The organism is Alkalinema sp. FACHB-956, assembly GCF_014697025.1.
Lineage (GTDB): Bacteria > Cyanobacteriota > Cyanobacteriia > Leptolyngbyales > Leptolyngbyaceae > Alkalinema.
On sequence record NZ_JACJRC010000003.1, the window covers coordinates 1 to 115,343 of the forward strand.

Below are 115,343 nucleotides of genomic sequence, written 5' to 3' on the forward strand. Positions count from 1 at the left end.
TCAACCGGGCTAATCTGGGGATGGAAGTGATGCACGAGCGTAACGCTCACAACTTCCCTCTGGACTTGGCTGCTGGCGAGTCTGCACCTGTAGCACTGCAAGCACCTGCAATCAACGGTTAATTCCGATTTCGGTTTTAGCTTGAGATTAGTCAATAGATCAGTCAAAAGCCCTCATCGAATCTATCGGTGGGGGCTTTTGGTGTTTGCACAATTTTTGAAAAGACGACTTTCAGCCAATGACGATACAAGCAAGGTTTAGAAAGCAAGGTTTAGAAAGCAAGGTGTTTCAACGCCGCACGACCTACGATAAACCAGACAGCTATGCTGGAAAAGAGATAGAGATAAAACCTAAGAAGAATGAGATTAAACGTGCAGTGGACAATGCTGTGCAAAATACGAAATCCCACAAAAAACCAGGCAGCCTTCACGTAAAGACTATCAACCTGCTGGGTCACAAACAGATAGAGCACGATCGCATAGAACAGAACGGGCATCTCAAATAAATTTTTCAGGTTGTTTGAGGGGGTGGTCACGGCCATTGGCCAGTTTTGCATAGAGCTGCTAGAGGTTGCGAGATCCTGGGGACGGATTTTTTTGTGGGTAATAAAACGAATTCGGCGAATGTACATATACACCCACACTAAAAAAGTCAGTAGGATCATTGCCAAAAAGGGACTGAAGATAGTTGTTTGATTCATTAATTTGGCTCGCCAGGAAACTGCTTTCACTGAATAAAGATTCCAGCTAATATAGGTTGAATATTGGAATACCGACAGACCCCGATCGGGTACACTTTAGGGTTTTGTTGTCCATGTCCCTAGATTTGTTATTTACAGCCATTCAGCAAGCCCGCAGCAAAGCTGAGCTACGATCGCAGGTGATTCCATCAATCGGTGAATATTTTTCCGCAACTCGACGGGCAGTTTTCTTTTTCGATGAATTATTAGCGAATGATCCAACCCTTCAAACCATTCTGAACACAGCTTTGTCGATCGACCGGAATCCTGTCGCACGATATCTTGCAGAACGTCATGCCCCCGTTCATGAAGCAATGGTCACAACCCCGAAAACATGGCAATTAATCTGTCCTCGTGCGGATCATTGGCATGTGATGGCAGGGCCGATCGTCCATCGTGGGAACATTGTGAGGGCCATCGGCTGTACCCGAGCACGATCAATGCCTGCATTTAATCACGATAATCTGGTTGATTTAAGTGCGATTTGCTTACATATTTCGGGATGGATGGCGATCGTCGAGGCCACCAAGAATTGCGATACCGATGCACCAGTTCTAGGGATAAATACAGGCTCTCAGGCAGTCAGGCAGTGTTTAACGGCACGAGAATTACAAATTGCCGAGTTAGTGGCCTTGGGTAAAACCAACGCAGAAATCGGTACCACATTGTGGATTACAGAAAATTCTGTCAAACAGGCTCTCAAAAGGATGTTTCGTAAGTTGGGCGTTTCTTCACGAGCTGCTATGGTCGCAAAGTTAGCGAATATTAATTGAAACGCTGGAATATCTGTATACTGAACTAAGGTCTTAAAATTAAAAACAAACCAACTACGATCATGACAATCCCTGCGATCGTATTTAGGAATTGGCTAAATGGATGGTTAATCCACGGATGCTTCATCAAGCGTCTGGTTCGATCTGCCATGTATGCATAGGTAACCTTAACGCCACCCACAGCCAGGATGGCGATCGTAATAACAATGGCAGTATCGAGAGGAGAAATTTTGGGGAGATCGAGAAATGCTGGGAAAAAGCCTAAGTAAAATAGAACAGCTTTTTGATCGCCAAGGGTAATGAATAGCCCTGCGAGAAAACTAGAGATTAGTGAAGCATCAGCAATCGTTTCTGTCCCAGTTGGTTTAGATTGAGCTTGAGACAATTGGATGCCCAGCCAAATCAAATAAGCGCCTCCAAGATATTTAATTAAGACAAAAAAGCCACCCATGGTAGCTACAATGAAAGCTAAGCCCCAGATGGCAATGATAATAAACACCACATCACCAACGACAATCCCAAGACTGGTCAGTAGGCCATGCAAAAATCCTAAGCTGGCCGATCGAGTTACTACGGTTAAGACACTGACACTGGGGATAGCCGCTAAGATGGTCATTGCACTGAACAAGGCAACCGTGCTGCTCAGTGTCATACTACTTTGCATTGCTTGAACCAGACTTCTTCACGATGCAAGGATTATAGCGTTGGGTGAGGACGGGGACGATCGGGATTTATCGTTTCCAAGTTTTTTCCATGAGTTGATAGCCCATGGGATCGTATTGTTTCAGGTCAGCACGATTAAAGGGATAGAAATCATTTTTGCCAAAGTAGGCTTCGGACGTTTCGGCAAAATACTCTTTGTTATTAGTCAAAGCATAGGCAGGCTTCTTTCCACCCTGCACGTAGGCCACTGATTTATATAATTGGCGATCGATCGCATTTTGATAGGCAGCTTGAATATCTGCATTCTGATCTCCCAAGACAAGGTAATGGTAAGCGTGGGCCAATTCGTGCAATACCATCCAGGGTTGATCCCTTTGTGACCATTGAACAAAATTACGGGTATTGGACAGTTCAACATCGCCTGCTTTGTCGGGATTATAACCATTCTGTCGGAGCCAATCAGCCGAGGGATGAAATTCCGCCGCCCCGTTGGCTCTTTTCTGCCATTCCACCCAAATCCGGACTTTTTTCAACTTGGCAAGGGGTTTGTTAGGAACCACCCGGGTAATGGCCAATAGTTGGGATTGCAGTTCTTTCCGCAGGGCTTTGGATTCCCTGGGATGCTTGAGAACTTCGGGATTAAAGAGAACTGTAAAGCCAGCGATCGATTCTGAGCGATAGGCCGTGGTAGGCGTGATCCTAGAGGACGTTTTTACAGTAGGCGCATTGGCTGCAACGGTCGAATCTGGGAAAGCTGTTTGGCAAGCAGTAATGGTGCAGCAGAGCACCAGGGAAAGCGATCGAAGTTTCATAGGATTTCTGGGTACAACCGTTGGATTCCGGTATTGAATTCTGGCGTTGACGTTTGGATCAGTTCTCGATGGCTTTTGATGCATCATCGCTTGGATTCATCATCGCTTGGTAAGCGGCTTCATCCAGTAAATCTGCTTCACTTTCCACCCGATCGAGAAACACTAACCCCTGAAAATGGTCATACTCATGCTGGAAAATCCGTGCCACAAACCCCGTTAATGAGGTCTGTTGAAGCTGGCCAAATCGATCCTGATATTCCACCGTAATCTCGCAATGGCGCGGCACCCATCCCCGCACCCCCGGCACACTCAAACAGCCCTCCCAGCCCTTTTCTACCGCCTCCGATCGCGCCAAAATCACTGGATTAATCATCGCCGTCGGTTCCATCTCCGGAGCGAACGGATAACGCGGATTTGGACGAGACGCCACAATCATAATTTGATAGGACTCATCGACCTGCGGAGCCGCAATCCCCACCCCATTTGCCTGTTGCACCGTTGCAATTAACTCATCAATCAACTGCTGAATTTCTGGCGATCGTACATCCTGTACCTGGCTTGCCCGTTGCCGCAGCGTAGGATGCCCCAACTGGATAATCGATCGTTGAGCAGATCGTTGAGCAGATCGTTGGGTAGTTGGTTGAGCAATTGGTTTAGGCATGGGTCATCTCATTGGCAATTTCTTTATTCGCCAAGATACACCAAACCCCAAAATACCCGCAACTTGAGACTTGTCAACAGCTCGTTGCAGGTCATCCTCACAATATACTCAACATTCCCTTCTAAGCTGAACGGTAAAACCAAATAGCACTTTAGGAGGGACGGAGGATGGGAACCGATTATTTAATCGTTGGCAGTGGTCTTTCGGCCTTGGTTTTTGGGGCGTTGATGGCCCAGGCGGGGAAACGGGTGGAAATCCTTGAAGCCCATGAACATCCGGGAGGGTTTGGGCACACGTTTACCATGGCCAAGAAATATCGGTTTAATGCCCAGCTTCACTATGTGTGGGATTGTGGTGAAGGGAATACGGTCAATCGAGTTTTGCAACGCTTAGGACTCGATCGCACCGTCACCTTTGAACGCTATGACCCGCAGGGCTTCGATCACATGCGAATGCCGGGGTACAAGCTAGATGTACCGGGGGAGATGGAACTGTTGATTCAGCGGCTATCGCAGCAATGTCCAGAAGGAACCCAGGAAATTCGGCAGTTTCTCCACACCGTGCAGCAGGTTCGGCAGGGATTGAAATGCCTATCGCCACCGATTCGGCCTCAATTACTGCTCCAAAATTTTGGCGCTGTCCTGACGGCAATTCGCTATCTCAACAGCACGTTACAGGAGGTGTTCGATCGCTTTAATCTGCCCAAACCAGCCCAAACCCTCCTAGCCCTGCAATGGCCGGATTTTCTCCTGCCTCCGGAACAACTTTCATTCTATGCTTGGGTGATTTTGTTCACAGGCTATCAGGAAGGGGCATTTTATCCAACGCGGCATTTTGAGCATGTAATTAATAGTTTGGTGCAAGTGATCCAATCCCATGGTGGAACGGTCCATTTGAATCAAGAAGTGCAGGCGTTCATCCTGGATGGCAAAACGGTGAAGGGCGCACGGGTCGTCGATCGGCTAACTCACCAATCCCAGGAATACTATGGCGACACCGTCATTTGCAACCTTGACCCGAAGAAAGCCGCGCAGATGATTGGCCTCGAAAAGTTTACACCGCAAGTACAGCGACGTTTGGATTACGACTATTCACCATCCAATTACATGGCCTATTGCGTGGTTAAGGATTTAGATTTACGGGACTATGGGTTTGGCGCGTGGAATGTTTTCCATACGGAAGATCCAGATTTAAATCAGGCATTTCGGCGGATGTATGAGCAGCATGATTTTTCCCGTCCTAGCTTTGCAATTACGACTCCAACCCTATTAACTTCTGCGGAACGGGATTGTCCTGAAGATTGTCAAATTATTGAATTCTTAACTGTTGCCAATTACGACTACTTTCATCAACTTCAGCAAACTGATAAGCAAGCTTACCACCGCAAGAAAGAAGCGATTTTAGAGACGATTTTGGACATTATGGAACGGCAATATATCCCCAATCTACGGAAACATATTGTGTTCAAGATTACAGGAAGTCCTACAACCAATGAGCGATTCTGCTGGTGTCCGCAGGGCAATTCCTACGGTTCGAGCTTAACTCCGCGCAATATGGGTTTAGGACGCTTAAATCACCAAACCTCCCTCAACCATTTCTATTTCTGTAATGCTTCCTCTGGCTATCCCGGTTTTGCTGCAACTTTTTGGACCGGTGCGATTCTCTATCAACGACTATCCGGCGACCCAATTCTGACTACAGCGTAACAACAATCCCGAGGTGACCTATGAAGATTGCAGTCATTGGTGGTGGTGCAAGTGGTCTGGTGGCGGCCTATTTGCTCGATCGACAGGGCCATCAAGTGACCGTGTTTGAACGGCAAAATATTCTCGGTGGCCACATTCGAACGTTGAATAAAAACATTCAGCCGAATGTTCAACCCTGTGGTGAATATTTAGAAGCGGGTGTGTTGGAATTTCCGGTGGAGTTTAGTCAATTTCTCCATCTGATGCAGGATTTAGGTGTGGAATTGGAGCCTGTACCGGTTGGGTCAGGGCTATTTTATCAAGATGGGCGGCATTTTCTGTCGCCTGTCTCGATCGAGAAAAATTTTTCAGGCTGGCGGAAGTGGAAGGAAGTTTTGCAGATTGATGGACTCTATGCCCGATCGGTGGGGCTCTGGCTGAAGACGCACCTAGCTTCCCTGGCGGAACTCCAGAATCAACCCTTATCGAAGTTTTTAGGTGTGGAATGCCCGCGCACTACTTGGGTCAAGCTACTAACTATGTACAGCTACTCCATGGCCTATGGCTTGATGAATCCATTCCCCGCAGAGTTAGCTATTCCCGCCCTACGACGCTATGTGTTTACCAATTGGGTCAGGATTCAAGGTGGGGTATATTCTTACATTGAGAAGATTCTCGATCGCTTCCAGGGTGAAATTATCCTCAATGCTCAAGTCAGAAGTGTTTTCAGGCATCCCCAGGCGGTGGAAGTGTTGCTAGCCGAGGGGACATCCCACTGGTTTGACAAACTCGTTTTGGCAACGCCTCCCGATCAAGTCCTCAAACTCTTGGCGGATGCCCATAGCGATGAAGTCCGACGATTTGAGCATTGGCAAGCCAATGAAGCTGAAACGATCATCCATACGGAAATGACCATGTATGAGAAATATGGAATCAAACAGGGTTCAGAATTTGACTTTTTCCAAACAGGTCAGGATGACTGGGGGTATAACGCAGCGTTGAATCAGCTTTGTGGCACGAGCCACGATCGGCAGTATAGCCTTGCGTTTAACCTGAAGCAGCACCTCAATCCTGAACACATTATCCATCACCAAAAACATCAGACCCCGCTGTACACCGTCGAAGCTTTTCGCAACCGCAACGACATCATTGCCAGGAATGGAGAGTACAACACCTACTATGCCGGAGCCTATTTAGGGGACGGCCTCCATGAAGGGGCGATCGCATCTGCGGTTAGGGTCGCCGAGGCGATCGGGTAATGTTAATTTTGGGGAGCTGGAATAACTCACTACGATCTTGAAAATATCGATTAAGGCGCGATCGTTAGGAATTTCCTGATAGACTATGGCCAGATATTAAATCTTCGGGTTAAACACCAACCCCTTGAGTTAGCTTGGAGTTAAACTAATGTGTTTTTCAGCCACTGCAAGTTTCACTGCCACTGCCTTACTCATTCCCCTAGGACTTTATGCGAGCACCACTGCATGGCATAGAGATTCTCGATATGTCCCTCTAGCCACCATTCCCTTATTTTTTGGCATCCAGCAAGGCATTGAAGGGATGGAATGGCTGAATATCCACAGCCATCAAACCGACCTGATTCGCTTCGGGGCTTTAGGTTTTTTATTTTTTGCCTATGGATTCTGGCTCGTTTGTCCTGCCCTGGGGATGTTCATCTTAGAACAGCGTACTGAAGCAAAACCGCGATTCCTCACGATCGCCCTGATCGGTCTGTTGTTTAGTGCCTCCATTTACGTTCCACTTTGGATTTATCCCGATTGGCTGACCATCGTCGTCCGGCAGGGGTCGATCGACTACCAAACCCAGATGATCTACGACGGTTTCCTATCCCGCGATATTTTGCGTCTCATTTATTTGCTCATTGTCTTGAGTCCGTTATGTCTCATGAATGTCGATCGCATCAAAATTTTTGCTGGACTTATTGCCCTAGCATTGCTTGCAACTGCTTACTGGTTTAACTATGCCTTTGTTTCTGTGTGGTGTTTTTGGGCCGCGATTTTGTCCCTCTACGTTATCTATATTGTGCAAAACCTCCCCCGATCGACCTCGAGCTAATCAGCACAACCCACTGAAGCAGCGCAGTACACGTCCTAACCCTAGCCCAGCCCACAGCCATCGTCGTAGCCTCAGTCCCCACAATCCCTCCACCCAAAATCACTACAGGCCCCGCGTAACACCCGGCACGCCCCCAGCACCGATTCCAAATATTCCAAGCGATCGATCAACCCAGCCCCCCCCTACTCTCCTACCCTGTCTACCGCTTCAGCCACCACAGCAAAAAAACGATCGCGAGTCCGACGGCAAACCAGAGATAAAACTGTTGGTTCATGGCGCGGCGTTGGGCGCGGGTGTAGGTTTTGGGTTGGTTGGCTTGGCGTTCGCGTTCGTACCAGTCGATGAGGGATTCTTGGGCGGGTGCTTTGCCGATCGTGGGTGGGGTGCGGCGTTCGGCAGCGATGATTTGGGTGCAGTTACGAATGGCTTCGTCGCATTCTTCGACTTTGTGATCGAGTTTGAGGTCTTCGTAGATAGCTTTGGCTTGTTGGAAGTTGAGGAGGGCTTGACCGTGGTTATCTAATTTGGCATGGGCATGTCCTGAATTGTATAAAGAAACTGCTTCGCCGTTGCGATCGCCGATATCGCGTTGAATTTCCAGGGATTGTTGGAAGAACTCGATCGCGCGTTGGAATTGGCCGAGGGAGCCGTACGTAGACCCCAGATTGCATAAGGAGCTTGCTTTGCCGTTGCGATAGCCGATATCGCGTTGAATTTCCAGGGATTGTTGGTAGTATTCAATCGCGCGTTGATGTTGGCCGAGGGAGTCGTACGCATTCCCTAGATTGCCCAAGGAAGCTGCTTCGCCATTGCGGTCGCCAATATCGCGTTGAATTTCCAGAGATTGTTGGTAGTACTCGATCGCGCGTTGGAATTGGCCGAGGGATTTGTATGCAGCCCCCAGATTGTTTAAGGAGTTTGCCTCGCCGTTGCGGTCACCGATATCGCGTGTAATTTTCAGAGATTGTTGGTAGTACTCGATCGCCTGTTGGTATTGGCCGAGGGATTTATATGCAGCCCCCAGATTGTTTAAGGAGTTTGCCTCGCCGTTGCGGTCGCTGATATCGCGTGTAATTTCCAGAGATTGTTGGAGAAATTCGATCGCCCGTTGTATTGGCCGAGAGCGTTGTACGCAGCCCCCAGATTGCCTAAGGAAGCTGCTTCACCCTCAGAAAAATTAAGGGTATTGAAAAGAACGTGGGCTTTCTGGTGAAATGCGATCGCTTTCTGGTAACGTCCCAAAAATTGATGCAAGCACCCCAGACTTGTCCAAGCCCAGCCGAGCTTTTTAGTTTCGGCATCATCGGCAGCAACCCATTCGGAGGTCAATCGTTCATACAACGGTAACAACAATTGCCATTGCCCCGCCAGATCTAGCGAGTTAAAGCATCGATCGATGAACTCATCAGCCCGTCCATACTGCCCCAACTCACAGGCATGGTAAAAATTTTCCAACTCTTCTCGACAACTCTCGATCGTTCCATCCCAGTCCTGATAATGCGCTGAGTAGTAGGCGATCGCCGCTTCGTGAGCTACTGCTGTGATCTCCTCCGTCAACCGCGATCGGACAAACTGCTCCACCAACGGATGCAAAACAAACCGCTCATCCTGCCGCAACAGCAACCCCTGAGACTCCAACTCCGCCAACTCCGCCTCTGTCGCCTCCGATCGCATTGCCTGGGCCATTTCCACATCGATCGGCAACCGATACACCGACACCTTCAGCAACAACGCCTGCAACTCGATCGGCAACGCTTCAAAAATCACATCAAAGATTGCTGAAACACTCGCTTCCGGATCGCCTTGATAATTTGCAAACAACTTGCTAAAGAAATCGATCGCCCGTTCATCCACCCGCGCTCCATAGGTTTCCGTTGTCCAAGCCGCCGCCAACTTCAACAACAACGGATGCCCCTCCGCCAACGCCACCAACCGCAATCGAGCCTCTCCCGTCACCCCCTCCCGATCGAAAAACGCCAGCCCCTCTTCCTCCGTCAAGCCCCCTAATGCGATCGTCTCACTCGCTGGCAGCGGCGATCGGCTCGTCACCAACACCGCACTCCGCCGACCCTGCGCCGCCCACTTCCGCAAAAACTGCTCATACCAATCCCAATCCGCCTGCACCAGTCCCGCCTCCGCCTGATCGATCACAATCAACATCCGCGCCCCACCATTCGGGTCATCCAGCAGCAGCAGCAAATCCCGCAACAACGACGCCTCAGTCGCCTGGGGATCCCATACCGGACGCCTCAACTCCTGCAACACAAACCGCGCAAACCGATCGAACGACAGCGATTGCCGAAAACTCACCCACACCCGCTTCTCAAACCCAGCCCGCTCATACCCGCGGTAGCCCCACGCCGCCAACGAAGACTTACCAAAGCCGCCCTGCGCCACAATCTGCGTCACCGGAACCCGCATCAAACAATCCGTCAACTGTGCTTGATAGTCCGCCCGATCGACCCAATAGCGCTCATAATTGGGTGGATTCTCCCCCACCCCCGACACATCAATAGGATGGAATGAATTCGGAGCAATCGAAATACCACCCTTGGGATCATTGATAATGATTTGGTCTCGTCCAGCGTTATGGTACGTCATGATTGGAATTCAGCATCGATTCCGTTGACACAGGCAAGACCTTGCAGGACTTCCAGCCCAACTATACCTTTAGTCCTGAAAAGCCTACATCTGTTAGCACAAAATTTATTCGCGTCTCAGCATCATGAACCACCAATCTTCAAATCTCCAGTCGGCTGATTGATCACAATTTGATCTCGCCCGTAGTTGGTATAGTTCGATTGACTTTGCGACTGGTTTTGAATTTGGATGATCTGCTGCGCCAGCCCTTGCAACGCTTGCTGGAACTCCTCATCCTCCACAAACTCCGCCTCCAACACCGTCTCCACCTGTTTCAGTGCCGCCGGAGCCTCGCCCTTTTCCGCCGCGATCGTCGCCAAATTCTCCGCGGTCTTCTTCCGTCCCGCAAACCGCGCCGCGATCGACTCCCATAACCGTTCGATCAACTTCTCCGCCGCCTTGCCCGCCGCACCCTCCGCAAACTTCTGCGCCGCCAACCCGAGAATTACTGCCGCCGTAATGGGTTCCGTCATCGCGATTTCTCCTACCAGAGACTTTACCAACTCCATTATGGCAACTTCACCCAAAAACCGACCCATTCCGCAAACCCAATCAGTCCAGAAGCCTCGATCGTCAGCAAGTGAGTTTTTAAGTGAGTTTTTATAGGTCAATCGCGCGGATTCGATCCCCCTAAATCCCCCTTAATAAGGGGGAATTTGAGTTAATTAAGCAAAAAGTAGAAATATAGCAACTTTTCTCCTATTTCCTCCGGTTCCCCCTTTATTAAGGGGGGCTAGGGGGGATCTACAACCTTTGGGAAAACCGATCAATCTAATTGGCTAGCCCGATCGCGCTGCATGATGCTCACGTATTGCCAATCAGAACCGGGAACGGGAACAGGAACACCCCAGCGAATACGATCGCTAAACCGAAGCACATGCAGTTGGTTAATCGTAGCGTGAACTTCTTCGCGGGTGCCGACAAGATAAAATTGCAACGGTTTGAATTCCGGATCGATCGCGCGATCGGAATTACCAAAGTTAATCACCATGGGGATTTCTCCAAATTGTTGAGACGGGAAGAAATCCCAAAAATTAAAGCCACCCTTTTGCGCAGGACAAGTAGGGTGGCCCGATCGAATGTTACAATCCGTGTCAGACCGCCTAGCTGCTATGACCAGCTTGGGGGTTTAGCTGCCCTCCGTTGTTCTCAGCAACGTTGGGTAGCGCCTTAATTTTCGGGAGCGTATACCAGCTGATCGAATCGGGAAGTTAAACACGGTTGTACTCAGCTGTGAGAAGCAAGCTTACGAGTAAAGGACTAGCCCTGTCAACCGTACTGAGATAGTTTGTAATTTTGGCTTAATAAATTAAAACCTGACACAGCCAGAACGATCGGCGCTAGAAGAAGAGATTCGATCGTTTTGAACAGCGGCAGGAACCGTAATTGTGCTGTAGGGGTTTTGAAGCAAGTCGAGGCGATCGATTTGATGGAGATAAAATAAAGGGGATGTATTCGTAATAACTAGGCGATCAGGCATTTTGAATATCTTGTGCCAATTCGTCGGGATTGGCAGAAAAAGGCGAAACTTGACAGAGATCGAGGCGGTTCAGAAAGTCTACCCGTGAGATCCCTGCGAGTTTGGACAGTGCTCATTAAAAATGCTGGGACGATCGTGTCTCTTAATTATAAGTTTCCTGGAATGGTCGATCGTTCCTCCAATCGCTCATTAGTTCCCCGCTAACTTCATCCGGTGATTGTTTGCTGCAAAAAGTCTTTTTCAAGTCTTAGAATCGCGATAGTCAAACCATAATATCGACTCGATCGGGTTTAATCTTGAGGCACCCCACCATGCATACCCTCTCCCTCCAAATTCCGGAAACCGCCTTCGCCGCCACCCGCAAAACCCCCGACGAATTCGCCCAAGCCCTCCGCCTAACCGCTGCCGTCAAATGGTACGAAATGGGAGAAATTTCCCAAGGCCAAGCAGCCGAAATCGCCGGACTCAGCCGCGCCGAATTCATCACCCAACTGAGCCGCTTCCAAGTTTCTCCCTTCCAATACACCCCTCAAGATCTCGCCGAGGAACTGGCAGATGCAAATTAGCCAAGTCGTTATCAATGCCTCTCCTTTAATCACACTCTTCAAAAGTCATCAAGCCCATCTCCTCCCTGCTCTTTTCCCAGACATTATTATTCCAACCACCGTTTGGACAGAAGTCATTCGGGCAGGCTCTGCTGACATCGCAGCGCAACAACTCCCCACAATGCCTTGGGCTACACCAACTCCCATTGACCTCGCTCCAGAAGTTCTAGCATGGGGCATTGATCCAGGTGAATCTGCTGTGCTCAGCTTTGCGTTACGCCATCCTACCTACCGTGCCGTGCTTGATGATGCCGCCGCTCGACGGTGTGCTCGTACTTTAGGGATTCGAGTGTTGGGCACTTGTGGCGTCTTGGTTCTAGCTAAACAGCGGGGCATCATTACTTCGGTTACCCCTGGAATTTCTGCACTGCAAAGTGCAGGACTTTATTTGAGTGAAAGCTTAATCCAGCAAATCAAACTCCAAGCAGGAGAAGATCCCTAGACTCCCCAAAGTCACCTGATGCACCAAATTTGTTAGGGAATCCAGACAACCTCCTCAGCCATCGGGCGGATTTTAGAAACCCTTTACAGATTCCTGTCAACCTGTCCCCCTTATTCCCTAAAATAGTTGCGACACTCATGAAGAAATATGACCATCTCTGTCATACTGAATCATAAGTATGAATACCTACTCGTCTCTCTGGGCGAAGAATATTAGGTATTTGGCTGGGGCCTGTCAGAAGTGTCACGACATCACCAACCTACGCCAAATCGGTTCCATTTTCGGACAGGATTTCGGTCGTAACTGTTCGGTATGCTACTTTTGATCGGAAAAAATCTGGTCACACCCTCTGTTTGACTCAAGTCCGACCCTAAAGTTCGACTCAAGTTCGACTTCGTGGATAGCCGTCGTTAAGCGTTAAGTACCCAAAACATCATGGTCGTTGCAACCCAATCTCTGGAAGAACTGTGTATTAATTCGATCCGCTTTTTGGCGATCGATGCGGTTGAAAAAGCAAAATCTGGTCACCCTGGATTGCCCATGGGTGCCGCTCCGATGGCTTTTACACTGTGGGATAAGTTCCTGAAGTTCAATCCCAAGAATCCTAGCTGGGTCAACCGCGATCGTTTCGTCCTGTCCGCCGGTCACGGTTCCATGCTGCAATATGCGTTGCTGCACCTGTTTGGCTACGACAGCGTCTCGATCGAAGATATCAAACAGTTCCGTCAGTGGGGATCCAAGACCCCCGGTCACCCCGAAAACTTTGAAACCGCTGGGATTGAAGTCACCACCGGCCCCCTGGGTCAAGGGATTTGTAACGGCGTCGGCTTGGCCATGGCCGAAGCGCACCTGGCAGCAACCTACAACAAGCCCGACTGCACCCTGATCGACCACTACACCTACGTCATCCTGGGCGACGGTTGCAACATGGAAGGCGTCTCCGGCGAAGCTTGCTCCTTGGCAGGTCACCTGGGTCTGGGTAAACTGATCGCCCTCTACGACGACAACCACATCTCCATCGACGGCGACACCTCCGTTTCCTTCACCGAAGACGTAGGCAAGCGCTTTGAAGCTTACGGCTGGCAAGTTCTGGTTGTGCCCGATGGCGACACCAACCTCGACGCGATCGCCAAGGCCATCGAAGAAGCCAAAGCTTGCACCGACAAGCCGACCATGATCAAAGTCCGCACCACGATCGGCTTCGGCTCCCCCAACAAAGCCAACACCGCTGGCGTCCACGGGGCTGCCCTGGGTGGCGACGAAGTCAAACTGACCCGCGAAAACCTGGGTTGGAACTACGATCCGTTTGTCGTGCCCGAAGACGCTCGCGCCCACTTCAACAAGTCGATCGAGCGCGGTGCTGCGGCTGAAGCTGAATGGCAGAAAGTCTGGGAAAGCTACAAGAGCAGCTATCCCGAAGAAGCGGCGCAGTTCGATCGTCAGATCAACTACCGCCTGCCCGACGGTTGGGAAAAATGCCTGCCCACCTACACCCCCGAAGACAAACCCCTGGCCACCCGCCAAACTTCGGAAAAAACCCTCAACGCGATCGCCAATGCAGTCCCCGAACTGATCGGCGGTTCCGCTGACCTGACCCACTCCAACCTGACCCAACTGAAGGGCTTTGCCGACTTCCAGAAGGGTTCCTACCACGGTCGTAACCTGCGCTTTGGCGTCCGGGAACACGGCATGGCAGCCATCTGTAACGGCATCTACCTGCACAAGACCGGCTTGATTCCCTACGGTGCAACCTTCCTGGTGTTCGTAGACTACATGCGCGGTGCTGTGCGTCTGTCCGCCCTGGCAGAAACCCAAGTTATCTACGTCCTGACCCACGATTCGATCGCCCTGGGTGAAGACGGCCCCACCCACCAGCCCGTAGAAACCCTGGCGTCCCTGCGTGCCATCCCGAATCTGCTGACCTTCCGTCCGGCAGATGGCAACGAAACCTCTGGAGCCTACAAGGTGGCTGTGGAGCGTCGGACGACCTCTTCGGTCATGGCCATGTCCCGTCAAGCCCTGCCCCAACTGGCTGGCTCCAGCATCGAAGGCGTGGCACGCGGTGGCTACATCCTGTCTGACAGCGGCGACCTACCCGATATCATCCTGATCGCAACGGGTAGCGAAGTCAGCCTTTGTGTTGAAGCTGCCAACAAACTGCGCGGTGAAGGCCACAAGGTGCGTGTGATTTCCATGCCCTGTGTGGATCTGTTTGAAGAGCAAGACGCTGCTTACCGCAATGCGATTCTGCCGAAGGAAACCAAGAAGCGCCTCGTCGTGGAAGCTGCTTCTAGCTTCGGTTGGCACAAGTACGCTGGGGACGAAGGCGACATCATCAGCATCGATCGCTTCGGGGTTTCGGCTCCCGGTGGCATCGCCATGGAGAAATTCGGCTTCACCGTGGACAACGTTTACAACCGTGCGAAGGCATTGCTCGCCTAGTTAACCAAACGCGAGTTCACCAAACACAAGTGAGCAAAATTTGAAACTGATCTAAAAAGGATATATCAGCCTAAAGATCATTCATTATAGGGGGAGGATTCCAACTCCCCCTTTTTACTATGAAAGCCAGCTTATAGAATGGAAGTGTAATTGTCGCAAAATCTCTGTCTGAGCATAAAGTTCTGTATCGTTTAAATATTCTATAAAGTTAGATGAATTATTTGCAGGAAGATAAAATCATGAACCCCCTAAGCTCTTTCCTCTATGCCCAACCATCTTTTGTTGAAGGGATCGCTCGTCTTTTAGATATAGGCGGAACTCTTCAAGAGTACAATTCTTCATTAACTGATCATCAGGCTGATGAGCTTGCTTTAACTGCCGATTGGAGAGTTATTGGAGAAGATTTAAACAACGCAATTGATGCCTACAAAACTGCTTACTCTCAAGTTTCAGATCAGCTCATTGAAGAGGCGCAAAAGGCTCTAATCATGGAGCAGTACTATCTTGATCAAGAATAACTCGGTTAGATAATAAAACCTTATGATTAACGACCCTGCGCAAGTAGATTCAAGTGTTGAAGATTCACAAGATAGTACTGCTGCTTCGGCACAAAAGATAGCGCCTTTGGATCCTGTGAAGGTTTCTCCGCAAAATAGGCCATCTAGAGAATCAATGGAAGTATATGGTTTTCAGGGGCCTTTACCTCCTCCTTCAATTCTTAAGGCGTATGACCTAGTAGAACCAGGATTAGCGAATCGAATTGTTTCTCTTGCAGAAAAGCAAGCCCATCACCGAATGAACCTGGAAAAAACTGTAATTACAGGGGATGATAAACGAGCTTGGGCGGGGCTGGTAGCTGGGTTTGTTCTTGCCTGTTTAGGGTTTGTAGGAAGTTATGACTTAATTCGCAATGGCAAGGAAGTTAGTGGCAGTATTTTAGGGGGAGGGGTCTTGGTTTCCCTTGTAGGTGTGTTTGTGTATGGTACAAATAAGCGTTCTGAAGAGAGAATAGAAAAACGCCGAGATTTATTGGGTAAGGATTCTCAAGTTCGGAGTGAAGATTGAACCCAATCTTCACTAATTCTCATGGCGCAAGATTTGCAAAGAATAGATTTAGTGGATAGCCTTGCTTTAGCGACCGCATTAGATTGTGTTTAGAGTGGTAGTTCTATGGTATGAAGATTTGAACTTTGATTATTTCAATCATGTTCAAAGTTACACAGAATTGGCTCATATATTTCGAAATGTAACGCTTCCTCTAGGGAAACGCTGTGCGATCGCAACTCAGCAGATACACTGAAGAAGGTATGACTCCGTCCTTTAGACGGAATACCAAGCACCCAACAGACTGTCTTCGTCGTTTGAATGATTATTCCAAACTCAGTACTGGATGATCTATTTGCCGCTCTGCCTCAGGTGCGACCACAGATGTATTTCAAGTCTTCCTTGACGGCTTTGTCCCATGCCATGGAAGACCAAGTTCTGGCAGGTAGTGATAAGCCCTTAGTCATCGCTAGCTTCCAGCGCGAACGATTTTATAAACAAGAAGCCCATCGCTATGCCCGCATCGCCGAGCGAACCAATCAGGTCTACGTCCTAGCAGCGCCAGAAACGGATTTTGCGAATCGATCGATTGATTACGAAATGGTTGCCTTTGATCCGAGCGATCCATTGAGCCAAGAGTGGCATTTGGTGGTGCTGGGACGGCAATACGCCTGTTGTTTAATCTGTAAAGAAAAGTTTCTCACCGATCCAAAAGTTCGGCAGTTTGAGCTGCATGTGGATCAATCCCGGCGCTTTGAGGGGATTTGGAGCTTCGATCGGGAAATTGTTTGTAAGTCAGCGGAACTACTCCTGCAACGCATCATTGCCTATCGACCGGAACTGGCCACAAAAGCAGGTAGGGCGCTGGGTAAGTTGAGCAAGGAAACTGCCAAAGGCTTCAAACCGCCGGTGTCCGATCCCTTTGCAGAACGGTTGGTCACCTACTTGCAAGTGGGGCAATACAAGCTCTCTAAAGCCTATCGCGCGATCGCAGAAAAGGAACGCAAAGAACGCTTAGTCAACTTGATGACCACCGCGATTCGCCGATCGCTGGATCCCGCTGAAGTCTTGCAAGTTGCCACATTGGAACTCGGCCAAGTCCTGAAGCCCGATCGCTGTTTGATTTATCGCTGTAAGGCTGCGGATACGGTGGTACGCCTGGAACATGAATTTTTGGATCCGGGCTCAACCGAATCGGAAACGGTGGATGACAGTTCCATTCCCTCCCTGCGGGGCATGGTCTGGGATTTGGCCATGAATCCCCTATTTCAGCAAGTGGCCCAAGCCCAGGAATCGCTATACGTTGAAGATACCCTGTCCCATCCGCTCTTAGTGACGACCGGCAATGCCGCCAGTACTTTGCAATATCTGTTGCAGACAGGCAAGATTCGATCGTGGCTAATGGTGCCAGTGCTGTATCAGGATCGCCTCTTGGGCATTGTTGAGTTGCATTATTGCGACTCCCACTTACTGCAAAAACACGAACTGGAATTGGTCGATGCGATCGCGGCCCAAATTGGGATTGCCCTGATTCAAGCGGAAGCCTTTGCCAACTTGGAAGATCTCAACCAGCAACTGGAAGCGTTGGAACGCACCCGCAGTAACCTGATTGCCATCACCGGCCATGAACTGCGGACCCCGCTGTCCACCATCCAAGTTTGCCTAGAGAGCTTATCCACCGACCCCACAATGCCTGCGGAGTTGCGACAGGTGATGCTCAGTTCGGCCCTCTCCGATGCAGAGCGGATGCGCAAGCTCATTCAAGATTTTCTCACCCTCTCCCGGTTAGAAAGTGGGCGGGTGGAATGGCGCATGGAACCCCAACCCCTCCAGGAATGCGTAGATTTAGCCCTCAGTAGTTTGAAAACCCGCTATGGCAGTAATTTGCCCCAAATTAGTGTTGAACTTCCCGATGAATTACCCATGGTGCGGGTGGATGGAGAATGGTTGGTGGAAGTGTTGTCTAAACTGTTGGATAACGCTTGTAAATTTACCGATGCCAATGGAGAAATTCATGTTCAGGCACAAAATGGCACCGATCGGCAGATGCTGGAAGTGATCGTGTCGGATACAGGCCGAGGCATTGAACCCAATCGTCTGGAACGGGTTTTTGAACGCTTTTACCAAGAAGAAGGGGCACTGCGCCGCAGTACTGGGGGCACGGGTCTCGGTTTGGCCATTTGTCGGCAAATTATTGCAGGCTGGGGTGGCAAAATCTGGGCGGAGTCAGCAGGCAAGGATCGGGGCAGTCAGTTTCACTTTACAATGCCGATCGCGCGGGTCAGCTAATCCGGATATCTTCTTCTGCATCGTTTCTCAGGCACTACTACTCAGGCACTATTTCTCAGACAGTACGTGGAAAGACAGTACGTGGAAAATAGTGCCTTTTTGTGATGGCTAAGTCATGATCTTACAGGTTATCGAATGCACTGTTAGAGTTATTGTTTGATCAATCCTCCAATTAAGTCGATCGCATATTGAACCTGTAATTAACTTGTCAGTTTGCAATTAACTAAGTTTGTAGCCAACTAAATTTGCAGTTAACTAACTTTGCAATTAACTTGTAAATTCTTGATTGACTTTAACTTTGACTTTATCCAACTCATTCTTAAGAATATTTTTGCTCAAGCCTGGGTCGCCAACAGGTCACCAAGTCGGACTCATGACGGCCCACTCCTGCAAGCGTGATTGCAATTGTGCATTAATCGGCATTTCCAGAATCAACGCACATTTTTGGGGCGCTTCCTGGGCAAACAGCAACACATAATACTTCCCTTGGGCTCCTAGCAAATGGAGGGTTTCTCGCCCTTGGCCCGTTCGCAAATCCAGAAAATGGGAAAACCAACGGGGATCCCGACCCAGGTGACAGGCTCGATTGTAGATCGCCGTCGTCCAAATGGCTAAGGGGTAGGGGGATGGCAAACAGAGTACATTCTTGTAGATGCGATTGTAGAGCTGGTGCAACTTGAGTTCTTTGATTTCCTCATAGGGCAACATCGCCCAAACCAAAGGCACTTGCTTTTGGTAGATTTCCAAATTACGCAGAAACGTAATCGCCCCGATCGGTTTGTCCTGGGGCCAAGTCGCCACGCGATACAACTCATCCAAAACAGAAGTCGTACCCCGACCGCGAGACGTGCTGCGACGATCGACCCCATCGGCTCCCACCAGCAAAGATTGCCGCATCAATGCCCCATTAATCCGATCGGTCAGAGAGCGATTGGCCTCATAGCGTTCTTCCAGAGGTTCCAGGACTTTCAGAATCTCGATCGCGGTTTGGGGCCGATCCTTAGGATTTTTGGCCAAGCAACCCATGACCAGGGCTTCCAAATTCTTGGGAAAGGTGGTTCCCGGTGCAACCTCCGTTAAGGTGCGAGGGGCATGGGACGTATGGGCGCGATACCATCCTGCAAAGGAATGGGTATCCGCATGGATCGGCAATTTCCCCGTCAACATTTCAAACATCATGACGCCCAAGCTATAGATATCCGATCTGACATCTAATTCCCGGCCTTCCATTTGTTCTGGTGAGGAATACACCATCGTCCCCATGTAGGTACTGGTCTGGTTGCTATCCTCCTGCAACAGTTTAGAAATGCCAAAATCGAGTACCTTGACCAATTCACCTAAACTCTGATCCTGCGTCACCAGCATATTGCTGGGTTTAATGTCTCGGTGAATGATTGGACAAATGGTTCCGTCAATATCAATGCCTTGATGGGCGGCCTGCAATCCTAGGACAATTTGCCGAATTAAAGAGAGGAATCGGGGTAGGGGCAGGGGTTGTCGTCGGATAATGTCGCTGAGGCTTTCTCCCTGCAAATATTCCATGACGTAATACGGAACATCCTCATGGTTGACGTCATAGTCCGTCACCCGCACAATGTGAATGCTTTTCTGTCCCAATTGGGCACAGATACTCGCCTCCGTCCAAAAGCGATCGCGCATTCTACGATTCAGTAAAGTCTGCGCCAAAAATTTAACCGCAACGACGGCTCCTAGGCGCGTATCTTTGGCTTTGTAAACCCGTCCCATGGCCCCCTTGCCTATCAACTCCAGCAGTTGATAGCGGTTATTCAGAAGATTGCTGTTGGGTTCGGTCATGGGGATCAACAAAGTGTGCACGGCGCAATACTAATAGTTTAGAGCGTAGCGTTGAGAGCGGGGGGTTTGGAGGCTCAGGACTGCGATCGATTATGAGTTTTCTGCTAACCAGTCTCCAAGGCGGTAACCGTTCACTGAAAAATTACTCAGCAAAGTGGCTCAGCAAAGTAATTCAGCTACGGGAGGAATGAATCGGCTCAGCAAGCGTAATCTGTGGCCTCAAATCACTAATACGAATAGAGTGTGGAAGGGTCGTGAGAACGATCGAGATTTCCTGAGATCAGTATGGACATCCGTATTGAGAAAACTAACGTATCAGCAGATTTCCTGAGCATGGGGTTTTACTGAGACCCTTGACCAAGGCAGAGTTAAGGGTACAAACAAATTCCGCGATCACACGTAATCGCGCAGAGCCCATCTCGCCCAAAAAATCTCTGATCAAACTTTGCAGAGCAAGCTGCTAAAGTGATCGGGGATCTTCCGGTCGAAGATTGCTGCAATTACAGGACTGATACACCACTGCGGCAGGAAACTCCGGGAATTCTTCGTAAATGAGAGTGGAGCATAGGAGAGCGGGGGATCACTGTATGTTGGCAATAGAACTGTATGTTGGCAATAGAACTGTATGTTGGCAATAGAACTGCGTGTTGACAATAGAACTGCGTGTTGACAACAAAAAAGAGAGACCGGTTTACAGCCTCTCATCGGTAGCAATTTAGTAGCAATATTGATTAATAGGAATGGATTAGTCGGAAGACTGGACTGGCCAGAATGCGTCTTAGGGCGTTAGTTCAACGTTTTGACCAACTGTTTAATCTTCGATTCCTGCTTGTCCATCACTTCCTCCGGGAAAATGAGATCGATCGTCACTGTCCCCCGATCGCTCCCATCACCATAACCCACGCGGTCAACTTGGGCTAACAGCCGTCGGGGTTGTACGTCACTGGATTCTTGACTGATCAAGAGCCCCACTAAGGGTTGCCCCAGGTTGAGTTCTTCAATATCCGTCAGACTATTGTGCAGACTGTTGGCAGGCAGTTCCAAGCGCAGACTCCGTCCGCCAATTTCCACCGCCCGCGCACCGTAGAACGCACCTTTCCAATACAACTGGGCAAAGGCATTGATCGATTTGCGTACCCGCATCCGGCTGGTTTCGGGCAGACGGACTTGGAAAGCTCGCTGGAGACTGGTGGTGATGAATCGAATCGAAGCTAGCGGATCATCGGACTGTTCCCGCCGTTGCGAATACCACTCCTTCACGTCGGAGTAGATGACGATCGCCAAAGCATCCAGTTGCGCTTGGGTCGGGTTGACAAAATCTAACGTCACCACCAGTTGGGTGTCGGTCACCGGCAAGGCTCGGACAACTTGCCCCTTCAGAAAAGTCCGGGTCCCGTAGTCCCCCACCAATTCCACTTCCACCACATCCAGCAAATCCGCCCAGGAATCCAACACAACTTGGCAGCCGGTTTCACTCACATTCAAGGTATTGCCTTTGAGGGTGTTGTCCTGACTGTAGATCACAGCCGCTAGCTTGCGATCGAGACGGTGCGATCGGCGTAATTGCGGTTGCTCAAAAGCCACTAGCACCGATGCCACAATCAGAATCAAGTTAAAGAAGCTCCAGAACAAGTTCACCAAAACCGCTTCTGCGGTGTCGGGCCGCAACCATAGCCAAAAGGGAGCCGCAACGATCGAGGCAACGACCAAAGCTGCGGCAAACACCAAACCCCGCGACGACTGCCAGTCAAAGCTGCGTTTCGTCACGGTCAACCCCTTATCAGTCACGTTGAACGATCCCAATTTCGGGTTAATCAACGCCAGCAAGGTCACAATACCCGCATGGAAGGACATGGCGAATTCATAGATCTCATTCCAGAAGGAAAATCGCACATGTTTATAGGTAATAAAGTTGGCGTAGGTAGAGATGATGAAGTGGGGCAACGCATAGGCCAAGGTTTCCAGTCCCAACCCGCGAATCGGGTTGATGCCAAACACCAAGAACAGGGCCGGTGCGATCGCATACATCAACCGGGGAAAGCCAAAGAAAAAGTGGGACGTGGCACTGAAATAGCAAATCCGTTGGGGGATGGACAGTTTCAACTTGGGATTGAACAGGGGATTTTCAATCCGCAAAATTTGCGCCATTCCCCGCGCCCACCGCACCTGCTGACCGACATAGGCGGAAAACTTCTCCGGAGCCAGTCCCGCCACCATGATTTTGTCGTAGTAGACGGATTCATAACCGAGGGCGTGCAGCCGCAGAGAGGTGTGACAGTCCTCCGTCACGGTTTCCACTGCAATGCCCCCCACCTCCAGCAAATGGGACTTGCGCACGATCGCCGCTGAGCCACAGAAAAAGGCCGCATTCCAAAAGTCGTTACCCTTTTGCAGCACTTTGTAGAACAACTCGTTGCCGACGGGAATCTTACCGCCGGTTTGTAAGTTCCGCTCAAAGGGGTCGGGGTTATAAAACCAGTGGGGCGTCTGGACGAGGGAAACCTTAGGTCTGCTGAAAAAGCCCACGGTTTCCTTGAGAATGTTGCGGGTGGGAATGTGGTCACAGTCCAGAATCAACACCAGTTCTCCCGGTGTGCGCCGCAGAGCCGTGTTGATGTTGCCAGCCTTGGCGTGGTCGTTGTTATCTCGGGTCAGCAGCGTACAGCCTAACTCGGTGCACATTTTCCGCAGCTCTTCCCGGCGGGCTTTGAATTTCTCTGCCCGTCCATCATCCAGGATATAAATGTTCTTTTTGGGATATTCGATCGCCAAAGCCCCTAGGGTTGTCTTGCGGACAATCTCCACATCTTCGCTGTAGGTGGGAATGTAAATATCCACCAAAGGCAACCGATCTTCAGGGATACCCGAAATATCAATGGGCTTACGTTCCTTGAGTTTCAGGGTTTGGAAATAGGATAAGCCTAGGGTGAGAATGGCATACAGTTCCGCTACATAGAGCAGAATACTAAACACCGCATCCACCCAGCCGCCTGTGAGGTTGAGGGTGTAGTTTGTGCGGTAGTAGAGATAGCGAAAGGTGGTAATCAGACTTAGCCAGACGAGGAAAAGATGGAGATATTCACTGGTGCGTCCAGCAGCCTGCTTTTGCTCTACCGCAGTCACGACCCAAGCCAACACGACAAGGATGACCGCCACAATGCCCTGCTGCGGAATCGTCAACGGCGTAATCACCAGCGGCAGGGAAAATAGCGCGATAAAGCCCATTAGCCAGACCAGTTGACTGCGGCCAAAGCGACCAAACACCCGATCGAAGAAATTGGGAATTAAATCCACCAACCACTCAACCACCTGGGCACTTTTGCTCTGGGGGCGTTTCGGCGAAGGATTAGACATGGAACTCATGAAGACTCTCCCGCAACACGCTTGAGGTACAGTTGGGCAACGCCATACAGCAGAATCGATAGTCCAATAATGCCCGAGGGCAGCAACCACCAATTATTTTGGAAGACTCGTCGCATCCGGCTAATGGGGTTAAGGTTCTCTAAGCTCCGTTGTTCCGATTGCCGGAAGAACTGGAACTGGTAGCCATTGCTGTCGTAGGGGGAGGTATTGGGATTGGCCGCAATCAGGGCGGTGTCGTCTTGCAATTGGTAGAACCAACTGTCATTGCTCAGGACATCCTGCACCTGTTTGAGGCCGCCTTCGGTTTGGGCCGTCAGCGCCAGCACAACCCGATCGTCATTCCAGGGAGACAGCACACTTTGAACGACGCCACCGCTATCTGGCAAGGTTTGGATTTGGGTTTGCTTAAATTGGCGGGTGAAGGCGTCCAGTAACTTGAAGCCGCCTTTTTCCTGAAACACTTCCGGGAGCGGGAAGCGATCGCGGGTGCCAATCCCGACCAGATGTTTGAATTTTTTGGTGGAGTCCTGAAGTTTGCTAGTGGTATACACTTCCTGCTTCACCGATTTCGCTTGGCTGATACGCCCCATGCGTTCACTCAGTTTGAGCAGCGTCATCACTTCCGTTTCCGAAGGCTTATCCGGCAGCACGATCGCCATGCGGGATAAATCCTGGGGCGAGGCAAAGGGATAACCCGTGGTGAATAGCTTCAGATCCGGCAGTTGCACGGAAATCTCGCGGTTGAGATTAAAACTACTATCTTTGTGCAGGGTACCCCACAGTTGTTGATCGGTAATTTGGCCGCACTGCTCAGGGACTTTCGGCACGAGTTTAAAATCCACCCCAATTCTGGAAGTCGGCGTGATCAACTCTGCGGGGAGATCGACCACAAAGGTTTCCTGACTCGCCCCATTATCATTCGTCAGTTTTTTACTACCGATGCCAATGCCATCTACAAAAATAGAGACGGTTGATTTACTGGTATCAACTTGGCCACCATAGCTGTAGCGGACGGTCATTGTACTGCCGCGAATAAAGCGATCGTCGGGCAAGGCGCGAAAATCAAAATCAACCCGGGGAGCCGAAGACCCACGCACCGTTACATCTTGAAAGGGTTTACCATCATTGCCCCGCAAATCGCTGAGATTAAACTGGCTCCGACCAGGGAGATATTTCGGCCAATCGCGCACAGCGGGAGCAGGCAATTCGGGAATCTTATCGCTGGTGACGAGGATGAACTGTCCGGTGCCGATCTGACTGTCCTGGGTTTGCACCAAAAACTGAGCGGCTTTCGTGACGCCAGCAGGACTGTTGCCGGAAATGACCAGCACTGGAACACTGCCATTTTTCAGTGTGCTGAGGGCGAGGATTCCGACATCATCCGGCAGGGGCGCTTTGTCCGCTTGCAGGAATTGCTTGCCGGAAACCGCTAAGGGCAGCTTTAAGGACTTCAGTAACGGTTGTTCTTCCGGCGTACCAATGACGACTAAGCGATCGTTCCATTTGAAATTTTTCGCTTCCTTGACCAGGGCGGTTTCCATCGGGCGGAAGTCCGCAAGGCGACCCATATAGCTGTGAAAGCGGCTGGCTGCTTGCAACCATTCTGGGTTAGTCTGGCTCGGCATCAGGTAGTTAATCCGGGCGGAATCCAGAGCCAGGTTATCAAAAAAGGGATAGGGATAGCGGCTGAAGTCCAGGGGAAATCCCTTGGTTTGGTAGTCCATGACGACCTTGGAATCGGGCAAAACTTCTGTCCAGAGCTTGTCGTCTTGCGCACTGGAACAATTGGTATTGTTTTGCTGCTGGGCTACGAGGGTGATTTCGTTGTAATCCTGCAACAGATTGGCGGGAATTTCAACGATCGATTCGCCAATTTGGGCTGGCTTCAAGTTGAGGGGGATGCTGCCCACGCTGGTGTCATTGACCCGCACAATCAAGTTGGATTTCCCAGCGGCCAAGTCAGGCGAGTGGCGAAACCGCACGAGAACCTTGGCGGTTCTAACCTGCCAGGTGCGGGGTCGCGTAAACCCCAGGCGAGATTCCGCGTAAACCCCTTGGAGACGAAAGCGGTTCCCAATCACAGGGCTGCGGTTAAATTCCAAAACATAGCGATTCAGACCGCTTAGACTGGCAACTTCTGTCGTGGCTTTGTCGTCTTCCAGTTTGTCCTTCGTGTCCTTATTAGCATCGGTCGGTTTGTCCGATTCCGGTTTATCGGTGGCATCGGGCTGGGTTGGAGCGGATTCGATCGGGCGACTTTCCACCGGCGTACTGTCCTGGGCCGGAGCCGGAACCGGCTCGGCAGGGGCGGGTTCTGGAGCCGGCTGGTAGACAGGGGCAGGCGGTGGAGCGGAGGGTAGTTTGTAATTCCGAATTACCTGATCTTCCTGCTGTTGAATGCCTTGGCTGAAGGCAACTCCGCTGGGATCACTGTGGGATAGCAGTACGACCAGTCCTGTGAGCAGGCCCAGGCCGCCGAGGAGGCACGATCGTAAAACGAGGGGATTCCAAGTACGAAGACGGCGGAACAGCGATCGTCGGTGGGATGGAGAAAGATTGGGATAGCGCTTTTTCATAACGACTCAGTCTGGTTGCAAGCGGGTTGGACTCTGGAATTGACTCAGGTATGGGTTCTAGCAGGGTCTACGAGTCAGAATTTTCAAGGGCTGGATGGCGGTCATGGCACACCTGACAATTCAGTAAATTGGCCCTGGAGTGCCTGGGCGATCGCCTGGGGCGGCAATAGCCCAAACCACACTAAATTTTGGGTATAGTACGCTTTATCGTTGTCCCAAAAGCCACCTCGGTAACGGGGCAGCAATTTTTGTTGATAAATCTCCTGTGCTATGGTGGGATTGACTAACTGAAACGCCGCATAGAGCATGCCGTACTGGGAGGTCGCATCGTACTTGACCAAGGGATTTCCCTGAAGATCAAGCTGGGCAGGGATCTTCTTTTGCGATCGCCAGAGGGATTCGATCGTCGCCAGATGGCTTTGCAAATATTGCGTGGCCCTTGGTTCGTTGTACAGGAACCCATCCAGCGCCACCCGCCACCAAACTCGACTGGCATCAAAACCGTATAGGCTCAGCACCGGGCTGGGTTTAACCAAGGCTTGGTATTGCCCGGTTTCCGCATCGAGGGCGATCCAATCACTGGGTAAGCCCGCGCTAGAAACTGCGGTGGAGGCTTCCAAGATTTCATAACTAGTCTCCACAAGCGCTAACCAATCCCGTGACTTATCCACCTCAGCGAATAGGCGAAAGGCATAGGGCGCAAGGTAGGAGGGATTCAGTCGCACCAAATTTCCCTGGCGAAAGGCAATCATCGGCCCCGGCAGCAAATAGCGTTTGCCTTTAACCACCGTGGTTGAGTGCAGCCAAATGTCCTGTAGCTTCGTTTTCGCAAGGGCTAAATATTCCGGTTTTTGCCAGCGTTGGGCCGCCAGAATTAGGGCAAAGCAGGCATCAATATCGGCATCCACCGCAAAGTTGGGATCCAACTGTGTCCATTGCCCATCCTTCTGTTGGCCCCATTTCCAAGCCCAGAGGGAATCGAGGGGTTGCTTTTGCGGGGTTTCGCGCCGGAGATTTTGCTCGGCCCAGCGCAGAGTTTGCTCAAAGGTGGTGGGATCATTGGCGAAGACCGATCGCCAGAGGGCGTAGGCTTGACCTTCGGAGGTGGATTTTTCGTCCCCTTCCCAATCGATCACACGGCCATCTCCCTGGATAAAGCGTTTGCGATAGGATTCCCAGCTTTCCTGGAGAAGATTACGGCTATTGGGCGCAGGACTCACCGTAATCGCCGTATGGGGCACTGGTTTGAGGGTCGGTTTACTGGGTATCGAGGGCGATCGATCGCAGCCAGCCAGACCAAACCAAGGCATCACTAAGAGAATCGTGAACAGGACAACAGGACGCATGGTTAGTACCTTTCCCAGGGTGGTTGGAAGCCCCGCTGCTGGAGATAGCCTTCCTGGATTTCCTGTTGGCGACGCACCAAGCTGGGATCGGTCAGGCTGCCTTGGGTCATTTGCTGTTGCACCTTCAGCGCCTCCAGCCGATCGAGGGCCTGCAACGGTTTTCCCGAAGCCGCACTCAAATCCGCCAGGGTTCGCTGCACGGTCGTATTTTCCGGTTGCAGCACCTGCACCAGGGTGTACAGGCGTTCGGCGGAGGCAAACTGGCGCTGCTGGAAGCGCACCCCCCCCAGGGCCGAGATGGCGTCAATATTCTCCGGTTGCAGGTTCAGCACCGCCGCATAGGCTTGATCGGCTTGGTCTAAGTTGCCGAGGGCTTCTGCGAGCCGACCGCGCAGAAACAAGTTACTGACCAGGTTGCCGCTTTGCATCTGGGCCAGGAGCCGATTAGCCATGATCTGCGCCTGGACAGGATTGCGCGCCGCCATGACCTGAATCCAGCGCACCTGCACATCGGCATTACTGGGATTGGCCGCGACCAAGGCCGCATAGAGCGGCTCGCGGTAGGCGCGGGCGGGTAGTAAACCCACGAGGGTGTATAACTCCTGGGGCGTATTGGCGGGGCGGAATTGCAGGAATTGGTTAATCACGGCATCGGCGTCAAACTCGCTGATCAGCTTGGCCTGGTAGGCGATCGCGGTGCGTCCCAGACGAATTGACCAGTCATTGGGATTGCGCGCCACTAGTTGGTCGTAGAAGTACAATGCTTCCTGGGGCCGATTTTGGGCCAGTCGAATGCCCGCCAGTCCCCGCATCGCTCCGTTGATCAAATCAACATCCTGGGTGCCGCTGGCGAGTAAGGCTTGGTACCGCTGGGCCGCGAATTCCAAGTTGCCCTCCCGGCGATCGATGTCCGCTAGCAGAAGTTCAACGGCGAGATCCTGGGCTCCTTGGGGGGTGGCGCGGTAGGTTGCTAAGGCGGCGCGGGCATTGGCATAGTCCCCCCGATCGATCAACAGTTGCGCCATGCGGAAGTGGAGAAAGGGCTCGTTCACACCCGCTTGCAGCAGGGACTGATAGACCGGTAACAACTCTGGATCGGGTTCAATGCGGGTCAGCGCTTGGGCGATCGCCAACAGTTGGGCCGGGTCACTGGGCAAGGGATTGAGCAGCCCTCTCAACCGTTGGCTCACTTCCGCTTTGGGCAGGCTACCCAAGCGGCTTTCCAAGGCCAGCAGTTGCAGGTTCAATATCCGATCGTTGGGATTTTGCTGCACCAGTTGTCGGAACAGCGCCAGCGCCGTCTGCTCCTGCCCCCGAATGCCGCTCAGCACATCCGCCACTTCCCGAATTAACGACGGGGAAGGATTGGGGGTCGCTTGCAACACCTGCTGGTAAAGAGTTGCAGCCTCCGCTTGCAAGTCAGGACGGGCCTGCTGCCGACCAATTTCGTTTAAGGCTCGGGCTAGGGGAAGACGGGCTTCGTCGCGGCCTCGCAGGGGATCTAAGGTCGCTAATGCCTGCGCCGCTTGCTGGTTGGCGAGATAGGCTTGGGCCAGTTCCGATCGCACTTGGATGGCGTAGTCATTCAACTGTTTCGGTAACTGAGCCTCCAGGACTTGCACGGCTTTGCTGGGATTGCCCGTTTCCCGCAGGGCTCGCCCATAGGCGATCGTGGCGTTCCCCGTAATGGCCTTACCGGACACCTGGCGATATTGCTCAAACAGTTCCAGCCCCCGTTGGGAATTACCGCTGTAGGTGTAAATTTGCGCCGCCCCCAGCAACACATCCGCCGTCGGTTTACCCGCCCGCAACACCTGCTCATAGTCCGCCAGGGATTCACTAAATTTTCCCTGGTAACCGTAGAGCAACGCCCGCTGGGCCCGAGCTTCCAGATCGTTGGGTTGCAGGGCCAGCAGTTGGGTCAGGGCTTCGATCCCCTTGGCTTGCCACTCCGGCTTGAATCCTCCCAAAATCCCGATACTGCGCAGCGCCAAAACGTTTTTCGGATCTTGATCCAAGACCTTTTGGTAGGCCGCAAAGGCTTGGACATCCTTGCCCGCCCGCCGGTAGGCGATCGCCAGTCCTAACTTAGCCTCGGTGGAATTGGGATAGCGCTGAATGGCCTGTTGAAAGGTGGCGATCGCCTGATCGACCAAGCCTTGACTCAGTTGGGTATAGCCCTGCCGCACTTCAGTGGGAACGGCTTCTGATTGGGCGACAACGGTTTCCGCAGCCGGTGCTTTGGATGAAGCATTGGTGGTTTGCGCGATCGCGGAGCTAATGGTCAGGCATGGCAGGAGCGGCAATCCAACCAGAATTGCCAAACATGAGGTTGTCCAGGAAACCCGGTGGCTCTGCCCCGGGGGCTGCCCTGTGGAATGGGAAAGTGTCATCGAATCCCTAGCCTAAATCTCTTAAGGTCAGTTATTGAAGGAAAGCCAGCCCATGTGCCCACCCAGAGTCTTCACTGCTTGAGAGTATTGACTGCCCTCGTCTTGACTAGCGCTTAAGTCAAAAAAATTATCTCAGTTAACCAGAATGGGCATCAGGGGTTGGGTGACAGTTGGCGTATTGCTTTGGCGTATTGCTATAGAGGCGGTAATCGGCGGATGGCGTCGTACTACAACTAGAGCATTCCAGCTAGAGCATTCCAGCTAGAGCATTACGGTTGATTGACTAAACCTTTTGGGGTGATATCAAATTCCGTTTTCAGCCGGAACCCAGCCACGATGTCGGAAAAATCATTGCGCCCTTGCAACGAGAAGCCTAGGCGTAGGTTGGGCAAGAAACGGAAGTCGTAAAACACCTCTAGGGCATCCGGTTTACGTTCACCAGCTTTGGCTCGAAGTTTTTCGTTCGAGAGCCCACGACCGTAGGCCACCCCTAGCCGATCGTCCTGGGAAAAGACATCCAGGAAGCTAATTCCACCGCTAAAGGTGTCGCCCCCTTCGCCCAGATCGATGTTGTTGTAACGTCCGTAGCGGGCAAAGGCTCCCATCTTGCTGCCGGGGAAGAAAATTTCTGCGTTCACGCCGTAGGCTTCCTCGCGATCGCCGCGAATCACGCCGCTTTGGCCATTATCTCTCGGCAGTTCAAAAATACCCGCTGGCCCATCCTTGGATCCCGCTTCCCGGCCCGTGGCATAGGTTCCGCGAATAATCGTATTGCCATAGCGCAGCCCCAATTCCCCGGCGAAACCGTCAAAGGTAAAGTCACCTAAGCCCCTAGCTGACGAAAAGGCCGCCGCCTTCGCTTCGATATTGTCGGTCAAGTTCCAGTTCACCAATAGACCTGGGCGGGAAGACAACCCCACCGCAGACAGGGCGGGATTGGTTTGGAAAATTGAGTTAAAGAAATGGGATGCGCCATCTTTCGCAAAGCTGTTGCGATCGAAATAGGAAGTTAAATCCAGTTGACCCACGGAAAACCGTAGATTAGGAATTTCCGGCAGGGAAGTTGCTAGAAACAGTTCATTCACGTTAAACCCATCATTGGGGGTATCCGTGAAGGCATTGCCGGTGCTGAGGTCAAGGCTGGCCCCAAACAACACCCGCGAACTCAGGGGATAGATCCCTTGTAAACGGGCGCGCGCAGAACTTTCATCCGCTTGAAAGAGATACGTTCCTTGCAGTGTCAGTTTGGGTTGCGTCAACGCCGTACTGCGGAATAGGGGGCGATTGGCCGTTTGCAATTTCTGGGCCGCCCCCGGTTCCAGCAGCACCCCTTCCCGATCGACGGGTGCGCGCAGCGGTTGGTTCGTGATTGTTCCCTGCTGGGCCAAGGCGGGAGCCCCGTAAATGCCTGGATTGACCTGCTGCACATTCACGGGCGCAGAAAGGGGCGAAATGATCCCGATCGACGGCATGGGTTGGACATAGCCCATTTGTGGAATGACCGGATAGGCGGTAGTCACCGGTGCTCCTGGTGCCATCGGTGCTCCTGGTGCCATCGGTATTGCCGGAGCCATTGGCATGACAGGTGGCGATTGCATGAGGTAGGGATTTGCCATCGCTGGATAGCCATAACCTGGGGCGGGATAGGCACCAGGCACACCGGGATACAGGGGATAACCACTGGGAGGCATCCCCATGGGGTAAGCATTCTGAGCAAGCCCTAATGGAGCCGTCGGATACGGGGGGGTGCCCACGGGATAGGCTCCTACCGGATAGCCGTAGGGATTGGGAGGGGCAGCGGGGGCAGCGGCATAGGCTGGTGGCGCATAGGCTGGTGGTGCATAGGCTGATGGCGCATAGTTCCCTGGCATGGCTCCATAGGGATAACCCATGGGGACTTGGGCAAGATTCGGCGCGATCGGATTCGGTGCAATTGCCGTTGCTGGGCCACCCATGGGGGCTGGATAGGCATAGCCGCTGGGCAAAGATGAGGCAACCCCAGAAGGAATAGGCGTCGCGGGCACAGGCAAGCGATTTACATTGAGGGCTCCAGCAGTTTGGACGTAGGGGTTGGGTTGGGAATAGGGGGTCTGGGGATAGGGCTGGGCAGCGGGATAGGGCGAGAAAGAGCGATCGCCCATTGGCTGACCGTAACCCGTCGGTTGGCCGTAACCCATTGGCTGACCGTAACCCGTCGGTTGGCCGTAACCCATTGGCTGACCGTAACCCATTGGCTGACCGTAACCCATCGGCTGACCGTAACCCATCGGTTGGCCATAACCCATCGGTTGGCCATAGGGATAGGCAGGGACACCGGTTGGATAGGAATAGCCGCCCATGGGCAAGCCAGGATTGACGCTGGGCAGAATGGGATTCGGCAGAGCGTAACGCCCGTTAGCAGGAGGCATGGGTGTTGGAGACGGTTGACCGATCGCCTGAGCCACGAGCAAAGGTTGAGGTGTCGTGGTTAGGTTAACGGCCTGCACATTAGCGGGTCGGTTAACAACTAAAAAGGCCGGTTCTACGGGAGCAAGGGCGCGTTCTCTAGTCCCCAAATCCTGGGCAAGGGTCAATTGACCTGCCAAGCTAGAAACGAAACTGGCTTCACTCAGGGCTGCTTGGGACATTGGCACTGAGGGCTGTGGCTGCGATCCCAACCCACTAGGCCGGAACACTTTCGCAATCTGGGAGCCAGGATGGGGGGCAGGAGCAGCAGAGTCGATAACCAGTTGCTGAGAATCCACTGGCTGAAGAGATTGTGTGGATCGAGCTTGAGTCTCGAGCTGAGGTGATGTTGGAGTGGTTGCTTGGGATAGAGTTACAGAGGTTGATGGAGATTGGGGGAGCAGGGCCACCTGAGTGGATTGCGATCGATCGGGGTGCGAGACGTGCAGTGGACTAGCTTGGGTGGGCAGGATATCCGTATAGGTGAAGAGCATCAGTCCAGCCAAGAGGGCACGGCCTCGCAAACGTCTTCGATCGGGGTGTACCCCTCGAGCAATTTTGAAAAGGAATAATTTGGATACATCTGCCATGATTGCCTGCCTCACACCGTATCTAGATCTACATCAATGGATTTGTTCTGCACTCTAACCCGCGCGGCTTTAATCTGCGCTCGCCAAGGTTTGACTCAATTTTGCCTGGGATCTTCGCGATCGCACCACCTTTTGGTGATTGAATGGCTAATTTCTGCAAGCAAGTCGATTTATCCCTTAGAACTGCGAATGTACACTCTGGATCCTCCTATAAAACTTGCTCCAAGACTTTACCGCGCCACACAAGACCCGCTGCACAAGACCCTTAGAAAGCGATTTTTCAATAATCGGAGGATTTTTAGGGATGACTTATCCGTAAATCAACGGATACTGCTGTTAAATCCCTACTACGTTTTAACCTAAAAGCCCGGATAAATCCTCTTGACATTGATTAAATTCTCTATGTGTTTACAGACTTGTCAAAATCTGACGATGTTAGTGTAGAACGATGTTGGTGTAGAACGATGTTGGTATAGAACGGTATTGGTGCACTTGGTTATGGGTGCACTCGGTTACTGATGCACTCGGTGCAAACGAGTCAGGAAGCCGACCCACCGCTAAGAAGAGAACAGTATTGGTTTGCAATCTCACGGCCCCTTTCCCACTCACCCTAGATGACGGAAACATGTCCTACGGAAACTCAGATTCATTCCCACGCACTTTGATGGACTCCGCTGCCATCGCCAATCTTCACAGCAGCCCCCTCAAGCCATTCAAGCACCTAGCCATTTTGAGCCTTGTGCTGATGACGATCGGCTGCACCAAGAATCCACCCCTCAAGCCAGAGCTATCTTTACAAGTCTCAGGGGGCGGTGATGGAACCTATAAAGTTGAAGGTCAAACTAATTTGCCTACCCCCCAAGTGGAAGGTCGGGAAAAACCATTGGTGGTAACCGTCCAAGCCATTCGACGGTTTCAGCCTCGTAGCAATGCCCGCCGTCTAACCAATACCGATCCCATCTATGCCGTGATTGCCAAGCAGCAGGCAGAGGTGAGTAATGGCAGTTGGAAAACTCAGCTCAATTTGACGCCAACGAATGCTAAGGGTCTGCCGCAAGAGGTTTGGCAGCTCAATTCAACCCAAGCCCCCTCGGAGTTTGAGCCAGAACAAACCGTCTTATTTCTAGCCACCACAGCCCCCCTCGATCGCAGTTTGGAATTAGATACCAAGCTAGGATCCAGCGAAAATGGCAATTCTTTGCTCCAGGTGGGCGCAGATGGGAATGTCTATCTACAAGCTGAAAAAACGATAACGATCGCGCCTCCTCCCCTGCAGAAAGGAACGATCGCAGCCAGCCCTAAGGTCGTGAAGGTGACAGCACAATCCCTCCGGGAAGCGGCTAAAGAAAAGCAAGACTCCTCACCTCTGCCCGATCGCGCCTTATTAAGATAAAGCCTGTAGCAATCAAAGCCTTCGCCAACCCATCAGAGCCTTCGCAAATAAAAAGGGCCTGGACAAACCAGACCCTCACTATCGCAACATTTAGGATATTTTCAACCAGGGCTAGAAAGTTACATCAACTTCCTAGCCTTGCGAATGTTAGAAGTTCATTTCAGCAGCCTGAACACGCTCAACCTGCTTCTTCTTCAGGACTAGCAGAATTTGCGCCAACGTCGCGATCGCGAAGAATGCCAACAGACCCAGAATCCGGTTGGGGTCTTGCAGAACGATTTCCACATCCGCTTGACCAAATCCACCCACGTTGGGGTTATTCGTCAACGCAGCACCGGCTGCCACTTCATCCCCTTCTGCCACAATCAAGGAAGGACCAGGCGGAATCACATCTTCAGCGGTGCCCTTTTCCCCTTGGATCGTTACGCTATAACCGCCATCTTCGGTTTGCGCGATCGCAGCGATCGTGCCAGCTTGGGACGCAGTGTAAACGGTGTTATTGCTCTTTTCCCCGGTGGGATACACCTGACCCCGACCCCGGTTACCACCCACATGGATTTGGTACTTCCCAAATTCAATGGCGTCATCTTCGTTCGGATCGGGAGCCAGGATGGGGAACTTCAGTTCCTCGTACTGGTCTCCAGGCAGAGGCCCCACAACCAGAATGTTGGGCTTGTCTTCGCTGTAGGGTTGAATGAACATGGAGTTCACTTCTTCCCGTTGTTCATCGGTCAAGCGATCTTCGGGAGCCAGAGTAAAACCTTCCGGCAACACCACAACCGCACCCACATTCAGCCCCGTCTTGCTACCGTCCCCAGCAACCTGTTGGATGCTCTTATCGTAGGGAACCTTCACCACGGCTTCAAACACCGTATCCGGTAGAACGGACTGAGGGACTTCGACCTCGGTGGGCTTCTTCGCCAAGTGGCAGTTAGCACAGGCCAGACGCCCCGTTGCTTCCCGGGGATTTTCGTACTGCTGCTGCGCAAAGATCGGATAGGCAGAGGCAGGCTTAGACAGGGACAGACTTGCGGTCAAAAAGACGCAAGCGATCGTAACTGCCAGGACTGCTCTGCGGAGAATGGCCTTCAGCCAGTTTGCAGAAACATTAACCGTTTTCATGAATACCCAGTCAACGCAATAACAAAACGCAATAAAAAAAGACGATGGGAAAACGCTTAAACCCTAAGCCCACCAAGGATCTTCACCGGTACGGAAATCTTCTTCCGTCCATTGGGTGAAGTTGATGCGATCGTTCTCAATGGTGGCATGGGCCAGCGCCAAAGATTGGGGTGCAGGCCCCCGGACAACTTTGCCCGTTGCGTCGTACTGAGAGCCGTGGCAGGGGCACATGAATTTGTTTTCGCTCGCATTCCAGGGCACAACACAGCCTAAGTGTGTGCAGACAGCATTAATCCCATAGCTTGCGATCGTGCCATCATCTTGCACCACCACGTAGGTCGGATCACCCTTCAAGCCCTGAGCCAGAGAGCGATCACCCGGCAAGTGGGTTGTGAGATACTCACTGACAACGATATCGTTACCCAATGCATCCTTAGCGGTAGCACCACCACCACTACCCCCGGTCGAGGGTGGGATGAAATAGTTCACCACAGGATACAGCGCACCCAGCGCAACTCCGGTCACAGTACCGAAGGTGAGTAGGTTCATGAATTGGCGACGACCCATGCTGGGAACGTCTGCGGAACTGGAGACTTGAGCCATGACTACACTAGATGGTTCGGGAGTGACTTCGGACGACAGAAGGCAATTAAAGAGCAAAACGAATTCTTAACGCTTTGTCTTAATATCTCTTTACAAAAGAAGAGTATTGATGCTGCGATCGTTGATCCATGCACAACGTTTATCCAACGTTTTACAGTTGATAACACCTCATCAAGCCATTGATAGGCGCAGCATACAGCCTTTCCAACATTGTATTATTACAGACTTTAACGCCGAATTAACATGGAGCCTGAGATTACTCATCTAGGAGATCCCGTTCATGAAATTGTTCTAAGCGTGAAGGGGTTCAGATTTCTCAGGCTACCGATTGAATCCAGGGGAGGTTGTCTAGGGATACAGGGTAGGAGGGTGGGAGAGTGGTAGGGTAGTGGAAGACGATCGACCTTCGCTATGACAGGACAAGACCTTCAAGAAATTCTGATTAATAAGTGGGGTTTTTCCTACGATATTCAACTGCGCCAAGTCAAAGGCAAAATTTTTGTTCAAGTGATGTGGAAGTACTTGGAACAGGCATCCTTTGGGGCGACGGAGGAGGAGTATGTTGCTCACCTCAACTGGGTACTGAGTCATTTAGAAGCTTGGGGTGTGGTGGAGCAGGTATCAAGTTATGTCGAGAAAACCCGCGAAAAACCCCGCATTGGCAAAGCCGTCAGTATTCCTGTTGATTTGGGCGATCGGGCCTCGGAATGGCTCCTAGAAGATTTATAACCCATTCCCTACTCCCTACTTTCCTACTCCCTACCCTCCTACCCTCTACCGCCCCTTCTTCTCCGTCAACGCATTCAACCCCTCTCCCAGAAACGACAATCCAACCACCATCAACGTCATCGCCAATCCCGGAAACAGGGCTGTCCACCAAATACCGCCCGTGGCCAGGGCATCCAAAGCTTGCCGCAAATCCTGCCCCCATTCCGGTGTTTCCTCCGGCAGTCCCAATCCCAAAAAGCCCAAACCGCCCAGGGTCAGAATGGCATCGGCGGCATTCAGGGTGAGAATCACGGGAACGCTTTGAATTACATTCAGTCCCAGATATTTCGTCAGCACACGCCAGGTGGAAGCGCCCATCGCCTGGGCCGCTTCGATGTAAACTTCGGTTTTGACACTGACGGTTTGGTTGCGTACCACTCGGTAGTACTGGGGAATGTAGGCGATCGCGAGGGCAATGGCCGCATTCAGCACCCCCCGTCCCACGACAAACGCCAGCGTCACAGATAGCAGCAACCCTGGTAGGGTGTAGACCGTATCCATGCAAAAGAGCAGCACCCGATCGAACCAGCCGCCCAGGTAACCGCTGACCATGCCCAGGGGCACGCCTAGAAGCAGGCTAAAGAAAATCGCTAAAACGACCACCTGTAAAGCTGCTTGGGAACCAAACACCGTGCGGGAAAACACGTCATAGCCGAGGCGAGTTGTGCCGAACCAATGGTTCCAGGAGGGGGCAGCCTGGGGGGGATTATCTAAAAATTCCGTGGGATCTTGTAGCAACCCGATCGCTTGCAATAACGGAGCCAGTAGCGCGATCGTGATAAAAAACAGCGTCATCACAGCCCCAATCTGCATCAGACGCACCGATAAACTATCTGTGCCCGAAGGCTTGAACCACCGAACCACTCTACTTGCGACGGAATTGCTAACCACCATAGGTCTACCCTGGGTCTATCCCGCAGAACTACAACACTCTGCAATCAAATTAATTTGCAAGAAATCTGCAAGAAATCTGCAATGAAAAAGAGCCACTGAACCAATGACTCTTCACACAATACTCTATGGATTGGTCTATGAATTGATCACGATCGTCTAACTCACGTCTTTCCTGAAGAACGATCGGTGTGAGAACTGGAGCCGTGAAAACTAGAGGTTCGCTTGAATCACCTCGCGATACTGGCTCTTTTGTTTCACCCCCAACATTTCTTCCACCTTGTCTTTGTGTTTGAAGAATTGAATCGTTGGGGTTCCCACTACTCCCGCCGCTTCTGCCACCTCCGGATCTTCCGTAATGTCAATTTCCACATAGTGAATTTGGCCAGCAAATTCCGCCACGATCTTGCCTAGGATCGGTTTCAGGGTATGGCAGGGGCCACAGGTGGGGGAGGCGTATTTCACCATGATTAGCCGATCGCTTTCGTGGTAAAGCTTCCGCAGGGCATAACCGCCAATATGGTGGGTGATGTCGAGGCTGAAGTTAGCGGAAGTGGTGACCGTCGGTGTCGGGGCCGTCTTAGAACCGGTATCCTCTGAGGCGGGGGTTCCAGCAGGTTCTGCTTCAGAATCGGCAGCAGGGGCTTCTGCACGGGTTACATCCAATTTAACTTCCTGGGCTAAGCCATGGTGGGACAACCAGCGTTCTGCCAAGAGTGCCGCCATGCAACCCGTCCCAGCGGCGGTAATGGCTTGACGATATTCATGATCCTGCACATCCCCGGCGGCAAAGACCCCTTCAACACTCGTGGCGACGGAGCCGGGTTGAGTCACGATGTAGCCCACCTCATCCAGATCCAGCTGACCTTTAAACAGGCTGGTGTTGGGGTTATGCCCGATCGCGTAGAACAGACCCTTGGCGGCAATTTCGCTTTCTTCGCCCGTTTGGTTATTTTTGACCCGCACGCCGGTCATAAAGCCGTTTTCCCCAAACACATCGATCGCCGATGTATTCCAATGCACCGTAATTTTGCTATGGCTCAGCACTCGGTCTTGCATCGCTTTACTGGCCCGCAGTTTGTCACCCCGGATCAGCATGTGCACCTGACTGCCGTACTTAGTTAAGAACAGCGCTTCCTCCGCTGCTGTATCCCCACCACCGATAATCACCAGAGGCACATTCTGGAACATGGGCACTGCTCCATCACAAATGGCACAGGCAGAAATACCGTGGTTCCAGTACTGGCCTTCGCTGGGCAGTCCAAGCCGCTTGGCCGTTGCGCCCGTCGCGATGATAATACTGTGAGCCTTGACGGTTCGATCGTCGGATTTGATGACAAACGGACGCTGACTCAGATCGACCTCCGTCACATCCTCAGTGATCAGTTCTGCTCCCCAGCGATCGGCCTGGGCTTTCATCCCTGCCATCAACTGAGGCCCCGTAATGCCATTGGGAAAACCGGGAAAGTTTTCAACTTCGGTCGTGGTCATGAGTTGGCCACCGGGCAATCCTCCCGCTTGAAACCCTTCAAACACCAGTGGTTTCAAATTGGCCCGCGCTGCATAAATGGCTGCTGTATAGCCTGCTGGCCCCGACCCAATAATGACGAGATTCTCAACTTGATTCTCAATTGGATTGTCAATTTGGCTTTCAACCGTGGGAGTTGCCATAGGGATCAAATACAAACTCATAACGACTACGGATAATATACCGCAGGATTTCTGGTTTTGGGAAGGGTGCATTGAGAATGTGCTCGTAACCCTCAACGGCACGGGCATGGGAATCCAGCATTTGGAATACATGCAATGTCAATCCCCCCTTCAAACCCACCCCTTCCGCAAGCTGTAGCGCTTAGTCAGATCCCCCATTTCTGACCTCATATCTCATAGCAATGGCTGATAATCCTGCGACTTTTCTCGTAGGAACGGGCATATTGGAGACAGTTTTAATTGTTCGTCCTTTTCTAGAACTGCAGGAACAATCCAATGACAGCGGCCCAACCCAGCAACCCAGCAACCCTCTCTAATCAAACCCTCTCTAATGAAGCGTTAGAAAAGCTCAGGCAGCATTTTAACAAAGCCCCCTATCCTCGGGTGCCATTGGATGAGTATCCCAATGACCGCAATGCCCTCTATGTTCATAGCCTAACCACCGCTTACTATCGCCGTAACCATCGCGTGATCAATCCTCAGGGGAAGGTGATCTTAGACGCAGGGTGTGGAACGGGTTACAAGTGTCTGATGCTGGCTGAGGCCAACCCAGGGGCCAAAATCATTGGGTTAGATCTCTCTGAAGATTCTGTGGCACTGGCGCGGGAGCGGCTAGCCTACCACAAAGTCGAAAATGCTGAATTTTATGCAATGCCCATTGAGGATTTACCCAGCTTGGGCTTACAGTTTGACTACATCAACGCTGATGATGTGTTGTATCTGATCCCTGATCCCGTCGTTGGGCTTCAGGCCATGGCCCAAGTGTTGCAGCCCGATGGAATTTTGCGAGCTAATTTCCACAGTTCTTTACAAAGAGCAGCCTATTTTCGGGGGCAACAATTTTTTTCTGCTTTGGGGCTGATGGATAGCGCACCGGATGACCAGCACATAGCACTTGTGCGGCAAACCATGAATGCGCTCAAAGATGGCACAAAACTGAAGCTATATGCCTGGAACCCCAACTTTGAGACTGAAGATGAACATATTCTTGCAAATCACCTCCTGAAAGGTGATAAAGGATGGGTACTACCCGAATTTTTTGCTGCTCTTAAAGCCGCTGGTTTAGAGTTCATTAGCATGGTGAACTGGTGGCAGTGGGATTTAGTGCAACTGTTCAAAGATGTGAACGAGTTACCCTTGGAAATTGGCTTGGGACTGGCTGAAAAAAGCCTGGAAGAACAATTACATCTGTTTGAATTACTACATCCAACGCATCGCCTTTTAGATCTCTATAGTGGATTGCCAGGATCTTCGCAAGAGCAGAGTCTTCCTGACGATTGGGACTGCGAACAGTGGCAGACTGTAACCGTTCACTTACATCCCCTGCTCTGTAATACGGTGTTTCAAGAAGGTTTAGAAAACAGTATTTTGGCGGTTCAACCGTTGCAGCTACATCACTACCTGTGTTTTAGCAATGACCCTGTTGCGATCGATAGTGGAATGGCAACCTGTCTGCTCCCCTTGCTAGAGGCTCCTCAGTCCTTGGCCGATCTGGTGCAATCTTGGTGTCGAGTGCGTCCATTTAACCCAGTCACCTTAGAACCAACAGATGAGCAAACCGCGATCGACCTAGTGAAAGCTCTCTTAATTCGACTAGAGAGCCTAGGGTATATCTTGCTCGATCGACCTATCTAAGCCTGTTTGCACCATTCTGGAAATTTTTTTCGGCTTAGGTGATCGGAATTGTGATTCGGCTGGGTAAGTTAGATTCAAGAGATTTGAAGTCCAACAAATCCTGCACCTTAAGGAGAAACTTTCGATGAAGACCGAACTGAAGGCTAAACTGCTGCAACACTTGGCTGGTAAAAAGCGTGAAGGTGGTTTCACCCTGATCGAACTGCTGGTTGTGATCATCATCATCGGTATTTTGGCTGCTATTGCACTGCCTTCCTTCCTGAACCAAGCAAACAAAGCGAAGCAGTCTGAAGCTAAGCAATACATCGGTTCCATGAACCGCGCTCAACAGTCCTACTACTTGGAAAAAGACCTGTTCGCTAGCAACGCTGACTTCGGCCAATTGGGTCTGGGTATCAAGACTGAAACCGGTACCTACAAGTACACCATTGCTGGTGGTGGCGCTAACAGCACCAACGCTGCTAACTTGGCTAACCCCATTCAAGACGCTACCGCACCCCTGAAGACCTACGCAGGCGGTGTACAGATCGGTCAAGTCGCTGCAACCAGCGAAGCAACCACTTTGGCAGTTCTGTGCGAATCTGAAAAGGCCCGTGTGAATGGTGGTGGAGTTGCTGTCATCGGTTCTGTTAACTTTGTTCCAAACGGTGCCCCAACTTGCGGTGGTGGCTTTACTGAACTGAAGAAATAATTCTTAGTCAGATTTCTGTTTTTTGTTAGAGAGTGGATGCTTGATTGCTATCCACTCTTTTTGTTTGAGTAATCGTGTTTGATGTATTTAGTGTAGTGAATTGCAGTCTACTCTAAATCGTAATCTACTCTACTCTGCATTTCCGAGATCCCCCATCTTGTAAACATCTGCAATTATTTTTACTGGCTATGCTACTTTCTCCAGATCAATTCTCCTTAATTCAAGCAAATCTTCAAACCAAACAGTATTCTGGACTGATCGATCGCTTAGAAGGTTGGATTCAAGAAAAGCCAACTTGTCAGGTTTACTATTGGTACTTGGGATTAGCCTTTCTACTCAGCCATCAAGAAGAAGAAGCCCAATTCACTTGGTTATCGACATTGGCGGAGGCAGGAGATGCGGAGGAAGAATGGCTGAATGAATTGGTCGCCGTTATTGAGGCAGAGGCCCAACGAAAAGCTTCATTCAGTAGCTTGGAGAATACACAGGATGATGTTTGGCTATTGCGTCAACATCTGCGCTCCATTTGTCCGACCAATCTATCAAACTTATTGGGCATCATTCAATTAGCCGCCCAGCAGGATCACTGGGTTCCAGAAACCGACTGTGTTGCAGAAGCGATCGACCTTTTAGCAACCTGTCCCAGAAATCACTTGAATGCATCCTTAGCGCTGGAAACGATGGGCCAGCTATTGCAACACGCTCCCATGCATCCAGAGTCGGCTAATTTTGTCCGGGCTTGTATTCCCCATGTACCAGACTTGAATGCGTTAATCCATTGTTTGTTTCCCGCTGCGATGCGGATTGCCCATTCCGCCCGCAATCCCAAGCTTGCAGCACAATTGGCAGAAGCCTACCTGGAAGTTGATCCCGACAACCAAGAATTTTTGGGACAATTGGTGACGTTTTATCAGGATGCAACGGACTACGATACAGGCATCGCAACGGCAAAGCGTTACTATGCGGCTGTAGAAGGCTTGGTCAAGCAAATTTTTGCCAGCCATTTGATTTTGCGAGGGCTATTGAATGCGGGTGGTTATTGGGAGGAAGCGATCGCGGCTCTCCAGCGGCACCAGCAACTTCTCCAATGCTTATCGATCGATTCCCTGCAAGACCTTGCCTCCGTTCATGTATTGCGATTGCTGACATCAACCTATTTTTTGCCCTATTTTCAAGATACGCTGGATAACTGCCAGTTACGGCACCACGTCGTGGAAATGGCGCAAAATCAACTGCGGGCGTTGCATGCTGATACCGTTACTCGATATCACCAGGGACATCAGCAACGACGGGCAAGGGCCGATCGCAATCGCCCAAAACTCAAGATTGGTTACCTCTCCCACTGCATGGGGCGTCATTCCGTAGGCTGGCTGGGTCGTTGGCTGATTCAGCACCACGATCGCGATCGTATTGGACTCTACGGCTATTTCATCAACGAACGATTGGGTGACTCTTTACAATCTTGGTATGTAGAACAGTTTGATCAGGCTTACTTCCTCGATCGAGATTTTGGAGATAGTAGCCAACGCATGGCCGACCAAATTCATCAAGATGAAATTGATATTTTGGTGGATCTTGATAGCATCACCCTGGATGTCACCTGCGAAATCTTAGCCATGAAACCAGCCCCCATTCAAGTGACTTGGCTTGGCTGGGATGCGATCGGGATGTCTGCAATCGACTACTTCATTGCCGATCCCTATGTTCTCCCGGAGAATGCCCAAGCCTATTACACAGAGAAGTTATGGCGTTTACCTGAAACCTATATTGCGGTGGATGGATTTGAAGTAGGCGTACCAACGCTACGACGATCGGAATTAGAAATTCCAGAAGATGCAATGGTTTATCTGACGACGCAACGAGGATACAAGCGCCACCGAGACACCGCACGATTGCAACTGAAAATTATCCATGGTGTTCCTAACAGCTATCTTCTGATTAAAGGATTTGCTGATGATCAGGCGATTCAGAAATTTTTCTACGAATTGGCTGACGAAGTTGGGGTCGATCGCGATCGGCTACGGTTCCTGCCCAATGCAGCCTCGGAGGCAGTTCACCGAGCTAACTTGCGGATTGCAGATGTTGTGCTAGATACCTATCCCTATAATGGTGCGACGACAACCCTAGAGACGCTATGGATGGAAGTGCCGATCGTGACTTGGGTGGGACAACAATTTGCTGCCCGCAATAGCTACACCATGATGATGAACGCAGGCATTACCGAGGGCATTGCTTGGAGTGCTGAGGAATATGTGGAATGGGGAATTAAATTAGGAACTGATTTAGATCTCAGAAAGCAGGTTGTCTGGAAACTGCATCAGTCTAAACAGTCCTCACCACTCTGGAATGGCCAACTCTTTGCCCAGGAAATGGAAAAAGCCTTTGCTGCCATGTGGGAGCAGTTTGTTGGGTAAGACTGAAGCCTATGGCACCAGTCTGAAGCCTATGGCAGAGGATGGGTTCGTGTTCCAGATACCCATCCTCTGAGAATCTTGAGTCATTCCTAGTTTTCCTGACCTGTACCTAACGAGTTTGCTGCATAGGAATATTTTCGACTAGTCGTGGATTGTCCAGGGGATTACGAGATGCAATGAAAACAGCACGGGTAAATCGTTGATGAGAATAGTCTAGCGTCCAATCGATCGGAAATTCCTCATGACTGGGTTGAGTGGTGGGTAAGTAAACAAAAGGAAAATGCTGCTTCAGTTGTTGATACACCCACGATCGGCTAGGTCGGCAGCCCAAGCCATGGATACTTTGAGTTTTGCTAGCTGCCGGTTCTTCACAGGGATTCAATAGCTCATCCGTATCCGTTGAAACTGCGGTTTCCAGTAGCAATAAATCACCGCAATGTTTAGCCATAAATTGCAGCGCCGTAACGGGATCCTGTAAGTGATACAATAACCCATAGCAATACACCACATCAAAGGTGCGATCGAACGTCATATCTGGATGATCGCAATCTAAAAGATAGGATTGTAACTGGGGGAAGCGTTGTTGCAGGATTTCAAAGTTATCAGCCCGACCTTCAGTTGTCACTACATCACAACCCCGATCGAGAAAGAAAGAGGTATGATCGCCAATTCCAGCACCCACTTCCAGCACCGATCGACCTTGCAAAGGGAGTCCCAAGCTTGCCAAGTGTTCTAACCGTCGTTGGTTATGACGTAAATAATGCTCACTTTGAAAAGCTTGAACAGGCGGGGCATAGACAACTTCCTCCAGAATCGGCTCCGGTGATAGTACTGGTATGGGCTGCTGGAGGTAAGGCTGCACCTTTTGCACAACCGGCACATTGTCTAACCCTTGTTTCAAGAGATCCGGGACTTGAGCCAAACTTTGAACGATCGCGTCGGCTAGGTTATAGGCTGGATTTTGCTGACCAAACGTTAAGGTGAGGTGTTCAAGCAGTTCTAAGGCATAGTCAGTAAACTCTAGTGCATCCGCGATGCAGGCGAGTTTGAAGATGGCTTCTGGGGTTTTGAAGGCTTCCGGTGTGCTGGCCTGCAACGGATCGCGTAAGTAAATAGCATCGGACCACAATAATTGGCCTGGACGCTTGATAGAATGCAACGGAGAACGCTGTTCGCGACAGAGGGGAGAGAGATCAAACAATGTAAATCCCTGTTGTCGCAGGAAGGTATCCGTTTCAGCAAACAACGGTTCGTCCCGATAAATGGGTGAGAATTCTACTTCCGTTTGGATGGCAAACACCGATCGCTGAAGTAAGGCTCGTGCCCCCTGGAGGACTTGGAGATTGGCCCCTTGGACATCCACTTGCAGGAAATCCACTTCTTCGATCGCCTCATCCTGACAAAATTGATCGAGCGTTGTGGTTTCAATTTCCACCGTAGACGCAAGGCCAACTAAGTCAGGAAAACGTGGAAACCGCTGAATCAATTCCTCATTCGGCGGATAGAGCGAACTACACATGGGATTTTTAGTGATGTGTAGAGTGGCTTTACCAACTTCCTTCGCGATCGCGATCGGGATATGAAATTCATTCCAATCCTGACCCTGGGCTTCAAAGGCAGCATTTGCCGCTTCACAGGCTTCCGGATCAGCATCGAAGCCAATAATGGTTAAATTGGGCGCAAACGCTCCCCAGTTTTGGCTACCATAATCATCGGCAGTAGTGATTTTGCGAGACCCGACGTTCACCAACATCATGGAGATCTCATCTAAATAACCAAGTTGCTTGAGGATAGGTAAGAAAAATGCCATAGGAATTACAGTAGGAATTACAAAAGAGATGGTTTAACTATCGCGATCGCACAGGCGCTATCAAAACAAATCGACTAGTTATGGAAAATTAGCTAGGCACTGCGATGACATTTAAACAGTCATCTAACGCTTCCGTTGTATCTAAAGGAATCAATTGTTTCAGAAAGGGTTGATAGCGGAAAAGTTGGTAACCGTTGTCTTGAAGAAACTGAGCCACGGTGAGATTGCTGCCCTTACTGCCTGCAATATTTTCGTACAGAATGGTAGGTTTGAATTCCTTCAGCAAGCGATCGCTGCCCATCAACACCTGTAACTCATGGCCTTCAGCATCGATTTTCAGGAAATCTACCCGCGTCAAACGATGGTGATCAATCAGACTATCTAAGGTAAAACACGGCACCGCTTCATAACTGCCCTCTGGAAGATCAACATCCTCTGCACAAACTTCGTTGAGTTCACTGCTACTTTGCAGAGCTAATTTCAGAGACCCTTCGTGGTCGCTGGCAGCCCCTCGGCAAATAATCACTTGCGGCAGCTGATTAATTTCGCAGGTTTGCACCATCGCAGCCACGCATTTTGAAAAGGGTTCGATCGCCAAGACCTGGCCTTGGGTACCGACCTGCTGCGCTGCACTGAAGGTATAAATTCCCACATTGGCACCGACATCAAGAACGGTCATTCCCGGTTGAATCCGATCGCGCCAGAATTCCATCTCCGCCTCAAACCAATCCCCCGCACCCAGCAAAACGCCCGTGACTAAGCTTTGAAAACTGGCATCAATCACAAAGTGCAATCGATCGAAGGGACAATGGGTAATGGCACTATCGAGGGGTAAATTGGCCCAGGGTGCCCGAACTGCCTGTCCACGGTGCTGATAAAATTCTGCTAACCCTAAGTCACCGAGGCTACGATAGGCTAGACACAAGCTTTGCAGAATTTCAGGTTGTTGTGGCTGTAAATCGATCGCTCGTTGCAGATTCAATAGTCCTTCCCATTGTCCACTCATCAACCGAGCCAATCCTTGCTTGAGTTGCAAAGCAACGGACTGGGGAAAGAGGGTGTCCGCGATCGTGAGAAACCGTTGGCCAAGGGGATTGTAAAAAATTGGATTGCAGTGTACGAGCGCTGCCGCACTCAGTCGTTGAGCCTGTCCGTCGCCGTTGGCCGAGGTTAAAATTACCTGTAAAAAGCGATGGCGCAGTTCAAATTCACTGGGTAAGTAAACCAACCCCAAGGGCGCAGAACGACCAATTTCAGCATTGCCAATCACCCCCGAAAACGCAATTTGGCGAGCGTCAGCGCTATTGCCGATTAATCCCTGGGCGATCGCGAAATGGATGGCGCAGAGTGGATGCTGTCCCTGGGCGGCTTGGAGTGCCTCGATCGCCGTTTCAAAGTAGACCGATCGTAGTTCTGAATTATCCGCCTGTTCCGCTTCGATCAACGCAATGACAGCGATGTTATTTAAATCTAACGCCGTTTGCGGATTGTCCCAATCTGTCTGGGCTAAGCCTGTGTAGAGTTGCGATTGGAGATCGGAGTCTAAGGGAATTTCTAGACGCTCTAGGTATTGGAGATAGGTGCGAGCGGTCGCAGGGAGTTCGGAAAGTTGGGGATGCATGACAGAAAGGGGCACTCTGAAAATGGAACTTCAAACCAGATATTCAACCATTCACGGGACAGCATAACCGCCTAGTCAAAGTATGCCTTTTGTGGATGGGAAAATGAACATTCTCAGTCAAATCGTCATCTAGCGATCGCGGGACTTGGGAGAGACGGCTTCGACCAGCTTTGTTTGCAAGGGCTCTAGCAGGGTATCCAGTTGTGGATCGTAAAATATACGCGGAAAGACATCGGGCATTAATACCGTAGTACCGACGTTATCTGATACGGTGAGAAAATCGCTGGGCAGGGGGCCGTCAATATGACGACTGAGCACACCAAACCCGACCCGCGATCGACGGGCTGGATTGGCTGGAGCATTGAGCTTAATCCATTGGTCAAAGGAGGCCGATCGTTCCATAGAGGCTTGCAATTGCTCCATCATGCCTGGTGGTGGCGCATCTGAGATGCTATTGACCCAGGCGGCAGTGAGTTGCTCAGGGCGTTGGTTCGGTTGTGTCCAAGCTGCGATCGTCGCGGATAAGGTGGGTGACAGTTCTGCTTTCAAGGTATCACTGAGGGCCTGATTGTTAGCAAGGTCGATCGCCGCTTGTAATGGTTTGTAGTTGCTGGCTTGAGCGTCTTCCTTCGCTCCGGTTAAATTACCCATCCACCAGCGCACTCGACTGCGATAGAACCGTAGTGATTGAATCAGTATTTCATTTTGTGCTTGACTCAAGAAATCAGTCAGAATGCCCTCCGATCGTTTCAGCACTTGGTCAAATAAGGGTTTTTGTTTAGCATCGCGCCAGAGGGGACTGGCCATAAAGTTGGGGTCACGGATGACTTCCAGGGCGATCGCTTCGATCGCACGATCCAGTTGATTGTCGTAGAGCAAACTCAAGCCTAAGCCATAGAGCACACCGCGCTTCGCAGGCAGCAGCTTCGCCGCTTGGGCAAATTCCTGGGCAGCTGCTTTGGGTTCGCGATTGAGTAACAGCCAGCCCAGATTCGTATGGCCAAATTCCTGGGAGGCCGTCATTTGATTGGCGTTGCGGAACGTGCCGATCGCCTGTTCCAATAACTGCGGATTGGAGGTTTTTAGGCCCACATCCCCCAGATTCCAAGCCAATTGGTAGGCATAGTAAGGTTCCCACGGCGCAACTTTGGTGGCATCGGTAAGGGACTGCACAAAACGATCGAAAAATGCCTGTTTCTCTTCCGGGATTTTGCTAGTTTCCACCTGCTGTAGGGCATTGAATCCCTGGCTGGACAATAACCAACCCTGGTAAATCGGCCAGAGGGATACAATCACAAGTAGTAATGCGCTAATAGCTCCGATCGGAATGATTGTAGAAATTCTAGAACGACCCTGCGATCGAACGTCTGAAAATTCATTCTCTTGATCCTCTGCAAATAATTCACTGGAACCATTGCGGCAACTACTAATAATGACTGAGAGAATCACCACAATCATGCCGCTGATACAGAGGTTATCCAATTGGTAATCACTCAGACTTTGTAATGCATAGGCAAACAGACTTGCGAATAGGCAATAGATCAAGGGAGAATGCCGATCGCGATCGCGCCACCATTGGAAGCCCAATAGTCCGATCGTGGCAACCCCCAACCCCAGTCCCGGCAAACCCAATTCTGCCCAAAGCTGCGCTGGGGTACTATGCAGCTGAAAAGCCCATTCTGCTTCCTGTCCAGCCCAATCCGGTCGGTATTGTTGGTAGAGCAATGGCACCGATCCCAACCCTTGTCCGGTGATGGGACGGCTTAGCCCCATCTTCCAGCCCGTCACCAGGGTAATCAGCCGATAGCCAAATTCTCCGGGGACATAGCCCCCCTGAAGGGCGCGAAAAATTCCCTGGAGACGACCGGTGCTGACCACTAGTGCCAGCATTAAGCCAACAATGCCCAGCCCAGCGAGTACATATTGCTTGGGTAATGCGGTTTTGGGCAGACGATCGAGGGCGTGATCCCTTCCGAGATCGTATACGCGATCGGAGAGTTGAGGGTCTGGCCCTTGCTCCGGCGCTTGAACCTTTTGGCGAATTTGTATTTGACTAGTTAGGTGCACAGCCCCCAAGGCAACAAGAACGACAACCACCGTGAGTAACGCACTCCGGGATGCCGTTGTATAGAGATCCAGGAAACCTAATCCTGCACCACCCCACCAGAGCCATTTGCGCATGCCCTTATTTTCTAGCCCCAGCCCAATCAGTAACGGAATCGCTAGGAGTAAATAACCCGCAACATAATTCTGATGGCCGATCGGAGCCCAATTCCGATTTTCCAACACCGATAAATTGAACGGCAGTGAAACGCCTGTCGTTTGCTGGAGCGCTTGCAGCCGTTGTAACGTAGGCAACCAGGTTTGGCTAGCCCATAACCCCAAACTCGTGGCAATAAACCCCAAACTCAAATAGCCTTGCCATTGCAGTAGCTGTATCCTTCGGTGTGTGGTTGTCAGCCAGTGATTCAGGGCGTAGAGCGTCGCAATTAAACACAGGGCTGCGGCTCCATACCAGCGCGCTTGGGTAGGAAACACTGCGGTGATGGATGACAGGACGATCGTGACGATCGCGGCGATCGCGATCCCATCCCACCCCTGCCCTAGGGGAAGCCAGCGTCGAGTTTGCAACCCTTGCCCCAGCAGCCACAGCACCGGACAGAGCAACGCCACCTGCCAAATAAACACCCACGGCCAAGACACCACCACCGTACTGCTATCCGGGAGCAGCGTGAACAGTGCGTAGAGTGCTGCGGTCAAGAGTGCCAAGAGCGGACGGGAAGCAGACGTTTGGGCCGCAGCAGAATCGGGGGCAGATGAATCGGGCATAGAGGAATCGGGCATGGGGGATTCGGGCATGGAGATTACCTGACAGGGCAGTAGCAGCAGACTAGTATGCGCCTTTTCCAAAAAGCACAATTTTGATGGTTTGGAGCAAAATTTCTAGATCTAAATTGAGTGACCAGTGATCGATGTAATACAAATCGAGGCGAGCCGCGTCACTAAACTCATCAATGTCCGATCGGCCAGAAATCTGCCACAGGCCCGTCATTCCCGGCAGCACTTGGTGGCGGATATGGTGCCATTCATCAAACCGTTCCACATCTCGCAAGGGAAGCGGACGGGGGCCAACCAAGCTCATCTGACCCAGCAACACGTTAAATAACTGCGGCAATTCATCCAAACTGGTGCGACGCAAAAATCGACCGATCGGCGTGACGCGGGGATCCTCCTTCAGTTTGAACATGATGCCATCTTGGCTCTGATTCTGGGCTTCCAACGCCGCTTGCAGTTGGGCGGCATTGCGATACATCGTGCGGAATTTCCAAATCCGGAAGGGGTGGCCATGGAGACCAATGCGTTCCTGGCGAAAGAAGATACTGCCGGGGGAGTCGAGTTTCAGCGCGATCGCAACTCCAACAAATAACGGCAACAGCAAGATGAGACCGAGGGATGCGCCCACCATATCCACCCCGCGCTTGACCCGATAGTCCCAGCCCGTTAGCAAAGGCGGTTCTAGACGCAGGGTGGGCACTCCAGCAAAAATTTCGGGAACGCCACGACGGTGCAACGTTTCCACACTGGAGGGCAACAGCCGCAGCACAATCCCCGATCGCCGCAACTGCCAGTAAAGCTGCGAGGCCAATTCCGTTTGTGGCAAACTTTCCGCTAGCACTTCCTGGGTGCCGGAGGCCAAGATCGATCGGGTAATGGCCTGACTGGTGGCCATGGAGGATAAGGCCGCCCCCACAATGCGATAGCGCGGTTGTCGTTGTAGGACGCGGGCTAATTTGGGCAACCGCGCCGCTGGGGCAATTAAAAAGACCTTCGTCGGTGCTTGTAACCGTTCCAGAGCCTGCAAAATCAAGCTGGATAGCAGCCGAAAACTCACCACCAGCACAATGCTACTCATCCAGGCAGTCATCACCAACGATCGGGGCGGCGCGAGTTTGGGATCATAGAAATACTGGCTGACTAGGGAGAGGAGATAAACCAGGCTGACCAATTGGCCCGATCGCACATAGTCCTTTGCCCGTGCTGTCGCTTGGTACAGTCCGCCCCAGGCAAAAACGCCCAAGGTAATGCCCGCGAACGCCCAGAACAGCCCCGGCAAGCCCAGCCACAGCCCCCAATCCAATTGCGGCGGCAAGGGAGAATAAAACTGGTTGAGAAAAACGGCAATCCCCCAGGAAATCGCCAGCGACACCACATCTCCGAGTAACCACGTCAAGACCTTAACCCAGCGCCAGTAACGGAGGGGTTGGGGCAGTTGCTTCGTGGGCGCACGCAGGTCTTGCGGGCCTTTGAGGTCGATCGATGTGCGATCGGGTAGATTCGCCATGCCGCGATACAGCATCCTGAAACATCCGGGAAAAGTGCGAAAGGAGCTCAATGGGCAATCTTGGCCAACGGCTCTGCTCCTCTGCGGTATGAACCGATCGGGTCAGCCAACTGGCTCAAAATCATCCTAGGAAACCCGTAGGAAACACTTAAGAGTATTCCGCAGTTAGCTGGAAAAACGATCAGCCCAATCGCTGTCCGGATCCTTAAAATTCTAAGAGGACAACGGGACAACCCTAGCGTTCTTAGCTATCCTGTCGAATAGCTGTCAAATCGCGCTGTCAAAAGCGCTGTCAAATCGCGATTGTGGGAAGGGCGAATCAATGGGCACAGCAGGAAGAATTGAAATTTTGCCAGATGTGGCAGGTGTGGTTACCCGATCGCGGGCATTGATCGTAGAGCGCTTACAAACGGCGATCGCAGAGCGGGGGATCGCAACCATCGCCCTCTCCGGGGGCAGTACCCCGCAGCCGTTGTACGAACAACTGGCCACAGAAAATTTGCCATGGGAGAAGATTCATCTCTTTTGGGGAGACGAGCGCTATGTCCCCTACGACCATCCGGATAGTAACTACCGCATGGTGAAACGAGCCTGGATCGATCGGGTCGGCTTACCCTCCGAAAATATTCACCCCATGCCCACCCAGTTTGCGGATCCTGCCAGCGCCGCCATTCAGCACGAAGCTGATTTACGCATTTTCTTCACCACCTACTTTGCCGATTCACCCCCTACGGAATGGCCTGCGTTGGATGTGATTCTATTAGGCATGGGGGACGATGCCCATACGGCCTCGTTATTTCCTGGTACCGCTGCACTGCAAGTGCGCGATCGCTGGATCACCGTGGGGGAAAAATCCGGCCAACCTCGATTAACCTTCACGATTCCCTTGATTAATGCCGCCCGCAGCGTCATTTTTATGTTGGCAGGTGCAAATAAACAAGCAGCCTTGCAGCACGTCTTTGCCTTGGAAGCGGATGACTTTCTATATCCATCTCGGTTCATTCAACCCCAGGGTGAACTTTGGTGGATTATGGATCAAGCAGCGGCACAGGGGCTACCAGAGACAATGGCCTAGTGAACCTAGATTGCCTAGTCAACCTAGATTACCTAGTGAACCTAGATTGCCTAATTCAATACATCGCCTGTTCAAGACTTTGATTTCCGGTTCAAGACTCTGATTTTTTGAGGTAATTCTTCGCTTGGCTGCTCGGTAATGTTAAGTTCTCTGTACTTAAATTTCTCTGTACTTAAATTTCTCTGTACTTAAATTACCCTGCACGTAGTTTCTCTACACGTAATTTCTCTGCACATAATTTCTCTGTACTTAAGCATCCTTCTGTCCTAGTTTGATCATGATTAGCTGTCCCAACTGTAACCACCAAAATCCTGCCGGTGCTGTGCAATGTGAGTCGTGCTTTACCCCATTGCCGACCCTATCCTCCTGCCCCAACTGTGGTGCGTCGATTCAATCAGATGCCAGTTTCTGCGGTCAGTGTGGGTTTAATCTGCAAACGATCGCAGCCCCAGCTTCTACACCAGTTTCCGCCCCAAGTTCCACCCCAGCTTCTACACCAGTGGCCGCTGCCGCTTCTGCGCCACCCCCACCGCCCCTAGACCCGGATGCGATCGCCGCTGCATTTCCCGATCTCATCCCTCCGGATCCCATCATCATTCCCGAGCCGATCGTGGCGGTTCCGCCCCCACCCGTTCCCGTAGCCAATGCCCCAAGCGAGGCTTCTCCCGCAGCGCCCCTGCCGCCCGTCGAAGTGCGCCCCACCCTGAACCTGTCTCAAGGGAGAGTGCCTGAGGGCCATACTCAGCTACAAATGCAAACCGCTAAGTTGCTGCACCTACAAACCAATGTGGTGATTGAGTTACCCCAGGGGGTTCCCGTGGTTCACATTGGCAAGCCCAACGATCGCATCCCCCCCGATATTGATGTATCCGGCTTTCCCAATTCCGAAATCGTCTCTCGGATCCATGCAGATATTCGCGTGGAGGGGGATGTGTACTTTGTAGAAGACGTGGGCAGTTCCAACGGCACCTATGTCAACAACTCGCCCTTACCGGTGGGCAGCCGCTACCGCCTGCGTCCAGGTGATCGAGTCTCCCTGGGCAAGGGGGATAAAGTCACCTTTCTATTTCAGCTCACGTAATTCCTTTAACGATTTCCCGTTCGTCCCGTCCCTCAGCTCTTTCGATCTTCCCTGAACAACGGCCCTCGGAGTTTTTACCTTTTTAAGAGAGCCTGGGGGGAGATCGAGCGTTTGAGCATCCAGTGCGTCAGTTCTGGAAAATTGACGGACTCTGCGGTTCGGAAACCAACTGCTAGGTTAGGATGAGTTGGGCAAGCGTGCTGTTCATGCAAACTATACCGATCGTTCACTGAATTTATTCAAAATACCGATTTAATTTGAGTTATTGTTTTGAATTATTTGAGTTCCAACTTTGAGTTCCAACCAGTAGATTATCGGGAATAATGCCTTCAGAAAGCAAAATTCGTGATATTTGATTCAATATTCGTTCTCCAGTTGTGTTTCGCTGAGATAATCGTGTGATTACTCTGACTCTGCTGCATCCAGTGCAATCAACGCCAGTTCAAAGCTGGTCGTTCGAGCACGAGTCCATTATCCGGGTCGGTCGATCGACGGATAACCAAGTGATTCTTTATAGCGCGGTGGTTTCGCGCCACCATGTGGAACTGCGCTGTACCAATGGACAGTGGGAAATTGTCAGTTTGGGAGCCAATGGCACCTACGTTGACGGAAAGCGGATTGTCCGGGTACCGATTCAGCATGGCATGGTGTTTCGCTTGGCTCGATCGGGCCCTAATCTCCAGGTACAAATCGTTCCCACAGCTAAACCGGTTGTGACCCATGGCGCAGGAGCAGAAGTGCGGTCTGTCCCGCCACCCCCGCCACCCCCTCTGCGCCCCATACCCCTCCCCCGATCGGAGTATCGCCCTGCCCAGGAGAGCGAACAGAGTGTGGATCAATTTACTCGACTTGTGGATGACGAAGGAGAAACGACGGAATCCCTCGCAGACGAGACGGATGCAAAATTGGGGGAACAGGCTAGCAGTCAGGCGGTGAGTGATGATCAACTCTTTGACCTCACCACTGGCAAACCTGTCAAAGTCTTACAAACCGTCGGCCTGTATCAAGTACTCAAGGAACTAGGCCGAGGGGATACGGGGATTACCTACCTAGCTTGGCGCGATGGCCAAACGGTGATTCTGAAAACCCTCAATGGAGAATGGCTAGCTCAGCCAGAAGCCCTCAAACGGTTTGAGGAACAGTCCCAAGTCCTACGATCGCTGAATCATCCTGGCATCCCGCGAGAATTTGACTTTTTAACCTGCGATCGCCACCCCTATCGTGTGATGGAGATGGTCTATGGCCAATCCCTGGCGGATTATGTGACCCAGCGGGGGCCATTGCCTCCGGTCGAGGCCATCTCCTGCATTTTGGAGGTCTGCGATATATTAGACTACTTGCACCATCAACCGGAACCCGTGGTGCATGGTGATATTCAGCCGAAGCATTTAATCCGCCGATCGGTGTTGAGATCGGGGCAATCCATCACGTTGATTGACTGGGGAACGGTGCGGCATTTGGGCTGGAAGACTGATCGTTATTTTAGTGGCATCGGCTACATGGCTCCCGATTTTCAAGCGCATCAGATTTTGCCGTTGAGTGATGTGTATGCGTTGGGAACGACCTTAGCCTTTCTGTTATCTGGAACCGATCCCAGTCAGTTCTATAGCCATGCAGAACAAGGTTATCGCTTCTATCCTGAACGTGTGTCAGGACTCAGTGCGGAGATGGTCAATTTGCTGCGTCAGTTAACTGAGCCGAATCCTCAAGATCGCTATCAGTCCGTTCGTGAAGTCGCTCAAGTGCTGCGGCAAATTCTCTAGGCTTCGCACCGTTGTGCAGATCTTTAGCGGATAGCCTTGCAAGGGGTTGACCCGGTGGGGCGATCGCTTGCCCTGAGGCCCACTCCTCGGTAGGGTATTGAGGTTGTATTTGCGATCGATGCGATCGAATGGGTTGCCGATGAAAATTGCCACTTGGAATGTGAATTCAATTCGCACTCGCCTTGCCCATGCAACGCAGTGGTTAGAAACCAGCGGAGTCGATCTCCTCTGTGTGCAGGAAACCAAAGTGGTGGATGAATCCTTTCCCCATGCACCGTTCCAGGAGATGGGTTATCAGACTTACATCTACGGTCAGAAAAGTTATAACGGCGTTGCGCTGATTGCCAAATCTCCGATCGAAGATGTGCGTTTGGGATTCTCTGGCGTGTTATCGGCGGATCTGGTGGGCGATTTAGATGATCAAAAACGGGTGATTAGTGCAGTCATCAACGGTGTGCGTGTGGTGAATCTCTATGTGCCCAATGGATCGGCGATCGGTAGTGAGAAATATGAGTACAAGTTACGTTGGCTAAAACTGCTGAAACAGTATTTAGAAACCTTGTTACAAACTGATTCCGATCTGTTAGTCTGCGGTGATTTCAATATTGCGTTAGAAGATATTGATATTCACGATCCTAAAAAGCGTGAGACTCATATTATGTCCTCAGATGTGGAACGGGAAGCCTTGCAATCAGTGTTATCGATCGGCCTTCAGGATGTGTTCCGCAAATTCACCTCGGAAGGCGGGCATTTCAGTTGGTGGGACTACCGGGCTGCTTCGTTCCGGCGGAATGCAGGTTGGCGGATCGATCACCACTACGCTACGGCGGCTTTATACGATCGGGCAATTCGTTGCACGATCGACAAAGCCCCCCGTCAGTTAGAACAACCGAGCGATCACACTCCGGTGATTGTAGAGTTTTAGGTGATTGCGGAGTGTTAGGTGATTGTGGAGTTTTAAAGGTGAGCCATGGGAGGGTTAGGCGGCTTAATGAAAAAGCAGCACACCTAGCCCGATCGCAACTAACGCACCAATTAAAGTATTAATCACATTCACCAACTCATTCGTTAACCAAGAAAACTGCGTTTGCAAGGTTGCCCCAATCACGCTTTCCAGATTCGTCGCCACAAATGCCGCTAGGACACAAATGGCAATCCCGATCGGGTACTGATGGGGCACTAAGCCTAAGCCCCAACCCACCAGGGCAATGACCAAAGATGCCATAATTCCCGCGATCGTGCCTTCCAGACTGACGGCTCCTTCGGTTCCCCGAGGGACAGGTTTTAAGGTGGTGATCAGAAACGTGCGTTTGCCGTAGGCTTTGCCAATTTCACTAGCGCAGGTATCGGACAGCTTGGTGGCCATGCTTGCGGTGTAGGCGAGCAGCAGGAGGGGGGGCAGCAAGGTCGCCCAAGCGGGTAACTGGCCGAATTGCATCAGTTCGCGATAGTTCCAAACCTTCAGCATCCAAAAGGCGATCGCGCAGATCGTTGCGACTAACGCTGACCCCCAAACATTTTCTGGCCCTCTAGCCCCCGATCGTTTTTCCGCAATGCCCGCTGCTTCTTTTTCTGCCATGCCAATGCGGGTAACGGCGGATCCTAACAGAAAATACACCATCATCAGCGTATAGCCCTGCCACCCCAAACAACCGTAGAGCAGCACGCCCAGAACCCAAGCATGGATGATGCCTTCTGGGGTGAGCAACTTTTTGGGGGAGAGGTAGGCGGGGATTAGCAGCGCAAAATTAATTGCGATGCCCGTCAGCCAAGGGTTGAGTAAAAAGTTCGGCATGGAATGGCAGAATCCCAATAACTCACAATTTTCACAGTTGAATTGAAAATCTCAGCACATACGCCATCAGAGACAAAAAACACTTAAATCCCTATTTACCGTACCAGAGATGAACAGCATCAGGATTGATTTCTGAACGCAACTGCATCCATTCATCAATCAGATAATCCTCTGGAATCCCATCATGCTGCTCATCCTTCAGTACAGCTAGGACATGAACCCCAGTTTTATAGCTAACATGACGGATTTCCGGCGTATAGCCTAATCGTTGTAAGGTTGTCATGACAGCGTCACTATCACCGGAAGTCGTCAAGTCCACTAGCAAAATTGTTTGTCCCTTCTTCGCGCCCGGTTTAACACAGTTCAAAACAGCCATTACTCTTTCTCCTTGTAGTTACAGTCGTATCGCTGGGGACGATCCTCAATCTTGCGAGGTTCAGTAACCGATTCAAGCTCCAAATTGTATCGCTCCGCACGTTTTTGGCATTCTGTTTGAGCTTCGGCTGGACTATTAGCCACTTGGACTATTAGCCATAATTAGCCATAATAGGTTCACTCTAACGTTCTGGCTCTTTTTCCGGATCTCGCACCATAATGAAGTTGCTCCTTAAGTTGTGATCTCAACTTTTTGGGGAAGTCGTCTCAGTGGAGTGTTGAGAGCACTTAACTGAGGCGCATTTGGTATATCAGCACTATACTTTATATATTTGCTAGATACACGATATCTTATGGAAGCTTTAGCAAGTTCAGTGGTAATAAAAGCCTGCTATACCAAACGTCATCCATACCAGATTGCAATCCCCCTCAACCACGAACTATGGATTCTACGGTACTGCATTCTATGATGTTTCACGTTGCTTTCCCGGTTAGCAATATTCCCGATACTAAAGCCTTTTATGTCGATGGGTTGGGCTGTGGGTTAGGGCGGGAAAATCGCCATTGTGTGATTTTGAATCTAGGGGGAAATCAACTGGTAGCCCATATGACCCAGGAGCCTCTGTTACCCCAAAAGGCGATCTACCCCCGCCACTTTGGGTTAATTTTCTCCAGTGAAGCGGATTGGCAAGCGTTACTCGATCGCGCGATCGCCCAGGGCTTAAGGTTCCGCGAGACAGCCAAGCGGCGCTTTCCGGGACTACCGTTGGAACATATGACGTTTTTTCTAGAAGATCCGTTTTATAACGTGCTGGAATTTAAATACTACGTTCACCCAGAGGCAATTTTTGGCAGTCAGGACTACGAGCAAATTGGCGATCGGGATGTGGTATCGGGTTCAGTTTGAGGATGAGCTTGTGGTGATCGAAGGTCTTCCTGCAACGCTTGGCAAACAGCAGAGATCACCCGATCGTCACTTACCATCCAAGCATGAACCAGCACCGGGATCGAAACATTCTGGGCGATCGATAGGACGGAACTGTGAGCTGGCACAATCATGGCATCGAAGGGTGTCCAGATGGAGGTGAAATTCAAATGCGCCAATCGCTGAAGAGTTTCATTTAAGCTCTTGAGAAAGACACTGTTAGGTCGCATTTGGATCGCTCCCGGTCGCAGGCTGCCATAGGCGATTAAGGTACCTTGATGGGGGGAGGCGATCGTCACAAACCGTTGGACCCGTGCCAATCCGCCTAGCCGTTGCAGATAGTAGCGACTCACAATGCCACCCATGCTGAAACCGACGAGATCGAAGGGGCGATCGGCAGGAAGGTTTGCGGCTACAAAGGTCTGCAACTGTTGCGCCAGCTCTTCCAGGGAAGCATCGCCATTACAAGGAATTAAATCCAAACTGTAAACCGTCCAGCCCTGTTTTTGAAGGTTGGTGGTCATTTTGCCAAAGACGCTACAGGTATCCCACATGCCATGGACTAAGACAACAGGGTTACGGCCTGTGGAGAGGGTCTTGGGATCGGTTGAGGGTTGATCAGAAGCAGAGGATACCATGGGCGATCGGGTCTCCAGCGGAAAGGAAGTCTTGCGCAAAGGAAGTCTTGCTTTGTAACTTTTAATACTTCCTTCAATTTTCCCGTTGTTGCCAGCGATCGCGCAGCCGTTGCAGACCAGTTTTGCAAGCGACATAGGCAGGCAGTTGATAATGCTCGACTAGGAGCCAAGCGGCAATCAGACAATGCAGCCCAAAGGTCACGTCTCCCCACAGCATGGGAAACGATCGCCAGGTTAAGCCTTCCAACGGGGGGAAAATGTAGGCACAGAGCCAAATGAGTTCAGCAGGAATGAGCAGGAAGACAAAACTGGCCAGCCAAACGAGAACGGTGATATCCGAGTTCCGTTGGTGCAAGGGTTGCCAGCGGTGGCCCAGCCAGCGCCAGCCCATGGGTTGCAAGCCCCCTTCTAGGCGGATGATCTGTTGTTCTAGGTTGGCGGTGAAGAGTTGCCGACAGAACTCGCAGGAAAAGGCATCCATCATCACCATCGATCGCAGTTGGCCATGGCGGCAAACGGGGCAGGTGTAATGGTCTTCTAGAACTAGGCGGCGGCGTGGGGGAGAACCCCCGATCGATCGAAGGGGCCAGAAGGAAGTAGGAAATCGCATCGACAGTCAGTCATCCTGTTAATGAGTCATCCCAGGGTGGGTTGAGTGATTCAATCTCTATTGTGTCATTCTTTTTGGGCATTACAGACTTCTCAGAGGGCGGGTGGTTCAACAGGATCTATTCAAATTCTTTATTTTGTCAACAATAAAATTGATCACCTCGTATTTTGGCCTGCCGAGGGTACCCATCCTGGGTACCCTACTTTTCTCAGGTTGACCTTGAAGGCTTGAACCAAGGCTTGAACCCATGGCCAGAACTTTGCAAGCATCTCAGGGATATCGCACGAAAGTTGCATTCTCACTGGGATCTGTAGGGCTCCCCCCCTCCTACCTAGCCCACTCTGAGAAGGGGTGATTTCTGCAAATCTGTAGTAGCAGATAACCTTGCCGAAATCATCAATTGCAACCAGCAAATCAGCTCAAACTGCATCATCACTCGTAACCACGATCGTATTTTAGAAAACGTTCTTCCTGTCTTACAGCAATTTACAGAGTCATGTGCTCATCTAGATTAAGAACTTTTTTTGTTTAGCACGAATACTTTTAATGTGCTTCTTAACAGTATGCAGCGTAATGCCTAGCTCATTGGCGATATCCTTATAGGAATGGTTGGCACGGTAAAGACCCCAAATTTCCCGTTCTCTAGCAGTGAGACCATACTTTTGTGTCTCTTCAAGAATGACATTTCGCATCAAGTATTGATGGTCTTTCAATACGAGCAATAAGCAGGGACGATCGATTTCCTGCAAGTTAATCCATTGAACACGAATATGAAGAACAATATCCGCATCAACTAAGACCTCCGACTCCATTAGCCAACGCTGATTGGGAAATAAAGTACGACTTTGAATTAACGATTGACAAACATGCCAAATCTCCTTGGGGAGAACTATCTCGACGGATTCAGCAGGATTGAGTTTTCGAATAATTTGTTGGGCATAGTGGTTGAGATAAATCAAATGACCTTGTTCTGTTAATAGCAAGATTCCATTCAGCAAATCCTCAATTACATCTAACAATAAAGAGGGTTGTTTAAGCGATGACAAAAAAGAAGATGGCTCATTGCAAGAAGACTGTGCAACAACAGGAGGCAAGTCAGACGCAGACACAGAATTTTTCATAGCAAAAGCTCACTTTTATATCATAATTTAGCCCTCTCTAAACTATGAGATGACCAAGATACAACCAACGCAACAAGTCGATTCAACAAGCCAATCTCAACCAGTTGATAGAGAGAGTAGACAAATGGCCTATCCAGTATTTTCTCTCAGTACTTTGAGCAACTGTTGAGGTCGATCCATGGAATCAGGCATTCATGAGAAATACATATCACTCGAAAAATCAAGCTAGAAATTCTGAATGAGCCTAAATTCATAAAAGAATAATTCAAAAAGCTTAATTCAACCCTATTTAGCCGGAAATTATACTTTTTTGCTGTTAATCAGCTAGAGACAAGGCTTTTTTGTAAACGCAATATAAAAATGGAGTCCTCAGTCCAAAAGACATTTACACATTTTTCAGAGATAAATTAATGCTTGAATTAACACTATATCTACCAATCAACCAATTTTTTAATGATGGATAGCTCTATATCTAGTTAACTCGATCGGGGAACGCTGAGTAGTAAAGAGTATCCTATGGGGGTAATTTCCAGGCTAGAAGCTCTCTGCCATGATCAAATTAGTTCGCAAGCAACACACCGTAGAATTCCAATTCAGTCAAGATAAAACGCTAATTCTACGAACCTTTGCAAGCGTTCACAATCACTCAAAATGATCTTGAGGATATTACTATGCCAGATGGATTAACTGTTGATGTTGTACCAGTAGAGAGCATTCCTGCCCCCCCAGCGGCATTGCTGCCCCAAGGGCCCCAATACTCAGCTACTGAAACCTATTCCAAGCATATTCTGGGTTCTAGCTCCTTCCACATGTATTACCTCTATGCCAAGGGTTGGGGAGGGACGGTTCCCTATCCTTGGGAAGTCAGACCTGATTTGCCTGGAACCACTGGATCCCCCTACATTGTGAATCTCAATGAACCGATGGAGGTGGGTGTTTGTGTCGAATTCGATCGGAGTCCCTTAACGGAACTTCTAATGTGCCTCGGAACCGATATTAATATCGACTTTGCCTTTGAGGGATTTGGCAAGCTAGCCATTGAAACCGATAAAGATGTCACCATCACCACGGTTAAAGATCGCTTCCGGTATCTGATTCGGTACGTGGGAACGCCCCAGCAATTGGGTCTGACACCGGGATACTACGAGCTGGCAGCAACGGCTACGATCGGGCCCAGCGCCCATGCTTGCGGTCGCTTTATCTATGGTTATGGCTACATTGGGGAAATTCGTTTCCAAGTGTACCAAGGGCCATTACCCTTGCAACCCTAGGTCTGGAGCGATCAACCTGCGTTGAGATTCCAGCCGATTCAACCGTCTTGAGAGCGGTGATTTAAGCCCTTCTCAGCTTCATTAGCCAGATGCTCCTCCATACCCTAGGAGCAACCACAATGTTTGCAGGTTACTAGTGCCTGCAAATTTTCTTATCCACCCCGCAGTCATGGGGAAGCAGCAATGACTAAACCTACCGAAAATCATTCCAATCCTGGGGACACCCTCGGTCGGAACAGACTGAAGCACATCAAAGGCATTGGCAATGTTAAGCAAGGATGGCTCCGTCGAATCCTGAACATTCGAACGATCGAAGAATTAGCCGCAGCTTCTGCCCAGGAAATCGAGGAGGAACTGCGACAAGCAGGGCATCCCATCCATCAAACTGAAATTCGCGACTGGATTGACCAAGCCAAAGTTCTATTACAGCAGGAGGAAGGCGAGTCGATCGTAGATGCTGAATTAGCTGCTGAATTATCTAGGGATGTCCAATCCCCTCAAGATCCGGATCCCCCAAGCCTGACTCCACCCTCTCCAGCACCAGCATCCCTACCAACGGCCTCTCTACCAACGACCTCTCTACCAACGACCTCTCTACCAACAGAATGGTCGCGCACGGAGGTGACTGAACTGAGTGCGGAGAATGTCAATATAGGGGCTGTAGGGGCTGTAGGGGCTATACCTTCAGGAAACCCTTGGCAACCGATCGTTGCATTGACTGTTCAAGTTGATCACCGAATCTCTGGGAGAGGAATAGAATACCGAAGTATCATCAAGCACCAACACTCTGTTCAAACCCATACCTGGACAGGAATGGATTTACAACAGGGACAGGAATGGATGCTCCAACATTTGCATGATTTGATGCAAGATGTAATTCATAACTTGATGCAATTGCCTCCAGTCATAGAACAGCAATCATCTCCACCACCTCCAGCCTCCACTATTAAACAATCTCTAGAACCTAGGCCAGCGGAACATTTGACCTCGATCGAAGCACCGGAATCAGCAATTACAGAGTCAGCAATTACAGAGTCAGCAATTACAGAGTCAGCAATTACAGAATCAGCAGTACCGGTGGCACCCTCACCACAAGAACCATCGGTGGAAGTCCCACCCTTGCCCATCCCATCCGCTCCACAGGAGATTTCCCAATCGAGGCCAAACTCCGTCTCAGAAGCGACGAGAGCCGTTCCGATCGCAGACTCTTCAATAGAATCTTCTGCGGAATCTTCTGCGGAATCCACCGTTCCTCCTCCCAGAGTTCCGGTTTCCAGGGTTGGAGGCATTGCGTTGGTCATTTCCCAACTGAAGGTTTTTCAGCCACCCTTCTTACCGGAAGGTGTAATCATCACGCGCCAATCACGAATTTTGCCCCAAGCATTGAGCAGTCAGCAGCCCTTTGCTGTGGAAGTACACCTACAATTGGCGGGGCAAGATGCCACAGCCATGACCCAGCAACCATTGTCCTATGGAGTCCATGCCGTGATTCACGATCGGGACAGTGGAGAACTTCTAGCCCTAGATTTGACGCGATCGGGCATCTTGGTAGATGGCATATTCACTTACACCGCGCTCTTGCCTGAAATGACCCTACAACCCGGTCTGTATCGACTACGAGTACTGGCAGAGTTACAGGAGGGAGTGGCACAACCTGGGAGCTTCAATGTTCCTCTTTTACAAGTTATATAGAATCCATCACAAAAACGATGAATACTTTTGAATGGGAAGGGTTTTTAAGACATTGGAGTCGGGCAATCATTGAGTCTAAACGACATGAACCGGATGTACTCCCATCGGAAATCATTGAAGCAGACTGGTTAGGATATCCTGGGGCATCGGAAGAACAAATTCGCCATGCGGAAAATCGTTTAGGCATTAGCCTCCCTCCCTCCTACCGGGAATTCCTGAAAGTCACAAATGGTTGGCGTCAAACAACACCGTTTATCTATCAGCTCTGGTCTACCCAGGAAATTGAATGGTTAAGCGTAAGACATCCTGACTGGATTGACTCATTTCTAGAACAACAACAACGATTAGAACCCCATCATTCCTACATGTCAGTCAATGGTTTGGAATGTAGTAGAAAAAAGTTTTCCATTCCCGATGAGATCTATTTTATTTATGGAGAAGAGCAAGATTGTATGAATTTACGATCGGAATATTTACACACCGCTTTAGAAATTAGTTGTAAAGGTGATTCTGCGATTTATTTACTCAATCCCCAGGTCGTTACCGAGGAGGGAGAATGGGAAGCTTGGTTCTTTGGGGATTGGCTTCCAGGAGCCGATCGCTATCGATCGTTTAGTGACTTGATGCAGGCGGAATACCAAAATTTCCTAGAACTTCAGTGAAGCGTAAAATATCCGTTTCAAGCCGTTACTTACATGGTTGATTAGTTGATTAGTTGATTAGTTGATTTGCGATTGGGATTGCACGATGCAATCAGGGTACATAAACGACTAGATTGAAACAAGGCAAATTAAAATGAATGGTTTATCTCACTCCAAAAGCTCTTCTGTTCGAGTGCAACCTGTTCCATCCACGGCCCAACGGCTATTTTCCAATCCCTCTGCCAGCTTGCAGCCCAATCCCCAATTACCCCAAGAAGTCATTGCAGAATTGATTAATGGCATCCTTATTCTGACCGATCGCCAAGAACTCATTTATGCCAACGAGGAAGCGAGACGGATTTTAGAAAAACTCAACCCCGATCGATCTCGTCTACACATTCCTCAAGAAATTTGGCATATTTGTCAATCCCTAATTCGCAGTCGCAGTCTTTTTCCCAATCAACATTGGTTAATTGAATCTGAAATTTTCACGGATGAATCTACCACACTGCATGTCCGAGCACGCTGGTTCAATCTAGAGCATATTGAATACCCTTGTCTGTTGTTAATTGTGGAAGATCAGTATCAGGCGATTAAAAATATCGCCTTAGAAGAAGCCCAGAAATATGGATTAACTGCCCGTGAGAAAGAAATTTGGTTGCTACATCGTGCTAACGCAACCTATAAAAAAATTGCTACAGAGTTAACCATTACACCCAACACGGTAAAAAAACATATGCGTAGCATTCATGCTAAACAGAAATTAATAGCGGAGAATAATTTAGAAGTTTAGCTTGATCACACAATCAAATTACTGATGCCAAGTTTACAACCACACTTCGTAATTTCTGTACATTCACTCAGAGAAATTGGAATTTTTAGCCACCGAGTTAGGGGTAGAAGATTCCAGCTTAATCACTAAACTTTTTGATTGATCCTGCTACCAGCATTCTAGAATGCTGGTATTTTGTATTGTCAACCATCTGTAAAATTGTACAAAAGCCATTCAGGAAACGATCGACCCTGCATCGACCCTACGACGATCGCAATTTCCTTGATGACGCTACCGTGCACACACAAGTCAGTGAATCGTTGTCAGCATCCCCGGTAGTCGCTGTGACTGATAGCCCAACTACCTCCATCATCAGCCCAGTCAATCAATCAAGTCAATCACTCAAGTATCAGCTCAATCAAGTCAACCGAGATGACGATATTAGTAGAATCAGGGTTGATGATTAACGACAATCGGTGGGGGGCGCATCCTTGTACGGCCCAACTTTTGTCATAGCAAGACTTTCCAAATCTTGTTGTAATACTCAGTTGTAATACTCACTGAAAATTTTCCAGGAGAATTGCTTTTATCAGCGAGCTAAGTGGGGAACAATAAAATAACTTAATGCGACCCCCATGAAGCGGATCATTCCCATGTCACCCCTATCCAATGACCCAATTCAGCCTAGCAAGCAAGCGTTATCGATTGCCGGATTACTCACCACATCTCATCTTTCACGCAGTCTGATCACTCGTCTGCTGCTGGGTAGCACGGTATGCGTTGTGGGTGTGGCAGCTTACTTCAGCTACCAGACAGTACGCTACGCTATGCTAGAAAACCTCAAGCAGAAAGTAGTCTTAGATGTCAAAAGTAGTGCTCAGACAATTGATCAATGGGTTGCCTTGAGGAAATCTGAAACCGCCGCGATCGCCAACGCACCCATTACTCGAACCATGAATTGGGAGGCTATACAGCCTTATTTTCAATCAGAATACCAGCGTCTCAACACGTTCCTACCTTACCTCGGCATTATTGACCCTAACGGCAAGTTTTACAATCTCCTCAAAGGAGCCAACAATCCGAGCCTGCACGATCGACCTCACTTCAAGCAAGGCATGGCAGGCCAAGCCAGCGTGCTCGACCCCATTATTTCTCGCGTTACGGGTAAACCGGTCATTGTTTTTGCTGCACCAATTTGGTCAGACTTCACGCAAGGCAGAACCCGACAGCCTGTAGGGGTGGTCAATGCACCGGTGGGTGTAGACAATGTTACTCAGGTGGTTCAAACCCTCAAGTATGGGGAAGGCAGTTATGCTTTTGCGCTGAATTCCAAAGGAGAGGCCATTACCCATCCCAATACTCGTCTCATGTCCACTTTAGAGAGGCCTGCGCCCAGTTTGACCCAATCCGTAGATCCCAACTTAGCGATCATTGCTCAACAAATGGTCGATCGAAAAGAGGGGATCACATTCACAACGCTAGATGGTGAGCAAAAGTATGTTGTCTTCTTGCCGCTCAAAGAGGTTAATTGGTCGGTTTCCCTCGTCATCCCCCATACAAATATTGAGTCCCAACTTCAGCTCTTAGATGGAATTGCAGGCATTATCTTAGTTCTTGTCATCAGTTTGATTGCAGTTTTAATGTACATTCAAACCACTGAACAAGCCTACCTCAAACGTTCAAAAATGCTGGCTGAGGCAGAAGTTACCCAGAAAACAGCCGAATTACAAGCATCACAGCTCCAAGTCATCCAGAGTGAAAAAATGGCCTCCCTCGGCAATCTAGTTGCAGGGATTGCGCACGAAATCAATAACCCGATCGGGTTTCTCAATGGCAGTATCAACAATACTAGAGAGTATGTGCAAGATTTACTGGGACATCTAGCACTCTATCAGCAACATCATCCCCATGCCGCTGCTCCCATTCAAGACAATGCTGATGAGATTGACCTAGAATTCCTTCGTGAAGATCTACCTCAATTGCTCAATTCGATGCAAGGCGCAACTGATCGGATCAAAGGCATCAGTACCAGCTTGCGCACCTTTTCCCGTGCTGATAAAGAACACACAGTCAGAGCCAACCTGCACGACGGCATCGATAGCACCCTCTTAATTTTGAAATATCGGCTCAAAGCCAATGAATATCGTCCCGTGATCGCAGTCCTGCAAAATTATGGGGAAATTCCTGAAATTCCGTGCTTCCCAGGTCAACTCAACCAGGTCTTCATGAACATTCTTGCCAACGCGATCGATATGTTTGATGAAATGGCTCAATCCCAGTCCTTTGATGCATTAGAAGCGAATCCCCAACAAATCACCATTCAGACGACCTTACTTGACAACCAAGTACAAATCTCGATTCGGGATAATGGCAAAGGGATGGCTGAAGAGATCAAAGCAAAAGTTTTCGATCATTTGTTTACTACGAAAGCTGTGGGCAAAGGAACCGGTTTAGGATTGGCGATCGCCCGCCAAATCGTAGAAGAAAAGCATGGAGGGCAAATATTCTGTACTTCTACACTTGGACTAGGAACTGAATTTAAGGTTAATCTTCCGCTGGCGTAACCTGAGCCTTCTCCGGTGGCAGGTCTTATCGCGACTTTCAGGACGCAGGAGGCAGATTGGCCACAACGAGATATCAACTTCTGACAGCCAACCTGATCAGTCTGATGCCACAATTGGGAACTATCAAGTAATCTAACTTCAGCGATTGGGCCTCTTCTATGTAGGCTTTTCTCGTTATTCTTGCGATGCGTGCAGACTTTCAATGAAATTTTGGCATCCCATACTTTGGCATCCCATACTTAGGTTGAAAAACCACTTAAATCTCAAAGGGTACAAGCATTCCCTTAGCATCACTACCCTTTTGAACATGGCCATTAGGCTAGTATTTGTGGTTCTGGTGATCTCAGGGATTAGCTACTTACACTTGATGTCCCAGCTGGATCGGGACACTCAAACACAGCTAGCCAAGTACATTACCGAGCGAGGCAAACGGGAAGAGGAAATTTTTGTCTTAGCAGAAGATAATCACGCTCTGTTGCGTCAGGATTTTTTGAAACAATTCACAGGCAAGTCTGCGATCGACTGGTCAGCAAAATTTAATCAGTATTTCTATCGGTGGGCCGATGGGACTGTGCGAAATGTACCCGAAGGAACAGCCCCAGAAAGCTTTGATACCGAACGCTACCCAACGGCCTTTGTGGGGCGGGGTGTCAAACTAGATGCGGACTTCCAAAAAAGGATGGTATTATCCTACGATTTTGTCGAAAAGTATGCAGCCGGTTGGCGCAATCGTTTTTTAGATACCTACATTAGTCTGCCGGAAGGAGCCAATATTGTTCTTTGGCCTGGGGCTGCTTGGGGAATTAAAGCTGCGTCTAACCTGCATATCCCTGATGAAGAATGGGCCTACCTAGGGGATTACAGCCACAATCCCGATCGCAAAACGCTCTGGACTGGGGTTTATTCTGATCCGGTCGCCCAAGTATGGATGGTCTCTGCCGAAACCCCGATTGACGACCCCCAGGGAAGACACCTAGGCACAATTGGTCATGACATTGTTCTCACGAATCTGTTGCAACGCACCATCAATGATCGCATCGAAGGAGCCTACAATTTGCTTGTGCGGGCCGATGGTCAACTGATCGCCCATCCAGACTGGATGGAACGGATTCAGGCGGAGGCAGGCAAACTCAAAGTTCAAACGTCAGGTAATCCCCATCTCCAAAGAACGTTTGACTTTGCCTTGAAAAGTCAGCAAGCTGCAACGGTGGTTTATAACTCCACCGATCGTGAATATCTTGCGATCGCCAAGTTAAAGGGGCCTGATTGGTACCTGATTACCGTTTACCCACAAGCCCTCCTGCGCCAAGAAGCCAGTGCCTTGTCACAGTTTGTGCTCCTGCTCGGACTGACTTCGCTACTCATTGAGGTCATCCTGCTATATATTGTATTGCGACAAAAGATTGCAATGCCTTTAACCAGTCTCCTGAGTGCGACCAGACAACTCGCCAAGGGAGATTTTGACGTTCAACTGGATACCCAACGCCAGGATGAATTAGGGCAACTCGCTACTGCCTTTACACACATGAGCCGTCAGTTGCAGGATTCCTTTACCAGTTTAGAAAAACGGGTTGAAGAACGTACTGCCAAGCTGAAGGAAGCAACCCTGCTTGCCGATCAGGCTAACCGCGCCAAAAGTGACTTCCTGGCCAACATGAGTCATGAGCTACGAACCCCGCTCAATGGCATCCTAGGCTATGCCCAAATTCTAGGCAGAAGCAAGACATTGGTAGACAAAGAACAACAGGGCGTCAACATTATTTACCAATGTGGCACTCACCTGCTGAACTTAATTAATGATATTCTTGACCTCTCCAAAATTGAGGCCCGCAAGCTGGAACTCACCCCGACTGCTTTACACTTACCCTCCCTGCTCCAAAGCGTAGTGGAAATGTGTAATATTCGCGCAGAGTATAAGGGGATTGACTTTCTTTATCAGCCCAGTTCTCGCTTGCCGGAGGGCATCGAAGCAGATGAGAAACGTCTGAGACAGGTCTTGATCAACTTATTAGGGAATGCGATTAAGTTTACCGATCGAGGATCGGTCACGCTGCGGGTGGATGTCTTAGATCGATCCCATGACCAGGTGTCTTTACTCTTTCAAGTGATCGATACTGGGGTAGGAATTGCCGAAACAGACCGCCAGAAGTTATTTCACGCCTTTGAACAAGTCGGCGATCGGCAAAAACAGTCAGAAGGGACAGGGCTAGGCTTAGCCATTAGCCAACGAATCGTGCAGTTGATGGGCGGCACTATCCAGGTCAATAGCAAATTTGGTCAGGGGAGCGAGTTTTACTTCACTGTGACTCTCCCCCTAGCGGAAGACTGGGTAGAACAACAAGGAACGTTGGCAAATGGCGATCGAATGATCAGTTACCACGGCGAGAAGCATCGGATTTTGGTCGTAGATGATCGCTGGGAAAATCGCGCTGTGCTGATCAATCTCCTAGAGCCACTTGGTTTCACTCTCCTAGAAGCCGAAAATGGCCAGGAAGGACTGGATCAGATTCAGAGCAATCAGCCCGACCTGGTTATCACAGATATTGCGATGCCAGTTATGGATGGACTGGAACTGTTAAAGCAAATCCGGCAATCCGATCAATACAAACATTTAAAAATGATCGTGTCTTCTGCATCTGTTGCCCAAGCCGATCAACAAATGGCGATCCAGGCAGGCGGGAACGACTTTTTGCCCAAACCCGTTCCCGCCAACCTACTATTTCAACTCCTAGAAAAGCATTTACATCTGACTTGGATCTATGAAACGTCAGGGCAGGCTGACGAAAACAGGCTCCACTCCGATTCTACTGAGGTGCTTCTTCCATCCTTTGTCATCTTAGAGGAATTGCTGACTTTAGCACAAAAGGGGCGATTCAAAAAGTTTACCAATCTCGTAACAGACGTGCAGCAGCAAGATTCTCGCTACCAAGTGTTTACTGAAAATATTCTTCAATTAGCACAACAATACCAATTTGAAAAGATTGAAGAACAGCTAAAAATGTATTTAAAAAAACAACTTAAAGTTTAAGGCATGAATTTCGATGAACAGTTTTGATACAGGATTAATTCTCATTGTCGATGACACTCCAACCAATATTGATGTAATTCGTGAAACCCTTGAGGAGGAGGGTTTTGAAGTAGCGATCGCCATCAGTGGTGAGCGAGCAATCCAACAAGTTAAGCAAGAAATTCCTGATCTGATTTTGTTAGATATCATGATGCCAGGGATGGATGGATTTGAAACTTGCCAACAGCTGAAATCCATTCCCCTAGTGCAAAATATTCCAATCATTTTTATGACGGCTCTTTCAGATACAGAAAATAAGGTGAAAGCATTAGAATTAGGTGCTGTTGATTATGTCACAAAGCCTTTTGAAACACGAGAAGTACTAGCACGAGTCAAAACCCATCTTAAGCTGTATCGCTTAACCCAAAAGCTAGAGCAAGAGGTCAACCATAAGGTATCTGCCCTTCAAAATATTCAAATGCAATTAATCCAGAGCGAAAAAATGTCTGCACTGGGGAACTTAGTAGCCGGTGTTGCCCACGAAATCAACAACCCCATTGGCTTCCTCAATGGCAGCATTAATAACGCCCAAGATTATGTGCAAGCGCTGCTAGAGTACATTGCATGGGCTCAAAAGCATCATTCTCATTCTTCTTCCGTTATCCTCGAGAAAGCCCAGGAAATAGACTTGGAATTCATAGCAGCAGACTTCCCAAAGTTACTAGATTCTATGATGGGAGCCACCCATCGCATCGCAGCCATCAGCACCAGCCTCCGCAGCTTCTCCCGAGCTGATACCGAATATAAGGTCAGCGCTAATCTACATGAAGGCATTGATAGTACTCTCCTGATCCTTAAATATCGACTGAAAGCGAACGAATATCGTCCCGCGATCGCAGTCCTGCAAAACTATGGGGAAATTCCTGAAATTCCATGCTTCCCAGGTCAACTCAACCAGGTCTTCATGAACATTCTTGCCAACGCGATCGATATGTTCGATGAAATGGCTCAATCCCAGTCTTTCGCCACGCTCAAAGCGAATCCCCAACAAATTACTATTCAGACGAGCCTACTTGACAATCAAGTACAAATCTCGATTCGGGATAATGGCAAAGGGATGGCTGAAGAGGTAAAAGCAAAAATTTTCGATCATTTGTTTACCACGAAAGCTGTGGGCAAAGGAACCGGTTTAGGATTGGCGATCGCCCGTCAAATTGTGGAAGATAAACACGGCGGCTGTTTAGAGGTGCAATCTAACTTCAGTGAAGGAACGGAATTTCGCATTCGGTTGCCAATCAATGCAGTAGACTAATCGACCATATCTATTCATCTAGAAATTTCCTCGATCAGCTCTATAGACTCAGCTTCTATCCATACTGAGCATAACCCTTTTACTGAGCATGAACCTTTCACTGAGCATGAATCTTTCATAGCAGCAGGCCGGATCTCCAATTTGATCAGATTCTAATCCGACAAGATTCCCAAATACCTGCTGCCACACAACTACAACTTCCCCGTTAACCTCGTTCTTGCCCGATCGAGAACGTCTCTTTCAACATTTCTAATTGCGTCGTCATTTCTTCTATCTGGACTTCACCACAGCGATCGGTAAACCCTCGATCGAGATCCGCTAATATCGACCTAGCCATCGCCATGAGACGTTCTCCTTTGTCAGTCAGAAGAATTTGCTTCTGCCGACCAATCCCATCTCCCTGCTCCAGATAACCAGCCTGACATAATTCCTTAATCGTTTTGGCCACCATCTGACGGGATACCTGCAATTGGCGAGAGATCTCAGCCCCATAGCTCACGCCACCATCAAGAACACTGAGAAAATGCAACATCGAAGGTGAAACACCCTCAAACCCTGCTGAGTATAATTGTTCAGCCACATATTCAGTCAATTGATGGTGGAACTTAGCAGCAGCCGATAACAGCCGCAGGGACTGACTGTCAGCCATCGTACTTCTTCCCATCGCACTTCCTCGTTTTGTCATCCCAATTGACATAAAGAGATACTCAAGCTAGATTCCATTGGTGTTAACTTGGCTTACAACAATTTTGCCACCCTGACTGTTTGGCTATCCTGACTACTTTGCCACCCTGACTACAAGGTACGGCAGATGCATGGCAGATCAGACATGGCAGAGACGTAGCAGATGGATGACAGCAACTGCATGGCAGTTTTGTTGAATCCAAATTGAGTATAAGAGAATGCACAAATAAGGGGTGCAGGAGCCTTTAGACCAAGACTGCGATCGAATTCCCCAAAAGGCACCCGATCGCAGTCTTAGCAGCTTGTTAAAAGGCAACAGTTCACCGGCCAATCTACTGTTGCCCCTCAGACCATGCCCCCAGATCCTTAGTTGGCAGGTTTCTCACTAGTTGGCAGGTTTCTCACTTCCTTTATTTTCAGGAGCGGTATTTTCAGGAGCAGGACTAGGAGCCTCACTGGGTTTGCCATCCTTGGCCTCGGGAGCCGGAGCCGTCCCTCCAGGGGCCATACTGGGGGCAGTATTTGGAGCCGCTGCCCCTCCAGGAGCAGACGTTGGAGCGGTGGTGGGTGCTGTTGAAGCCAGACGATTGATCTGATCCTTAAACTGCGCGGGAGCCAAGGAAGCCGCCTTGTCAAACAACGGCTTCGCTTCAGAATCCTTGCCTTGGTCTTTCAACGTCAATGCTTTGCCAAGATAGGCTTGGAAATCATTGGGGGTTGCTTTGATGGCCGTATCAAAGGTTTGCAGTGCTTCGTCGTAGCGTTTTTGGGAGGCAAAGGCACGTCCCAGAAGGACTTGAAGCGCCCCAACGTCCACGCTGCCCGGTGTCACTTGGTTTAGCTTGGGAGCTTCCCGCAGGGTATCTTGCAAGAGCCCGATCGCGGCTTCAGGGCGCTGTTGGTTAATCAGGAGTTTCGATAATTCTTGGAGCAGTAGCAGATCGCCAGGTTTCGTTTTCAGGGCCTCACGGTAGGTCTGGATCGCCCCTTCCGTATCGTTATTGGCATAGCGCTTGGTTTCTGCCAACAGCACCGCGTACTGCGGTTCAGCAGGATTGAGTTGCACCAATTTTTCTAGGGGCGAGATCGTGCCTTTGATATCATTCAACTGCCGACGGGCATCGATTAAGCCCTTCAGTGCATTTTGGTTATCCGGCTCCCGTTTCAGAACCGCTTCATAGCCCCGCGCTTGATCCTCCAGCTGCTTCCGCTGAGCATCCGGGGTTTGAACCGCACTAGGCGCGTTTCCCTGGCCGGAATTCATCGTACCAACTAAGGGTACAAAGGAAACCCCCAGTAGGGCCAACGTCGCCACAATGAGGACAACTTTGGGTAACCAGCGATTACGTTTAGATTCTTCTGCCACAGGACGGCCTCACAAGAACTCGGATGAACTGCCCATGGATTGTAGCGCAAGACGGGAAGATTCAACGGGGACGATCGAGAATGACTTCTCCAATCGCCCCGCAGAAACCTTCCCGCACGGGTTCACCCCAGTCGGAGTGGCATCCCTCACAATTCGCTCAAGGGACTGTAACACCTCAGCAATGTAACGCTTCAGGCAATACCACTAGATAATGGCAGGCTGTTGATTCGTTGCTGGGGGATTGTTAGAGGCCGTTTCTGAACTGGGGGCTACCTCCCGCACCTCAATATGGTTCAGCAACGTGGTCACAAAGGCAAACAACAGAAACGGCAAAGACAATACCAGAATGAGCCCAACCGTGGCCAGGGCATAGATAGGCCGACTGGCCCCCATGAGGCCCATGGCGGCAGCAAGACTCAGAAAAATCACAAGCAGCCAAACGATAATTTGACCGTAGATATCCCCAAAGGAAAGTGTGCAAGCTAAGCGATACCGATGCAGGTTCTTAAAGTTATTCATGATCAATCCCAAAAGGCGTTTTATCTGGAAAACGTCTACACAGGCTCAATAAGTTATGGGTAAACAGAGTGAACAGAGTGGACGGCAACTTGTACTCGTGGGATTGGCTGCGATGACTAGCACCAATCAGCCTGAGCACCAATTAATGCAGGCGATTAGGAATATCTCAGCTTAAAACTCACACGCAGGTTTGTGGGGATTCTCAATGTATTTGAACAGTTCTTAACTTTAATTCACACGATCCCCAGTGATCCCCAGCAGCAATCACGAAATCAGCTCCCAAAGATCGTGGGAGGCATTAGATGGGGTGTCACACCAAACATCGGATTCACCATTGCACTCAGCATTTGAGGCAAGTCCGTGGAAGCGAGCGATTGGCATCAAGCATTGGCATCAAGCATTGGCATCAAGAATTGGCATCAAGCATTCACATCAAGTATTAGCATCAATAGATCACTTCAAAGGTCTCAAGAGGATCCATTTTCCCTTTCACAATCAAACGCCCGATCGCGTGGCATTCCACCTGCCCTTGCACCGCTTGATAGGTTGTTTTTCCGAGGAGAATTTGCTGGGCTTGGGCTGCGCTTTCTAACCGAGCTGCCGTGTTGACCACATCTCCCAAAATGGTATAGTCCATCCGCAAATCACTCCCGAGGCACCCTGCGACTACTTCACCGGAATTAATGCCAATGCCAATCTGGATGGGAATGGGGTGGTGTTGATTCATCTCAGCCACTTTCTGCTGAATCGCGATCGCGCAATTTACCGCCCGCAATTCCTGATCCGCTTGGGAGATCGGAGCGCCAAAGACCACCATGATGGCATCGCCGATAAATTTATCGATCGTGCCCTCATAGTGAAATACGATGTCGATAATTTCGCGAAAGTATCGATTCAGAACCCAAAAAATGTCGTGGGGGCTACTGTGTTCTGCCCAGGTCGTAAAGCCTCGCACATCGCAGAAAAAACAGGTCACATAGCGCCGTTCACCTTCAATAATCCGATCGAAATCCGGTTGAGACATTAAGCGCTCAATCAGTTGTTGAGTGACAAATCGTCCAAAGAGCCCTTGGATTCGATTGGCTCGCAGTTTCTCCTGTTCCCACAAGTGTTGAAAACGCAGCAGTGGATTTTGCAAAATCTCTCGACGGTAGGTTTGTATCCCCACCCGGCCCTGTTTGACCAGTTCGCGGGAGGCATCACGCAGGGTGAACTGCTTCTGCGCGGGTAAAGGCAACAGGCGATCGTGCTCTAGGGACTGGATCAGGTGCGGATGGATTTCTGGATCAATTTTCAGCACTTCAAAAATGGCGCAGCGTCCATAGCGTGACCGCCCCCCTGTGCCTGAGCCATGGCAAGTGGGACAGCCCACCTCGCGCCAGAGTTCCTGGGCCATCTGGCTTTCGGGATAGATCAGCCTGGTTTCCTCTAAGGTTGCAGGCACTAATTGTTTACAGTCTTCGCATAACCGAGGCAACAGCATCTGCGAAACGATACCAGAAACGAGGGTGAGAATCTCAGTGGTGGTGAAGCCCCAAGCCCGGAGATTATAGAGCACATCGATCCCAACAAAGGGCGTATCAATGCAAGTTAAAACCCAGTGGCCAGCACTGGTTGCCTGTTTGACTGCTGCGTCATTGTCACCAGTGAGTTGATCAATCACTAGGGCCATTTCCGGATGCGCAACCGCCAAATTGATCGCCTCTAACCAAGCCTGTTCTGAAGGTTCCACCCATTGCAGCTTCCATTCCGGCGGAAAGAGAAAGGCATCCTCCAAGAGGGCACGATCGGAACTCAGAACTGTCATGGGGTGCCCCTGTTGCCACAGACGATAGGCAATCATAAACAAGGTCGTTGTTTTGCCGGTTCCTGCTTGGCCGGTGATGGGAAAGAGCCCTGGTTTGCCTGCGAGGATCTCTTCAACTAAGCCATGGGCAGCAGTGGGCGTAATGTAGCGATCGATCGGATGGTCTGCCAAGTTGAAAAAGGTGGGCATTGTGATAGAGCCTCTCATGGAAATACAAGGGACACTGAAATCGTGCAACGGGACTCAAACTGGCAACTCCCATTCATTCCTTAAAAGTTCAGAGCTTAAAAAGGAGAGATTTTTAACAATGAGATGTCTATAGATATGCCGTACCCCAAGGCTTCCATCATTGATTTCTCGCACAAGTGCCTATGATATGGCGCACAAAAGTCCTTGGAAGCAACCTAGCATTCCCAGGACTGGTCAATCTCTCTTGTTCAATTTGAATATTGCTTGAATCTTCTCCAGTGTTAGAGAAGGTTAGGTTACAGGAGCTTGGTGCGTTGGATTTTGCGTTGACGGAATGGTTGTCGTGGAAAACCATTCCATCTGGGATCAAGGTTAGAGGGGATCTCACCTGGAAATTGCAATTGCGATCTTAACAAGGACAACCCTGAATAGAGTTCTGATGGATCCCTTGACTTTTTGGCTGACCATCAATGGAGTCTCAGTCGCGCCCTTCCTGGAGAACAAGCAATCGATCTGGAAAAAATCTGAACCCAGCACGAATTCTAGGAAAACAGGTGCTATGGTTAGCCATACGCTCGTTTTTTTCGATCGGTCTACAGGAGCTGACTATGAGCTATCGGATGAGTCGCCGCGCCTATGCAGAAACCTACGGGCCTACGGTGGGCGATCGTGTGCGGCTGGCAGATACCGAACTCATCATAGAAGTGGAGCAGGATTACACAACCTATGGCGATGAGGTGAAATTTGGCGGGGGTAAGGTGATCCGCGATGGAATGGGGCAGTCTCCCATTACCAATGCCGATGGAGCCGTGGATACGGTGATTACCAATGCGCTGATTGTCGATTACTGGGGCATTGTCAAGGCAGATATCGGGATCAAGGATGGCCACATCTGTGCGATCGGTAAAGCGGGGAATCCCTACGTTCAGGATAACGTCGATATCATTATTGGCCCAGGAACAGAGGCGATCGCGGGGGAAGGCTTGATTCTGACCGCTGGAGGCATTGATACCCATATTCACTTCATTTGCCCACAACAAATTGAAGTGGCGATCGCGGCGGGCATTACAACCATGATTGGCGGAGGAACCGGGCCAGCGGCGGGCACCAATGCCACCACCTGTACACCGGGGCCGTGGTACTTAGGGCAAATGCTGAAGTCCTTGGATGCGTTTCCCATGAATTTTGGGTTGTTGGGGAAGGGCAATTCGGCGCAACCGGAAGCGTTGGAGGAACAGGTGGAAGCGGGGGCGATCGGCCTCAAGCTCCATGAGGACTGGGGCACAACTCCAGCGGCGATCGATACTTGCCTGGGCGTAGCGGAAGACTATGATGTGCAAGTGGCGATTCACACCGATACGCTGAATGAGGCGGGGTTTGTGGAAGACACGATCGCGGCGTTCAAAAATCGCGTCATTCACACCTACCACACCGAAGGTGCAGGCGGCGGCCACGCTCCGGACATTATTAAAGTCTGCGGCCAACCCAATGTGCTGCCGTCTTCTACCAATCCAACACGCCCCTACACGGTGAATACGTTGGATGAGCACTTGGATATGCTGATGGTGTGCCACCACTTAGATCCCAGCATTCCAGAAGATGTCGCCTTTGCGGAGTCGCGGATTCGGCGAGAAACGATCGCGGCGGAAGATATCCTCCATGATCTGGGAGCCTTTAGCATTATTTCGTCGGATTCCCAAGCCATGGGTCGGATTGGGGAAGTGATTCTGCGCACCTGGCAGACAGCCCATAAGATGAAGGTGCAACGGGGAGCCTTGGAAACCGATCCAGCAACCCATGATAATTTCCGGGTGAAACGCTACGTTGCAAAGTACACGATCAATCCAGCGATTACCCACGGCATTGTGAAGTATGTCGGTTCGGTGGAAGTGGGTAAGTTCGCTGATTTATGTTTGTGGAAACCGGCAATGTTTGGAGTAAAGCCAGAAATGGTGATTAAAGGCGGCATGATTGCTTGGTCGCAAATGGGAGACGCCAATGCCAGCATTCCCACACCACAACCTGTCCATATGCGTCCGATGTTTGGCAATTTTGGCGGTGCGGTGCAGGGCACTTCGCTGACGTTTGTGTCTAAGGCCGCTTTGAAAAAGGGCGTGCCCGATGCGCTGGGCTTGCAGAAAAAGGCGGTGGCAGTTTCGGGAATTCGTAGCTTGAGTAAGCGGGATCTGAAGCTGAATGATGCCTTGCCGCAGATGGAGGTTGACCCAGAGACCTATGAAGTGCGGGCGGATGGGGAATTGCTCACTTGTGAGCCTGCGACGGTGTTACCCATGGCACAGCGCTATTTTCTGTTCTAGAAATTTTCTGTTCTAGATAGGCAGAACCGGAGGGGCGATCGCCCCTCCTCAATTTTGAGGTTTAAGCGACACCTGAATGATCCCGTTCTTAATTGCCCAATACTTGACGTAACTGCTCAATCCCAGTGACCAAAAGCCGCGTTGTTCGAGCAATCACTACCGTCTGGAGTCAGTTGTCATCGAGTTTCTAACTTGGTGCGATAGTCCGCGAGAATTTCTTCGAGACTAGCTTGAAGATGGCTGGTTGTCGGAGGTAGTCAGCATGATTACCCCTAGCTTAGGCAGATCATCCTCTCGAAGAGGTTTCATTCGTCTCATGGTGAAACGATGAGCGGCTTAAAAAAATCTTAAACGGATTCTATAGTGAAGATCAGTAATGTTCATTCCAGGGGTGACAGCTCGCTATGTACGTTCTAATTGGTGGGGCAGGAATGATGGGACTGGGGTTAGCCCAGCAGTTATTAACTCTCGGTCATACTGTGGCAATCATTGATATAGACCCACTTGCCTGTCGCTTTGCCCGTGAGAAAATTGGAGTCATGGCATTTGAAGGTAGCGCTGTTAGCACAAAAGTTCTTATTGAGGCAGGGATTCGAAAAGCCAATGCAGTTGTTGCTGCACTCAGAGATGACGCATTGAATTTAGCCATGATTACATTGTCGAGGAGTTATGGGGTTTCTCATATAGTGGTGCGAATGCGAGATCAGGAATTTCTAGAAGCTTACCGTTTAGCGCAAGCCAGCCATATTATCAGCACAGTTGACTTAGCCGTTGCAACAATGGTAAATGCCATTGAATACCCCGCAGTTGAGTCAATGATGCACTTTGAGCAGGGGCAGGTAGAAGTACTAAAGTTGCCTGTTCCAGTCGATTGCTATGTGGCTGGTCGTACCGTTGCCCAAATTGCTCAAGACCCACGTTTTCCAAACAGTTCACTAATCATTGGTTACCAATGCCATACCTGCGCCAATCTGGAAATTCCAAATGGTAGTACTGTGTTGGAAGCAGGTTCGACAATTCTGGTTGTCACTCGTCCTGAGTTAGTTCACCAAATGATTGATTTTCTGGGCATTCAGGCTAGTCATCTTCCAACTTTAAAAGTTTCTCATCCAAATCTTTAATGTAAGGTTGTACCAGATCTTCTGGCACAATTCGCTTGCGGAGCGCAGCACTCACGGCACCTTTTTCTGCTAGAAGCAGCTGCCGCCGAATTGCGTCTAGTCCGTGGCGATCGCCCCGTAGTTGATCTGCCCGATATTGATTATGAAAGTCACGCAGCACCCGTTCTGACTCTGCTACTCGTGCCTGGTAGGACGCCCAAAGTTCTTCGTAAATTGCCTTGGGCAGGATGCCTGACTTCAGTAAACTGTCTAATTCGTCTTGAGCTGCTTTAGCTGCAATTAACTGAATCTGTAGCTTTCCAGACTGTTCCATTTCATCAGAAGCTTGATTGATTTTTAACCGTTTGACCAGCCAAGGTAGACTTAGCCCTTGTCCAACTAGAGAGAACAGCACTGCGCCAAAGATCAATTCAATGATATTATTTCGTCCAGGCAAAGTTAGTGGAATACTGAGCGCCAATGCCATTGACAAAGAGCCTTTAATATTCCCTAGGAATAAAACATGCTGCCAGCGTAGGGGAATGGGGCGATCGAACCAACGCAGTCCGGCTAGCAACAAGTAGACTGAGAGAATTCGCCCCAGTTGACACGCCAAAATCACAAGCAGGATAGACGGTAGAATTTTCCACAGCGTCACTGGGTTAATCTCGATGCCGATTAGCAAGAAAATAAATGTATTGACTCCAAAACCTGCATACTCCCAAAAACTCAATAAAGCAATGCGATCAGAAGCAGATGAACTGCGAGTTAACCCAAGATTGCCAAAAATGAGTCCAGCAATGACTACCGCCACCGCACCCGATACCCCCAAGAATTGTCCAATCTGAAAGGTTCCTAATGCTAAAGCGACGGTTAGCAAGAGCCTACTTAAGGGGTCATTGAGCTGAGCAAAAATAGGTAAACTTAAGTAGCCTAAGATAGCTCCTACAAGTCCTCCGCCCAAAGCCACGACGAGCAGTTCCCTAGCTCCTTCAATGACAGTAAGAGAGCCTGTTGCATAAACGACCAGAATCAAATTGAAGGAAACCAAGGCTGCGGCATCATTGAACAGAGTTTCTCCCTCCACAATGGTAGTTAGTCGTGAAGGGACACGGATTTCCTTAAACACAGCAATCATCGAAACCGTGTCTGTGTTCGCTAGAATAATCCCAATCAGTAGAGCCGGAATCCAACTTAGCCCTAGACCAAATTTCACCAGAATCGCAATAATCACCGAAGATAAAATCGATCCTGGTCCTGCCAGCAGTGTAATTGGTTTAAAGGTGCTACGGAGATGGCTGATATGGGTATTGATTGCTGCTTCAAAGATCAGAATGGGTAAGAAAAGATTTAAAACAAGAGATGGGTCTAAACCAATTCGACGCGACAAAACCTCCGTGATGGGCAACCCTGCTAGCACTAAACCTGTGACATAGGGAATGCGCAGTCGCTGGGTTACAAGGGCAACAGCCGTTGCAATCATGAGTAGAATGATCAAGATGATCACTAGCTCAGGAATAGCTCCTACTATTTTGCTGTCTGTAGCGGGATGACTGCTTAAGGGGGTTTGTTGCGCTAAAATCCACTCTATCACCGAATCCTCCTCCCATAAACTTGCTCTCCCTCAAGAAACCAGCATACTATTGCCGTTTGAGTCTACAGGAGAGAGTTAATTTTGCGATAAGCGTGACTGCAATTATATTATGAGATGCTTGGACGCATGCCAATGAAGCTAAAGCAGCATTTCTGGGTTTGTTGGGCGATCGCTGCGATCGTCCCCACTGCTTGTTCAACTCAAACTGCCTTACAAAAGCAAAAATTGAGTTCTGAGCAGAAAACCTCGTTGAGGGCAGCTACTGTAGATCGAGCAAAAGTGGTGATGGGACAGACCTTATATGTTCCTATTTACTCACATATTTATCACTACAATAGTCAGGATCATGTGATGGATCTGTCAGCTACGCTTAGTATTCGCAATACAGATCTGACTAATTCAATTATTATTACTTCTGTACGGTACTATGACACTGATGGGCAACTGATTCGAAAAAATGTTGAGAGCCCAGTAGAACTTAAACCACTTGCTTCCACAAACTTTTTCATTGCAGCAGACGATACAAGTGGTGGATCAGGTGCAAACTTTATTGTGGAGTGGGTTGCAGAAAAAAAGGTTTATGAGCCTGTCATTGAAGCCATCATGATTAGTACATATTATCAGCAGGGGATTTCGTTTGTTAGCCCTGCTAAAGTTCTTAAACAGCACGGAATGCCAAACTGATCTCAGCAAACTATATGTTCTTCAAAAAAATGTTCTTCAAAAAAGAATTAGAGCTGAACCACGATGTAGCTAAACCAATGGGTTGAGCGATCGCTGGCAGGTGGGACAAACGGCGTGCACGGTCATTTGGCAATCCAGCAGATGGAAGCCTTCTTTTTCAGCGACTTTGGCCCCAACTTTGAGCACAGAATCGCTCTTAAACTCGATCGTTTTACCACAACGCACACAGATCAAATGGTGGTGGTGGTAGGGCGAGGGTTGGTTAATTTCATAGTGTTTGTGGCCTTCTGCAAGCTCGAGTTCTCGCAAAATCCCCATGCGGGACATGAGCTTGAGGGTGCGGTAGATGGTGGATAAACTAATGCCTGCATTCTGGCTTTCTAGCAGCTCATAGAGATCTTCTGCACTGAGATGATTGCCTTCGGGGAGGTTTTGGAAGACGTGGAGAATGACTTCCCGTTGGGGGGTCATCCGCCAGCCGCGTTCGTTCAGTTCTGCCTTGAGCGATGCAGCAGTATAGGAACTTGGCATAGGTTTACTCCCGGTTGACCCTCAGTTGACTCTCAATAAAGCTCACTTGCTGCAAATAGCATACACAAACCCTTATTGATTTGCAAGTAGGTCTGCTTATTGAGATTATGTATCCTGGTGAGATGGACTGAGGGGCTTAATGGAACGGGGATCCGTGATGGGGCTGGGATCACACCCGCTTTTTCGCAACACCGTTACAGAATGACGAGGTGTCAGGCTTATTGTGAGATGAAGCTGTTACTATGGGCAGTTGCATCTAGTGATTCGCAATAATGGCGATCGAGGATTTGAAGTTTACTACTATTTGGAAAGACTGGCTATGAAAGATCTTGATCTCGAATCCACCACGCAGTTGTTGAACTCGATCATGGAGTATGAGTTGGCGGGGGTGGTGCGGTATACGCATTATTCGTTGATGGTGACTGGCCCGAATCGCATTCCGATCGTGCAGTTTTTGAAGGGGCAGGCGAATGAATCTCTGCTCCATGCGCAACAGGCGGGGGAAATTTTGACGGGGTTGGGTGGGCATCCTAGTTTGAAAATTGCGCCGATCGAGGAAAGTTTCAAGCATTCGATCTATGACATTTTGCTGGAGAGTATGAGCCATGAAACCCAAGCGCTCCAGCTGTATAAGGATTTGCTAGATGTGGTGGAGAATGCCAGTGTTTATCTGGAGGAGTATGCGCGGGGCATGATTGGGCAGGAGGAGATGCATGGGATTGAATTGCGCAAGATGTTGCGGGATTTCAGTCCTGATGGGGCTGTCCCGATGATGGGATTGGGGCATAGTCACGGCAAGGAGAAGGAAAACAAGGAAGAGAAGGAGAAAAACGGCAAGCAGAAGAAGAAACATTAATACAGGGCAACCATTTGGCGTAGAGCAAACAGTTGACGTAGAGCAAACCGTTGGCGTAGAAAGGACAAGCTATTGCTTTGAGCGCTCAATAGCCTGCCTTTTCTACTTTCTCAAACCCTACGGACCAATGGCTAGAATGGTGCAAGTCATTCTTGGAATCATTCAAGCTGTTTTTCCAAAACACGTCATTACCAACTTAAACACCATTACTAGAAGCAACAGTGAGGTCAATGGGAAAACCGAGTTAGCCAACGGTGGCATAATAGGGCGGAAGCAACGGCCATGAGACACCTGAGATACATGAGGCACAGTAAGATACATAAGACACTGCAAGACTAAGGAAGCAAAAGACCCGTGCCATTGGACTCAACTGGCCTCAACCTTGGGTTTGCAACCCCTAGAGCAAATGCCAGTAATCGTAGAGTTTAACGATCGCGTTGCATCATGATGTATTGCCAATCAGAACCCAGCACTGGTATCGGCGGACTCCAATGAATCCGCTCACAAAACCGCAAAACCTGTCACTGATTAATCGTCGTCTGCACATCCTCACAGGTAGCCACCAGAAAAAATTGCAGTCGCCTCGGTTCATCCTCGATCGTGGGATCAGGACTACCAAACACAGTAAACATAGGGATTTCTCCTGACTGTAGAGAAGGGAAAAAACCCAAAAAGCTCAAGCCACCCTTTTGCGCAGGACAAGTAGGGTTGTCCGATCGAATGTTACAAAATATTAAAATCCGTGGCAGACCACCTAGCTGCTGTATCCAGCTTTGGGGTTTAGCGGCCTTCCGTTGTTTCCAGCAACTAGGGCTGTCCCTTAATTTTTAAGAGCCTACCTTAATTTTTGGGAGCCTAGCTGATCATAGGTCTATGGGCGGTCTCCGACCAACGGGCTGTTCAACACGGTTGTACTCAGCTATGGGCACGAAGCCTACGAAGAATCCCCCATAAAGTCAACAGTATTGCAATAATTGACACCCCCGTCATCCTCCCCAACAAATTCCCATTCCCAGGATTCCCTCACTTGAGTTGATTGAACTGCCCCTCAGCCTGCACAATAGTTGCTACATTTCTTCATAACCGCGAGATCCACCCATGTTAGAAGCGTACCGTGCCCACGTCGCCGATCGTGCCGCTCTGGGCATTCCCCCCCTCCCCCTCAGCGCAGAACAAACCGCCGACCTGTGCGAACTGCTGAAAAATCCTCCCGCTGGTGAAGAAGATTTCCTCGTAGAACTGCTGCGCGATCGCATTCCCCCCGGCGTAGACCAAGCCGCCTACGTCAAAGCAGGATTCCTCACCGCGATCGCCAAAGGTGACGCCAGCAGCCCCCTGATCAGCCCCATCTATGCAGTGGAATTGCTCGGCACCATGATGGGCGGCTACAACGTCAGTGCCCTGCTGGACTTGCTGAAGTCCGACGATGTCACGATCGCTGAAGCCGCCACGATCGCCCTCAGCAAAACCTTGCTGGTCTACGACGCCTTCCACGACGTACAGGAACTCGCCGCCAGCGGCCACGCCAACGCCCAACGGGTTATGCAAGCCTGGGCCGACGCCGAATGGTTCACCAGCCGCCCCACCCTACCGGAAGCCATCACCATCACCGTCTTTAAAGTCCCCGGCGAAACCAACACCGACGACCTCTCCCCCGCCACCCACGCCACCACCCGCCCGGACATTCCCCTGCACGCCACCGCTATGCTGGAGACGCGCCTGCCCGGTTCCCTGGACGTGATTGCGGAACTGAAGCAGAAAGGGCATCCCGTGGCCTACGTCGGCGATGTCGTCGGAACCGGATCATCCCGCAAATCGGCTATCAACTCCGTCCTTTGGCACATGGGCGACGATATCCCCTTCGTCCCCAACAAGCGATCGGGCGGCTTCGTCATCGGGAGCAAAATCGCACCCATCTTCTTCAACACTGCCGAAGACTCCGGCGCACTGCCGATCGAATGTGATGTCGCCCAAATGAACACCGGCGATGTCATTACCATCTATCCCTACCAAGGCGAAGTGAAAAATGCTGAGGGAGCAACGATCGCAACCTTCAGCCTCAAACCCGACACGATTCTGGACGAAGTGCGAGCCGGAGGTCGGATTCCCCTACTCATTGGCCGCACCCTCACCGACAAAGCCCGCACCGCCCTGGGTCTAACCCCCAGCGACCTCTTCGTGCGGCCCCAAATGCCAGCGGATACGGGCAAAGGCTTCACGCTGGCGCAAAAAATGGTCGGTAAAGCCTGCGGTCTACCCGGTGTGCGGCCTGGGACTTCCTGCGAACCCATCATGACCACCGTCGGCTCCCAGGACACCACCGGCCCCATGACGCGGGACGAACTGAAGGAACTGGCCTGCCTGGGCTTCAGCGCCGATTTAGTCATGCAGAGCTTCTGCCACACGGCTGCCTATCCTAAACCCGTGGATCTCAAGACCCATGCGGAATTGCCCGATTTCATCAACACGCGCGGTGGCGTTTCCCTACGTCCCGGCGATGGCATTATCCACTCCTGGCTGAACCGGATGCTGTTACCGGATACCGTCGGCACCGGCGGCGATTCCCACACCCGTTTCCCCCTGGGAATTTCCTTCCCCGCTGGGTCGGGCTTGGTGGCCTTTGCCGCAGCGTTGGGAGCCATGCCCTTGGACATGCCGGAATCCGTGCTGGTGCGCTTTAAGGGCGAGTTGCAACCGGGCATCACGCTGCGGGATATCGTCAATGCAATTCCCTACGTGGCGATTCAACAGGGCAAACTGACCGTCGCCAAGGAGAACAAGAAAAACGTCTTCTCCGGCAGAATTATTGAAATGGAAGGCTTGCCCAACCTGAAGCTGGAACAGGCGTTTGAATTGACCGATGCGACGGCGGAACGCTCAGCGGCGGGTTGCACGATCGCCCTCAGTACTGAAACTGTGAGCGAATATCTCCGTTCTAACGTCGCGTTGCTGAAAAACATGGTGGCACGGGGCTATGGCGATGCCCGTACCATTCTCCGTCGGGTTCGTAAAATGGAAGAATGGCTGGCTAATCCAGTATTGTTAAAAGCAGATGCCGATGCGGAATATGCCGACATCATCGAAGTGGATCTGGATCAGATTAAAGAACCGATCGTGGCGGCTCCCAACGATCCGGACAATATCAAAACCCTGTCGGAAGTGGCGGGCGATCCGGTGCAGGAAGTGTTCATCGGTTCCTGCATGACCAATATTGGTCACTACCGCGCCGCCGCCAAGGTACTGGAAGGCAAGCCCGCCCTAGAAGGCGTCCGATTGTGGATTGCGCCCCCCACGCGGATGGATGAAACCCAACTGCGCAAGGAAGGCATCTATGACACCTTTGAAGGCGTCCAGGCGCGGACGGAAGTGCCCGGTTGTTCCCTCTGCATGGGCAACCAAGCACGGGTAGAAGACAACACCACCGTGTTTTCCACTTCCACCCGAAACTTCAATAACCGCATGGGTAAAGGGGCTCAGGTGTATCTGGGCTCCGCTGAGTTGGCCGCTGCCTGCGCTTTGTTGGGCAAGATTCCCACGATCGAAGAATACATGGCGATCGTCGGTGACAAGCTCAATCCCCTAGCGGATGACCTGTACCGCTATCTCAACTTCGACCAAATCGCTGGGTTTGAAGATGAGGGTCGCACGGTGTCCAAGGAAGAAGAAGCTCAGCTAGCCGCGAGTATCGGCTAGGCATAGCGACTAGATAGCGTATCTAGACACAGGAAGGGAGATAGAATAAAAGCTATCTCCCTTTTAGTTTGAATGTTTCGTTGGCATTTTCTCGGCAAGTCATGTTAGTTCCAGGAAAGTCATGTTAGTTAAAGAGCTTCAGATCCGTGCCTTTCGTGGAATCGATTCCTTAGACTTTGAGTTTCAACCGGGAATTAACGTCTTAATCGGTGTGAATGGCGTTGGAAAATCGAGCATTTTAGAATGCCTAGCGCGATGCGTATTTCTGTACACAGAGTTCATTCTTCCAACCCGATATCACCAAAAAATAATTTTTCCAACGATCGAATGCATTAAGTCTGGGTATGAACACATGTTTGTTTCGCTCAGGGCACAGATCAACGCTGATGAAGAAGGCGATTGGGGACTATCACTCAGCAGAAACTACACCTTAGACGGTTTTTTGGCAAACACCCCGGATGATTTAACTCGATTTGGCTCACCATTTCTGACTGATGTTCAGGAAAAATTCAAAGAAGCCTACTTAAAAAATCCCGCCATCAATGTCCCGCTGTCGATTTATTATCCGACCCATCGCAGAACCCCCCAAGAAGACTTTTCCCTGAGAGAATCAGATTGGTTCGATCGAGCCAGCAATTTAACGCTAAATAACCAGGTTATTGAAAATCAAAGTATTGATTTTTCAGATTTCTTTTTATGGTTTAGAGAACGGGAAGATTTAGAAAACGAACAACGCTTGGAACAAGAGCCGAGCTATCGCGATCGGCAATTAGAAGCAGTCCGTCAGGCGATTCCCCAGTTTCTGCCGGGATTTTCCGATCTGCGGGTTCGCCGCCAACGCCTCAGAATTACCGTTTCCAAACAGGGTCAAGAACTTTCGATTAACCAGCTTTCTGATGGTGAAAAATCACTGTTAACGATGGTGGCAGATATTGCCCGTCGCCTAGCGATTCACCATCCCAGCCTCGATAATCCGCTGCAAGGTACGGGCGTTATTATGATTGACGAAATTGATGCGCACTTACATCCTCAATGGCAGCGACGGATCGTTCCTGCGTTGCAAAATGCATTCCCCAATTGCCAGTTTATTCTTGCAACCCACTCCCCCCTGATCATCAGCGATCTCCCCCCAGACAATATTTATCTCCTCCATCAAGTGGACGATCGGATTGCAGCCAGTCACCCAGAGGTTTCCCTAGGCCGGGATGTCAATCAAATCCTAGAACTGGTGATGGATGTCCCCGATCGGCCAGCACGATTTAAACAGGATTTACAAGCGCTATTTCGGTTGATTGATGAGGGTAATTTAGAGGAAGCGAAACAACTCAAAACAGAACTAGAACAACTAATCGGCATGGACGAACCGGAATTTGCCAAAGCCGATGTCATGATTCGACGGAAAGAGATTTTGGGACGATGAGATTTATCCAAAAACAATCCGAGCCTGCTGAATTTAGCCAATGGAAACAGAAAGCCAACGACGATTGGCAGCCCACCTGGGAGAACTTTCAAAAACCCGAAAAAGCGATCGTGCACCAAGCCCTCATTGCCGAGCAGGGTCACATTTGTTGCTACTGTGGGCAGCGCATCACCCCAACCAACAGCCACATTGAGCACTTCCAACCCCGCACCCTGTATCCAGACCTGCATCTACGCTACACCAATCTACTGGCCTCCTGTCCCGGCTATCCCGAAGCAGAAACCCCGCAACCGAAACAAATCCATCGCCCATTACAGGAATTCTGCGGCCAGCAAAAAGGCGCATGGTACGACCCACACCGCACCGTCTCGCCCCTACAACCAGACTGCACCACCTACTTCCGCTACACAGCATCCGGCGAAATTCTGCCGACTCAAGATACCAGTAAAGCCGATGCAGCCCAAACCACGATCGAAAAGCTAAGGCTTGATCACATCAAGTTGAATAATCAACGCAAAGCCGCGATCGACGGTGCCTTAGTAGACTTTGAGACTTTAACCACTGAAGACATACAGAAGCTAATCGAAGGCTACGATCGGCCTAATTCGTCCGGTCAGTACAGTCCTTTCTGCACTGCTGTTATTTATACATTGCAGCAATTCATATAACACACAACATTCTAATCACAGTATCCATATCTATTACAGAGATTGGCCCACCATCTTAGCATTGTCATTTTGGCATTGTATATTTGTTCAACATTTTCAGATTTTTGAAATGAAAGCACACGAAAAAAGTTTCATTTTTATAAAATTAAAATAGGAATTATACCAAATCAACCTGTGATTGCAACCCATGACGATCCCCCTAAATCCCCCTTAAAAAGGGGGACTTTGAAAGAATTTGACTAAATCCCCCCCTTTTTAAGGGGGGCTAGGGGGGATCGGATCTGTAGCATTGATAAATCAATTTGGTATAACGCTGGGCAATTCCATGGGCAAATAGACTGGGTAAATAGACTGGGCAAATAGACGTAGATTGGACGTAGATTTAGACTGGGCTGTAGATTAGATTGGAATGTCTCGTGAACCATGACTGATTTACTTTGGACTAGACGCCATTTTTTGCGCATGGCTGGCCTTTCGACCACAAGTTTGGCCCTAGGGGGGTGTGCCTCGGCGGACTTGGCCAACTTAGTCGGTCAACTGTCGGAACCGCTCAACCAGTCGATCGAATCCCTCTTGCTCAATCCCCAAAAGCCCGTCCCGGAATTTTCCCGCGATCGCATCGAACCGGACAAACTCCTGGTCAACGGCTATTCCCGCTACTACCCCACCTTAGATCGATCGACCTTTCGCCTGGAGATTGACGGAGCGGTCGATCGGCCGCTCTCACTGACCCTGCCGGAACTCTACAAACTGCCCAAAACCTCCATGGTCATCCGCCATGTCTGCGTGGAAGGCTGGGCGGCGATCGTCCAGTGGGCCGGAATCGCGCTGCGGGACTTGGTGCAACTGGCCCAACCCAAACCCGACGTCAAATATGCCTACTTCCAATCCGCCGACGGCTACTACGAAAGCTGGGACATCGCCTCCTCGCTCCATCCCCAAACCCTGCTGGCCTACGAAATGAACGGCGCGGAATTACCCATCCCCAACGGTGCTCCCCTGCGCCTCGCCGCCCCCATCAAACTGGGTTACAAGCAAAGCAAATGGGTCACCCGCGTGACCCTGACCGATAGCCTACTCCCGCCGGACTGGTTGCGCGATCGACCCCGTGATCCCGCCCTGCAAGCCGCCCTCGCCTATGGTGGCATCTACCAACCCCGCACCGGATTTTGGGAAGACCAAGGCTACGAATGGTTCGCTGGCCTATAATTCCAACCCAACTAGAACCCAAACCCGACTAGAACCGATGCTCTGGGGTCTTCTAAAATAAATACTATGAATACCAAATCCACCAAAACAGATAAATCAGAAAGCTTCAAAATCGTCAGCGACAACCGTCAGGCCCGCTTTCAGTACGAAATTTTGGAGACCTACGAAGCCGGAGTTGAACTCGTTGGCACGGAGGTCAAATCCATTCGGGCCGGACGGGTCAACCTGCGGGATGGGTTTGCCCTGATCCGCAATGGGGAAGTGCTCCTGTTGAATGTCCACATTTCTCCCCACCAAACCGCCGCCCAATTTTTTAACCACGATCCTCGACGGACACGAAAGTTACTGCTGCATCGTCAGGAAATCCGCAAACTGATTGGACAGGTGGAACAGCAGGGGCTGACCCTCGTACCGCTGAAAATGTACCTCAAACGCGGTTGGGTCAAAATTGACCTAGCGCTCGTCCGTGGGAAAAAGCTGCATGACAAACGGGAAGACGTGCGCCGCCGGGAAGACCAGCGGGATATGCAGCGGGCCATGAAACGAGGAGTATAGATTTTTTAAAGACCTATCTATAGCTTTAATTCAATCGAAGGCGATCGCAGCCCATGGAATTTCTCGCGATTAATACGCGATTAATACGCGATTAATACGCGATTGATAAAGGCGCGATGAAGTTTGTGAAAGGCCGGTCACTTTTGCAGCCCCGATCGGCACACTAGACCAACACACTAGAGCAACTCCCATGAGTTCTAGGGGCCGGAGTCTTGGGTTCCTGCTTAAGTCTAGTCCCCAGTCCTCTATTCCAAAGTTCAACCTTGCGTCTTTTATGCGATCGAGGGGAAAGCTATACCTAACGGTTCCTCCTGGCGTCCTCTGCAATGCCCTCACATTCTGTTTCGGTTAGTCAATCGTCTTGTGCCTCAGCTATGTCCAACCAAATTCTTGGCGGGCGATACCAAATCATTCGCAAGCTAGGGGGAGGTGGGTTTGGACAAACCTATCTCGCGCAGGATCTCCACCTACCGGGCAAACCTGCTTGTGTCGTCAAGCAACTCAAGCCTAAGGTGAACAATGCGATCGTGCTTGCCGCGGCCCAAACGTTATTTGACGCGGAAGCCGAAGTTCTCCATGCCTTGGGGCACCACGATCAAATTCCTCGACTAACGGCTCACTTTCAGGAAAATCAAGAATTTTATTTGGTTCAGGAATACATCGAAGGGACGGTCTTGAGCCAAGCTTGGAAAGGCAAGCTGCCGCTACCCGAATCAGACGTGCGGGCCTTTCTTAGAGATATCCTGACGCTGCTGATCTTTGTCCATGATCACCAAGTCGTACATCGCGATATCAAGCCAGGGAACCTGATTCGCCGCACCCGAGATCAGAAAATCGTCCTCATTGACTTTGGGGCGGTTAAACAAATGGCTTTTTCCCACGCAGAGGATCCAGCCATGATTGTGGGATCCTCCGGCTATGCCCCTCCGGAGCAGTTAGCGGGATCGGCGTGTTTTGAGAGTGACTTGTATGCCGTGGGGATGATGGCCATTCAAGCCCTGACAGGCAGTTCACCCAAGCATCTCCAGCGAGATCCCCACACCCAGGAAGTCATCTGGCGGGATCAGGCGGAAGTGAGCCCAGAGTTAGCCGATATCCTCGATCGCATGGTGCATTACGATAGCCAACAACGCTATCCTTCTGCCCACGCGATCGTTGAACAACTGCAAACATTGGAGGAGGTCATCTCGCCGGAGGACGGGGGCAAAGCATGGCAGGAACGGGGGGATTATTTACTCCAACGGCACCACTATCGGGAGGCCATTTCGGCCTACGACAAAGCCCTGCAAGTCCAAGGCGAGGATGCCCAACTGTGGTTTAAGCGGGCCTTGGCGGCGGATAGTTTTCAATATTTTGAAGAAGCGCTCGCAGGGTACGATCGCGTCATTCAACTGGAGCCGAACCACTGTAAGGCGTGGCTGAAACGCGGCATGGTGCTGGAAAATTTGCAACGCTTAGAAGATGCCCTCAATTGCTATACCCATGTGGTGCAGTTGCAACCGGATAACTATTGGGCCTGGCACGATCGGGGCAAGTTACTTGAAGCCTTGGAACAGTGGGATGAAGCCCTAGTGGCCTACAACCGGGCCATTCAGATGAAACCCACCTTCCAACTAGCGGTGGAAAGTCGCAAACGGCTAATGATGGCGCGGGGACAAATTGAACGGCTCTTGCAGGCGGGACATTGCCAAGAAGCCCTAGAAGTCGTGGTACAACTCCGGCAGCAGCAACCCACCAATGTGCATTACCGGATTTTGCACAGCATGACCCTCGCCAAATTCAAGCGCTACGAAGAAGCACTGACCCTTCTGGATGGAATTTTGGCAAGCCAGCCTAACCAGTTTAGGGCGCTGGTTGAAAAGGGAATTCTCCTCAGTCAGTTGAAGCGCTGGGAAGAAGCCTTGACTTGCATCACGCAGGCGATCGCCCATGGGGGAACGGAAAATCTAGATCAAAAGAGTTCCCTCGCGAAGGCATGGCACCATCGGGGCTGGCTGCTTGAGAAGTTGAACAATTCTGAGGAAGCGCTGCTGGCCTATCACCAAGCCTTGGAACTCCACCCCGAACTCACTTCAGCCCTCGCTGGCAAAACCCGGACCCTGGAAAAACTCCAGAATGAAGGGCAAACCCCATGGAGTGACGAGATGGAAGATTCCACCGTCATGACGGGAGGAACCGTCGTAACCACTGAAGCACCGAGTTTGATCTCTGCGTTGGCGGTGGCACAATCAGCCTCTCCCTTGGCTAATCGTCACAGCGGGGAACCCAGTTCTTCGTTCTTAATGCGGGGCGGCCTGTGGGAAAAGGTGAGAAATCATTCTGTTTTAATGATGGGGAATAACCAAACCCTCAAGGTTAATCCAGATGACCCAGAAGCATTGAAAGCACGGGGAAATGTGCTAGTTGCCTTAGGTCGCTATGAAGAAGCGATCGCGGTTTATGATCAGGCGATTACTCGTCAGCCGGATAATCCGTCCCTGTGGTGCTGTGTAGCCAGTGCACTCGTGAAGCTGAAACGCTATCGGGAAGCGATTTCCTGCTTCGATCGGGCAATTCACATTAAGCCAGAAAGCCATGTGCCTTGGTATTGGCGGGGTCGGATCTTAATGGAACTGAAGCAATACCAAGAGGCACTGCACTCCCTAGAAACAGCACTATCGAATAAACCAGATTTTCAACCCGCTTTGCGCGATCGGGCACAGGTTTACAACCTGCTGGCTCAAGCATCCAGCACCGACGGCAAGCATCGCTCTAGCTGAAAACTCGCAATTTGCCAAGGTTGAATAGTTCCGTTTGGCTTCTCTAGCGATCGCTCCAGCAAGTCCACCCGATCGCTTATTTTTAACGCTAGCAATCCGTCGATCGTGAGTTCTGCGGATTCTCCTAGCCATTCATAACAGCGCAGAATATATTGTTTTGGGTTATCTTCCGCCTGTTTGAACGCCATGGGTATTAGATGATCGATCGGAATAGTTAATAAGCTTCCTGACCGTGGCAAATCGCCCTGCAAGGCTTGGGCTGGGAGATCGATCGCGGGTAATGGCAACGTCGTTTCCATGGCCTTTTGGGGTGTTTTAGCAGTTTGCCAGTTTCCGGCATGGGGATAGAGGTAATAGGTAAACTGGTGCTGACCTTGATCGGCCTGGGGATCGGGCCATTCCGGTGCCCGTAACAGCGTGAGTCGAATTTCATCGGGCTGGTGGTCGTAGCCATGTTTACGATCGCTGAGAATACTCAGGCCATAGTTTCTCTGATTACCCGCTTGCCCCTTGATCTCTCCACTCAAGCTCGCCCAGCGCAGTCCCGGCACTTCCCATTGGGCTTTTTCGGCTTCAGTTATGGGGCGCGTGGTTCGATCGATGACGCCACAGGCGGTTTCGTAACTGACAAACTCCGCTGAAAAATTGACTGGAAATGCAACTTTGACCAGCACATGTTTTTCCTGCCAATCCACTTGATTTTGGATTTCCAACAACGGCGAATGGGCTTCCAGCACATAAATTTGCGTAAAGGTCGATCGCCCGATCGTTCGCATAACTTGCAACCGCGATTGTGTAGCACTTTGTTCTAACCATGCGATCGACCGTAGTTGCGCTGGCGGTAACGGGTGATTTTTATAATCTGGATCAATATTCCAGGCATCCCAGTACTGACCTTGATCTTGAAAACTCAGCAATACGTTTCCTTCACCATTAAAAACATTTTGCTGATCAATTTTATCAAATAGCTCTGTAATATTTCCCGTTTCTGGATTAATAACGATTCGCAAGTACTCGTTCTCTAACTGATAATCTTGATTACGATCAAAAGTTATATCGCAAATCTCAGTAATGTTGTCTTTACTGATTTCTGAAATATCACTGGAGTCTTCGATCGAAAGTCGATAGCAACAGTATCCCATCGGTGGAATCGCTTCCGCCCAGAATTCTACAAGCCATCCCGATCGGCCATCCTGATAATGTGATCGAATCTGGCATTTCACCTCATCTCTTGAATCCTTCAAAGTCCCCCTTATGAAGGGGGATTTAGGGGGATCAACCATTATCGCATCATCGAATTGATTAGAACTTACCCCAGCGCATTCTGGAATAAACAAATCTGGAATAAATAACCGAACCCATCCACTCCGCGACCAGGAGAGATCGTTAAAGACAACGATCATTCGATCGGTCGATGAGAGAGCATCTAACGGTTGAATCGCCTGCGCGATCGCTCGCCGAGCCTCGGTTGTCATCGCCTGTAATTGCTGATACGCCTGCTCCCAGGTTTGATTCGCTGTGGGGTAAACCTCCGCGATCGACGTACCGGGCAGAATGTCATGGAATTGGTTAAACAACACCTGTTTCCAAGCCGTTTCCAATGCCGATTTGGGATAGGGCTGACCGATCGCTAACGTCGCTAAAGACGCCCACAATTCCGCGCAGTAGAGAGCATTTTCACAGTCCCGGTTCCACGCCTTTTGATCCCCATGGGTCGTGTAGCAACCGCGATGGAATTCTAAATACAACTCGGAATTCCAAAGGGGCAATTCGGCCATGGGCAAGGAGGATTGCAGCCGATCGCAATAGGTTTCCGCCGTGGTGAATTCCAGGTTGGGGAAGTAGGGCGATCGCTGCCACCGGGTCGCTAAGTCCAACATGTCGCGGGTGGGGCCACCGCCATGGTCACCCACTCCAGGGAGCCATAGAGGTTCAAGATCGCCCGTTTTTTGCTGCCAGTCCCAACAGTAATCACTCAGCTTCATCGGGTCGATCCCTTCCCCGATCGGAGCCGACATCAACGCCATCACCTGAGACCCATCGGGAGCCTGCCAAATAAACACCTCATGGGGATACTGAGTCGTATCATTCCAGCGCAACTTTTGCGTGACGAAATAGCTCACACCACCCTGTTGCAACAATTGCGGAAACTGCCAACAGAACCCAAAGGTATCTGGTAGCCAAGCAATGGGACTAATTTTTCCAAAACGGGATTGATAATAGCGTTGCCCATAGAGGATCTGACGGGCGATCGATTCCCCTCCAATCACATTCAACTCCGGTTCAATCCACAGTCCCCCCACGGGTTCCCATTGCCCCGCCTGCACCCGCTGGCAAATTTCGCGAAATAATTCCGGACGGTGCTGTTCCATCCATTCATACAGCGCGGGCGTCGTGTGGCAGAACGTTAATTCAGGAAATTCCTGTTGTAATTGCAGCGCCGATCGAAAGGTTCGTTCCGCCGCCTTCCAAGTTTCCTCCACCGTCCATAACCAAGCCATATCCAAATGGGCATGACCTAGGAGATAAATCGTGTAGTCCTTCAGTCGATCGCGGTAGGGTACCAAACTGTTTCTTAAATCGGCCAAAGCCGTTGGGGTTAATCGCAATTCCGCGCCAATCTGGGCAACTTGGTTTGCCAGTCCTTGCAGTTCCTCCGGGGCAAAGGTCGTTAGATACTGCGTCACCACCGCAAATTCATCGGCCACAAACCCAGGATCCAACTCATCATAGGCCGATTCAAAAATTAACCGCGATCGCATCAATGCACCGTTATCGTGACCGGGACTGACCAGCCGTAGCGTTACCTCCACCCGCTCGCCCGGTTGGACAGATGGGCTCAGGACAATCCGTGCCGAATGGTCAAATAAATCACCTTCCTGCACCTTTTCGCCATTGACCCAAACCTCCGCCAGTTCCGCCCACCAAGTCAAACAAAGTCGTGCCGTTAGCCCAGTCAGGTCGTAATGGCCCAGCGGGGTGCGATCGAGGTATTGCGGTAACTGAAACGCCTGATGCAGAGTCATCACGTGACGCCCCTTGTCCCAGGCCAGATGCCCCTTTGCGTTGGGAACAGCAAGGGGGAGGGAATCGGGCAGGACAGCCGCCGCATTAGCTAACTCCTGGCTAGTTAAATCCTGGCTAGTTAAATCCTGGCCAATTAAATCCTGGCTGGCTAAATTCTTGTTTACAATCTGCCAAGTTGCGATCGTGTCTTGCTGTACCTGGTTTCGCAGGGATTGGATTACACCGTGCAATGTTTGTGTTGCAAGTTCGATCGAATCTGGCAAGTTTGTCATAATCAGTTACAGATCTTCTTCAAAGGGAAGGCGTACAATTTTCACGTTAGGGATCACTGACTTCGCGAAAATTTTTGTGAAATAGGTTAAGACCCAATTCAGTGGGTCATTGCGACAGGTGCTCCAGTTCTTTATTGTTTCATTGGGTGGGATGCTATGGCCCTCGATCGCCCTTACCAAAGTCAATTTCTCAACTTCTTCTCCCGTCAAACCCAAAAACTGAAGGATCGGGCGGGAGTGCTCTGGCGTAACTTCAAATTGGCGGCGATCTGGGGGGCGCAGTTGTCCCTCTACCCGATTTATGCGGTCTTCCAAGCGTCCCGTCTGGTGGGTAAGCAGCTTAATGCGGGGGTACGGCAGGCGGCACTGTGGCTGACGGCAGGGGCTGATCAGTCCGATGAGCCTGTGGCAACCGATGCTGCTATTCAAAAAGTTATCTCGGCCCTGACCCAAAATACGATCGCGCCGGCTCCCGTCGGGCAGGTGGATCCCCTGCTAGCTTTGCTGACGGAAGGCACTGAGATTCGCGGCGTGGCCTCCCTGGTGTCTACCCAGCGGATGGTGCTGGTGTCTACGGACAACCAAGTGCTGGATGTGCTGACCCAGACGCAGCAGCAACAACTCAAGCGGCGCATTATTTTTGAGTTAGCCCTTTACTATCGCTATTGGCGACGCCACCAACTCAAGACAGGGGGGGCGCTGGTGGTTCACGATCGCTCCACGATGGCGATCCCGTTACGGCTATTCTGGCAACTCATGGCCTGGATCCAGTCCAGCCCGATCGCTGTCTCCGCTAATCTTTTCCAAGAGGCCAAATTAACGGGATCCAATCCGCCCCTACTGCAAGGCTTCCAACCCAATTTACGGCCCTCTACTGCATCCTCAGCGCTGGCGATGGGTTCCTCAGGACGGCCCGAACGATTAGCCAATCCGTTGCGCTGGAATACGATCGGGGCTGCCTTGCGGGCTAAGATCGACACCCTCGGCCATGGGCTCCCCCAACTACGAGAGGTGCCAGACTTAATTCAAGCGGCCATTCGCTATTTCTTTGGGCCAAGGGCCACAGCGCAGGCAGCCAAAACCCTCTATCCCTCGGCGACCACCGTTGCCTCTCTACCGGGTCAGGCCAAATCCTTCACGGTGGTCGAGGATCCTTGGCTCACCTCCCAGGACTTATTTGGCGCTGGAGCCCCTAGTATGGCTGGAACCTCGGCATCCAGCACCTGGCTCGATCGCTGGCTCGTTCCCGCAGAAGATGTTCCCACCACGCTGTTTGGCGTCGTCACCACCGCACTCCCCGGTCAACCTCAACCGACCCTTGGCGGCACCCTGAAGCAATGGATCCAAAGCACCTTGGCTGATCCACTGTCCGCCCTAACCCAGTCTGCCGCCAACCCAGCTACTCCCAAAGCAGGCCAGCAGCGAACGAAGGCGATCGTCCTCAATCGGCGGGGTGCACTCCGAACCAAGATTTTTGCCAGTTTAACGGTAGATGCGATCTCCACCCCAGAAGCCGCGAGCAATTCGACTCGCGCTTTAATTGGCGTGGATCTCGACAATTGGGCAATTTCATCCACGAGAACCGAGCAAGACACAGTCACCAACGATGCGGAAACCCTAACGGGAACAGACGCGATCGTTGAAGCAGATACCACCACCACCCAGCCTGATAAATTTGCCGCTGCTTGGCTAGAGGCTGAAGCCACGCCCCTGGGGTACGAGCAGACCTGGTGGGAAAAGGTGCTGGATTGGTGCGATCGAATTTTGGTGTGGGTCGAGCAAGGCATCCTGACCCTATGGCGCTGGTTTAAATCCCGTCGCTAAACTGAACACCGCTAAACTGGGCATCGCTAAACTGGGCTGGTTGACCAACCGGGCTGCAATACCAGGTAAGATAGAGAATCATCTTTGGTATTACGGGATTTCCCGTTTTTGACAACCGATCGTGTTCGTTTTGCTGGAGTCATTCCCATGCTTACGCTAAAAATCGTAGTTAACATCGTTGTTGCTTTCTTTATTTTGGTTTTCTTCTTCGGCTTCCTGAACAACGATCCCGCCCGGAACCCCAACCGTCGCGATCTTGACTAATTTTCAGGATTTGCCCATTCGAGTTTGAGGGCAGTAGATTATCCTTGGGTGTGCAACCTTCTAGAATCTGCCACGTCAGATGTTTAGCCCGGTTGTTCCTGAGCTAGTCTCTGTCCTTTTTTTGTGAGTTGATTGGATTCCTATGCCCTATCCGGTTGCGCCACCTGACCCGCCAGCCTACATTCGATCGTTTGAACAGTCTCGGCCTTCCTTATCGGCGGATACGTTGATGGTGGATGCAACGACGAATGTTTTCCCTGAGGCCCAGGTCACGATCGAGCCTTCCGGCTGGATGATTTCACAAAAGACGCTTTCCCAAGATCTGCTGGAATCGCAGAATGCCTCAGGCCAAGCCAATTCTCCCGGCCAAGCCAGTTCTACAAGTGCCACAGAATCTACAGATTCTACAGAATCTACAGAATCTACAGGGTCTACAAAAACGCAATTCCGTCCAGCAAGGCCGTTAACGACGCCGTTACCACCCACCACTGAGGGGCCTCAGCCGGAGAGTAATCCACCGGAGAGTAATCAGCCCAAGGGATCTGCTTTACCCTCCCGCCCTGGGCAACCCCCGATCGACACAACAAAAACCCCATCTACCGCAACGCCATCTACCGCAACGCCTTCCACACCAACCGCAAAGCTGGCGCAGGAAGGATTGCTGGAACTGAAGGCCGATCGCCAAGATTACGACGAACGGCGACAAATTTTTACCGCAGAGGGCAACGTGTCTATGCGGTTTCGCGGCTCCTTGCTGAAGTCCGATCGCTTGCAGGTCAATCTCCTCAATCGCTTTGCCGTCGCTGATGGCAATGTGCAACTGACCCGTGGCGATCAGGTACTGCAAGGCGAACGGTTTGAATATAACTTCGTTCAAGGGGAAGGCAAGGTGCGATCGCTACGGGGGGATGTGTTCCTGCCCAGTGCTGGGACAGATTTTGCGCCCAATTTGCCCACGGATATTTCCGCCGGAGCCGTCCTGACCCAGCCCGTGATCGATCGGGTGTACACCAACCAACCGGCGCAGAATGTCACGGGTGGGCCCGGTGGCAGCTTTACCCTAGGGGCCCGGAACAATTCCAGTGGGGGAGAAGTGATTCCGCCTCGGGGAGGCCAGGGGGTGCGCCGGGTTCGGTTTGAAGCGGCGGATGCAGACTTTTATCCCGAAGGCTGGACAGCGCGGGATGTGCGGATTACCAATGACCCCTTCTCGCCGCCGGAACTGGAACTACGGGCCAAGACAGCGACCTTTACCCGTCTTTCGCCCCTGCGGGATGAAATTCGGGCAGAGAAACCTCGCCTCGTGTTTGATCAGCGCTTCAGTTTGCCCCTTTTGCGCAATCGCGTGGTCATCGATCGCCGTCCCCGCCAGCCCGGTTTGTTTAGCATTGGCTTTGATAGTGACGATCGGGGTGGCTTATTCATCGAGCGTCCCTTTGATATTCTGCCTCCAGGGCCAGTGCAGTTCGTCGTAACGCCGCAGTTTTATCTGCAACGGGCAGTCCAGGAAGGTGGATCGGCTGCGGATTGGTTAGGGGTCAAAGCGAAGTTAGTTGCACCCTTTGGCAATGGGGGGGTGATTCGAGGCAGCGCCAACCTGACGAGCTTTAATTTCGATAAGTTTGAAACCAATTTCCGGGCCAATTTGCGGGCCGCTCATCCCATTAATACGGGTTGGGGCCCCCATGTGTTGGCCTTGGAGGCCAGCTACCGCGATCGGTTATTTAACAACTCTCTGGGCTTCCAGGATGTGCAGAGTAGTGTTGGAGCCTTGTTTTTCTCACCTAGCATTCCCCTAGGCAAAACGGGCATTAACCTGAGTTATCAGGTGGGTTATCAGTACATCAATGCGGATACCGATCGGATCGATCTGCTCAAACCAATTCGGGATAACAATCGCATTAGTCTCAGCCGATTCCAAGGCAGCGTGGCTCTCAGCAAAGGGTTCCTCCTATGGCAAGGCAAACCTCTGCCCGCAACACCGACCCAAGGACTCCGCTATACTCCAACCCCGGTAGTTCCCTATATTTCACTGGGACTCGGATCGACCGGGGTGGCAACGGCCTACAGCAGTGGCGATGTACAAAATAATGTGGTGCTGAGTGCCAGTCTATCGGGTCAGTTTGGCCATTTCTCGCGACCTTTCTTTGATTACACCGGGTTTAACGTCACTTACTCCCGCACACTGCCCGATGGTCTGTCGCCCTTCTTGTTCGATCGCGCCGTAGACAACAGCATTTTGTCCGTGGGTCTCGTACAACAAATCTATGGCCCGATTCGGCTCGGGGTACAAACGGCCTGGAACTTGGATCCAACCCGAGAAATTAGTACAGACTATTTTGTGGAATATAGCCGTCGCACCTATAGCGTTCGATTGCGTTATAACCCTGTGCTATCCCTGGGTTCCATTAGCCTAACGATTAATGATTTCAACTGGTCAGGGGGATCTGAACCTTTCAGTGGGAGTGATGTAGTTCCCGTGGGTTCTGGGGTATCTCGGCCCAATTAGAACACGCATTAGCACACGGTTCCATTAGAGTCAGTCCTGGTCGAATTCCAGCCAGATCCCTGAAGGCAGCAGCTTGACTTCTTTGAGATTAGCTGAGCTGCGATTGACTGATCTGCGATTGATGTGCGCCCATGGGACTGGTTGGTGCCAATTGAAACACAAGAATTGTCGTGAAATCTGGTAGCTAGGGGTGATCGCCAGGAAAAAATTGACTAAACTCAAAGGTTAAGGGCATTCCAGATCAGTGAAACTGCACACAAATCACCATGGCAAAACATGACCAACGCTTCTATTCAACACCGCTTCCTTCATCCTCGTTAGCCATGGCCTCCAGCCCGATCGCCCACGCGGAGTCTTTGCTGAGGCATTATAGTTTTGACTTGGGAAATCAATCATTGCAGGACTTACTAGAGGACTGGCAAGCCCACTATTCACCGAAATGGATTCGGCTCGCCGTGATTGAGGCACTGTACCAGGGGCGGTACAAAGCCATCTCCGTCGATGAAATCCTCAAAATCTGGCGGCGGCGACGGCACCCAACCCCGCATTTTTCGGGGGAATTTGAACGGCTCGTGGGCGATCGGTTTCCCAGAAATCTCCTCTCGACAGAACAACGAAAAGCGTTACCCAGACGGCTGCAACCCGATGATTCTGCCTGGATGAATCTCGCGCGACAGACTTTAGAGCGGCATGGTAAGCCATCGAAAGCTCGATCGAATCAGTTGGCTCAGTCTTCCCAAAGGTTAACGGTTTCCTCGCTCCAAACAGTTGATGCGAGAGTTGCTCAATCTACAGAACTCACGGCTTTACCTAATGGAGTGACGCCTCCTGAACTTGAGAACGCACTGGATGTAGCCATTCATCAATTTGTCCCCAATGATGTCAGTCCTGAGTTTTGTAACAAACTAAAAGCAGTCGCAAACGGGGTCATAGAGCACTTATCTCCACTGGTGCGATCGCTCAATGATGCAGAGGAGGATGGCGTAGAACCCCCGCAAGTTGCAGCAATCTCGTCCGACGCGGAGGCTTTGCTGGTGCAATCTTCGGAGCATGGGATGAATCACAGTAATGATCATCCCAATACCCATCATCTAAGTGATCTAGCCGCTCATGATTCAGAAAATCATAATTTAGTCATGAATCATTTAGAGAATGCTGAACCTGGATTAATCGATCGAATGGCTTCGCCGAATACAGCGCATTCACTTTAGTAATGCATTGGGTATTGCAAGCAATTACATAAGCAATTACAACGGAATCCGCTCACATCCCCCAGAGGAAAAGTGTTGCGAGTTACGCCCGCTTGTTCCTCCCCTGATGGGGAATGAACGATTACACCTCATTCAATGAATTGAATAACCTTAACGGCAATGGGAATGGCTGCTTCTTGTTGGAACTGATCGGCTCGTCGCTCAATTTTGCTTAATTGATTCAGGGCGAGGCTACAGGGCATTCCATACTTGGCTTGCACGCGATCGCTGGCGATGGTTAAGGCAGTGCGCGATCGTGCTACAAAATCATCCAACGGATAAGACTGATCCGGGGTGAAGTAATCCTTAATCACCAGGGACGGGGAATAGCAGATTTCCTCAGTGCCATCAGGCCATTGAATTTTGAAGCGCATTTCTGGCATGGGTGAATCCTTGATAATGATTGATGTGCATTGTAGCGGACGTTTTCCAGGAATAGGTTTCCAGCACAGTGTGACTGTTTTGCACCAATGCCTGAGCAACCTGGGGTTGGACACTCTGCAACATCGCCTGGGCAATGGTATCGGGGTTGGAGGGGTCAACGAAAAGGGCCTGCTCAGGGGTCAGAAATTCGGTGAAGGGAGCCTGCTGGGAGACAATTACGGGTAACCCACTGGCTAGGGCTTCTAGCACCACTAAGCCCCAGCCCTCTTTCACCGATGGGAAGACAAAGCTGTCGGCACAGCGATACAGACTGGGCAGATCGGCATCGGGAATTACGCCAGGGAGGACGATCGCCTGCTCCAATTCAAGCTCCTTTATCCGTTGCAAGCACTGCTCCCGGTACGTCTGATAGTCAAATAGCGTCGCACCTCCGGCAATGACTAATTGGGCGTGGGGCAGGGTCTGACGCACTTGGGCGAAGGCGTTGAGCATTTGCAGGGTATTCTTGCGCGGTTCGATGCCCCCAACGGTCAGGAATACGGGAGTTCCAGTGATGCCCCATTGTTGGCGGAGGGGTTGTGGGTCTGGTAGGGGAGCCGCAAAGCGATCGCGGTTTACGCCATTCACCACTCTGGGGGCGTGGATGTGATACTGCTGGGCTAACTGCTGCTGCCAGTAGTCGCTGACACACAGGCACAGATCCGCGTCCTCAATCGATCGCTGCTGGCACTGCTGAAGGTAAATACTCTGGTAATCCTCAATGTGGTGCACGGTACGGACAAAATGGGGAATTTTACCCTGCTGCCGTAATATTGCCAGAGCATTGGCACTCAGGCAATCTTGGGCATGGAAAATCTCATACTGGCAATTGGCTAGATGCCCATCCAAAAACGTGACGAATTCTTGAATCCGTTGCTGAATCAGTTGGTCAATGGCGGCGGGAGCGGCACTGGCTGGAACGGGTTGGTAAGCGCAGGTGAGCGATCGGCCAAAGCCGCTGCCATCTTTATCCAAAGCGTAGACGCAGACGGTGTGACCGAGGTGTTGGAGTGCCTCGGCCAGTTCCAGGGTATGGATGACGCTGCCTCTGGGTTTAGTGGAATAGGTGAATAGGGCAATCTGCATCGGAATTTCAGATGTCCGCTCCAACCGCTCCAACATAGGGTTAGGTGGCATAATTCACGACCTAGATTTCACCAAAAAGTTGAGTCATTAATGTGCCCTCACTACAAAGCTCATTTGAGAATCATTTTTGCCAACACACAGCGCCTTTCGGCAGTCTGCTGCAACAGCGTTGTCGTACGGTGATATGCACGACAATCACAAGTTTAGCGAAAAATGATGACTTGCAATGTTCATGCGTTGTCGCAAATAGAACCGATGAGCATCAAAACGCTGAACGCCTGAATCTAGATGTAGCTGCTGGCAATCATGGTTCTTTGCAAATTCCATCAACCATTCAAATAGATTTTGTCCATACCCCTCTGACCGAACTGCTTCATCAACAACTAAATCATAAACGTATAAAAATCGTCCCCATGCTAAGCACTCAGAGATACAAAACCCTGCTACAGCTAGCACTTGGCCATCTCGCTCTAAAAAAGAAAGCTGATAACCGCTTTGCTTTTGACGCTGAACTTGCTCTAAAAAATTCTCTTGTTTCAAGTGTGGACGTAGTTGAGCTAAGACTGGAAAGCATTCAAGGATCTGTGAATCAGATTCTGTCAACTGAATCAACATTAAATTAAATCTCTCAAAACTTCAGCTCTAGAATAACAGTGTCAAATTCTCGCCCATCTCTTTAACAAAAAACTTGCCGAAAGCTATAGGCAGATAGCTTTAATCCTGAATTCCAGTACGTAGCTTTCAAGGGCAGCCCCACCGATAACTTTGAGCAGTACAACGTTCCGGGCGAAAAGACTCCCAACTGTCCACTCCAACGGGTTTATGCCGTTTTTTACGATCAACTCTCCGTATATCGATCAACTTCAGCTTTGTGCGGAGCCGTTGAGTTGTTGCTGAAGTTGCTGGACTTCCTCGATCGATAATCCGGTTCCACGAGCAACAGCTTCAACCGATAACCCATCTCTGAGGAAGTTGAGTGCGATCGCCCGATCTCTTTCTTTCTGAGCATCTTGCCAGATTGAGCGGTAAACTACGGACTCCTGCATAATTATGGGTAGACAAGAGCAATACGGGAGACATCAGAATTGCCTATAACAGAGGAAAGGTCAGTGACGCTATGCAACAGGCGACAGTCAGATGACTACTAACATATGTTAGCTGGCGGTATACGACCAGATTTCAAACTTTGCTTCAGATAATAACTCGGTTTCGAGCGAACCATAATGCTCAACACAGAACGATTCAAACTCTTCCATGACCTGAGCAAAGATTTCATCGGTGACTCGCCAACAAAGTCCATATGCCCGCGATTTGAAAAAACTTAGAAGCTCCTCAACCGTGTTGCTTACCCTCCATTCCTTTGCAACTACATAGGTCGATTGATAACCTTTGCTGTGAAAATACTCCTCAACATTGATCTCCTCGATTACTTTGTCTACAGGCTTTGATGCCCGTAATTCTTCATATTTTGACAGAATCATTCGGAAATACCGCTCAAATTCCATACGAGCAGGGGGCGTAATCCATTGGGCATTGAGATAGAACCCGCTCGGTTTCAGAACGCGATTGATCTCATCAAGAAAAGTCTTCCAATTGGCAACAGTATGAACCATGTGAACAGTTAACACCACGTCAAAACTTTGATCTGGAAACGGCAATTCTGAAGCATCAGCATGGATCAAGCTCAGATTTTGAGGAACGTCGTGCAATTTTCGGCGGAACTGATCAAGCATTTCTTCGGACACATCAATGCCAGTGACAGCGTAGCCCCGTCTGACGAATGGTAAAACATTCAAGCCAGTGCCGACACCCGGTTCTAAAAACGATGTCTCAGGCGATGCGTTCACCAATTCAACAATGAAGTCTGCTACTTCCTCAGCCACAGATTCTGTCAACCAGCGAGTTTGATCATAAATATCAGCAATGGTGTCGTAGTAGTTGCGGTTTCCCATTCTGCCAAACTCCTTGCGATACTTTCAAACGCTGCTTACCTGACCAATCACTCCTGGATAACACAATCTTAAACACTCACAGATGCGCTTAAAACCACTCCCACCACCTATAACTGAAGCCAGCTAACGTTCCCAATCAGCGGCGACAGATACGACTCAAACGAAGCGCGAAGACCCTGTACGTCCGCTGCATTGGGGTTGTTATGCCGCGTTACTACATCCGTTTTTGCGTTGTTCTGTCACGTTGTGCATCTCGAATAATGCTGATTCCACCCCAAACAACTAGGCTTGCGATTCCAAATCCAACCATCAGATCGGGATATCGAGAATTGAACAGAGTCACTAGCAAACCTGCGATAATTACACTGAAATTTGCAATGACATCATTCTGTGTAAATATCCAACTTGCCCGCATATGTACCTCACCTTTACGATGCTTTGAGAGAAGGTATAAACCATAGCTATTAGCAATCAGCGCCAAGAGAGCAATTGCTATCATCCAGTCTGATTCTGGTGAACTCCCCCAAACGAACCGTCGAAACACATCGACGACAACCATCACGGCTAATGTAATCTGAAAAATACCACTGAGAGTCGCTGCACGATTCTTGTGATGCGCTGATTTGCCAACCGCAAAAAGCGACATCGTGTAAACCGAAGCATCTGCAAGCATATCTAATGAGTCGGCAACTAAGGCAGTTGAATGTGCCAAAACTCCTGCCACAATCCCGACGATAAACATTACGCCATTGATCAATAGCAGAATTCGCAGCGTTTTACGCTCCGCCGCGTTCTTTGCTTCCATGTGACATCCACAGTCTGACATTGTGCCTCCTGATTAGCTTGTTGTTATTTGTTCTTTGAGCAGTTGTAGCGAGTGCATTCATAAACGCCTTTTGCTACATCAGCCAGTAATTCATCGACTATTTCCAAAATCTCAGTCACTCGTGGATCAGCAAGTTGATAGCTCGTGTAACGTCCTTGCTGTAGGGCACTTACTAGACCACAATCTCGCAGACAGCCCAAATGATTTGAGGTATTAGATTGCGATAGCCCAGTTGCTTCAACAATTTCACTCACGGTCATTGGACGCGATCGCAGCGCCTCCAAAATCGCCAATCGTGACGAATCAGAAAACCCACGAAAGAGTTTAGCTTTCAAACCAGTGGACTGAGATCGAGCAGACAGAACCATATGTTTTGCTTTTAATTGAAGCTTTTCGCATATCATCATATCAGCAATTAATGATATTTTAAGACTAATAGAACTATGTTCAACCTTATCTCAGCAATAACCGATGAGCTTCAAGCTACTGCCACAACTCGAAACGTAAGCGGCATAACAATGAATAGGCTGAATTATTCTGCCTAAGATTTCAATTTGGGTGGATAGGCAGAATAATTCGGCATAACGTACTAAATTTACTACTTATGCCGATTTTTTCGCATAATGTGCCGATCTAGCTAAATTGCAAGAAGCTTTCCGCCTATTTTCAGATTTCTTATGGAGGTGGGTAAATGTATTACTAGACACACGATTTTAGGTGTAGTGGAAAGGTGTAATCAAACTTAGGATACGCTAGTGCTAACGTAATGCATCAGTTACCCTGTCATAGGGGTTAGCTCGGCTGACAAATCTACAAATCTGGTTTAAATCCCGTTAGGGGGCGGTGGGCTAAATCCCAAAAGCTGATGGATTCCTGTTGCAGTTGCAAGACCAATTCAGAACTGCCATTGACTTCACCGATCGCTTCGCAGGCCAGGGAGCGATCGCGAAACAACTGCTGCACTAAGGGCACTTGAGCCGCATCCACACTGAGTAAAAAACCATAACTGGGAAAGACAGTCAGCCAGGTTTCCAGGGGCACATGGGCAGGACGGGGAATGGCTTCCAGATTCAGAATGGCACCCCGACCGGAGGTTTCCAGCAGCATCAGGGTCGTGCCAATGATGCCACCCATGCTGATATCCTTGCCCGATCTGCACAGGTCTTGCTCAGCAATCTGGGGCAACAGCGCTAACTTTTCCTGCAATTGCGCAGGGTCTGCGGTGGTGGCGGCATTCCAGAACGGAAAGCGGGGATGCATTGCGCCATGCAGATCTACCACCATCAGCAAGTGTTGCCCCGGTTGGGCATCGAAGCTCGTGATCAGGCGGCTGGCTCGTCCCAAAATCGAGACAGAGAGGGCATTGTAGACACTATGGCAGTTGGTGTGCCCGCCAACGATGGGGACATTGTAGGCACGGGCTGCTGCTTGCATCCCCGCCCAGAGCGGTTGCGCTTGCTCAGCAGACTGGCTCCACAGGGCATCGACAACCGCGATCGCCCGTCCCCCCATGGCATAGATATCACTGATATTCACCATCACCGCCGACCAACCCGCAAACCAAGGGTCTTGCTCGACAAAACCCGGCATCATGCCTTCACTGGCCAGCAGCAAATAGCCGTCGCCGTCGGGAATGGCGGCACAGTCATCCCCCAGTTGAACCGGGAAGGGAGATCGCGGCGTGACCGACTGGCAAACCTGGGCGGTAGTTTGAATATCTTGTTTATGCAAAATACCGATCGCAGTTTGCAGGTGGGCAACCAGGGCAGTTAGCATCAGGACGCTTCTCTGACTTGTTGAAAGGGTCGGGCAGGCCGGATCTCGTTAGCTGGCGGGTAAAAGTTGAGATCCACTTCCATCAGGTGGTGCGGGCGATCGCAAATGGTCATTTCTTGAACAGACTGCCAGTGCAACCGCTGAAAAAACCGCACATTCTGAAGCTGCACCGTAGCCAGGAATTGCTGACAGCCCCAGGTATTGGCCGTTGTCACCGCCTTGTAGATTAACCCTTTCCCAATTTGCCAGCCTTTGCGATAGTCCGGATGGGTGCCCAATCGCCCGCCATACCAGAAACCGGGACTCGTTTCATAAATTCGCACTACACCAACAATCTGGTCGGCGGAGTCGCCAGAATTGGGTTCAGTCGCCGCGTTGGCCTGGACGGCAATGATGGGATAGGCGATCGCATCAATGTCATCCACATCGCTGGTCTCGAAAAGCTGTTGTTCGTGGACAAAAATGGTCTGACGCAGGGCATAGTAAGCCGCGATTTCTTCAGGCGTAGTCGCCAGTTTGAATTGATAGGAAGTCATGGTTCTTAGACAGTTCAAGCAGCTTCATAACTGGAGAGGGCAGAACAGGCTCCACACTTGGCGCATCCGGCTTTCATGTCGGCAGAGCGTAACCCGGACTGCTTCAGCATTGCGCCGACGCGCCCATAGACGGCCTGCATGAATTCACTGCTGGGGGCAGGATGGTGCGCCAGCGGCGTGCCCGTAATCGGCACAAAGGGCACAACAAAGGGGTAGACCCCGATTTGAATCAGGCGATCGCACATCTCCGTCAGGGTTTCCAAACTATCGCCCAATCCAGCCAGGAGATAGGTGCTCACCTGTCCCCAGCCAAAGATTTTCACCGAGGCTTGGAATGCCTCAAAGTAGTAACTGAGCGGCACCGACGCTTTTCCAGGCATGATGGTGGCTCTGATGGCTGGATCGGCAGCCTCCAGATGCATCCCCAGGTTCTCAATTCCAGCGGCGTGCATCCGCTCGAACCAAACAAAGTCATCCGGGGGTTCACATTGCGCCTGGATCGGCAAATTCACCCTGGCTTTAATCGCTTTGGCGCATTCAGTCAGGTAGGCCGCACCGCGATCGCTCGTGTTGGGCGTCCCCGTGGTCATCACCAGTTGCCGCACCCCATCCAACTGCACAGCCGCTTCGGCCACTTCCGCCAGTTGAGCCGGAGTTTTACGGGCAATAGTGCGCCCCGCCTCTAGCGACTGGCCGATGGCGCAAAACTGGCAAGCGGTGGCCGTGTCGTTGTAGCGCATACAGGTTTGCAAGACCGTAGTCGCGAGTACGTCGCGGCTGTGCAGCAGGGCGATTTTCCAGTAGGGAATCCCATCGGCGGTACTGAGGTCATAAAACCGAGGCCACTGGGGAAAGGAAATCTGGGCGATGTCGCGATCGTGAAACCGCAGTTTGGCCTGACCGGGTCTGGAGTCGAGCACAGCCGCATAGGGCGATCGCGTCGCCGACTCGGTAAAGATCGGCACCATCACCGTCGTGTCATCAATGGTGATGGCTTTGTGATCGGACGGCCCCGCGCCCCCCTTGCGACCCATCACGGTTGATGTCGGCTCAATCCACTGCAACCCATAGGTCTGGAGTTGAGCAATGAGCTCTTGCTTCGTCAGGTGTAGCGGACTCGTCGATTGCTGATTCAGTTGCTGAGTCATGTGGGTTACCGCTCCCAGCGAAATTTGCGATCGGATTCTTGAATCGGAACATCGTTAATGCTGGCGAATCGGCGCATCATCAGCCCATTGTCAGCAAACTCCCAGTTTTCATTGCCGTAGGCGCGATACCAGAAGCCAGAATCGTCGTGCCATTCGTATTCAAACCGCACCGCAATACGATTCTCCAGAAAACACCACAGTTCCTTTCGCAAGCGATAGTCCAACTCCTTCGCCCATTTCCGCTTGAGAAATTCCACAATCTGGGCGCGTCCCTGCAAGAACTCAGCCCGATTGCGCCATTCGGAATCTTCGGTATAGGCGAGGGCGACACGCTCTGGGTCACGGGTATTCCAGGCATCTTCAGCCGCCTGGACTTTGGCTTTGGCGGTTTCTAGGGTAAACGGGGGTAGGGGAGGTTTCATGGGGATTCATTCAGGGTGAACACAGGTGAAACAGCATTCGCGTCTGGAACGGGCAAATCCAGTGGGGCGAAGTCTGGAACCGGCGTGGGGGCAATCAGAGATTGAGCCGTCAGGTTGGCATGCAGTTGCAATAAGTCCGGGCGGGAGTAATGCCCCACGGAGTCCATCATCCGTTTGCGCTTGGTGATCAGGGAGAAGTCAAGGTCAGCGATCGCCATGCCCTCTCCCTCGGTCACAGGCGGACACAGGTGATTCCCCTCCGGGCCAATAATTGCCGTATTACAGCCGTTGCTGAGGAACCGTTGCAGCTTTTCATCCGGGGTAATTTGCCCCACCTGTTCCGGCGACAGCCACGCCGTGGCATTGATCACAAAACAACCCGATTCCAGGGCGTGGTGGCGAATGGTCACTTCGATTTGATCGGCAAAAATCTGCCCGACCATCGACCCAGGAAACTGAGCACAGTGGATTTGTTCGTGCTGGGTCATCAGGGCAAAGCGAGCCAGGGGATTGTAATGCTCCCAACAGGCCAACGCACCCACCCGGCCCACGGCGGTGTCCACCGTTCGCAATCCGGCTCCGTCGCCTTGCCCCCACACCATGCGCTCATGGTAGGTCGGGGTTATCTTGCGCCGTTTCAGTACCAGGGTGCCATCAGCATCAAAGATCAGTTGGGTGTTATAGAGGGAGCCGTGATCGCGCTCATTGACTCCCAAGACAACGACGATATTGTGGGAACAGGCAGCCTGACTGACGGCATCGGTGGTTGGCCCTGGAATCGTCACGGCTTCTTCGTACAGCCGCATGTGCTCTTTGCCCATCAGGACGGGCGGTTGCACAAAGGAGAAGTAGGGATAGTAGGGCACAACGGTTTCGGGAAAAACCACCAGTTGCGCCCCTGCCGAGGCCGCTTTGGCGATCGCCTGCAAGACCTTCTCGGTTGTGCCCTCGCGGCTAAACAGCACTGGACTGATTTGAACTGCCGCTGCACGAACAATGCGTGAATAATCCATGGGTGATTGGAAGAGTAAAAATCCTAGAGTGTCCAGGTATCGAGAATGAAGGCTCCATCTTTGCGATGCAGCAACACCAAATCCAGCACATCCAGCGGATTGATCGGGCGAATGCCAGGAATCAACGAGGGTTCGCCGTGACCATACAGGGCTTGTAGCGCAAAGCGACAGGCATAGACTTTGCCACCTTCGGCCATAAACTTGGTCAGTTGCTCGTTGAAGTTTTGGTGACCCGGAAAGGCAGCATCACCGAGTTTCGGAAATCCTCGCTGCACACCCAAGGTTACACCGGGGCCATACAACAGCACTGAAGTCTCAAAGCCCTTGCGCTGTAGTCGGGTGGCTTGCAGCAAGTTAACAAAACCAATTGAGCCTTCAAAGGCAACGGTGTGGAAGGTCACCAGGGCTTTTTCACCCGGTTCGGCTTTGACATCGGGAAAAACCTTTTCTTCGTAATCAACAAAGAAATCACCCGTTTGATGCGCTGGGGCAGTCACTTCAGCCATAGTTGCTTCCTTTTGTTTTGCTGGGTTTCCAGCCCCATTATGAGGTTGTCAGAACGGGGATTTGTATCTCCAGTTACCGAGTCCAGAAGACTACCCATAGCGTCAGGTTCGCGATCGCCAATGGGCTGAAGTCGGGGAGATCGGCCTGTCATCCCTGTTTAAATCGATAGGCGATCGGGACTACGAACCCAGCAAAAATTCATTCACCACACTCCAGGCATTGTTAGTGGAAATCCGTCGCCGTGCCGTCAGGTAATCGGCCAGATGGACCGCATCCCGTGCAATGCCGGAAAATCGCCCCGAACCCCAGGTATACAGCCAGGGCAACCCCAGGAAATACAGCCCCCAGAGGGGCGTTACGCCGCGCTCATGACTGGGATAGCCCTTACCGTTAAACACGGGCATATCCACCCAGCTATAGTCGGTTTCATACCCCGTACACCAGATCACAGTTTGGATATTGGCAGTTGCCATATCGATCGCGGGTTGCTCCTCGGTGGGATGCCAAACGGGCTGGTAAGGCGGTTCGGTGGGGGCATCCAGATGGTTTTTGGCAATGAACTTGTCAATGGTCTGTTTAATGCTTTCGCAAACGGCATCGGCTTGGTCTAAATTTTGCTTCAGGTCGGGATTAAATTGCAGTGCTGTCCCGTCAATCCGCTGTAACCGTCCGTGCAGTTGCATTCCTTCCTGGGCAAACTGCCGTAGGTCAATCTCCCGCCCACCATCCCGTCCGGTGAGGTAATGGTTGGCCTTGGCGCGGACTTTGTCCTTTTGGGGATGCTCGTCAATTGGTAAGTCGTAGTACCCCATCTGATCTAACCAGTCCACTACATCTTTACCCCGGTAACGACGGGGCGATCGCGGCGCACTGCCCACACTCAAATGCACCGTCCGACCCGCCAGATGCAAATCCTCGGCAATTTGGCACCCCGATTGGCCAGTGCCCACTACCAGCACGGCTCCCGGTGGCAAGGCATCTGGATTTTTATACTCCGATGCGTGAATTTGCTGGACGGTGGACGGCAGTCGCTCTGCCATGCGGGGAATTTTGGGTCGATGATAGCCACCTGTAGCAATGACCACCTGATCGGCGGTGTAGCTGCCGATCGAGGTCTCCAGTTCAAAGCGATTGTGGGTTTCGTCTTTCCACAGCCGCGATACCGCTACACCTTCGCGGATCGGTGGCTCAAAGGCAGCGGCAAAGGCTTCGATGTACTGCACAATTTCATCTTTCACCATGAATCCCTGGGGGTCACTCCCCGGATAGGGAAATCCCGGTAGTTGACATTGCCAGTTGGGTGTAACCAGACAAAAACTATCCCAGCGTTTTTCTCGCCATGCATAACCAATTTGATTTTTCTCGAAAATCAGATGGTCAATGCCCCGTTCTTTCAGGCAATAGCTCATGGCTAACCCCGCCTGCCCACCACCAACAACGACGACTGAATGGTGACTGCTCATAGGATACAAAAGCCTCTGTTGTGCAACTTACAGCCAGCCTAAAGTTGCGATTTATGCGCCTTTGTATCTGTGAATACGGAAGTTCCAAGTCTAGCGATATGGGTAGGTGGCAACTAAATCCATCCCTGTTGAATTGCTTGATAAATTGCCTGATAGCGGGTGCGAACCTGAAGCTTAGCCAGGACATTGTTGAGATGGAATTTGACGGTGCTTTCGCTGATGAACAGGTGTTCGGCAATGTCGCGATCGCGGTGCCCCTGGGTTAATAACGTGAGAATTTCCAGTTCCCGTTCCGTCAGTTCACTGGCGCGAATACCCCAGGTTTGCCCCTGCGTCACCGCCTCGACGACCTGCCGCAATTGCTCTGGTGAAATCGATAGGTCAACTTTGGCCTGAATTTTCGCTGGACAAACTGGGGTAGTGGCGATCCAGATAATTTTGCGATCGCCTGCAATCGTACTCGGCTGATCGGTTAGGACGGGGGCATTGCGATCGCGGCAGGGGGTTAATCCGGCGGCTCTGGCAAGTTGGGTGCAGGCCAGTTGCAGGACGGATGCAGTACAGGCAATTTC

The 115,343-nt window shown here is 50.6% G+C and carries 92 protein-coding genes and 2 pseudogenes (1 of these 94 running past the window's edge); 42 read left to right on the forward strand and 52 right to left on the reverse strand.

The features are described 5' to 3' along the window. The coding region (locus tag H6G21_RS05225) for a photosystem II protein D1 (protein ID WP_190571293.1) at nucleotides 1-122 on the forward strand (122 nt) is incomplete at its 5' end. 149 nt (nucleotides 123-271) lie between these two features. Here H6G21_RS05225 and H6G21_RS05230 read toward each other — a convergent pair. Then, on the reverse strand, nucleotides 272-700 hold the full coding sequence (locus H6G21_RS05230; RefSeq protein ID WP_190571294.1) for an MAPEG family protein: 429 nt from the start codon (nucleotides 698-700) through the stop codon (nucleotides 272-274). Nucleotides 701-807: 107 nt separating this feature from the next. Between H6G21_RS05230 and H6G21_RS05235 the strand changes: the two genes are divergently transcribed. Then, on the forward strand, nucleotides 808-1,512 hold the full coding sequence (locus tag H6G21_RS05235) for a LuxR C-terminal-related transcriptional regulator (RefSeq protein ID WP_190571939.1): 705 nt from the start codon (nucleotides 808-810) through the stop codon (nucleotides 1,510-1,512). Between the two features lie 25 nt (nucleotides 1,513-1,537). Here H6G21_RS05235 and H6G21_RS05240 read toward each other — a convergent pair whose 3' ends face one another. From H6G21_RS05240 to def, 3 genes are all read right to left on the reverse strand, one after another. After that, entirely contained in the window at nucleotides 1,538-2,164 is a 627-nt protein-coding gene (locus tag H6G21_RS05240; RefSeq protein WP_190571296.1) for a LysE family translocator, read from the reverse strand. Nucleotides 2,165-2,243: 79 nt separating this feature from the next. After that, a complete protein-coding gene (locus H6G21_RS05245; protein WP_190571298.1) occupies nucleotides 2,244-2,987 on the reverse strand; it encodes a hypothetical protein in 744 nt (247 codons plus the stop codon). Between the two features lie 58 nt (nucleotides 2,988-3,045). Then, entirely contained in the window at nucleotides 3,046-3,648 is a 603-nt protein-coding gene (def, locus tag H6G21_RS05250) for a peptide deformylase (protein ID WP_190571301.1), read from the reverse strand. A 167-nt stretch (nucleotides 3,649-3,815) separates the two neighbouring features. Between def and H6G21_RS05255 the strand changes: the two genes are divergently transcribed. The 3 genes from H6G21_RS05255 to H6G21_RS05265 all read left to right on the forward strand — a co-directional run bounded on the left by H6G21_RS05255 (nucleotide 3,816) and on the right by H6G21_RS05265 (nucleotide 7,409). Then, a complete protein-coding gene (locus H6G21_RS05255) occupies nucleotides 3,816-5,354 on the forward strand; it encodes an NAD(P)/FAD-dependent oxidoreductase (protein ID WP_190571303.1) in 1,539 nt (512 codons plus the stop codon). A 20-nt stretch (nucleotides 5,355-5,374) separates the two neighbouring features. Next, nucleotides 5,375-6,592 (forward strand): FAD-dependent oxidoreductase, encoded by a 1,218-nt coding sequence (locus tag H6G21_RS05260; RefSeq protein ID WP_190571305.1) that lies wholly within the window; start codon nucleotides 5,375-5,377, stop codon nucleotides 6,590-6,592. 148 nt (nucleotides 6,593-6,740) lie between these two features. After that, complete coding sequence (locus tag H6G21_RS05265; protein ID WP_190571306.1) at nucleotides 6,741-7,409, forward strand: DUF6629 family protein; 669 nt, start codon at nucleotides 6,741-6,743, stop codon at nucleotides 7,407-7,409. 199 nt (nucleotides 7,410-7,608) lie between these two features. On the opposite strand, the gene H6G21_RS25365 is transcribed toward H6G21_RS05265, so the two are convergent. The 6 genes and pseudogenes from H6G21_RS25365 to H6G21_RS05290 form a co-directional block, all read right to left on the reverse strand. Next, nucleotides 7,609-8,202 (reverse strand): tetratricopeptide repeat protein, encoded by a 594-nt coding sequence (locus tag H6G21_RS25365; RefSeq protein WP_347277983.1) that lies wholly within the window; start codon nucleotides 8,200-8,202, stop codon nucleotides 7,609-7,611. Continuing rightward, nucleotides 8,176-8,523: pseudogene (locus H6G21_RS26160) on the reverse strand (tetratricopeptide repeat protein); the annotation flags it as partial. The pseudogene H6G21_RS26160 and the gene H6G21_RS25365, both read right to left, overlap by 27 nt. Beyond that, nucleotides 8,439-10,010, reverse strand: a complete 1,572-nt coding sequence (locus tag H6G21_RS25370) for a tetratricopeptide repeat protein (RefSeq protein ID WP_199307040.1) — start codon at nucleotides 10,008-10,010, stop codon at nucleotides 8,439-8,441. The pseudogene H6G21_RS26160 and the gene H6G21_RS25370, both read right to left, overlap by 85 nt. Nucleotides 10,011-10,132: 122 nt before the next feature. Beyond that, nucleotides 10,133-10,588 carry a hypothetical protein gene (locus H6G21_RS05280; RefSeq protein WP_190571308.1) on the reverse strand — a complete coding sequence of 152 codons (456 nt, stop codon included), beginning with the start codon at nucleotides 10,586-10,588 and terminating at the stop codon, nucleotides 10,133-10,135. Between the two features lie 227 nt (nucleotides 10,589-10,815). Then, nucleotides 10,816-11,040 carry a hypothetical protein gene (locus H6G21_RS05285; RefSeq protein WP_190571310.1) on the reverse strand — a complete coding sequence of 75 codons (225 nt, stop codon included), beginning with the start codon at nucleotides 11,038-11,040 and terminating at the stop codon, nucleotides 10,816-10,818. Nucleotides 11,041-11,358: 318 nt separating this feature from the next. Further along, complete coding sequence (locus H6G21_RS05290; RefSeq protein ID WP_190571312.1) at nucleotides 11,359-11,529, reverse strand: hypothetical protein; 171 nt, start codon at nucleotides 11,527-11,529, stop codon at nucleotides 11,359-11,361. 311 nt (nucleotides 11,530-11,840) lie between these two features. Between H6G21_RS05290 and H6G21_RS05295 the strand changes: the two genes are divergently transcribed. From H6G21_RS05295 to H6G21_RS05320, 6 genes are all read left to right on the forward strand, one after another. Then, nucleotides 11,841-12,095 (forward strand): UPF0175 family protein, encoded by a 255-nt coding sequence (locus tag H6G21_RS05295; RefSeq protein ID WP_190571313.1) that lies wholly within the window; start codon nucleotides 11,841-11,843, stop codon nucleotides 12,093-12,095. Next, the gene (locus H6G21_RS05300; protein ID WP_190571315.1) at nucleotides 12,085-12,576 is read left to right on the forward strand and encodes a DUF3368 domain-containing protein; all 492 of its coding nucleotides are present in this window, start codon (nucleotides 12,085-12,087) and stop codon (nucleotides 12,574-12,576) included. The genes H6G21_RS05295 and H6G21_RS05300 overlap by 11 nt, the downstream gene beginning before the upstream one ends. Before the next feature lie 435 nt (nucleotides 12,577-13,011). Next, nucleotides 13,012-15,018, forward strand: a complete 2,007-nt coding sequence (tkt, locus tag H6G21_RS05305; RefSeq protein WP_190571317.1) for a transketolase — start codon at nucleotides 13,012-13,014, stop codon at nucleotides 15,016-15,018. 212 nt (nucleotides 15,019-15,230) lie between these two features. Next, complete coding sequence (locus H6G21_RS05310; RefSeq protein WP_199307041.1) at nucleotides 15,231-15,536, forward strand: hypothetical protein; 306 nt, start codon at nucleotides 15,231-15,233, stop codon at nucleotides 15,534-15,536. A gap of 22 nt (nucleotides 15,537-15,558) precedes the next feature. After that, on the forward strand, nucleotides 15,559-16,083 hold the full coding sequence (locus H6G21_RS05315) for a DUF2335 domain-containing protein (RefSeq protein WP_190571319.1): 525 nt from the start codon (nucleotides 15,559-15,561) through the stop codon (nucleotides 16,081-16,083). 300 nt (nucleotides 16,084-16,383) lie between these two features. Further along, nucleotides 16,384-18,351: a DICT sensory domain-containing protein gene (locus H6G21_RS05320; protein WP_190571321.1), complete on the forward strand. Its 1,968-nt coding sequence runs from the start codon at nucleotides 16,384-16,386 to the stop codon at nucleotides 18,349-18,351. Nucleotides 18,352-18,708: 357 nt separating this feature from the next. Here the strand turns inward: H6G21_RS05320 and H6G21_RS05325 are convergent, their stop codons facing one another. The 6 genes from H6G21_RS05325 to H6G21_RS25960 form a co-directional block, all read right to left on the reverse strand. Further along, nucleotides 18,709-20,166 carry a serine/threonine-protein kinase gene (locus H6G21_RS05325; RefSeq protein WP_242041663.1) on the reverse strand — a complete coding sequence of 486 codons (1,458 nt, stop codon included), beginning with the start codon at nucleotides 20,164-20,166 and terminating at the stop codon, nucleotides 18,709-18,711. 786 nt (nucleotides 20,167-20,952) lie between these two features. Then, nucleotides 20,953-23,529, reverse strand: a complete 2,577-nt coding sequence (bcsA, locus tag H6G21_RS05330; protein WP_190571323.1) for a UDP-forming cellulose synthase catalytic subunit — start codon at nucleotides 23,527-23,529, stop codon at nucleotides 20,953-20,955. Further along, nucleotides 23,526-26,105 carry a cellulose biosynthesis cyclic di-GMP-binding regulatory protein BcsB gene (locus H6G21_RS05335; protein WP_190571325.1) on the reverse strand — a complete coding sequence of 860 codons (2,580 nt, stop codon included), beginning with the start codon at nucleotides 26,103-26,105 and terminating at the stop codon, nucleotides 23,526-23,528. The genes bcsA and H6G21_RS05335 overlap by 4 nt, the downstream gene beginning before the upstream one ends. A gap of 101 nt (nucleotides 26,106-26,206) precedes the next feature. Further along, nucleotides 26,207-27,451: a glycosyl hydrolase family 8 gene (locus tag H6G21_RS05340; RefSeq protein ID WP_190571328.1), complete on the reverse strand. Its 1,245-nt coding sequence runs from the start codon at nucleotides 27,449-27,451 to the stop codon at nucleotides 26,207-26,209. A 2-nt stretch (nucleotides 27,452-27,453) separates the two neighbouring features. Further along, nucleotides 27,454-29,775, reverse strand: a complete 2,322-nt coding sequence (locus tag H6G21_RS05345; RefSeq protein ID WP_242041664.1) for a tetratricopeptide repeat protein — start codon at nucleotides 29,773-29,775, stop codon at nucleotides 27,454-27,456. A gap of 338 nt (nucleotides 29,776-30,113) precedes the next feature. Beyond that, entirely contained in the window at nucleotides 30,114-32,879 is a 2,766-nt protein-coding gene (locus H6G21_RS25960; protein WP_190571332.1) for a hypothetical protein, read from the reverse strand. 664 nt (nucleotides 32,880-33,543) lie between these two features. Between H6G21_RS25960 and H6G21_RS05355 the strand changes: the two genes are divergently transcribed. Continuing rightward, nucleotides 33,544-34,272 (forward strand): hypothetical protein, encoded by a 729-nt coding sequence (locus tag H6G21_RS05355; protein WP_190571333.1) that lies wholly within the window; start codon nucleotides 33,544-33,546, stop codon nucleotides 34,270-34,272. Nucleotides 34,273-34,419: 147 nt separating this feature from the next. Here the strand turns inward: H6G21_RS05355 and petA are convergent, their stop codons facing one another. Next, complete coding sequence (gene petA / locus H6G21_RS05360; protein ID WP_190571335.1) at nucleotides 34,420-35,394, reverse strand: cytochrome f; 975 nt, start codon at nucleotides 35,392-35,394, stop codon at nucleotides 34,420-34,422. Between the two features lie 63 nt (nucleotides 35,395-35,457). Then, nucleotides 35,458-35,997: a cytochrome b6-f complex iron-sulfur subunit gene (gene petC, locus H6G21_RS05365; protein ID WP_190571337.1), complete on the reverse strand. Its 540-nt coding sequence runs from the start codon at nucleotides 35,995-35,997 to the stop codon at nucleotides 35,458-35,460. A gap of 411 nt (nucleotides 35,998-36,408) precedes the next feature. Between petC and H6G21_RS05370 the strand changes: the two genes are divergently transcribed. Next, the gene (locus H6G21_RS05370) at nucleotides 36,409-36,726 is read left to right on the forward strand and encodes a DUF3067 family protein (protein WP_190571339.1); all 318 of its coding nucleotides are present in this window, start codon (nucleotides 36,409-36,411) and stop codon (nucleotides 36,724-36,726) included. Between the two features lie 45 nt (nucleotides 36,727-36,771). Here the strand turns inward: H6G21_RS05370 and H6G21_RS05375 are convergent, their stop codons facing one another. From H6G21_RS05375 to H6G21_RS05385, 3 genes are all read right to left on the reverse strand, one after another. Further along, nucleotides 36,772-37,578: an ABC transporter permease gene (locus H6G21_RS05375; RefSeq protein ID WP_190571942.1), complete on the reverse strand. Its 807-nt coding sequence runs from the start codon at nucleotides 37,576-37,578 to the stop codon at nucleotides 36,772-36,774. Nucleotides 37,579-37,869: 291 nt separating this feature from the next. Then, a complete protein-coding gene (gene trxB, locus H6G21_RS05380; RefSeq protein WP_199307043.1) occupies nucleotides 37,870-39,327 on the reverse strand; it encodes a thioredoxin-disulfide reductase in 1,458 nt (485 codons plus the stop codon). Then, nucleotides 39,308-39,448 carry a hypothetical protein gene (locus H6G21_RS05385; RefSeq protein WP_190571343.1) on the reverse strand — a complete coding sequence of 47 codons (141 nt, stop codon included), beginning with the start codon at nucleotides 39,446-39,448 and terminating at the stop codon, nucleotides 39,308-39,310. Before H6G21_RS05385 ends, trxB begins: the two co-directional genes overlap by 20 nt. Nucleotides 39,449-39,642: 194 nt before the next feature. On the opposite strand from H6G21_RS05385, the gene H6G21_RS05390 reads away from it, so the two are divergent. From H6G21_RS05390 to H6G21_RS05400, 3 genes are all read left to right on the forward strand, one after another. Beyond that, nucleotides 39,643-41,001, forward strand: coding sequence for a methyltransferase domain-containing protein (locus tag H6G21_RS05390; protein WP_190571345.1), 1,359 nt, complete (start codon nucleotides 39,643-39,645; stop codon nucleotides 40,999-41,001). 124 nt (nucleotides 41,002-41,125) lie between these two features. Beyond that, nucleotides 41,126-41,692 (forward strand): type IV pilin-like G/H family protein, encoded by a 567-nt coding sequence (locus H6G21_RS05395; RefSeq protein WP_190571347.1) that lies wholly within the window; start codon nucleotides 41,126-41,128, stop codon nucleotides 41,690-41,692. A gap of 188 nt (nucleotides 41,693-41,880) precedes the next feature. Beyond that, nucleotides 41,881-44,106: an O-linked N-acetylglucosamine transferase, SPINDLY family protein gene (locus H6G21_RS05400; RefSeq protein WP_190571349.1), complete on the forward strand. Its 2,226-nt coding sequence runs from the start codon at nucleotides 41,881-41,883 to the stop codon at nucleotides 44,104-44,106. Nucleotides 44,107-44,215: 109 nt separating this feature from the next. Here the strand turns inward: H6G21_RS05400 and H6G21_RS25595 are convergent, their stop codons facing one another. From H6G21_RS25595 to H6G21_RS05425, 4 genes are all read right to left on the reverse strand, one after another. Beyond that, nucleotides 44,216-45,916, reverse strand: coding sequence for an FkbM family methyltransferase (locus tag H6G21_RS25595; protein ID WP_242041665.1), 1,701 nt, complete (start codon nucleotides 45,914-45,916; stop codon nucleotides 44,216-44,218). A gap of 88 nt (nucleotides 45,917-46,004) precedes the next feature. After that, complete coding sequence (locus H6G21_RS26165; RefSeq protein ID WP_199307044.1) at nucleotides 46,005-47,552, reverse strand: FkbM family methyltransferase; 1,548 nt, start codon at nucleotides 47,550-47,552, stop codon at nucleotides 46,005-46,007. Between the two features lie 114 nt (nucleotides 47,553-47,666). Further along, complete coding sequence (locus tag H6G21_RS05420; protein WP_190571351.1) at nucleotides 47,667-50,396, reverse strand: O-antigen ligase family protein; 2,730 nt, start codon at nucleotides 50,394-50,396, stop codon at nucleotides 47,667-47,669. 31 nt (nucleotides 50,397-50,427) lie between these two features. Continuing rightward, nucleotides 50,428-51,894 (reverse strand): sugar transferase, encoded by a 1,467-nt coding sequence (locus H6G21_RS05425; RefSeq protein ID WP_242041666.1) that lies wholly within the window; start codon nucleotides 51,892-51,894, stop codon nucleotides 50,428-50,430. A 307-nt stretch (nucleotides 51,895-52,201) separates the two neighbouring features. On the opposite strand from H6G21_RS05425, the gene pgl reads away from it, so the two are divergent. From pgl to xth, 4 genes are all read left to right on the forward strand, one after another. Continuing rightward, on the forward strand, nucleotides 52,202-52,954 hold the full coding sequence (pgl, locus tag H6G21_RS05430) for a 6-phosphogluconolactonase (protein ID WP_190571352.1): 753 nt from the start codon (nucleotides 52,202-52,204) through the stop codon (nucleotides 52,952-52,954). Between the two features lie 277 nt (nucleotides 52,955-53,231). Then, complete coding sequence (locus H6G21_RS05435) at nucleotides 53,232-54,035, forward strand: FHA domain-containing protein (RefSeq protein WP_190571354.1); 804 nt, start codon at nucleotides 53,232-53,234, stop codon at nucleotides 54,033-54,035. A 398-nt stretch (nucleotides 54,036-54,433) separates the two neighbouring features. Further along, complete coding sequence (locus H6G21_RS05440) at nucleotides 54,434-55,798, forward strand: FHA domain-containing protein (RefSeq protein ID WP_190571356.1); 1,365 nt, start codon at nucleotides 54,434-54,436, stop codon at nucleotides 55,796-55,798. Nucleotides 55,799-55,937: 139 nt separating this feature from the next. Further along, nucleotides 55,938-56,723, forward strand: a complete 786-nt coding sequence (gene xth / locus H6G21_RS05445; RefSeq protein WP_190571358.1) for an exodeoxyribonuclease III — start codon at nucleotides 55,938-55,940, stop codon at nucleotides 56,721-56,723. Between the two features lie 63 nt (nucleotides 56,724-56,786). Here xth and H6G21_RS05450 read toward each other — a convergent pair whose 3' ends face one another. Next, a complete protein-coding gene (locus H6G21_RS05450; protein WP_190571360.1) occupies nucleotides 56,787-57,593 on the reverse strand; it encodes a TIGR00297 family protein in 807 nt (268 codons plus the stop codon). A gap of 91 nt (nucleotides 57,594-57,684) precedes the next feature. Continuing rightward, nucleotides 57,685-57,969, reverse strand: a complete 285-nt coding sequence (locus H6G21_RS05455; protein WP_190571362.1) for a hypothetical protein — start codon at nucleotides 57,967-57,969, stop codon at nucleotides 57,685-57,687. Nucleotides 57,970-58,425: 456 nt separating this feature from the next. On the opposite strand from H6G21_RS05455, the gene H6G21_RS05460 reads away from it, so the two are divergent. Beyond that, nucleotides 58,426-58,875: a VOC family protein gene (locus H6G21_RS05460; RefSeq protein ID WP_190571950.1), complete on the forward strand. Its 450-nt coding sequence runs from the start codon at nucleotides 58,426-58,428 to the stop codon at nucleotides 58,873-58,875. Here the strand turns inward: H6G21_RS05460 and H6G21_RS05465 are convergent. The 3 genes from H6G21_RS05465 to H6G21_RS05475 all read right to left on the reverse strand — a co-directional run bounded on the left by H6G21_RS05465 (nucleotide 58,830) and on the right by H6G21_RS05475 (nucleotide 61,262). Continuing rightward, the gene (locus tag H6G21_RS05465) at nucleotides 58,830-59,666 is read right to left on the reverse strand and encodes a triacylglycerol lipase (protein WP_242041668.1); all 837 of its coding nucleotides are present in this window, start codon (nucleotides 59,664-59,666) and stop codon (nucleotides 58,830-58,832) included. The genes H6G21_RS05460 and H6G21_RS05465 overlap by 46 nt on opposite strands. Then, nucleotides 59,605-60,141 (reverse strand): hypothetical protein, encoded by a 537-nt coding sequence (locus H6G21_RS05470; protein ID WP_190571364.1) that lies wholly within the window; start codon nucleotides 60,139-60,141, stop codon nucleotides 59,605-59,607. Before H6G21_RS05470 ends, H6G21_RS05465 begins: the two co-directional genes overlap by 62 nt. Before the next feature lie 506 nt (nucleotides 60,142-60,647). Continuing rightward, nucleotides 60,648-61,262 carry a helix-turn-helix transcriptional regulator gene (locus H6G21_RS05475; RefSeq protein ID WP_190571366.1) on the reverse strand — a complete coding sequence of 205 codons (615 nt, stop codon included), beginning with the start codon at nucleotides 61,260-61,262 and terminating at the stop codon, nucleotides 60,648-60,650. A 671-nt stretch (nucleotides 61,263-61,933) separates the two neighbouring features. On the opposite strand from H6G21_RS05475, the gene H6G21_RS05480 reads away from it, so the two are divergent. The 7 genes from H6G21_RS05480 to H6G21_RS05510 all read left to right on the forward strand — a co-directional run bounded on the left by H6G21_RS05480 (nucleotide 61,934) and on the right by H6G21_RS05510 (nucleotide 72,521). Further along, a complete protein-coding gene (locus tag H6G21_RS05480; protein ID WP_199307046.1) occupies nucleotides 61,934-62,533 on the forward strand; it encodes a hypothetical protein in 600 nt (199 codons plus the stop codon). A gap of 183 nt (nucleotides 62,534-62,716) precedes the next feature. After that, nucleotides 62,717-64,225, forward strand: coding sequence for a hypothetical protein (locus H6G21_RS05485; RefSeq protein ID WP_190571368.1), 1,509 nt, complete (start codon nucleotides 62,717-62,719; stop codon nucleotides 64,223-64,225). 17 nt (nucleotides 64,226-64,242) lie between these two features. Then, on the forward strand, nucleotides 64,243-64,887 hold the full coding sequence (locus tag H6G21_RS05490) for an SMI1/KNR4 family protein (protein WP_190571370.1): 645 nt from the start codon (nucleotides 64,243-64,245) through the stop codon (nucleotides 64,885-64,887). A gap of 133 nt (nucleotides 64,888-65,020) precedes the next feature. Then, entirely contained in the window at nucleotides 65,021-65,659 is a 639-nt protein-coding gene (locus H6G21_RS05495) for a LuxR C-terminal-related transcriptional regulator (RefSeq protein WP_190571373.1), read from the forward strand. Nucleotides 65,660-66,273: 614 nt separating this feature from the next. Next, on the forward strand, nucleotides 66,274-68,202 hold the full coding sequence (locus H6G21_RS25605; RefSeq protein ID WP_242041669.1) for an ATP-binding protein: 1,929 nt from the start codon (nucleotides 66,274-66,276) through the stop codon (nucleotides 68,200-68,202). Between the two features lie 367 nt (nucleotides 68,203-68,569). Then, nucleotides 68,570-71,230 carry a hybrid sensor histidine kinase/response regulator gene (locus H6G21_RS05505; protein ID WP_190571375.1) on the forward strand — a complete coding sequence of 887 codons (2,661 nt, stop codon included), beginning with the start codon at nucleotides 68,570-68,572 and terminating at the stop codon, nucleotides 71,228-71,230. Between the two features lie 13 nt (nucleotides 71,231-71,243). Continuing rightward, complete coding sequence (locus H6G21_RS05510) at nucleotides 71,244-72,521, forward strand: response regulator (protein WP_190571396.1); 1,278 nt, start codon at nucleotides 71,244-71,246, stop codon at nucleotides 72,519-72,521. Nucleotides 72,522-72,726: 205 nt separating this feature from the next. Here the strand turns inward: H6G21_RS05510 and H6G21_RS05515 are convergent, their stop codons facing one another. The 4 genes from H6G21_RS05515 to H6G21_RS05530 form a co-directional block, all read right to left on the reverse strand. Beyond that, nucleotides 72,727-73,170, reverse strand: a complete 444-nt coding sequence (locus tag H6G21_RS05515; protein ID WP_190571398.1) for a winged helix DNA-binding protein — start codon at nucleotides 73,168-73,170, stop codon at nucleotides 72,727-72,729. Between the two features lie 420 nt (nucleotides 73,171-73,590). Next, nucleotides 73,591-74,571 carry a tetratricopeptide repeat protein gene (locus H6G21_RS05520; protein WP_347277984.1) on the reverse strand — a complete coding sequence of 327 codons (981 nt, stop codon included), beginning with the start codon at nucleotides 74,569-74,571 and terminating at the stop codon, nucleotides 73,591-73,593. Between the two features lie 204 nt (nucleotides 74,572-74,775). Next, complete coding sequence (locus H6G21_RS05525) at nucleotides 74,776-75,090, reverse strand: hypothetical protein (RefSeq protein WP_190571400.1); 315 nt, start codon at nucleotides 75,088-75,090, stop codon at nucleotides 74,776-74,778. A gap of 445 nt (nucleotides 75,091-75,535) precedes the next feature. Further along, on the reverse strand, nucleotides 75,536-77,086 hold the full coding sequence (locus H6G21_RS05530; RefSeq protein WP_190571402.1) for an adenylate/guanylate cyclase domain-containing protein: 1,551 nt from the start codon (nucleotides 77,084-77,086) through the stop codon (nucleotides 75,536-75,538). Between the two features lie 608 nt (nucleotides 77,087-77,694). Between H6G21_RS05530 and ureC the strand changes: the two genes are divergently transcribed. Both ureC and H6G21_RS05540 read left to right on the forward strand, forming a co-directional pair. Next, the gene (ureC, locus tag H6G21_RS05535; RefSeq protein ID WP_190571404.1) at nucleotides 77,695-79,404 is read left to right on the forward strand and encodes an urease subunit alpha; all 1,710 of its coding nucleotides are present in this window, start codon (nucleotides 77,695-77,697) and stop codon (nucleotides 79,402-79,404) included. A gap of 404 nt (nucleotides 79,405-79,808) precedes the next feature. Further along, nucleotides 79,809-80,525: a TrkA family potassium uptake protein gene (locus tag H6G21_RS05540; RefSeq protein WP_190571406.1), complete on the forward strand. Its 717-nt coding sequence runs from the start codon at nucleotides 79,809-79,811 to the stop codon at nucleotides 80,523-80,525. Here H6G21_RS05540 and H6G21_RS05545 read toward each other — a convergent pair. Then, nucleotides 80,482-82,095, reverse strand: a complete 1,614-nt coding sequence (locus H6G21_RS05545) for a cation:proton antiporter (protein ID WP_190571960.1) — start codon at nucleotides 82,093-82,095, stop codon at nucleotides 80,482-80,484. The genes H6G21_RS05540 and H6G21_RS05545 overlap by 44 nt on opposite strands. A gap of 135 nt (nucleotides 82,096-82,230) precedes the next feature. On the opposite strand from H6G21_RS05545, the gene H6G21_RS05550 reads away from it, so the two are divergent. Continuing rightward, nucleotides 82,231-82,782 (forward strand): DUF3124 domain-containing protein, encoded by a 552-nt coding sequence (locus tag H6G21_RS05550; protein ID WP_190571962.1) that lies wholly within the window; start codon nucleotides 82,231-82,233, stop codon nucleotides 82,780-82,782. 69 nt (nucleotides 82,783-82,851) lie between these two features. Here H6G21_RS05550 and H6G21_RS05555 read toward each other — a convergent pair whose 3' ends face one another. Further along, nucleotides 82,852-83,313 carry a transcriptional repressor gene (locus H6G21_RS05555; RefSeq protein WP_190571408.1) on the reverse strand — a complete coding sequence of 154 codons (462 nt, stop codon included), beginning with the start codon at nucleotides 83,311-83,313 and terminating at the stop codon, nucleotides 82,852-82,854. A gap of 319 nt (nucleotides 83,314-83,632) precedes the next feature. Between H6G21_RS05555 and H6G21_RS05560 the strand changes: the two are divergent. From H6G21_RS05560 to H6G21_RS05590, 7 genes and pseudogenes are all read left to right on the forward strand, one after another. Then, nucleotides 83,633-84,064: pseudogene (locus H6G21_RS05560) on the forward strand (ferritin-like domain-containing protein); the annotation flags it as partial. A 1,203-nt stretch (nucleotides 84,065-85,267) separates the two neighbouring features. After that, entirely contained in the window at nucleotides 85,268-87,862 is a 2,595-nt protein-coding gene (gene acnB / locus H6G21_RS05565; RefSeq protein ID WP_190571413.1) for a bifunctional aconitate hydratase 2/2-methylisocitrate dehydratase, read from the forward strand. 121 nt (nucleotides 87,863-87,983) lie between these two features. After that, nucleotides 87,984-89,282, forward strand: coding sequence for an AAA family ATPase (locus H6G21_RS05570; RefSeq protein WP_190571415.1), 1,299 nt, complete (start codon nucleotides 87,984-87,986; stop codon nucleotides 89,280-89,282). Further along, nucleotides 89,279-89,950: a retron system putative HNH endonuclease gene (locus tag H6G21_RS05575; protein WP_190571417.1), complete on the forward strand. Its 672-nt coding sequence runs from the start codon at nucleotides 89,279-89,281 to the stop codon at nucleotides 89,948-89,950. Before H6G21_RS05570 ends, H6G21_RS05575 begins: the two co-directional genes overlap by 4 nt. Before the next feature lie 423 nt (nucleotides 89,951-90,373). After that, complete coding sequence (locus H6G21_RS05580; RefSeq protein ID WP_190571419.1) at nucleotides 90,374-91,159, forward strand: molybdopterin-dependent oxidoreductase; 786 nt, start codon at nucleotides 90,374-90,376, stop codon at nucleotides 91,157-91,159. Between the two features lie 66 nt (nucleotides 91,160-91,225). Further along, complete coding sequence (gene smpB / locus H6G21_RS05585) at nucleotides 91,226-91,714, forward strand: SsrA-binding protein SmpB (protein ID WP_190571428.1); 489 nt, start codon at nucleotides 91,226-91,228, stop codon at nucleotides 91,712-91,714. A 374-nt stretch (nucleotides 91,715-92,088) separates the two neighbouring features. Further along, entirely contained in the window at nucleotides 92,089-94,473 is a 2,385-nt protein-coding gene (locus H6G21_RS05590) for a serine/threonine-protein kinase (RefSeq protein WP_190571431.1), read from the forward strand. Here H6G21_RS05590 and H6G21_RS05595 read toward each other — a convergent pair. After that, nucleotides 94,434-97,772, reverse strand: a complete 3,339-nt coding sequence (locus H6G21_RS05595) for an alpha-mannosidase (protein ID WP_190571432.1) — start codon at nucleotides 97,770-97,772, stop codon at nucleotides 94,434-94,436. The genes H6G21_RS05590 and H6G21_RS05595 overlap by 40 nt on opposite strands. A gap of 156 nt (nucleotides 97,773-97,928) precedes the next feature. Here H6G21_RS05595 and H6G21_RS05600 point away from each other — a divergent pair, with 156 nt between their 5' ends. The 4 genes from H6G21_RS05600 to H6G21_RS05615 all read left to right on the forward strand — a co-directional run bounded on the left by H6G21_RS05600 (nucleotide 97,929) and on the right by H6G21_RS05615 (nucleotide 103,580). Next, entirely contained in the window at nucleotides 97,929-99,596 is a 1,668-nt protein-coding gene (locus H6G21_RS05600) for a hypothetical protein (protein ID WP_190571434.1), read from the forward strand. A gap of 147 nt (nucleotides 99,597-99,743) precedes the next feature. After that, nucleotides 99,744-99,860 (forward strand): photosystem II reaction center protein I, encoded by a 117-nt coding sequence (locus H6G21_RS05605; RefSeq protein WP_190571964.1) that lies wholly within the window; start codon nucleotides 99,744-99,746, stop codon nucleotides 99,858-99,860. Nucleotides 99,861-100,002: 142 nt separating this feature from the next. Beyond that, a complete protein-coding gene (locus tag H6G21_RS05610; protein WP_190571436.1) occupies nucleotides 100,003-102,369 on the forward strand; it encodes a DUF3769 domain-containing protein in 2,367 nt (788 codons plus the stop codon). Between the two features lie 266 nt (nucleotides 102,370-102,635). Next, a complete protein-coding gene (locus tag H6G21_RS05615) occupies nucleotides 102,636-103,580 on the forward strand; it encodes a hypothetical protein (protein WP_190571438.1) in 945 nt (314 codons plus the stop codon). Between the two features lie 128 nt (nucleotides 103,581-103,708). Here the strand turns inward: H6G21_RS05615 and H6G21_RS05620 are convergent, their stop codons facing one another. From H6G21_RS05620 to H6G21_RS05690, 15 genes are all read right to left on the reverse strand, one after another. Further along, nucleotides 103,709-104,002, reverse strand: a complete 294-nt coding sequence (locus tag H6G21_RS05620) for an MSMEG_0570 family nitrogen starvation response protein (protein WP_190571440.1) — start codon at nucleotides 104,000-104,002, stop codon at nucleotides 103,709-103,711. Beyond that, nucleotides 103,968-105,179: an MSMEG_0565 family glycosyltransferase gene (locus H6G21_RS05625; protein WP_242041671.1), complete on the reverse strand. Its 1,212-nt coding sequence runs from the start codon at nucleotides 105,177-105,179 to the stop codon at nucleotides 103,968-103,970. The genes H6G21_RS05620 and H6G21_RS05625 overlap by 35 nt, the downstream gene beginning before the upstream one ends. Before the next feature lie 144 nt (nucleotides 105,180-105,323). Beyond that, the gene (locus H6G21_RS05630) at nucleotides 105,324-105,743 is read right to left on the reverse strand and encodes a GNAT family N-acetyltransferase (RefSeq protein ID WP_190571443.1); all 420 of its coding nucleotides are present in this window, start codon (nucleotides 105,741-105,743) and stop codon (nucleotides 105,324-105,326) included. Nucleotides 105,744-105,991: 248 nt separating this feature from the next. Beyond that, complete coding sequence (locus H6G21_RS05635; protein WP_190571444.1) at nucleotides 105,992-106,174, reverse strand: hypothetical protein; 183 nt, start codon at nucleotides 106,172-106,174, stop codon at nucleotides 105,992-105,994. A gap of 108 nt (nucleotides 106,175-106,282) precedes the next feature. Next, nucleotides 106,283-107,080, reverse strand: a complete 798-nt coding sequence (locus H6G21_RS05640; RefSeq protein ID WP_190571446.1) for a class I SAM-dependent methyltransferase — start codon at nucleotides 107,078-107,080, stop codon at nucleotides 106,283-106,285. A 214-nt stretch (nucleotides 107,081-107,294) separates the two neighbouring features. Then, nucleotides 107,295-107,906 (reverse strand): cation transporter, encoded by a 612-nt coding sequence (locus H6G21_RS05645; protein WP_190571448.1) that lies wholly within the window; start codon nucleotides 107,904-107,906, stop codon nucleotides 107,295-107,297. 23 nt (nucleotides 107,907-107,929) lie between these two features. After that, complete coding sequence (locus tag H6G21_RS05650; protein WP_190571968.1) at nucleotides 107,930-108,274, reverse strand: metalloregulator ArsR/SmtB family transcription factor; 345 nt, start codon at nucleotides 108,272-108,274, stop codon at nucleotides 107,930-107,932. A gap of 442 nt (nucleotides 108,275-108,716) precedes the next feature. Continuing rightward, nucleotides 108,717-109,682, reverse strand: coding sequence for a sll0787 family AIR synthase-like protein (locus H6G21_RS05655; RefSeq protein WP_190571451.1), 966 nt, complete (start codon nucleotides 109,680-109,682; stop codon nucleotides 108,717-108,719). Beyond that, nucleotides 109,682-110,218 carry an MSMEG_0567/Sll0786 family nitrogen starvation N-acetyltransferase gene (locus H6G21_RS05660; protein WP_190571453.1) on the reverse strand — a complete coding sequence of 179 codons (537 nt, stop codon included), beginning with the start codon at nucleotides 110,216-110,218 and terminating at the stop codon, nucleotides 109,682-109,684. The genes H6G21_RS05655 and H6G21_RS05660 overlap by 1 nt, the downstream gene beginning before the upstream one ends. Nucleotides 110,219-110,232: 14 nt before the next feature. Beyond that, nucleotides 110,233-111,324, reverse strand: coding sequence for an MSMEG_0568 family radical SAM protein (locus tag H6G21_RS05665; protein WP_190571970.1), 1,092 nt, complete (start codon nucleotides 111,322-111,324; stop codon nucleotides 110,233-110,235). A 47-nt stretch (nucleotides 111,325-111,371) separates the two neighbouring features. Further along, complete coding sequence (locus tag H6G21_RS05670) at nucleotides 111,372-111,794, reverse strand: DUF1348 family protein (protein WP_190571972.1); 423 nt, start codon at nucleotides 111,792-111,794, stop codon at nucleotides 111,372-111,374. Beyond that, nucleotides 111,785-112,801, reverse strand: coding sequence for a Nit6803 family nitrilase (locus H6G21_RS05675; protein ID WP_190571455.1), 1,017 nt, complete (start codon nucleotides 112,799-112,801; stop codon nucleotides 111,785-111,787). The genes H6G21_RS05670 and H6G21_RS05675 overlap by 10 nt, the downstream gene beginning before the upstream one ends. Nucleotides 112,802-112,824: 23 nt before the next feature. After that, nucleotides 112,825-113,307 (reverse strand): MSMEG_0572/Sll0783 family nitrogen starvation response protein, encoded by a 483-nt coding sequence (locus H6G21_RS05680; protein WP_190571457.1) that lies wholly within the window; start codon nucleotides 113,305-113,307, stop codon nucleotides 112,825-112,827. A gap of 180 nt (nucleotides 113,308-113,487) precedes the next feature. Next, nucleotides 113,488-114,771, reverse strand: coding sequence for an MSMEG_0569 family flavin-dependent oxidoreductase (locus H6G21_RS05685; RefSeq protein ID WP_190571459.1), 1,284 nt, complete (start codon nucleotides 114,769-114,771; stop codon nucleotides 113,488-113,490). 113 nt (nucleotides 114,772-114,884) lie between these two features. Further along, nucleotides 114,885-115,343, reverse strand: the 3' portion of a protein-coding gene (locus H6G21_RS05690; RefSeq protein WP_242041673.1) for a LuxR C-terminal-related transcriptional regulator. The gene runs 969 nt beyond the window's last position; the window shows 459 of its 1,428 coding nt (coding positions 970-1,428); its start codon lies off the right edge, out of view; its stop codon occupies nucleotides 114,885-114,887.

Bases quoted from the DNA above. Each gene is read 5' to 3' on its own strand.
- H6G21_RS05435 (WP_190571354.1), top strand. From the start codon at position 53,232: ATGATTAGCTGTCCCAACTGTAACCACCAAAATCCTGCCGGTGCTGTG.
- xth (WP_190571358.1), top strand. From the start codon at position 55,938: ATGAAAATTGCCACTTGGAATGTGAATTCAATTCGCACTCGCCTTGCC.
- H6G21_RS05470 (WP_190571364.1), bottom strand. From the start codon at position 60,141: ATGCGATTTCCTACTTCCTTCTGGCCCCTTCGATCGATCGGGGGTTCT.
- H6G21_RS05605 (WP_190571964.1), top strand. From the start codon at position 99,744: ATGCTTACGCTAAAAATCGTAGTTAACATCGTTGTTGCTTTCTTTATT.
- H6G21_RS05285 (WP_190571310.1), bottom strand. From the start codon at position 11,040: ATGGTGATTAACTTTGGTAATTCCGATCGCGCGATCGATCCGGAATTC.
- H6G21_RS05480 (WP_199307046.1), top strand. From the start codon at position 61,934: ATGCCAGATGGATTAACTGTTGATGTTGTACCAGTAGAGAGCATTCCT.
- tkt (WP_190571317.1), top strand. From the start codon at position 13,012: ATGGTCGTTGCAACCCAATCTCTGGAAGAACTGTGTATTAATTCGATC.
- H6G21_RS05550 (WP_190571962.1), top strand. From the start codon at position 82,231: ATGAAGCTAAAGCAGCATTTCTGGGTTTGTTGGGCGATCGCTGCGATC.
- H6G21_RS05485 (WP_190571368.1), top strand. From the start codon at position 62,717: ATGACTAAACCTACCGAAAATCATTCCAATCCTGGGGACACCCTCGGT.
- H6G21_RS05375 (WP_190571942.1), bottom strand. From the start codon at position 37,578: ATGCAGATTGGGGCTGTGATGACGCTGTTTTTTATCACGATCGCGCTA.
- H6G21_RS05280 (WP_190571308.1), bottom strand. From the start codon at position 10,588: ATGGGTCGGTTTTTGGGTGAAGTTGCCATAATGGAGTTGGTAAAGTCT.
- H6G21_RS05625 (WP_242041671.1), bottom strand. From the start codon at position 105,179: ATGCCACCTAACCCTATGTTGGAGCGGTTGGAGCGGACATCTGAAATT.
- H6G21_RS05295 (WP_190571313.1), top strand. From the start codon at position 11,841: ATGCATACCCTCTCCCTCCAAATTCCGGAAACCGCCTTCGCCGCCACC.
- H6G21_RS05515 (WP_190571398.1), bottom strand. From the start codon at position 73,170: ATGGCTGACAGTCAGTCCCTGCGGCTGTTATCGGCTGCTGCTAAGTTC.
- H6G21_RS05640 (WP_190571446.1), bottom strand. From the start codon at position 107,080: ATGGGAAACCGCAACTACTACGACACCATTGCTGATATTTATGATCAA.
- H6G21_RS05570 (WP_190571415.1), top strand. From the start codon at position 87,984: ATGTTAGTTAAAGAGCTTCAGATCCGTGCCTTTCGTGGAATCGATTCC.
- H6G21_RS05260 (WP_190571305.1), top strand. From the start codon at position 5,375: ATGAAGATTGCAGTCATTGGTGGTGGTGCAAGTGGTCTGGTGGCGGCC.
- H6G21_RS05320 (WP_190571321.1), top strand. From the start codon at position 16,384: ATGATTATTCCAAACTCAGTACTGGATGATCTATTTGCCGCTCTGCCT.
- H6G21_RS05245 (WP_190571298.1), bottom strand. From the start codon at position 2,987: ATGAAACTTCGATCGCTTTCCCTGGTGCTCTGCTGCACCATTACTGCT.
- smpB (WP_190571428.1), top strand. From the start codon at position 91,226: ATGAATACCAAATCCACCAAAACAGATAAATCAGAAAGCTTCAAAATC.
- H6G21_RS05385 (WP_190571343.1), bottom strand. From the start codon at position 39,448: ATGCTGGATTCCCATGCCCGTGCCGTTGAGGGTTACGAGCACATTCTC.
- H6G21_RS05615 (WP_190571438.1), top strand. From the start codon at position 102,636: ATGGCAAAACATGACCAACGCTTCTATTCAACACCGCTTCCTTCATCC.
- H6G21_RS05675 (WP_190571455.1), bottom strand. From the start codon at position 112,801: ATGGATTATTCACGCATTGTTCGTGCAGCGGCAGTTCAAATCAGTCCA.
- H6G21_RS05400 (WP_190571349.1), top strand. From the start codon at position 41,881: ATGCTACTTTCTCCAGATCAATTCTCCTTAATTCAAGCAAATCTTCAA.
- H6G21_RS05370 (WP_190571339.1), top strand. From the start codon at position 36,409: ATGACAGGACAAGACCTTCAAGAAATTCTGATTAATAAGTGGGGTTTT.
- H6G21_RS05325 (WP_242041663.1), bottom strand. From the start codon at position 20,166: ATGACCGAACCCAACAGCAATCTTCTGAATAACCGCTATCAACTGCTG.
- H6G21_RS25595 (WP_242041665.1), bottom strand. From the start codon at position 45,916: ATGGCATTTTTCTTACCTATCCTCAAGCAACTTGGTTATTTAGATGAG.
- petC (WP_190571337.1), bottom strand. From the start codon at position 35,997: ATGGCTCAAGTCTCCAGTTCCGCAGACGTTCCCAGCATGGGTCGTCGC.
- H6G21_RS05590 (WP_190571431.1), top strand. From the start codon at position 92,089: ATGTCCAACCAAATTCTTGGCGGGCGATACCAAATCATTCGCAAGCTA.
- H6G21_RS05255 (WP_190571303.1), top strand. From the start codon at position 3,816: ATGGGAACCGATTATTTAATCGTTGGCAGTGGTCTTTCGGCCTTGGTT.
- H6G21_RS05525 (WP_190571400.1), bottom strand. From the start codon at position 75,090: ATGAATAACTTTAAGAACCTGCATCGGTATCGCTTAGCTTGCACACTT.
- H6G21_RS05530 (WP_190571402.1), bottom strand. From the start codon at position 77,086: ATGCCCACCTTTTTCAACTTGGCAGACCATCCGATCGATCGCTACATT.
- acnB (WP_190571413.1), top strand. From the start codon at position 85,268: ATGTTAGAAGCGTACCGTGCCCACGTCGCCGATCGTGCCGCTCTGGGC.
- H6G21_RS05395 (WP_190571347.1), top strand. From the start codon at position 41,126: ATGAAGACCGAACTGAAGGCTAAACTGCTGCAACACTTGGCTGGTAAA.
- H6G21_RS05685 (WP_190571459.1), bottom strand. From the start codon at position 114,771: ATGAGCAGTCACCATTCAGTCGTCGTTGTTGGTGGTGGGCAGGCGGGG.
- H6G21_RS05510 (WP_190571396.1), top strand. From the start codon at position 71,244: ATGAACAGTTTTGATACAGGATTAATTCTCATTGTCGATGACACTCCA.
- H6G21_RS05340 (WP_190571328.1), bottom strand. From the start codon at position 27,451: ATGCGTCCTGTTGTCCTGTTCACGATTCTCTTAGTGATGCCTTGGTTT.
- H6G21_RS05600 (WP_190571434.1), top strand. From the start codon at position 97,929: ATGGCCCTCGATCGCCCTTACCAAAGTCAATTTCTCAACTTCTTCTCC.
- H6G21_RS05450 (WP_190571360.1), bottom strand. From the start codon at position 57,593: ATGCCGAACTTTTTACTCAACCCTTGGCTGACGGGCATCGCAATTAAT.
- H6G21_RS05490 (WP_190571370.1), top strand. From the start codon at position 64,243: ATGAATACTTTTGAATGGGAAGGGTTTTTAAGACATTGGAGTCGGGCA.
- H6G21_RS05635 (WP_190571444.1), bottom strand. From the start codon at position 106,174: ATGCAGGAGTCCGTAGTTTACCGCTCAATCTGGCAAGATGCTCAGAAA.
- H6G21_RS05645 (WP_190571448.1), bottom strand. From the start codon at position 107,906: ATGTCAGACTGTGGATGTCACATGGAAGCAAAGAACGCGGCGGAGCGT.
- bcsA (WP_190571323.1), bottom strand. From the start codon at position 23,529: ATGAGTTCCATGTCTAATCCTTCGCCGAAACGCCCCCAGAGCAAAAGT.
- H6G21_RS05315 (WP_190571319.1), top strand. From the start codon at position 15,559: ATGATTAACGACCCTGCGCAAGTAGATTCAAGTGTTGAAGATTCACAA.
- trxB (WP_199307043.1), bottom strand. From the start codon at position 39,327: ATGGCAACTCCCACGGTTGAAAGCCAAATTGACAATCCAATTGAGAAT.
- H6G21_RS05540 (WP_190571406.1), top strand. From the start codon at position 79,809: ATGTACGTTCTAATTGGTGGGGCAGGAATGATGGGACTGGGGTTAGCC.
- H6G21_RS05310 (WP_199307041.1), top strand. From the start codon at position 15,231: ATGAATTATTTGCAGGAAGATAAAATCATGAACCCCCTAAGCTCTTTC.
- pgl (WP_190571352.1), top strand. From the start codon at position 52,202: ATGGGCACAGCAGGAAGAATTGAAATTTTGCCAGATGTGGCAGGTGTG.
- H6G21_RS25605 (WP_242041669.1), top strand. From the start codon at position 66,274: ATGAAGCGGATCATTCCCATGTCACCCCTATCCAATGACCCAATTCAG.
- H6G21_RS05505 (WP_190571375.1), top strand. From the start codon at position 68,570: ATGTCCCAGCTGGATCGGGACACTCAAACACAGCTAGCCAAGTACATT.
- def (WP_190571301.1), bottom strand. From the start codon at position 3,648: ATGCCTAAACCAATTGCTCAACCAACTACCCAACGATCTGCTCAACGA.
- H6G21_RS05455 (WP_190571362.1), bottom strand. From the start codon at position 57,969: ATGGCTGTTTTGAACTGTGTTAAACCGGGCGCGAAGAAGGGACAAACA.
- H6G21_RS05390 (WP_190571345.1), top strand. From the start codon at position 39,643: ATGACAGCGGCCCAACCCAGCAACCCAGCAACCCTCTCTAATCAAACC.
- H6G21_RS25960 (WP_190571332.1), bottom strand. From the start codon at position 32,879: ATGGCAGATGTATCCAAATTATTCCTTTTCAAAATTGCTCGAGGGGTA.
- H6G21_RS05300 (WP_190571315.1), top strand. From the start codon at position 12,085: ATGCAAATTAGCCAAGTCGTTATCAATGCCTCTCCTTTAATCACACTC.
- H6G21_RS05630 (WP_190571443.1), bottom strand. From the start codon at position 105,743: ATGTTGATTCAGTTGACAGAATCTGATTCACAGATCCTTGAATGCTTT.
- H6G21_RS05660 (WP_190571453.1), bottom strand. From the start codon at position 110,218: ATGACTTCCTATCAATTCAAACTGGCGACTACGCCTGAAGAAATCGCG.
- H6G21_RS05580 (WP_190571419.1), top strand. From the start codon at position 90,374: ATGACTGATTTACTTTGGACTAGACGCCATTTTTTGCGCATGGCTGGC.
- H6G21_RS05230 (WP_190571294.1), bottom strand. From the start codon at position 700: ATGAATCAAACAACTATCTTCAGTCCCTTTTTGGCAATGATCCTACTG.
- H6G21_RS05425 (WP_242041666.1), bottom strand. From the start codon at position 51,894: ATGCTGTATCGCGGCATGGCGAATCTACCCGATCGCACATCGATCGAC.
- H6G21_RS05680 (WP_190571457.1), bottom strand. From the start codon at position 113,307: ATGGCTGAAGTGACTGCCCCAGCGCATCAAACGGGTGATTTCTTTGTT.
- H6G21_RS05465 (WP_242041668.1), bottom strand. From the start codon at position 59,666: ATGTCGCTTGCAAAACTGGTCTGCAACGGCTGCGCGATCGCTGGCAAC.
- H6G21_RS05335 (WP_190571325.1), bottom strand. From the start codon at position 26,105: ATGAAAAAGCGCTATCCCAATCTTTCTCCATCCCACCGACGATCGCTG.
- H6G21_RS05655 (WP_190571451.1), bottom strand. From the start codon at position 109,682: ATGCTAACTGCCCTGGTTGCCCACCTGCAAACTGCGATCGGTATTTTG.
- H6G21_RS05475 (WP_190571366.1), bottom strand. From the start codon at position 61,262: ATGAAAAATTCTGTGTCTGCGTCTGACTTGCCTCCTGTTGTTGCACAG.
- H6G21_RS05555 (WP_190571408.1), bottom strand. From the start codon at position 83,313: ATGCCAAGTTCCTATACTGCTGCATCGCTCAAGGCAGAACTGAACGAA.
- H6G21_RS05650 (WP_190571968.1), bottom strand. From the start codon at position 108,274: ATGGTTCTGTCTGCTCGATCTCAGTCCACTGGTTTGAAAGCTAAACTC.
- H6G21_RS05595 (WP_190571432.1), bottom strand. From the start codon at position 97,772: ATGACAAACTTGCCAGATTCGATCGAACTTGCAACACAAACATTGCAC.
- H6G21_RS05610 (WP_190571436.1), top strand. From the start codon at position 100,003: ATGCCCTATCCGGTTGCGCCACCTGACCCGCCAGCCTACATTCGATCG.
- H6G21_RS05240 (WP_190571296.1), bottom strand. From the start codon at position 2,164: ATGACACTGAGCAGCACGGTTGCCTTGTTCAGTGCAATGACCATCTTA.
- H6G21_RS25370 (WP_199307040.1), bottom strand. From the start codon at position 10,010: ATGACGTACCATAACGCTGGACGAGACCAAATCATTATCAATGATCCC.
- ureC (WP_190571404.1), top strand. From the start codon at position 77,695: ATGAGCTATCGGATGAGTCGCCGCGCCTATGCAGAAACCTACGGGCCT.
- petA (WP_190571335.1), bottom strand. From the start codon at position 35,394: ATGAAAACGGTTAATGTTTCTGCAAACTGGCTGAAGGCCATTCTCCGC.
- H6G21_RS05290 (WP_190571312.1), bottom strand. From the start codon at position 11,529: ATGCCTGATCGCCTAGTTATTACGAATACATCCCCTTTATTTTATCTC.
- H6G21_RS05420 (WP_190571351.1), bottom strand. From the start codon at position 50,396: ATGCCCGAATCCCCCATGCCCGATTCCTCTATGCCCGATTCATCTGCC.
- H6G21_RS05620 (WP_190571440.1), bottom strand. From the start codon at position 104,002: ATGCCAGAAATGCGCTTCAAAATTCAATGGCCTGATGGCACTGAGGAA.
- H6G21_RS05265 (WP_190571306.1), top strand. From the start codon at position 6,741: ATGTGTTTTTCAGCCACTGCAAGTTTCACTGCCACTGCCTTACTCATT.
- H6G21_RS05575 (WP_190571417.1), top strand. From the start codon at position 89,279: ATGAGATTTATCCAAAAACAATCCGAGCCTGCTGAATTTAGCCAATGG.
- H6G21_RS05495 (WP_190571373.1), top strand. From the start codon at position 65,021: ATGAATGGTTTATCTCACTCCAAAAGCTCTTCTGTTCGAGTGCAACCT.
- H6G21_RS05355 (WP_190571333.1), top strand. From the start codon at position 33,544: ATGGACTCCGCTGCCATCGCCAATCTTCACAGCAGCCCCCTCAAGCCA.